Genomic DNA, 114,510 nt, shown 5'->3' with positions numbered 1-114,510 from the left:
CAACGCCACCTCGGCCGGCCGCGACCGCGCCGCGGAGTTCAAGCTGCCGTTGTCGCTGGTCAACAGCATGACCACCGCAGTAGACCTCAACTATGGCGAGGCGGCCATCGCCTTCACCGCGTGGGCGCGCTCGGCCGGCTGCCGCAACATCGTCGATGGCCTGGGCATGCTGGTCGAACAGGCCGCCGAGAGCTTCCTGCAGTGGCACGCGGTGCGCCCGCAGACCGATGCGGTCTACACCGAGCTGCGAACCCAACTGGCGCCGCTGGTCGGCGAGGACTGAGCCGGTGAACATGGACCTTCTGATCTCGATGCTGGGCATGGTCGGCGTACGCCTGCCCGTGCTGATCGCGCTGGCGATCGCCGTGGTCTGGGTGGTGGATACCCCGCGCGGGTCGATCCGCAGCGTGGCCCTGTGGGCCCTGGGCGTGATGGCCCTGACCACCCTGGCAGGCCTGGTACTGAACGTGGTGCCGATGTGGCTGGTGCAGCAGGGCAACTACGAGAACCTGCAGCTGATGTCGACGCTGCTGGGTGTCGGCCACTTCGCGCTCAACCTGTTTGAGGCGCTCGCGCTGGTCCTGCTGGTCTGGGCGATGACCCGCGCGCTGCGCGGCCGCGCCGTTCAACCGCTGCCGCCGCTGCCGCCGCGCTGAGCGGGTACAGCCGCCTGTCGTGGTCCACACCTTCCGCGTGGGCCGCGTCACGGATATGAACCGGCGCGGAAAATGGCGCCGGTCACGGCCCCCGGGTCGTGAGAAAATGGGGACCGTGATCCAGTCAGGCAGTCCCCCGGCGTGACCGAAAAAGTTGAAGCCCCCCGCGTCCTGAACGACGAGCTCAAGGCCGGCATCCGCGACGCCTACGCCAAGCTGCAGGCCAATACGCCCGGCTTCAGCACCCGGCGCTCGCAGAGCCAGATGATCGGCGTGGTGTCGCGTGCGCTCTCGCACAGTGGCGGCGTCGGCGTGGTCGAAGCGCCGACCGGCGTCGGCAAGTCGCTGGGCTACCTGACCGCCGGCGTGCCGATCGCGCTGGCGACCAAGAAGAAGCTGGTGATCAGCACCGGCACCGTGGCACTGCAGTCGCAGCTGGTCGAGCGCGACATCCCCAATTTCCTCAAGGCCACCGGCATCGAAGCGACCGTGGCGCTGGCCAAGGGGCGCACCCGTTACCTGTGCACCCGCAATGCCGCCGAAGCGCATGGCGACGGCGCGCAGGAAGGCATGTTCGAGGATGAGCAGCCGCTGTTCGATCGCCCGCTGGCACCGATTGAAATGGACCTGGCGCAGTCGCTGAGCAAGGCGTTCCTCGAAGGCCGGTGGAACGGTGACCTGGACAACGCCCCGGAAACGATCAGCAACACCCTGCGCTCGCGCATCACCACGCCGGCCTCGGGCTGCGCCGGGCGCAAGTGCGCCTACTCCGCGCAGTGTGCGGTGCTGCGCTCGCGCAACACGGTGCGCGAGGCGCAGATCGTGGTGACCAATCACGCGCTGCTGTTGTCGGCGCTGTCGATCGGGGAGAGCGACAACGGTCAGCCGCTGATCGCGCCGCCGTCGGAAATGCTGCTGGTCCTCGACGAAGGCCATCACATCGGCAACGTCGCTATCGACCAGGGCGCGGCCAGCCTCGCGCTGGACGAGATGGCCAAGCGTACCGGCCGCCTGCAGGTGCTGATCGCCGCGTCCTACCGCGCGGTGGACAAGGACAAGCTGGGCAACCTGCTGCCCAACGAGGCGATCGAGGCCGCCGCCAAGGTCAGCAAGCAGCTCAAGGCCTTCCGCGATGTGATCGACCGCAGCTGGCGGCCGGACCCGTCCGCGCAGGAGCCGATGTGGCGCGCCCCGAACGGTCGCCTGCCGGAAATCTGGATGCCGGATATCGAGGCCATCGCTGACGATACCCGCGCGCTGTTCAACTGGGCGCACGCCGCGCTGACCCAGGTGGCCAAGGGCAAGCCCGAGGATGCCGCGCGCGAGCGCCTGCAGCGCAACCTCGGCATGGCGCTGGAGATGATCGAGCAGCAGCACAACCTGTGGACCGGCTGGCGCCGCGAAGACAAGGACGGCCAGCCCCCGACCGCGCGCTGGATCACCCTCTCGCGCGATGGCGACCTGGTCCTGCATGGCTCGCCGGTTTCGGCCGCGAACGTGCTGCGCAAGCTGCTCTGGGATGAAGTGGATTCGGTGGTGATGACCTCGGCCACGCTCACCGGCGGCGGGGACTTCCAGGCGCTGGCGATCGACAACGGCATTCCGGCCGAGGCCGAGATGGTCTCGCTGGCGTCGCCGTTCGATCTGCCCAACCAAGCGCAGCTGATCGTGCCGGCGTTCCCGGTCACCCCGGATGACAAGGAAGGTCACCCCAAGGAAATCGCCAAGTACCTGGTCAAGGAACTGGACTGGGACAAGGGCAGCATCGTGCTGTTCACTTCGCGCTGGAAGATGGAAAAGGTGGCCGAGCTGATGCCGGCCGCGCAGCGCAAGCAGGTGCTGGTGCAGGGCGAAACCGCCAAGCAGAAGATGATCGACGAGCACCTGCGGCGTACCTCGGCCGGCGAGGGCTCGGTGCTGTTCGGGCTCAATTCGTTCGGCGAAGGCCTCGATCTGCCGGGCGAAGCCTGCACCACGGTGGTGATCACCCAGGTGCCGTTCGCGGTCCCGACCGACCCGCAGACCTCCACCCTGAGCGAGTGGTTCGAAAGCCGCGGCCTGAACGCCTTCAACCTGATCGCGATCCCGCACGCCCTGCGTACGCTGACCCAGTTCTCCGGCCGGTTGATCCGCACCTCCACCGATACCGGCCGCGTGATCATCCTCGACTCGCGGCTGCTGACCCGCCGCTACGGCAAGCGGATCATCGATTCACTGCCGCCGTTCAAGCGGGTGATCGGGTAGGGGTGCATCAGACAGCCACGTGGTCGTGGCGTTCACAACGGTAGCGCCACGCCATGCGTGGCTGCGCTCCGATGTGCCTGAAACTGCACGCATCCACGCATGGCGTGGACCTACTCTTCCAGCTTCGCCAGGTCCCGCACCGCACCCTTGTCGGCACTGGTGGCCAGCAACGCGTAGGCCTTCAGCGCGCCGGTGACCTTGCGCGGGCGGGCCTCGCGCGGCTTCCAGCCCAGTGCATCCTGCTCGGCGCGGCGTGCGGCCAGCGTGGCGTCATCCAGCAGCAGATCGATGCGCCGTGCGGGAATGTCGATACGGATGCAGTCGCCGTCGCGGACCAGGCCGATGGTGCCGCCCGAGGCCGCTTCCGGCGAGGCATGCCCGATCGACAGGCCCGAAGTGCCGCCGGAGAAACGACCGTCGGTGAGCAGTGCGCATTGCTTGCCCAGGCCCTTGGATTTCAGATAGCTGGTCGGGTACAGCATTTCCTGCATGCCCGGGCCGCCCTTCGGGCCTTCATAGCGGATCACCACCACGTCGCCGGCCACCACCGTGTCGGCGAGGATGCCGGCCACGGCGGCGTCCTGGCTCTCGAACACACGCGCGTTGCCTTCGAACACATGGATCGATTCATCGACGCCGGCGGTCTTCACCACGCAGCCATCGACGGCCAGATTGCCGCGCAGCACCGCCAACCCGCCCTCGGCCGAATAGGCATGCGCCACGGCGCGGATGCAGCCTTCGGCACGGTCCACGTCCAGCGTCGGCCAGCGCGTGGCCTGGCTGAAGGCGACCTGGGACGGGATGCCGGCGGGCCCGGCACGGAAGAAGTCGTGCACCGTTTCATCGGTGCTCACCGCGACATCCCAGCGCGCGATCGCCTCGGCCAGGGTGCGGCTGTGCACGGTCGGCACGTCGGTATGCAGCAGCCCGCCGCGCGCGAGTTCGCCGAGGATGCCGAACACACCGCCAGCTCGATGCACATCCTCCATGTGGTACTTCGGGGTATTCGGGGCGACCTTGCACAGCTGCGGCACACGGCGCGACAGCGCATCGATGGCATGCAGGTCGAAGTCCACTTCCGCCTCCTGCGCCGCCGCCAGCAGGTGCAGGATGGTGTTGGTGGAACCGCCCATGGCGATGTCCAGCGTCATCGCGTTCTCGAACGCTTCGCGGGTCGCGATGCCACGCGGCAGGGCGCCGATCTCCTCACCGCCGTACCAGCGGTGGCACAGCTCCACGATCAGTCGCCCGGCGCGGCGGAACAGCTGCTCGCGGTCGGCATGCGTGGCCAGGGTCGAGCCGTTTCCGGGCAGCGACAGGCCGAGGGCTTCGGTCAGGCAGTTCATCGAGTTGGCGGTGAACATGCCCGAGCACGAGCCACAGGTGGGGCAGGCGCTGCGCTCGTACTCGGCGACCTTCTCATCGCTGGCGCTTTCATCCGCGGCGATCACCATCGCATCGACCAGGTCCAGCTTGTGCTCGGACAGGCGCGTCTTGCCGGCTTCCATCGGTCCACCGGAGACGAATACCACCGGGATGTTCAGGCGCAGCGCGGCCATCAGCATGCCGGGCGTGATCTTGTCGCAGTTGGAGATGCACACCAGCGCATCGGCGCAGTGCGCGTTGACCATGTACTCCACCGAGTCGGCGATGATCTCGCGGCTGGGCAGCGAATACAGCATGCCGTCGTGGCCCATGGCGATACCGTCATCCACCGCGATGGTGTTGAACTCCTTCGCCACGCCGCCGACCTGCTCGATCTCGCGCGCCACGAGCTGGCCCAGGTCCTTGAGGTGCACGTGGCCGGGCACGAACTGGGTGAACGAGTTGGCGACGGCGATGATCGGCTTGTGGAAGTCGCCATCGGTCATCCCGGTGGCGCGCCACAGGGCGCGGGCGCCAGCCATGTTGCGGCCGGCGGTGGAGGTGCGGGAGCGGTATTCAGGCATGGTGGCTGGCAGGATCTGGCGGGCCGTGGGGGCGCGTTTCAGCTCGATTCTGCCGAAAAATTCCGGTTGCGTTTGCAACCACCTTCGCCGCTGCCGCGCGATCGAATCCTGAAACGCTGTTCATGTTTTGGACTTTGCCGGTTTTGGTTGTTCGCCCCGATCAGGCATGATTGGGGAGATAACCGTATTAGGGGGCATGACGCCATGAAACGTTCCAGGACCACTGCGCTGCTGCTGATGAGCGCTGCGCCGCTGCTGTTCACCGCCTGCCAGAAGAACGAGGCCGTGCAGGTGCAGGAAGGGCTCTACACCTCGGTGCAGGCCTGTACCGAAGCCACCGGCGATCCGTCCAGCTGTCGCACGGCCTTTGCCGACGCGCAGAAGCAGTCCGCCGATGCCGCCCCCAAGTACGCCTCGCGTGAAGCCTGTGAAGCCGAGTACAACGCCGAGCAGTGCGTGGAACAGAAGACCTCCACCGGCCATTCGTTCATCGGCCCGATGATGATGGGCTTCTTCATGTCGCAGATGCTCAGCAACCGTGGCGGCGCAGGCCTGGCCCAGCAGCCGGCCGCGAGCCCGGCCTATCAGGACAAGGCCAAGGGCTGGGCACGCCCGGGTCCGTCGACCGGTGGCATGAACACCGCCAGCGGCATCGGCGCCGGCAAGGCCGGCCTGGCCCCGGTCAATGCCACCCCGAACCGGGCGGTCACCGCCAGCCGCGGTGGCTTCGGCAACACCAGCAGCAACCGCAGCAGCGTCGGCGGCTGATCGATGCAGCGCGTGCGTATCGCCGAGCGCAGCCAATGGCGCGCCCGGGCCGAAGAGTCGGGGTTCCGTTTCCACACCATCGATGGCCTGCCGTACTGGGATGAAACCGCGTACTACGCCTTCACCCTGCGTCAGATCGAACAGGACATCGAAGATCCCAGCGCCGAGCTGCATGCGATGGCGATGGATCTGGTGGACGAGGTGGTGGGCAGCCAGCAGTTGATGGACCAGCTGGCGATCCCGCCGCAGTTCCGCGACTGGATCGCCGACAGCTGGCGCCGCCGCGAGCCGCATCTGTACGGCCGGCTGGATTTCGCCTACGACGGCAGCGGCCCGGCCAAGCTGTACGAGCTGAATTACGACACGCCCACCTCGCTGTTCGAGGCCTCGTTCTTCCAGTGGCAGTGGCTGGAGGACCAGCGCAACCAGAACCGGTTGCCGCCGCATGCCGACCAGTTCAACGCGATCCATGAGGCGCTGGTCGAACGCTTCGGCGAACTGGCCGCGCAGTTGCCGCCGCCGCTGTATTTCAGCGCGGTCGGTGCCTCGGAAGAAGACCAGGGCACGGTCGCCTACCTGCGCGACTGTGCGGCCCAGGCCGGCCTGCGTGGCGAAGCGATCGCGATCGAGGATATCGGCCTGTCCGAGGACGGGCGCTTTACCGCGCTCGACGACACCGTGATCGGCAGCCTGTTCAAGCTGTACCCGCTGGAAGACCTGATGACCGAGTCGTTCGGCCAGGCGCTGCCCGCCTCGGGCGTGCAGCTGCTGGAACCGGCCTGGAAGGCGATCCTCAGCAACAAGGGCGTGCTGCCGCTGCTGTGGCAGCGTCACCGTGGCCACCCGAACCTGCTCGCCGCCGAGTTCGACGACGGCAGTGAGCTGCCGCGCGGCTGGGTGCGCAAGCCCTTGTTCTCGCGCGAGGGCGCCAACGTGGCCATGCACCTGGCCGACGGCAGCTGGCAGGAAAGCGAAGGCCCGTACACCGGCCCGGCGATCCGCCAGGCGGCGCATCCGCTCACCGCGTTCGATGGCGGTTATCCGCTGATCGGCAGTTGGATCGTGGGCAACCAGGCCTGTGGCATGGGCATCCGCGAAGACAACAGCCGGATTACCCGCGACAGCGCCCGCTTCGTTCCGCACGCGATCATCGACGAAGCGCCGACGCGTATCTATCTCTGACGGTTACAACAACCCATCCCGCTTGACCGCCAGATAGCGCTCCACCAGCGCCCCGGGCAGTGCCTCGGCGGTGACATCCAGCACCATCACCCGATGGCTGCGCAGCGCGTCATGCGCGTCGCTGCGCTGCTGCAGATAGCGGGCGATCGCACCGGCCTGGGTGGCGTCCTGCAGGGTCTCCACCGGCTGGGCCAGCGCATCGTCCAGCGCGCGCTCGCGCAGGCTGGCCACGCACACCAGGTGCTGGCGCTGCAGCAGGCGCACGGCCGCGAGGAGGTCTTCGATGTCTTCATCGCGCACGTTGGTGACCAGCATCACCAGCGAGCGCCGGCGTTGCCGCAGCGAAAGCTCGGTGGCCGCGGCGAGGTAATCAGTGGCGACCGGTTGCGCCTGCAGGTCGTAGCTGGCGCGCAGCAGGGTATCGATGGTGCCCATGCCGCGTTTCGGTGCGACCCAGCGGCTTTCGCCACCGGCGGCGAACAGGCCCACGCCGTCGCCCTGGCGCAGCGCGAGGTAGGAGACCACCAGCGCTGCATTGAGCACATGATCGAAGTGCGACAGGCCGCCTTCGCTGGCCATCATGCGCCGGCCGGTGTCGATCATCAGCACCAGCTGCTGGTTCTTCTCGTCCTGGTACTCGCGTGAGATCAGCTTGCGTGCCCGCGCGGTCGCCTTCCAGTCGATCTGGCGCAGGCTGTCGCCGATGCGGTACTCGCGCATCTGGTGGAAATCGGTGCCTTCGCCGCGACGGCGCTTGAGGTGGGCACCGACCAGGCGCGAGGCCTGTTCGGCACTGAACAACGCAAAGCGGGTCAGCGGTGCGAAGTTGGGGTACACGCGCACCGTCATCGCCGGCGGCAGCTGCCGCCGCTGATGCCACAGCCGCCAGGCGCTGTGCACGCGCAGGTGCACGCCCTCGAACACGAAGCGTCCCCGCGCGGTGGGCGTCAGCCGATACGCCACGCTGCTGCTGACCATCGGCTTGAGCGCCAGCGCACGCGGCAGGCCCTGCAGGGCCCAGCCACCCGGCACCAGATCGAACACCTCCACGCGCTGGTGCCGGCTCGATTCCAGCCGCAGCGTGGCCTCGCGTTCGACGTTCAGCGCCAGCGACTCCGGCAGCGCGCGGTGCACGCTGGGCGAGGGCTGGCGGCGCAGGCGCAGCAGGTCCACCAGTGCGATCAGGCCCACGCCGGCACCGATCGCCCACCAGACCGCGTGCGGCCAGGTACCGAGCACCACCGGCACGCCGAGCAGGCCCCAGCCGGCCAGCAGTGCCAGCAGCAGCGGTCCCGGCCTCATGCCGGTCGCCCGCGATGGACGGCGCGCGCACTCATTTGCGTGGTGCGTCCACCTTGGCCAGCAGTGCGGTCAGTGCATCGTCGGCGCTTTGTCCTTCGATCTGGAGTTCCGGTGCCAAGGCGATGCGGTGGCGCAACGCCGGCTTGGCGATGTCGCGCACGTCGTCGGGGGTGACGAAATCACGGCCGGACAGCACCGCCTGCGCACGCGCCGCCCGCACCAGCGCGATGCTGCCGCGCGGGCCGGCACCGAGCGCGATACCCGGCCACTGCCGCGTGGCGGCGACGATACGCACCGCGTAGTCGATCACTTCCGGATCGACCGTGATCGCCGCGGTCGCCTGCTGCAGCGCGACCACCTCGGCCCCGCTCAGCACGCGTGGCACCTGCGAGAGATCGAAGTCGGCCGCGCTGCGGCCGGTGGTGATCGCATCGACCATGCGCTTCTCGTCGTCCAGCGTCGGGTAATCGATCAGCACCTTGAGCAGGAAGCGGTCCAGCTGCGCTTCGGGCAGCGGGTAGGTGCCTTCCTGCTCGACCGGGTTCTGCGTGGCCAGGGTCAGGAACGGCGGGGTCAGCGCGAACGCCTTGCCCTCGATGGTGACCTGGCCTTCCTGCATCACTTCCAGCAGGGCCGACTGGGTCTTGGCCGGGGCGCGGTTGATTTCATCGGCGAGCAGCAGGTTGGTGAACACCGGGCCGCGACGGATCTTGAAGCTCTCGGTCTTCGGGTCGTACACCGCATGGCCGCTGACATCGCTGGGCATCAGGTCCGGGGTGAACTGCACGCGACCATAGTCCAGCTCCAGCGCCTGGGCGAGGGCACGCACGAGCAGGGTCTTGCCCAGCCCGGGCACGCCTTCGATCAGCACATGGCCACCGGCCAGCAGGGCGATCAGGATCTGGTCGAGCACCTCGGGCTGGCCGATGAAAGCGCGGCCGACGGCGTCGCGCACGGCATCGACGCGCTCGGACAACGGCGACGGCGACGGCGGCGCGGTCACGGCAGGAGGGGACAGCGGCGGCGGAAGCGTCGGCTCGGTCATAGCAGGTTTCTCATCTGGATCAGCAGGCGGATGCGGTCGCGCAGGCCGGCGACGTCGTGGGCAGCGGGTGGGGTCAAGGCGGTCTGCACGCGTGCGTGCGACCACTGCAGCAGGGTGGCGATGGCGTGCACCTGGGCCTCGCCGGCCAGCGCGGCGGCCGCCGGTGAGCGCCGTCGCAGGCGAGCCAGGAAGGCACGGCGGACCGCGTCGTACAACAGCGGCGCTTTGCCGAAGCGCAACAGGTGCTCGCCGCTGGCGCGGATGTGTTCCAGCAGGGAGCGGCGTTCGGCCGGCGGCGAAGGCAGTTCGCTGCCCAGCCGCTGCGCACGCTGCCACAGCCAGCCGAGCAGGGCCAGCAGCAACGGCGCCCACACCGGCCAACCGAGGTAGAACACGCGGTTCCACAGCGAGGGCGGACGGGAGGCGTAGACCAGCCACATCGTGCCCTTGCCATGGTTCGGCGCCAGCACGTAGCGGGTCAGATCGCGGTGCGCCTTGTCGTGCAGGCCATCGACGATCGCGTTGGCAGCATTCGGGGGGACCGTCGGGTTGGGCCGGCCCTTGCCGTGCATGAAGGCCATGTCGGCCAGCACATCGATGCGGCCATGGCCGTGGCGCAGGCGGGCGAAGACCCGGCTTTCCTCATCTCCCCAGCCCCGCTCGAGCGTGATGCCAGTGGGCGGCGTGACCGCGAAGCGGCGTCCATCGCAGAACTCGACATGCTGCGGGTCATCGCGCACGTGGAACGGCTGGCAGTCGCTTTCATGGCCTTCGCTGTCCACGCCGAGCGCGTCCAGCAGCGGCCCGTTGCGCGCGTCGTCCTTGCCGATCGGTGGCGTGCGCACGATCAGATGCCCGCCGCGTGCCACCCAGGCCATCAGGGCGGCCACCGCGGGCGCGGGGACCTCCGCACTGTCCTGCAGCAGCACGACGGTATCGCCCGGCGCCAACGGCATCCGGGTCAGGTCCAGGCGCGGCCGCGACTGCACCGTGAGGCCGTCCGCACGCAGCGCCTGGCCGAGCACATACAGCGGGTTGTAGCTCGCTTCGCCCTGCGGGGGCAGGCGTTCCACCTCGGTCACCCGCTCGTGCGTGCGCAGGAACAGGATCGCCAGCGGCACCGCGATCACCAGCAGCACGAGGCCAACCAGCAGCCAGCGCAGGCGGGCGCTCATGCGCGCCACCCGAACTGGGCCTGCAGCGTGGAGGCCAGCGAGTCGAAGTCGTCATCGGTCGGCAACTGGCCCGCATAGGCGGCGTACTGCCAGACCCGCACGATGCGTGCGAACAGACTGCGGTCGGCCTCGACCGGCATCCGTCGCGAAGCGCGCAGGCACTGCGCTTCGGTGGCCCCCGGCGGCAGGCTGACCTGCGCGCGTTCGCTCATGGTGTCCACACTGGCGCGATACAACAGCGCCAGCGCCTGGCGGGGGCGTCCCTCCTGCCACAGCGCACGCGCACGTGCGGCGGGATCGGGCGGTGCCACGTCCGGTATCCGGATCGCGTCTTCCACGACCGCCGTCGCCGTTGCGCGACGGCGCTGGCCAGAGCCGCGCAGCCACGGCAGCCAGCGCGGCGCGGTGGCCAGCAGCAGCACCACCAGCAACCCCACGACCGCCCACAGCGTCCACTCGGCGATCTGTGCCGGCAACAACGGACCCTTGGCACCGCGTTGAGAGGTGCCCTTGGTTGCGGCCTCGCGCTTGGCCTTCTCGACATCGGCTGCGTCGGTGTCCGTGCGCTTCCACTCGGTCACCTCGCGGATCGGGCTCTGCAGCGGGTCTTCGTACGCGCGCTGCACGGCCTGGCGGAAGCCGGCCGTATCCACCGCATCGCCGCCGAAGATGCCGACCGGTGTGTTGTCCGGATCGTTGTCGTAGGTCAGCGGTGGATCGTCTTCTTCGGCTACTTCTTCGCCGTCTTCGTCAGCGGCGTCGGCCGCATCGGAGGCGGGCGCCAGGCCGTCCTCTAGCGACGGCGTGTCATCGGCCGGTGCCGCCACCGCGCCTTTGGCGTTCGACGGCGGCCCCTGCTGGGCGTGCAGCGCCGCGCCCGGCCAGATCAGCACCAGGGCCAACATCAGCAACGGCGCCGCCTGCTGCAGCCGTACGCTAAGGCGCCGGAAGGCGATCTCCAGATCCCACGCCTCCATCTGCGTACGCCGGTCCAGGTACAGCCCGAAGCCCGCGCCGGCGTAGAACGGACCGATCACCGTGGCCGCGCCCCAGAACAGCAGGTTCACGCCCAGCTGCATCCACGCCGGCATGTCCTGCTTGGCCAGCTCCCACGCCGCGCGCCAGGAATCGGACAACAGGTCCACCGGAATGAACAGGAATACCGCGGCGATGCCGCCGGCCACCAGCACGATCTCGAACACCATGCACACCAGCGTGAGCAGCAGCGCATGCCCCAGTGCGCCCCCGGCGATCGCACGGCGCCGCTGGCGCCGATGCGCCGGATCAGCACCTTCCAGCAGATTGACCGGGAGCAGCACCGAGCGCAGCGGGCTCAGGCGTCGCCAGCCGAGATAACCCCAGAAGCCCTGCCAGCCCCAGGAGCGCTGCGCGCGCAGGGTCTGCCGGGTCGTCGACGCATCGCCGAACACCCCGCGCGAGATCACGTACAGCGCGATGCGCTCGAACAGCGGCTTGAGCCACCACATCGCCAGCCAGGCCCAGCCGAAGCTGTCGGTCCACCACGCCACGGCGTTGAGCAGCACGAACACCGGCAGCGACACGGCCAGCCAAGGCGCCCAGACTGCGGCCGCATGGCGGCGCACCAGGGCCATGCCCAGCTCCATGGCCTCCCAGCCCGAGCGTGCCCGCAGCACGACGTTGAGCCGATCAATCTGCATCGGCCGCCCCGCGTCCACCGCGCCACAACCAGACGAACACCGTGGTCCACAGCACCGCGGCCACGCTGTATTTCCCCCATGCCGGGATCGCCGCGATCGAGGACCAGAAGGCTTCGATGAAGGCGGCGATCAGCAGCATCGCCGCGACGCCCACGCACAGCTTGGCTCCGATCACGCCGCCCTCGACCAGCGCATCGATGCGCCGCCGCCGCCCGGGGGCAAGCAGTTTCATGCCCAGCTGCAGGCCGGCGCCGCCGGCGATCACGATCGCGGTCAGCTCGAACGCGCCATGGCCGGCCACGAAGCGCCAGAACGGATCGCCGTGGCCGATGTGCTGCAGATGGCCGGCGACCGAGCCGATGCCGACACCGTTGAACAGCATCACCAGCACCGTGCCGACGCCGGCGATCAACCCGAAGGCGAACGTGCGCAGGCCGATGCTGATGTTGTTCATGATGTAGTAGCCGAACATGGTCCAGTTGGTGCCGCTGTCGCGGCCCAGGTTCGGCGAGGCCGGATCGTACATGCGCTCGAATTCGGCGATGCGCGCGTTGTCCAGCAGCAGGTGGATCAGCTCCGGGCGCCACAGCACCAGCGCGAAACTGCCCACCAGCGGCACCACGAACAATGCTGCGGCCACCCACATGCTGCGCGCCTGGCTGCGCACCAGCTGCGGGAAATCGGCGAACAGGAAGGCGAGCGCGCGCTGCCACTGCGGTCGCGGCGTGCGGTAGAGCAGGGTGTGGCCCTGCTGCATCAACTGCTGCAACCGCGCGACCAGCTGCGGGCTGTAACCGCGTCGGCGCGCCAGCGCCAGCTGCTGGCACAGGCGGCGGTAGCGCTGCGGGAAATCACCGTCGTCCAGGCCCTCGTGGGCGGCGTGCCGACGTGCCTGCCGTGGATGCTCGCCGCGCTGGGTCAGCCACTGCTCCAGCGCCTGCCATTCGGCCTGGTAGCGGGCGACGAACTGTTCCTGTCTCATCGGCGTCCCAACAGCCAGTTGGCCATCGCATACAGGCGCAGCACCCCGACCTGGCCGCGGCTTCCGGTGAGCGGTGCGGCGATATCGGCCAGCTCCTGCTGGCGCGGGGTCGACAGCCGCGGCGCGCGCTCGGCGAAGGCGACCACGGCCGCCTGCTCGGCCGGCTGCAAAGGGTGCGGTGGCACCAGCACGCTGCCGACCGGCACGCTGCCGCCCAGCGGCGGCGCACCCTGGTGGATCACCACGGTGCCGGCGACCAGATCGCCGAGGCGGCGGCCATGCGCATCGAACAGACTCGACAGCAGGCCGAGCGCGTAGCCGAACGGCAGCATGTCCACGGTGCGCAGCAGGTTGCGGGTGATCGCGCTCATCCAGCCGATCGGTCCGCCATCGCGCGCGACCACGCGCAGGCCCATGGCGCGTTTGCCCAGGGTGCGGCCCCAGCACGCTTCCTGGACGATGGTATAGGCCCACAGCAAGAGGAACATCAGGCCCAGGTAGAGGCCTTGGCCGAAGCCCCCGAGGAAGGCCAGCGGAATGCTCAGGATCATCAGCGCGCCGATGCGGATCACGAAGTCGATCGCCCAGGCCAGCGCGCGCGGCAACGGACCGGCCACGGGCAGGTGCAGGGGCACGCCTTCGGGGGTGATGACCTCCCGGTAGGTGTCCAGCATGGGCGCGCTCATCGGCGGCACGTCACGCTGGATCGTACGGAAGGCCACAGGGGACGCCGGATTCCTCTCCGGTCTGCCAGCGGGGGCATGCGGGTCTCGACTGCTTCCTGGTCGGCTGAGGACTTTACCGCAATCAACCGCGGTACTGATCCTTCAGGCGCACATAGTGATCGGCCGAGTAGTGCAGCGACTCGATCTCCTTGTCGCTGAGCCTGCGCGCCAGCCGCGCCGGGTTGCCCAGCCACAGCTCGCCTTCGCTGACCACCTTGCCGGGGCCGAGCACCGCGCCCGCGCCGAGGAAACCGTGCGTGCCCACCTTGGCGCCATCGAGGATGCAGGCACCCATGCCGATCAGGCAGTAATCGCCGATGGTGCAGGCATGGATGATGGTGCCGTGGCCGACCGTCACGCCTTCACCGATCAGGGTCGGGTAGCCGCCCTTGTTGAACGGGCTGTGGTGGCTGACATGGATGATGGTGCCGTCCTGGATGTTGCTGCGCGCGCCGATCCGCACGTGGTTCACATCGCCGCGGATCACCGTGCCCGGCCACACCGAGACGTCATCGCCCAGCACCACGTCACCGATGATCGTGCAGGCCGGGTCGATGTAGACGCGTTCGCCGAGCACGGGCAGTTTGTCGAGGAAGGGGCGGATCGGGGACATGCGGACTCCAGGCAAGGACGCGCCCTGCTGGGCGCGGGGTCATGATACCGGGCGCTGTTGTTACGCGACTCTGCTGCGACGCGCGCGTTCCAGGTGCACCAGCAGCAGCGAGATCGCCGCCGGCGTCATGCCGGGGATGCGCTGGGCCTGGCCGATGGTCTGCGGCCGCACCCGTTCGAGTTTCTGCTGCACCTCGGCCGAGAGGCCGCGCACGCCGGCGTAATCGAACTCCGCGGCGATGGCGGTATTCTCGTGGCGCTGCTGGCGCGCGATCTCATCGCGCTGGCGGTCCAGGTAACCGGCGTACTTCACCCCGATCTCGACCTGTTCGGCGACCTTGGCATCGGCCACGGCCGGGCCCAGCGACGGCACCTGCATCAGCGTGGCGTAGTCCAGTTCGGGGCGCTTGATCAGGTCCAGCACGTTGGTTTCGCGGCTGACCGCCACGCCCAGGGTGGCCTCCACTTCGCGGCCGAGCGCATTGCCCGGCGTCGCCCACAGTGCACGCAGGCGCGCGGTTTCCCGTGCCACGGCGTCCTGCTTGGTCTGGAACGCGCTCCAGCGACGGTCATCGACCAGGCCGAGTTCGCGGCCGAGGCCGGTCAGGCGCACGTCGGCATTGTCTTCGCGCAGCTGCAGCCGGTACTCGGCGCGGCTGGTGAACATGCGGTACGGCTCATTGGTGCCGTGGGTGATCAGGTCGTCGACCAGCACGCCCAGATACGCCTCGTCGCGGCGCGGGCACCAGCCGGCGTCGTCGCGGGTGAAGCGGGCGGCGTTGAGGCCGGCCAGCAGGCCCTGCGCGGCGGCCTCTTCATAGCCGGTGGTGCCGTTGATCTGGCCGGCGAAGAACAGGCCGCTGACGGTCTTGGTCTCCAGCGTGTTCTTCAGCCCGCGCGGATCGAAGAAGTCGTACTCGATCGCGTAGCCCGGCCGGGTGATATGCGCGTTCTCGAAGCCGCGCATGCTGCGCACCAGGTCCAGCTGCACATCGAAGGGCAGCGAGGTGGAGATGCCGTTGGGGTAGATCTCGACCACGTCCAGCCCTTCGGGCTCGACGAAGATCTGGTGGCTGGCCTTCTCGGCGAAGCGCACCACCTTGTCCTCGATGGACGGGCAGTAGCGCGGGCCGATGCCTTCGATCTGCCCGCTGTACAGCGGCGAACGGTGCAGCGCGTTGCGGATGATCTCGTGGGTGCGCTCGCTGGTGTGGGTGATCCAGCAGCTGACCTGCGCCGGATGCTCGGCCACGCTGCCCAGGAAGGACATCACCGGGCGCGGGTCGTCGCCGGGTTGTTCTTCCATCAGGCTGTAGTCCAGCGAGCGGCCATCGATGCGCGGCGGCGTGCCGGTCTTGAGGCGGTCGATCACGAACGGGCGCTCGCGCAGGCGCGCGGCCAGCGTGGTCGCGGGCGGGTCGCCCATGCGGCCGGCGGCGTACTGGGTTTCACCGACGTGGATCTTGCCGGCCAGGAAGGTACCGGCGGTGAGCACCACGGCCGCCGCGCTGAAGCGCAGGCCGGTCTGGGTGATCGCACCGCGCACGGCGTCGCCTTCGATGATCAGGTCATCGACCGCCGCCTGGAACACGGTCAGGTTGGGCTGGGCCTCGACGATCTGACGGATCGCCATGCGGTAGAGATTGCGGTCGGCCTGGCAGCGCGTAGCGCGCACGGCCGGGCCCTTGGAGGCGTTGAGCGTGCGCCACTGGATGCCGGCGCGGTCGGCGGCATGGGCCATCGCGCCGCCCAGGGCATCGATCTCCTTGACCAGATGGCCCTTGCCGATCCCGCCGATGGCCGGGTTGCAGCTCATCGCGCCGATCGTTTCCACGTTGTGGGTCAGCAGCAGGGTGCGCGCACCGCTGCGCGCGGCCGCCAGCGCGGCCTCGGTGCCGGCGTGGCCGCCGCCGATGACGATCACGTCGTAGCGGTAGAAGGAGTCAGTCATGGCGGAGGAGCTCGGGACGGGGCCGGGCGGCCCGGATCAGCCCTGGCGACAGGGCGCGGGTGGCGATTTTAGCGCCATTCGTCGGGGGCCATGAAATCAACCCTCAAGTTGGCACGTTTTCTGCAGATAACCCAATAGCACCCAGGATGGCATGCGCCTTGTGCGCAACGGACCGGAATTGGAACAGGGGCCGGTCCAAGCGCATCGTGGGGAAGCAGAGGGGCCGGCAGTCGGGGGACTGCCGGCCCTGTTTTTTTTGCCGTTCCCGGCCGCGCCGGGTGGCCCAAATACAGAAGGCCCCGCCAGTAGCGGGGCCTTCTGCGTTTAAGGTGCCGACATCCGACAGGGCCGGAACAGGGGGGATCCAGATGTTCCTGGCGGATATCGACATAGAGCCGAATGTGACGCCACTTGTCGCTTTTGACACTTTGTGACCGTGGCAGTCACCGCCCGGCTAGAGTGAACCGCCGGGCGGGTGAAAATCAAGCCATCTCAGGGCTCAACTGTGCGTTGGTTCGCATTGTTGAGATTCCGCCACGGGGAGCCGTTCATCCTCGGCGCAGCCGGACGCGGGGCCTGGGCCGGGCGTGCCTGCGGCGGACGCGAGGGGCGCTGCTGCTGTTGCTGCGGTCGGCGCGGGCCACCCACCGAATCCATGTTGCGCCACGGCGAGCCACCGTTGGTCGGACGCGGACGATCCGGCGGACGGGTCGGATGACCCCCATTGCCGTTGCCGGGACGCGGCGGCGGGCGATGATTGTGCGGCGGACGGTAGTTCGGATAGGGGCGATACACCGGGTAGCCGTAACCACCGCCATAGCCGCCGCCATAACCGTAATATCCGCCACCGCCGTAGTAGCCGCTGCCGTAGCCGTAGGGATAGCCGGCCGGGTAGCGGTACTCGACCGACGGTGCGCCGTGGTAGTAGCCACTGCCGCCACCGCCACCGCCGACATAGTCGTACGTCGCGCAGCCGGACAGGGCCAACAACAGGCCACCGGCAAGAACAAGGCGCATTTTCATGATGGGTCCCCCCAAAGGGCTGTAGGGCCAGCTTCGGCCCACGGCATTGAATCGGCCCTTAACTCGGCCCGATCCGAATGAATGGTTGCCATGCTGACACGTTCATCAGGGCACATGTGGCCGTGGGGCATACGTTAATCTTGCGTCATGAGCGATTCACCCTTGCCCTGTGTTGACGACGTGCTGGCGGCGGCGGCGCGCATTGCCGCGCACGCCTGCGTGACCCCGGTGCTGCGCTCGCGCACGCTGGATGCGATGACCGGCGCCACGATCTTCTTCAAGGCCGAACACCTGCAGCGCAGCGGCGCCTTCAAGTTCCGCGGCGCGTGCAATGCCGTCTGGGCGCTGGACGATGACCAGGCCCGGCGCGGGGTGGTCACCCACTCCTCGGGCAACCATGGCGCCGCCCTGGCGCTGGCCGCGCGTACCCGCGGCATCGCCTGCCATGTGATCGTGCCGGAGGGCGCCGTGGCGGCCAAGCTGGCCAACATCGGTCGCCACGGGGCCACGCTGTGGCGCTGCGACGCCTCGATCGCCGCGCGCGAAGCGATGTGCGCGCAGGTCCAGGCCGAAACCGGGGCGACCCTGGTGCATCCCTACACCGATGCCCAGGTGATCGCCGGGCAGGGCACGGCCGCGCTGGAGCTGCTGCACGCCAGCGAGGGCCTGGACATGATGGTGGTGCCGGTGGGCGGCGGGGGCCTGGCCTCGGGCACGCGGCTGGCGCTGCAGGCGGTCGCCCCGGCGGCCGGGCTGGTTCTGGCCGAACCGCTGGGGGCGGCCGATACGGCGCGCTCGCTGGCGGCCGGCGAGCGCCGCATCGATTTCACCCCCGATACCGTCTGCGATGGCCTGCGTGGCACGCTGGGCATGCCGAACTTCGCGCTGCTGCACGGCGCGGCGCAGGTGATCACCGTTGCCGATGACGCCACCATCGCCGCGATGCGGCTGATCTGGCAGGTGCTCAAGCAGGTGGTCGAGCCGTCCTCGGCGATCGCGCTGGCGGCGATCCTCGCCGAACCGGCCCGCTTTGCCGGCAAACGTGTCGGTGTGGTGCTGTCGGGCGGCAACGTCGACCTGGACGCCCTGCCATGGAGCGCGGCATGAGCCGGCGCACCGGGGTGGGGTTCTTCGGCTGGCTGTGGCGGTTGTGCATCGTGCTGGCCGTGTGGCTGCTCGGGGTCACGGCGTGGATTGTCTGGATCGGCGAGCGCGACCAGGCACAGAAGGCCGACGCGATCATCGTGCTCGGTGCGGCGGCGTATGACGCCAAGCCCTCACCGGTGTTCGAAGAGCGCATTCGGCACGGCCTGGATCTGTACCAGCAGGGCTATGCGCCGCTGCTGATCTTCACCGGTGGCTACGGCGGCACCGGCGCGCGCTTTTCCGAATCGCAGGTGGCACGTCGCTACGCGCTCAAACAGGGCGTACCGGATGACGCGATCCTGATCGAGACGGCCTCACGCACCACCCGGCAGAACCTGATCGAGGCACGGCGCCTGATGGATCAGCGCAAGCTGCACCGCGTGATCATCGTCAGCGATCCGCTGCACATGGCGCGCGCGCTGCGGCTGTGCCGGGAACTGGGCATCGATGCGCTGGCCTCGTCCACGCCGAGCACGCGCTTCCGCAGCTTCCACACGAGCTGGCGGTTCCTGGCGCAGGAAATCTACTTCTTCCACCGCGACCTGTTTCCGGCGTCCTAGCGCAGCGCTTCGCCGCGGTGCTGCGCCGTAACGCCGGGCAGACGCCGGCGCATCACGTCGTCCGCCGACGGATCGGAATCGCCGAGATCGGCACGGTGGCGACATCGTGGCCGCGCTCGCGGATCGGCGCGCCGCCCTCCGGTGCCCAGGCATGGGCGTAGATCACTTCCCAGCTGCTGGGCAGCTTGCCATCCTCGCGGCGCAGCGGCTCGTACGCTGCCCGCGCGGCATCGAAGCGCCCGCGCCCGGTCAGGGTGTGGCGGCGGTCCTGGCGCGCGTTGGTGGCGCCGATCGCCTGCAGCTCGCGCATCAGCGCGGTCAGGTCGTCGTAGGTCAGGGTGAACAGGTCGCGGTCCAGCACCGGATCGCGGAAGCCGGACATCATCAGCGCATCGCCGAACTGCGCGATCGGGGCGAAGCGGCTGACATGCGGCACGTCGTCGGCGGCGGCAAACGCATCGCGCAGTTCGATCAGGGTTTCCGGCCCGAACGTGGAGACCAGCAGCAGGCCCCCGGGCTTGAGCGCGCGGCGGAACCCGGCGAACACCGCCGGCAGATCCTCCACCCACTGCAGGCACAGGTTGCTGAAGATCACATCCACGCTCTGGTCCAGCACCGGCAACGCCTGCGCATCGCCGCATACGCGCGAGAACGGCTTCCACCAGCCGGCCTGCTTCTTCGCCTCGCGCAGCATCGGCTGGGCCAGGTCGAGCGCGATCACCTGCGCCTTCGGCCAGCGCTTCTTCATCACGGCGCTGGCGTGGCCGGTGCCGCTGCCGACATCGAGCACCACCTGCGGCTGGCGGTTTTCCAGGTAGTCCAGCGATTCGAGGAGGCGCTTTTCCACCTCGCGCTGCAGCGCCGCGGCGGCGTCGTAACTGCTGGCGGCACGCGAGAAGGCGCGGCGGACGTGATGGGGATCGAAGCTGGACGTCATGGGGTACTCACGGCTCAAAACGATGGTGCGGGTGGAATCAGAAGGTGCCCGGGTAGGCGCCGCCATCGATCAGCAGGTTCTGCCCGGTGATGTAGCCGGCCTGCGCACTGCACAGGAACGCGCAGGCGGCGCCGAACTCATCGGCGGTGCCGAAGCGGCCGGCCGGGATGTGGGTGCGCTTGCGTTCGGCGAGCTGGCCGGCATCGATGCCCTGCTGCTGCGCCAGATAGGCGAAGTTGCCGCGCAGGCGGTCGGTATCGAACTGGCCCGGCAGCAGATTGTTGAGGGTGACGTTGTGGGCAACGGTCCTGCGTGCCAGCCCGGCCACGAAGCCGGTCAGCCCGGAGCGTGCGCCGTTGGACAGCCCGAGGATGTCGATCGGCGCCTTCACCGAGGACGAGGTGATGTTGACCACGCGGCCGAAGCCGCGCTCGATCATGCCGTCCACGGTGGCGCGGATCAGCTCGATCGGGGCCAGCATGTTGGCATCCAGTGCGGCGATCCAGTCGTCGCGGCTGAACTGGCGGAAATCGCCCGCCGGTGGTCCCCCCGCGTTGTTGACCAGGATGTCGACCTGCGGGCAGGCGGCCAGCGCCGCGGCGCGGCCCTCCGGCGTGGTGATGTCGGCGACCACGCCGATCACCCTGCGGGCGCCCGGCAGGGCCTGCAGCTCGAGCACGGCGCGATCCAGCGCCGCTTCACCGCGCGCGGCAATCACCACGTTGACGCCTTCGCGGGCCAGCGCACGCGCACAGCCCAGCCCGAGGCCTTTGCTGGCGGCGCAGACCAGGGCCCAGCGGCCGGCGATTCCAAGATCCATGGGTCAGTCCTGTGGCGAGAGGCAGGCGTACATGATCGGCGATGCGTGGCCGGGAGAGGTCAAGACTGTGCGGCAACAAAGTGTTGCAGCCGCGCGGCGACCTCGTCGGCATGGCCGAGGAACGGGGCATGCCCGCCGTGGGCGACCACATGGACCTGCGCGGCGGGGGCCAGCGCGCCGGCCGCCTGCATGGCCCGCGCCGAGACCAGCCGGTCGCGCTGGCCGGCCAGCCACAGGCTGGGTTTGCCCAGCGGGGCCAGGGCGCCGCGGAGATCGGTGTTCTCCAGCAGTCGCAGGCCTTCCTGCAGCGCACGGGGGGCCGGTTCTCCGCGCGCGACCAGCATCTCGCGCAGCGTGCGCAGTTCCTGGCGGGCGTGTTCGGACCCCATCGCGTCCAACGCGAGGAAGCGCTCCAGCGTGCCGCGATAGTCCCGCGCGAGGTCCTGGCCGAACTGGCCGAACACCGCCGGCTCGACCGCATGCGGCCAATCGTCGCCGCGCACGAATCGCGGGGTGGCGGCGATCATCGCCAGGGCGCGCACCTGCGGCAGTGTCGCGGCGGCATGCAGGGCGAACAGGCCGCCGAGCGACCAGCCGCACCAGACTGCCGGCGGCGTGGCCGCGGCGATGGCGTTGACCACATGCGGCAGGCGCAACGGGGTGGTGTCGTCGCGGCTGGCACCATGGCCGGGCAGATCGACCAGGTGCAGCTGGAGATGCGGCGACAGCCGCTCCACCAGCGGCGCGAACACGCCGCCATGCAGGGCCCAGCCATGGATCAGGACCAGCGCCGGGCCCCGGCCGATGACATCGATATGCATGCTCAACTCTGTGGCGTCACGCGGTCAGGGCATTCAACGCGTGCTGCTGGCCCACGGTATCGCGGGCGTGCGCGATCGCATCGACCAGCGCGCGCACCTGCGCCGGCGCATGCAGTGCGGACAGCGTGACGCGCAGGCGCGCCTTGCCCTCGGGCACGGTCGGCGGACGGATCGCGCTGACCAGGAAACCCGCCGCCTCCAGCGTGGCCGACATCGCCATCACCGTCGACTCGGCGCCGCACAGCAGCGGTTGGATCGGCGTATCGGACGGCATCAGTTCCAGGCCGTGCTGGCGGGCACCGGCGCGGAAGAGGCCGATCAACTCGGTGAGCTTCTCGCGGCGCCAGTCGTCGCGGCGCGCCAGCTTCACGGCGGCCAGTGCAGCGGCGGCCTGGGCCGGCGGCACGGCGGTGGTGTAGATGTAGGGCCGCGCGGTTTCGGCCAAGTGCTGGATCATCGCCTCGTCGCCGAGCACGACCGCGCCACTGCCGCCGAGTGCCTTGCCGAGCGTGGCCAGCTGCAGCGGCACATCGTCGACGCCCAAACCTGCATCGGCCACGCAGCCGCGGCCGTGTTCGCCGACCACGCCGATACCGTGCGCGTCATCGACGTACAGCAGCGCTTCCTGCATGCGCGCCACCAGCGACAGCGAGCGCAGCGGGGCGATGTCGCCATCCATGCTGAAGACACCGTCGGTGGCCAGCATCGCCGCGCCGTTGGGCGCGTGCTTGAGTTGGCGCAGCGCGCCTTCGGTATCCAGGTGCGGATAGCGCCGCAGTCGGCAACCGGCCAGGCGCGAGGCATCGAGCAGGCTGGCGTGGTTGAGCCGGTCCTGCACGCAGACATCGTCTTCTTCGCCGAGCAGCGCCTGCTGCACGGCCAGGTTGGCGGCAAAGCCGCTGCCGAACAGCAGTGCGCGCGGATAGCCGAGCCAGTCGGCCATTTCCTGTTCGAGCGCTTCATGCAGCGCATGGTGGCCGCAGATCAGGTGCGAGGCGGTCGCGCCGGCGCCTTCGCGCGCGGCGGCATCCTGCAGTGCGCTGACCACCCCGAACTGCTGCGACAGACCCAGGTAGTCATTGCTGCAGAAGTTGGTCAGCCATTGGCCGTCCACTTCCAGCTGCACGCCATCGCGCCGGCTCACCACGCGGCGGACACGCAGGCGCCCCTGCGCGTCGCGGAGCTTGCGCTGGGCCTGGATGCGGTCGTGCAGGTCAGGACGGGCCATGGTCGTCAGGGGGTCCGGGTGGGCCGCTAGCGTACCCGGTTGCCGGGCCCGCTGCTCGGGGCTCAGGCCGCCCGCCCACAGCCGCCGCCAGCGGTGATGTCGGCGTGGACCGTGGCCGGGTGATCGTGCCCCACCGCGTCCACGCTGATCGCCATCGGGCGCAGCCCCAGCCGTTCGAACAGGGCCAGGTCGCGCTCGGTGTCCGGGTTGCCGGTGGTCAGCAGCTTTTCGCCATGGAAGATGGAGTTGGCCCCGGCCAGGAAGCACAGCGCCTGAAGCTCGTCGCTCATCGCCTCGCGCCCGGCCGAAAGCCGCACCATCGAACGCGGCATCACGATGCGGGCCACCGCGATCATCCGCACGAACTCGAACGGGTCCAGCGCGGCGGTGCCGTGCAGGGGGGTGCCGGCGACCTGCACCAGGCGGTTGATCGGCACCGAGTCCGGGTGGGCGGGCAGGGTGGCCAGCGCCAGCAGCAGGCCGGCGCGGTGTTCGCGCGTCTCCCCCATGCCGACGATGCCCCCGCAGCAGGTCTTCAGCCCGGCATCGCGCACGTGCGCCAGCGTGTCCAGTCGGTCCTGGTACTGGCGCGTGTGGATGATCGAGTCGTAGTAGTCCGGTGCGGTGTCCAGGTTGTGGTTGTAGTAGTCCAGCCCGGCCTCGCGCAGGGCGGTGGCCTGCGCGCCGCTGAGCATGCCCAGCGTGGCGCAGGTTTCCAGGCCGAGCGCCTTCACCTCGCGGATCATCGCCGCCACCTTGGGGATGTCGCGGTCTTTCGGCGAGCGCCAGGCCGCGCCCATGCAGAACCGCGAGGCGCCGGCGGCCTTGGCCTGGCGCGCCCTGGCGACCACATCGTCGGTGGCCATCAGCTTCTGCGCGTCCACGCCGGTGCTGTAGCGCTGTGCCTGCGGGCAGTAGGCGCAGTCTTCCGGACAGCCGCCGGTCTTGACCGAGAGCAGGGTCGAGACCTGCACTTCCGCCGGATCAAACTGCTCGCGGTGCACGCTGGCCGCGCGGTGCAGCAGCGCCGGGAACGGCAGTGCGAACAGCGCCAGCAGCTCCTCGTGGTGCCAGTCGTGTCGGATGACAGAAGCCATGGGGATGTCCTGACAGATAGGGGAACGAAAGGGCGGCAGTCTGGTGAGGAGGTCGCCATCTGTCAACCATATGATAATTTCAAAAGTTTACGGAGCCTTCGGGTGGCTGCGCTGGCAGATCCTGCCGCTGCGCTGCCTGGTCTGCGAGTGCCCGGGCGAGGATGGAATGGACCTGTGCCGCGCCTGCCATCGAACGTTGCCCTGGAACGACCATGCCTGCCGCCGCTGCGCGCTGCCCTTGGCGGCGGCCGACCGCGCCGATGAAACAGACGACCACTGCGGGCGTTGCATCGACGAGCATCCCCGCCAGGCCGCCGCCAGCGCGGCGTTCCTGTATGCGGCGCCGATCGACCACCTGCTGATCCGCTTCAAGTTCCACCAGGACCTGGCCGCCGGCCGATTGCTGTCGCAGCTGATGCTGCAGCGCGTGCCGCCGTTCCTGGCCGGGCCGCTGCAGCCGATGCCGCTGCATCGCCGGCGGCTGCGCCAGCGCGGCTACAACCAGGCGCTGGAATTGACCCGGCCGCTGGCGCGCGGGCTGTGCTGCCCGCTCTGGCAGGGGCTGCAACGGACCCGCGAAACGGCCGCGCAGTCGAATCTGGATGCCGATGCCCGCCGCTGCAACCTGCGCGATGCGTTCGCGGTACGGGGGCATCCGCCCGCCGGGCTGACCGTGGTCGACGATGTGATGACCACCGGGGCAACCACCGATGCCGCGCTGCGTGCGTTGCAGTACGCCGGCGCCGGGCCGATGCAGGTCTGGGTCTGTGCGCGCGTGCCGTGAGCGCAGTTGTACGGCGTCTTCGCCACCCGCTGCGCCCACGCAGCAGCGATACTGCTGTCATCCCCTCATGGAGAGACACGCATGCGAAGTTCCCTGTTGATCATGACGATGTTGCTGGGGTCCGGCCTGAGCGCCTGCACGCAGACATCCCCGCCTCCGGCGGCGGCAGACGCGCCGGCGGGCGTCTCACCGCTGGCGCAGGCACGCATCCAGATGCGTGAGGTGGCCGAGGATGCCAAACGCCCCGGCGCCACGACGCTCAAGGACCGCGACGGCAACACGCTCTCGTTGATCGAGCCCGCCTTCGTCACGACGGCCGACATCGCCTCGGTTGCCGTCGGCACCGATGGACACAACGGACAGGACACCCTTGTCCTGCGCTTCACCGATGCAGCCGCACCGCGCATTCTTGCCGCGACCGAAGCACGCGTGGGCAAGCGGGTGGCGTTCACCATCGGCGACCAGGTCCTCAATGTCGCCGTCATCGCCGGTCCCTTCGCGCAGTCCATGCAGGTGACCGGACTGGATGGCAGCGACGAAGCGCACCGGCTGTTCACCGAGATCACCGGCAAGGCGCCCTGATCCCGTCGGGCAGGGCAGCTGCCGCTCAGCGGAAGTTCGCCTCGATCTGCTCCAGCGACTTGCCCTTGGTCTCCGGCAGCCAGAACGCGGCGATCAGGAAGTACAGCAGCGTGCAGCCGGCCCAGAAGAAGAACATGCTGGCGTAGCCGTAGTGACCGACCGTGGGCAGGAAGATCGCCGCGATCGCCGTGGAGACGAACTGGTTGATCAGCAGCGCGATGCTCATGCCGTTGGAGCGGATGCGGGTCGGCATCAGCTCGGACAGCGCCAGCCACACGCACACGCCGGGGCCGACCGCGAAGAACGCGACGAACAGCAGGATGCAGCCGGCGACCAGCCAGCCGTGCGTGGGCGAGGGCACCGGGCCGATCACCGCGCGTTCGATCACCAGCGGTGCGCTGGCGGCCTGCGCGGGATCCGGGAACGGGTTGAGGTGCAGGGTACGGAAGAAGCGGCCGATCACGCTGTCGGCCGAGACCGCGTCCTCGCGGCGGATCTGCAGGGTGGCATCGATCGGGTTGTCGCTGCGCAGCGAGCGCACATTGCTGAAGCCGCCGTAGGCATAGGACACGGTCAGCTGTTGCGGCGCGGTGCCGGCAGTGCCGTCCAGCCGCTGCCATTGCGCGGCATCCAGCGGCAGCGACAGGGTGGTGCCGCTCACCTGCTGCTGCAGCGTGGCCTGCACATCCAGCCGCCCGCGTTCGCTCTGCACGAACAGCAGGGCGGCCGCCAGCAGCGACAGCGTGATGCCGCCACTGCCCAGCATCAGCAGGAACTTGCGGCCCTTGCGGTCCACCAGCACCAGCGCCACCACGGTCATCACCGCGTTGAGCAGCTTGATCGCCACATCCGCACCATTGGCCACCGAGCCGGGCAGGCCGGCCTGGTTGAGGATGTTGACCGCGTAGGCCAGCACCGAGTTGATGCCGGTGGCCTGGGTGAACGCCAGCACCAGGCAGGCCAGCACGAAGGGCCACACGTAGCGGCGGCTGAGCAGTGGATCGCGTTTGCCGTTGCGGCCGATCTGGCGTTCTTCCGGCGCCTGCATGCGCTGCAGGGTCGGCTCGACGTCGGCCGCGGCGACCGTGCGCTGCAGCGCGCTGCGCGCCTTGTCGATGCGGCCACGGCGCACCAGCCAGCGCGGTGATTCACTGATCAGCAGCACGCCCCCGGTGAACACCAGGCCGGGCAGCAGGCAGCTCCAGAAGATCGTGCGCCAGGCATGGTCCTTGACGTCGAACAGCAGGCGCTGCTGTTCGGCACCGGGCAGATGGCGCACCGCGGCGGTCGCCGCATCCACCGCATGGGCGTGGTACAGCCCGATCACGGCGGCCAGTACCAGGCCGATGGTGAGCAGCAACTGGAACATCGCGGCGCCGCGACCGCGCCGTTCCGGGCTGAGGACTTCGGCGAGGTACAGCGGCACCACCACGCCGATCAGGCCGCCGCTGATGCCCTGCAGCAGCCGCCCCATCAACAGCGCGCCATAGCCATCGGACAGCGCCATCACCGGGATGCTGGCAGTGAACAGCACGCCAGCCAGCAGCATCGCGCCGCGACGCCCGATCAGGTCGGCGACCATGCCGGCGAACAGCGAGGACAACACGCTGCCGAGCAGCACGGCGGCGACCACGAAGCCCAGCTGCTGGCTGGTCAGGTGCCAGCTCGCGGTCGCGGTGGCCTCCAGGTAGGGCAGGGCACCGGCGATGATGCCGATGTCGATGCCGTAGAGCAGCCCACCCATGCCGCCGATGAACAACAGATAGCGTACCGGCCAGCGCGGCGCGGAGGCGCCGGCGTGCACGGGAAGGGCTGCGGAAACGTCGTTCATCATGCCGGTCCTGTCTGCAACTGCGTGCGCCGTGGCGGCGCGGGAGTCAACGCTCAGTCGAGCGCGATGTCGTCGCCTTCCACCACCACGCCGCGCACGCGCAGGTCGTGGTCGAGCACCACCAGGTCCGCCCAGGCACCGGTCGCGAGGCGGCCGCGGTCGTCGATCCCGAGGTAGTCGGCCGGATAGCGCGAGAGCCGGTGCGAGGCGTCGGCGATGTCCAGGCCGAGCGAGACCAGGTTGCGCAGCGCCTGGTCCATGGTCAGCGCACTGCCGGCCAGCGAGCCGCTCGACAGCCGCACGCAGCCCAGGCATTTGTGCACGCGCTGCACGCCCAGCGCGTACTCGCCATCGGGCATGCCGGTAGCGGCGGTCGCATCGGTGACGCAGTACAGGCGCGGGATCGCGCGCAGGGCGGTGCGGATCGCGCCGGGATGCACGTGCTGCAGATCGGGGATGAGCTCGGCGTACTCGGCATGCGCGAGCGCGGCGGTCGCGATGCCCGGGTGGTAGTGGTCCACGCCGGTCATGCCGTTGAACAGATGGGTGAAGCCGGCCGCGCCTGCCTTCAGTGCAGCAACGCCGTCTTCGTAGCTGCCGGCGCTGTGGCCGAGCTGCACGCGGATGCCGAGGGCGCTCAGCGCGGGAATCAGCGCCAGGTGCTGGCCGATCTCCGGGGCGAGGGTCAGCACCTTGATCGGTGCGATCGCATGCAGGCGCTGCACGTCGGCCAAGGTGGCCTCGACCACCAGCGGGGGCTGTGCGCCCAGACGCTCGGCACTGATGAAGGGGCCTTCCAGGTGTACGCCGAGCACGCGCGCCATGCCGGGTTCGCGCGTGGCGATCGCAGCGGACAGGCCTTCAAGCGCGCGGCTGATGTCGTCCTCCTGCGCGGTCATGGTGGTGCCCAGCAGCGCGGTGGTGCCGTGCCGGGCATGCGCGCGCGCCACGGTCTGCGCGGTCGTGCCGCCCTGCATGATGTCCACCCCGGCGCCGCCATGCACATGCAGGTCGATGAAGCCGGGCAGGATCAGCGGGACCTCATCGTCGCCGCGCGGATCGGCGTGTGCGGTATCGATGGCGGTGATGCGATGGTCGAAGTGGATGTCGCCGCGGACCCAACCGGTGTCGGTGAGCAGGCGGCCGTGCAGGGAGCGGGACTCGGTCAAGGCGGGGACTCGGCGATGATCACTTCGACGCCCAGCCGCTGCAGCCCTTCCAGGTACTCGGCCTCGATGCTGGCGTCGGTGATGATGGTGTGGACCTGGTCCAGCCGCGCGATGCGGTGCAGGCTGACCCGGCCGAACTTGGACGCGTCGGTGAGCACCACGATGCGGCGTGCGCGCTCGACCATGCGGTGGTTGAGGCTGGCTTCGGCCTCGTGGTGGGTAGTGAGGCCGAACTGCAGGTCCAGGCCATCGACGCCCAGGAACAGGGTGTCGAAGCTGTAGGTGTTGAGGCTTGCCTCGGCCTGGCTGCCGTGCAGCGACAGCGACTGCTTGCGCAGCAGCCCGCCGGTGAGCAGCAGTTCCACGCCGGGCGCATTGGCCAGCTCCCAGGCGATGTTCAGGCCATTGGTCATCACCGTGACGTCGCGATGCCCGCGCAGGTGCCGCGCCAGCGTCATCGTGGTCGAGCCCGAGTCGATGATGATGTTGTCGCCGGCCTTGACCAGCTTGGCCGCCTCGATACCGATCCGGTCCTTCATCGGCAGGTTCAGCGCATCCTTCTCGTGGATGTCCTGTTCCTGCGGCGGCGTGCGTACCAGCGTGGCGCCCCCGTGGGTACGGGTGGCCAGCCCCTGCGATTCAATGTGGGTGAGGTCGGCACGGATCGTGACCGCCGAGACCGAAAAACGCGTCACCAGCTCGCTGACCTGCACGTTGCCGTGCTCGACCAGGGTCTGGAGGATCTGCTGGCGACGCTGCCGGGTGTTCCGCATGGGGGCGATTCCGTTCGAAAGGGAAAGCCGAAGCTTACCGTTCCGAAAGCTCCTTGGCCTGCCGGGTTTCGTTATGCGTGCCCGAGAGGTTGCGATTGCAGGCCCGTGCGTATTCGGCCAGGCGCAACGCGACCTTGTGCTGGATCAGCGCCAGCGGTGCGGGCTGCAGTTCACCGGCTTCGATCGCCTTGAGCTGTTCGGGCATGAACTGGCTGAGCAGCATCTGCGGCGGCACCTGCGCGGTGAGGTTGGCGACCAGCGTGTCCAGCGCGGCCTGCACCGCCGGCTCGCCCCAGTAGTAGCGGCTGCGGTCACTGAGCGAATAGGCGCGCAGCAGGCGCAGCGCGTGTTCGTCGCCCTGGTAGTAGCTGCGCCAGCTGCCCGGCTTATCGACCATGCAGCGGTCCAGCACCTCGATCAGGTTCGAGCGCTGCGACGCTGCCGGCAGCAGTTCGCGCTCGATCATCGCCAATGCGAACACGGCTTCGCGGAAGGCGTAGGTGGCCGCCGGGCCCACTTTCAGGATCGCGAAGTGATCGCTGACCAGCGCGTGCAGGCCGGCCTCGGTCTGGTAGTCGGTGGAGTGTGCTTCGAACACGATGCGCGGCTGCCGTTCGACGAAGGCCGAGAGGTCCGCGGCGGCGGCAGGGTCGTAGTAGTGCACGCTGCTGTGGTCGAAATCCACGCCGGGCTGCACCACCATCGCGATCACGCGCTCCCACGCCGGCAGCAGGTCCGGGGCGGAGAACGCTTCGCGGTGGATGTCCAGCGTGGTCGCGGCCGCGGCCGGCGTGGTGACCTGCAGGCCACCGGCCAGCGAAGCCTCACCGCCGGGGATCGGCACTTCGGTGCCGATCACGTAGACCGGCGGCGGCAAGCCGTGTTCGGCGGCGGTACGTTCGGCGATCCGCGCCAGTTCGGCCGAGCGCGCGGCGACGATGGCGTCCGGCAGCGGGGTCGGGTCATCGGCGCAGGACATGCTGCAGTCCAGGTGGATCTTGTGGAAACCGGCGGCGACGTAGGCGGCGATCAGGTCGCGCGCGTTCGCCATCGCTGTTTCCGCCGGACCCTTCTGCCAGGCGTTGGGACCAAGATGGTCGCCGCCGAGCACCAGCCGCTCGGCCGGGAAGCCGGCATCGCGCGCCAGCTGCAGCACGTAGTCGCGATATTGCGGCGGGGTCATGCCGGTGTAACCGCCGAACTGATCGACCTGGTTGGAGGTCGCCTCGATCAGCAGCAGGGTGTCGTAGCGCTGCGCGACCTGCATCGCCGCCAGCAGCACCTGCGCGTTGCTGCAGCAGACGCTGTACAGCCCGACGGGTTGGCCCTGGCGATGGGCGGCGATCAACGATTGGACGGCGGACATGGCAACTCCAGTAACAACGGTGTTCAGGGGGAGGAAAAATGCTGGCGTGCGAGCAGGGCGGCGCCACGCGCACCGCCGGCATCGCCGAAGGTGGGCGGCAGGATCGGGGGGACGCGCACGCCGGTGAACAGGTAGGGCGCGATCGCGGCCGGCAGGTCGCGGTAGAGCTGCTCCAGCTTGGACAGGCCGCCGCCGAGCACGATCACGTGCGGGTCCAGCGCGAGGATCAGGCTGGCAAAGCTGTAGCCGAGCAGGTCGCGGTGGATGGCCAGGGCCTGCTGCGCGACCGCATCGCCGGCCTGCGCCCGGGCGACCACCGCGGCGGCATCCAGGGCCGCGCCACCGCGGCGTTCGTGGATCATCGCCAGCCCGCTGCCGGAGACGTAGCGCTCCAGGCAGCCCCGCAGGCCGCAGCCGCAGTCCAGCACCGGCAGATCGTGGCGCTGCTGCAGGGTGGCGGGGAGGCTCCAGTGCCCCCATTCGCCGGCGATGCCGTTGTGCCCGGCGATCAGCCGGCCGCCCACGCAGAAGCCACCGCCCGCGCCGGTGCCGAGGATCACCCCGAACATGCTCGGGTAGCCGGCGGCAGCGCCGTCATGCGCTTCGGACAAGGCGAAACACTGCAGGTCATTGCCCAGTTCCAGCGGGCGCTGCAGGCGTGCCTGCAGGTCCGCACCGACCGTCTGGCCGGTCAGGCTGGGCACGTTGGCGCTGAGCTGGCGGCCACTGGCACGATCACGCACGCCGGGCAGGCCGATGCCGACGGCCACGCCGCGCTCGCCGAGCGCGCGGTCGGCGGCATCGACCAGATCGACGATGGCCTGCAGGAACGCGGCGTAGTCGCGGGTGGGTGTCGCCACGCGCTGGCGGTGATGCACCACCAGCGCCGCGTCGCACGCGACCAGTTCGATCTTGGTGCCGCCGATGTCGATGCCGTACCAGGTCTGCATGCGTGCTCAGCCGTGCGGATGGATGGTCACGCCCTGCACCACACGGTTGACCGTGCCGTCGGGGAAGGGATTGTCCGGGGTCATGCCGAGCGCGGCCGAACGCTGCAGCGCATAGCACTGCGGCACCAGCAGCCACAGCGGGGCCAGCCACGGATCGGGCAGCGCGGGCGCATCGAGCACGAAATCGCCGTCGGCGCGGTCCGCATCGTCGGGCCCGATCGACAGCACCCGGCCGGCGATGCCGTCGCGGCGCAGTTCGTTCAACAGGTCCTGTTCGTAGCGGCGGGCCAGCGGCTGTGCGCTGCGCAGCATCACCACCAGGGTCTCGCCGTTGAGGGTGGACTTCGGCCCATGGCGGAACCCCAGCGGGGTGTTGGCCAGCGCCAGCACGCGGCCGGCGGTGAGTTCGAGCACCTTCAGCGCGGCCTCGCGCGCAACGGCTTCCAGCGGACCGCTGCCGAGATAGATGACGCGCGCGTACGGCGCCTGGGCCAGGGCAGCGACTGCGGCGTCCCAGGCGTCCAGCGCACGCGCGCCGTGGGTGCCCAGCGCATGCAGGCGTTCCAGGCGCTGCGCCCACGGGGCGCGGTCGAACGTGCTCAGCGCGGCCAGCAGCATGCAGCTCAGGCTGCTGGTCATGGCGAAGGCGCGGTCACAGCTGGCCGGCGGCATCAGCAGCGACAAGGTGTCACTGCGGCCGTGGCCACGCGTGGCCAGTTCACCCGCGGCGTTGCAGGTGATGTCCAGGAAGCGCGCCTGGTCGACCTGGTCGCGGACCAGGTCCACCGCTGCCACGCTCTCCGGGCTGGAGCCGCTGCGCCCGAACGACACCAGCAGGGTCGGTCGATCGCGGCGCAGGTACATCGCCGGATGGGTCAGCAGGCTGGTGGTATGCACGGCGCGGACCTCGGCGGGCCACTGCGCATTGATCTGGTCGGCCACCATCTCGGCGATGAAGCCCGAGCTGCCGGCGCCGGTGAAGATCACAAGCTGGCCGGGATCGCGCAGGGCGTCACCGAGGAAGGCATCGATGCGCGCCTGCGCGTCGTCCAGAAGGTCGGCCAGCGCCGTCCACAGCCGGGGCTGCTGGGCGATTTCTTCGGCGGTATAGGCGCCACCGAGGCGCTGCCACGCGGGCAAATTAGGGAGCAGAGAAGCGTCCATTCGCAATTCCTGTTGGGCGAACGCACCTTCTGCGTTTTCTTTCGAAATGTCAAATATCGAAAGATAAAGAAAAGGTAGTTCGATCACACTTTTTACCGATTGCCTGATGGACCATCCTCATCCGCGCTGTTGAATGCCGCGTCGCAGCAAGGTTTCAGGCGACATCAAAGTGCGCATTCAGGTGGCGTTTGGAAAGTGTTGCTGTGCCGCATCTTTCGTTTGTACGAAAATATCCTTCCTTTTTCTTTGCAATTTGTTGACATCTTTCGAGACCCTGCCCTAGAGTCGGCCGCACTGGTTTCAGTTTCCCGCTGACCGCGGGCTTGGGGGCAAGGTGGACTTCCGGTTACGACGCACTGGTCTGACGATCGCACTGCTCGCTGCAGTGGCCCTGGCCGGCACTGCCAGCGCCGCGCCGGTGGGCAACCTGCGTGCGATCAGCGCGACCCCGGGCAAAGACGGCACCGCCGGCTGGACGCTCAGCAGCGATACCGGCGCCACCCTGCGCGTGGAGCTGCTGCGCGAGGACGTCCTGCGCGTGCAGGCCGGCCGCAACGGCACGCTGACCGCTGCCGGCGACAAGGCCGCACCCATCGTCCTGCCGCAGCCGGCGACGAAGGTCGCCTTCCAACGGGAAGAAGACGCCAACGAGGTGCGCATCCGCACCGATGCGCTGGTCCTGCATATCCAGCGCCAGCCGCTGCGCCTGTCGCTGGATCGCCGCGAGGGCGAACGTGATGTCGCCCTGTGGCGCGAACTGCAGCCGCTGGACCTGGACAAGGACCAGAGCGTGCAGGTGCTTTCCAGCGAGGCCGGTGAACACTTCTACGGCGGTGGCCAGCAGAACGGCCGCTTCGAATTCAAGGGCCGCGAGCTGGAGGTGTCGTACTCCGGCGGCTGGGAAGAGGGCGATCGGCCCAACCCCGCGCCGATGCTGCTGAGCTCGCGCGGCTGGGGCATGCTGCGCAACACCTGGAGCGATGGCACCTACGATCTGCGCCAGGCCGACCAGGCCACGCTGCTGCATCGCGAAGACCGTTTCGATGCCTACTATTTCGTCGGGCCGAGCCTGCATACCCTGCTGGACCGCTACACCACGCTGACCGGCCGCGCCGGCCTGCTGCCGCGCTGGGCGTTCTCCTATGGCGACGCCGACTGCTACAACGATGGCGACAACATCAAGAAGCCCGGCAGCGTGCCCGACGGCTGGAGCGACGGCCCGACCGGCACCACGCCGGACGTGGTCGACAGCGTCGCCAAGCAGTACCGCTCGCATGACATGCCCGGCGGCTGGATTCTGCCCAACGACGGCTACGGTTGCGGCTACAAGAAGCTGCCCGAGACCGTGCAGGGCCTGGCGAAGTACGGCTTCAAGACCGGCCTGTGGACCGAGAACGGCGTCGACAAGATCGCCTGGGAAGTGGGCACCGCCGGCAGCCGCGTGCAGAAGCTGGACGTGGCCTGGACCGGCAAGGGCTACCAGTTCGCGATGGATGCCAACCAGTCCGCGTTCAACGGCATCCTGCACAACGCCGACTCGCGCCCGTTCCTGTGGACGGTGATGGGCTGGGGCGGCATCCAGCGCTACGCGGTGGCCTGGACCGGCGACCAGAGCAGCAGCTGGGACTACATCCGCTGGCACATCCCGACCCTGATCGGCTCCGGCCTGTCCGGCATGGCCTATGCCAGTGGTGACGTCGATGCGATCTTCGGTGGCAGCGCCGAGACGTTCACCCGCGATCTGCAGTGGAAGAGCTTCACGCCCGTGCTGATGGGCATGTCCGGCTGGTCCGGCAATGCGCGCAAGCACCCGTGGTGGTTCGATGAGCCCTACCGCAGCGTCAACCGCGACTACCTCAAGCTGAAAATGCGCATGACCCCGTACATGTACGGGCTGGCGCATGACGCGGCGACCACCGGTGCCCCGCTGCTGCGCGCGCTGATGTGGGATTACCCGCAGGATCCGCAGGCGTATACCGAAGCGTACAAGTACCAGTTCCTGCTCGGTCGCGAGCTGCTGATCGCGCCGGTGTACCGCAGCCAGGCCGCGAGCCGTGGCTGGCGCCGCGACATCCACCTGCCGCAGGGCCGCTGGATCGATTACTGGGACGGCCGCCAGCTGCAGGCCGGTGCCGAGGGCCGCGCGCTGGATCGTCCGGTCGACCTGGCCACGATCCCGGTGTTCGTGCGTGCCGGGGCGATCATCCCGATGTACCCGGCGATGCTCTATGACGGTGAAAAGCCGCTCGACGAAGTGACCTTCGATCTGTATCCGCAGGGCACCTCGCAGTACACGCTGTACGAAGACGATGGCGCCACCCGCCGCTATGAGAAGGGCGAATCGAGCACGCAGGCGATCACCGTGCAGGCACCGGCGCAGGGTACTGGCCCGGTGCAGGTGCGCATCGATCCGGTGCAGGGCCAGTACGCCGGCCAGCTGCAGCAGCGCCGCTATGCGCTGCGCGTGCTCAGCCGCCAGCGCCCGGCCACGGTGACGCTGGACGGACGCGCGCTGCCGATGCTGGCCGACCAGGCAGCGTGGCAGGGTGCGGGCGAGGGCTGGTACTTCGATGCGGCCGAGCGCCGCGGCACCCTGCACGTGCGCACCGCGCCGACCGACATCCGCCAAGCGCTCGCGCTGCAGCTGGATCTGCCGATCGCCGCCGCGCCGGCCGACGATGCCTTCCCGCCCGCCCCCGAACTGGGCCGCGCGCTGCCCTCCGACAGCCTGCTGGTGGTCAACCGCCCGGCCGAGGAGCAGGGCTACGAAATGGAGAAGGCCTTCGACGAGGATCCGGCCACGTGGTTCCGCACCGTGCGCAACCAGGCGGTCAAGACCGGCGCGCACGAGTGGGTGCTCGGCTTCGGCGAACGCAGGCTGATCGACGGCATCGAACTGGCGCCGCGCAACGACCAGCACTGGAAGAACGGCCAGATCCGCGATTACGAGATCTACATGGCCGACAGCAACGGCGAGTGGGGTGAACCGGTCAAGCGTGGCCGCCTGACCCTGCAGCAGGGCATGCAGCAGATCGACTTCCCCGCCCACGCCGGCCGCCTGCTGCGCTTCCGCGTGCTGAGCACGCAGAACCCGGAAGGCGATGGCGCCAGCGGTGCCGATCCGATGGTGACCGCGGCGCAGGGCAGCGTGGCGCGGGCGGTCGATGCGCTGCAGCCGCGAGATGTCGGTCCGATCGTGCTGTCCACGTTCCACGTGCTGGAGCACCCGCAGCCGGAGGGCCCGGCGCAGCAGCTGTACCTGTCCGCGTTGCCGCTACCGGCCCCGTTGAAGGCCAGCGTCGCTGCCGACCATGCCTTCGGTGGGCAGGCGGAGATGCGCATGAACGGCCTACATTTCCGCCGCGGCCTGGGCGTCAACGCCAGCAGCCGGATCGACCTGCAGCTGGGCGGCGGCTGGCGCCTGCTGCGCGCCGACCTGGGTATCGATGATCAGTGCCGCACCGCCGGCGGCATGCAGTTCCAGGTCTGGGGCGATGGTCGGCTGCTGTACGACAGCGGCCTGGTCAAAGCACCCGGCGTGGTCAAACCGGAGCTGGACGTGCGCGGCCTGCAGCGGCTGAGCCTGCGCACGCTCGGAGCGCAGGGTGATCACCCCGCGCAGGTCTGTGGCAACTGGGCCAACGCCGCCCTGATCGGACAGGAGGGCGATACCGCCAGCATCGTGTCGCCGTAACCGAACCGCCTTCCGGAACACCGCTCTCTCCCGTTTCCCGTCTGCGGCCCTTTGGCCGCGGCACGGGGGACGTTTGCCCGAACACACCCATCCACCGCCAGCCCCACGCTGCGGATCGAACAAGGAGCCCAAGATGTTGACCGAACGCCATCGCCATCGCCGCATCACCGCCACCCCCTTGTCCATCGCACTCGGCCTGGCCGTTGCGGTGGTCGGCAGTGCCAGCGCCCAGGACGCAGCGCCCGATACCAAAGCCACCGAGCTGTCGCGCATCGAAGTGACCGGCTCCAACATCCGCCGCAGCGATGTGGAAACCGCCTCGCCGGTGCAGGTGATCAGCAAGCAGGACATCGAGAACATGGGCGCACGCACGCTGTTGCAGGTGCTCGACAACCTGCCGGCGGCACGCCCGGGCCAGCAGGATGCGCGCTCGCTGTTCACCGGCTCGGACGGCGCCTCGCAGGCGAACCTGCGCGGCCTCGGCGCGCAGGGCACGCTGGTGCTGTTGAATGGCCGCCGCCTGTCCTACTACGGCGCGCCGGCCGGCTTCCAGACCCAGTTCGTCAACATCGATGCGATCCCCGCCGCGGCGATCGAGCGCATGGAAGTGCTGACCGACGGTGCCTCTGCGGTGTACGGCACCGACGCCGTGGCCGGCGTGATCAACGTGATCACCAAGCGCTCCTACCAGGGTGCGGAGATCAATCTCACCACGGACAAGTCCTCGCGGATCAGCTCCTACGGCGAGCACCAGGGCAGCATCACCGCCGGTTTCGGCGACCTCGATGAAGACCGCTACAACGTGTACGCCTCGGTCAATCTGTACCGGCGCGATGCGATCCCGCTGAGCGATTTCTACGACAAGCGGCCCGACCAGTACTACGTCAACAACCCCAACTACCTGCCCAACCTGCGCCTGGGTACCGGCAGCAAGCCGGGTGAGTTCAACCCGGGCAGCTACTTCGCGTTCGACCCGGTCACCGGCCGCCGCGTGCAGGAAGCCGCCCCGGGGTGCAACAACGTGCTCACCAGCGAAGCGGCCGGCCCGCGCTGCATCTGGGAGACGTGGATGAACAACGAGATCGACGCCGGCGCCAAGTCGGAGCGCAACACCGCCTACGTCAACGCGCATTTCCTGATCGGCGACAGCACCGAAGCCTTCGCCGAGGCGACCTACACCGACATCGACCTGACCGCCAACGGCGGCACGCCGCGCGCCTACGGCACCACCACCGGCAACCCGACCAGCTGGTTCTCGCGCAACACCGGCACCACGGTCAACCAGTTCCTGTATCCGTACCTGGGCCCGAACAACGAATACAACAACGCCTCGCCCGAGCTGAAGGCACTGATGGGCGGCGTGGTCGGCCTGCAGTACCTGCTGCAGGACGTGGGCGCCAACCACTTCGGCCAGCGCAACACCGACCAGAGCTACCGCGTGGTGGCGGGGCTGCGTGGTGACATCGGCGACTGGAACTGGGAAACCGCCTTCGCCACCGCCGGCAGCCACTCGGTCACCTACCAGACCACCAACGTGAACCTGGCCGGCTTCGAGAAGGCGTTCGGCCCGTACTCGGTCGATCCGGGCACCGGCCGCGTGATCATCTCCGATCACCCGGCGTACAAGTTCGGCGAGATCAGCGACGCCAACGCCGCGCTGATCCGCGAAGCGTTCCCGACCTTCGACATCCAGTCCTGGACCCGCCTGCATACCCTGGACGGCAAGATCGAAGGCCCGTTGTTCCAGATGCCGGCCGGCGAAGTGCGTGCGGCGTTCGGCTTCAACGCCAGCCGTGAGACCTTCTACACCCCGGGCAACCCGGATGCGGCCAATGGCCTGATCACCCAGCAGGGTGGCTCGTGGTTCGACGGCAAGCGCAACACCTACGCGTTGTTCGCCGAGACGGTGGCGCCGCTCACCGAGAAGCTGGAACTGGACGCCGCGTTGCGCGTGGACAAATACCCGGACTTCAGCGCCAACCTGGCGCCAAAGATCGGCCTGAAGTACCAGATGTTCGACCAGCTGATGCTGCGCGGCACGTACTCCACCGGCTTCCGTGCGCCCAGCCTGGCCGAATCCGGCAACGGCGGCGTGTTCGCCCAGCTGGGCGGCTACCGCGACGAGGTGCGCTGCAACGAGACCAACGCGATCGCGAACCTGCTGTTGCGATCGCAGCGCGGGGGAGATGTCGACCTGGGCAAGACCCTGCTCAACACCGACTGCAGCCGCACCGTGGCGCGCATGACCCAGCCCAACCCGGACCTGAAGCCGGAGAAGGCCAAGATCACCACGCTGGGCTTCGTCTACGAACCCACGCAGTGGCTGTCGGTGTCGGCCGACTACTGGTTCATCTATCGCAGCAACGAAATCGTCGCCCCGGACTTCACCCGCGACGAGGACATCATTTCCTCCACCCGTTCGCCGATCACCGAAAGCGACCGCGCCAACCTGGCTGCCCTGGCGGCGATGTGCGCCGACCCGGCCAGCGGCGTTGCCTGTCCCGGCACGCTGCCCGGCTACAGCGTGGGCAACGTGGCCAGCGTGGTGGGCCAGTACAAGAACCGCGGCAAGACCCTGATCGACGGTTTCGACATCGACGCCCGCAGCCGCTTCTCGCTGGGCGAGTGGGGCAACCTGAACATCGGCGTGGCCGCCACCATCGCCAACCGCAACCGTTCCTACCTGGACGATGAAAGCGGCTGGTACTACGGCGACCTGGTCGGCTATTACAACAACCCGCGCCTGCGCGCCACGTTGAACGCGGACTGGAGCTACAAGCAGGTCACCACCAGCGTCTTCGTCAACTACGTCGGCGGCACCAAGTGGGCGCTGCAGCAGATCGATGAAGAAGACAACAACCCGCAGACCTGCACCGCCGGCTACCTGCCGGTGGAGCAGAGCAAGTGCGACGGCGCACCGTCGTGGTGGACGGCCAACCTGAGCGTGGCCTGGCGCCCGGACGAGCACTGGAACGTCGGTTTCACCATCAAGAACCTGTTCGACCGCCTGCCGTTCTACGATCCGAACAGCTTCCTCGGCGATTCCAGCGATTACGCCACCATCTTCGGTCGCGGCTACAGTCTGACCGTCGGCTACAAGTTCTGATGCTCCCCTCGCGCCGGTTCCGGCCGGCGCGATCTTCACACGAGGTACTGTCCATGAAACGCAGAGAATTCATCGCCGCCAGCGCGGCCGTCGCCGCCACCAGCCTGCTGCCCAACACGCCCGCCTGGGCGCGCGGACGCAAGGTGCGGCTGGGGCTGATCGGCACCGGCATGCGCGGCCAGGTATTGCTGAAGGAACTGGTCCGCCGCGACGACGTGGAGGTGGTCGCACTGTGCGACATCGAGCCGATCATGCTCAAGCGCGGCATGGACATGGTCGCCAAGGCCGGCAAGCCGGCGCCCAAGGCCTACGGCCAGGACGGCGACGTCAACGCGTGGAAGCGGCTGATCGAACAGCGCGGGCTGGACGGCGTGATCATCGCCACACCCTGGGAATACCACGCGCCGATGGCGATCGCGGCCATGCAGGCCAAGGTCGCGGTCGGCTGCGAAGTCGTCGCCGGCATCACCCTGCAGGACCACTGGGATGTCCTCAAGACCCAGCTGTCCACCGGCACCCCCTACATGCTGCTGGAGAACGTCTGCTACCGCCGCGACGTGATGGCGGCGCTGCAGATGGTGCGGCAAGGCCTGTTCGGCGAGCTCGTGCATCTGCAGGGTGGCTACCAGCACGACCTGCGGGGCGTGAAGTTCAACTCCGGCGATCCCAGCCAGCCCTATGACAGTGGCGTGGAGTTCGGGGCCAAGGGCTGGTCCGAGGCGCGCTGGCGCACCGAGCACTCGGTGAAGCGCAACGGCGAGCTGTACCCCAGCCACGGCATTGGTCCGTGCGCCATGTACACCGGCATCAACCGTGGCAACCGCTTCACCCACATCAATGCGTTCGCCAGCAAGGCACGCGGCCTGCACGACTACACCGTGGCCAAGAGTGGCGGTACCACGCATCCGAGCACCAAGGTCACCTTCAAGCTCGGCGACATCGTCACCACCACGCTGGCCTGCGAGAACGGCGAGACGATCCTGCTCCAGCACGACACCTCGCTGCCGCGCCCGTACTCGATGGGCTTCCGCGTGCAGGGCACCAAGGGCCTGTGGATGGACGTGAACCAGTCCATCCACATCGAAGGCCGCAGCCCGCCGCACAAGTGGGAGCCGTTCCAGGCCTACCAGGACCAGTTCGAGCACCCGCTGTGGAAGCAGCACGCCGATACCGCCGCCAGCGCCGGCCACGGTGGCATGGACTGGTTCGTCATCCATGCCTTCGTGGAAGCCCTCAAGGCCAAGGCACCGATGCCGATCGACATCTACGATGCGATCACTTGGAGCGCGATCACGCCGCTGTCCGAGCAGTCCATCGCCAACAGCTTCCAGACGCTGGAGTTCCCGGACTTCACCGCCGGGCTGTGGAAGCAGCGCAAGCCGATCTTCGCGTTCGACGGTACTTACTGAGCCGCACCCCCCGCCATCGTTCTGTCACGGACGCATGGCACGGTAATCGCCCACCGGGCCGCCCCTGCGCGGCCCGGTTTCTTTTTCGGGGTGGGCAACATGACGGTGGTGGCAGTACACACGCATGCGTGGCGGCAGCGGCTGCAGCAGTGGTGGCGGCAGGCCCGTCGCTGGGGCGTGCTGGGTGGGCTGGTCGTGGCCAGCGGGGCCACGGCAGCCGATGCCGCACCGGCGCACTGGATGGCCTACGCCGCGCAGGCCGGTGAGGTAGTGTCGCAGCGCCTGGGCGACCCGGCGGATCCGCGCGTCGAGCGCTTGCAGGCCCGGCTGGCCGAGCGCAGCGATCCGGCTGCTGCGTTGACGGTATCGCTGTGGATCGATGCCAGCGGCACCATCACCGATAGCCGTTTCGCCTCGCTGGGTGACGCCGTGGCGGATGCCGATCTGCGTGCGCTGCTGCGCGACACGCCCTTGCCCGCGCCCCCGCCGGACATGCGGCAGCCGTTGAATCTCGGGCTGTCCCTGGCATCCCCCGCGGTGGTCGACGCGCCCCTCCCCTGAGCGTCATCGCCCCGGCCGGACCGTCGGCGGCGGGGGCGGCGGGCGCTGCGGCTGCGTCGACATCCCGAACGCAGTGCCCATGCGCTGCTGGGTAGCGGCGCGATGGGCCAACCCCAGCGCCGAGGGTGGCTGGCGGACGATCAGCAGCGAGCCGGATGCCTGTGCGGGTGCCACCGACGCCGGCGCAGGCGCGAGCAGCCGGCTGAAACACGCGTAATCGCGGATGCGCTCGCCGTTGACCTCCACCTCGATGCAGGCCGGCGCTGGGTCTGCCTGCGCGCGGGCGACCCAGGGCACGGCCAGCAGGGCGATGCACAGGCCCGCTGCGGTGGGTGATCGAAGGTCCGGCATGGCTGTCACCGCTCTGCAATGAAACCGACCTAACGTGACCGGCTTGGCGTTGTGATGCTGGCGCGTCTTGCATGCAGTTTGATGACACCGGGGCGCATGACCAACAGGGGCGGGCAGGCAAGCGCATCGTCGGCCGGCGCAGGAACTCACTGCGCCCGTGTGGCTGGCTGTTTCTCCTGCTCGCGATGACCTGGCCGCCGGCGATGGCGCTGGCCCAGGACACCGTTGATGCCGCGCACACGCAGTACACGTTCGATGTTCCGGCGCAGCCGCTGCCGGAGGCCTTGCAGTCGTATGGGGAGATCACCGGGGTGGCGGTACTGATCGATGCCCGCTTGTTGGGTGGCCTGCGTTCGACCGCGCTGTCGGGGCGGTACGCCCGGCGCGACGCGTTGCAGCGGATGCTGGGCGGTACCGGGCTGGCTCCGCATTTCGTGGAGAACGGTGCGTTCACCCTGGTGCCGGTGGGATCCGTGGACGCCGACGAGGTGCTGCCCGATGCCACACCCATGCCTGCACCGTCGCTGCCCGAGCGGACCCGCCAGCGCGGCGCCCAGGTGATCCAGCACTCGCTGGAGCAGGCGCTGTGCGCTACGGCACTGACCCGGCCGGGCAGCTATCGGGCCAGCCTGCGCTTCTGGTTGACCGAACCGGATCGACGCATCCGCGCGCCGGAACTGCTGGCGTCCACCGGCGACCCGGTGCGCGACGCGGCGATCGTCCGGCGGGTGCGCGACCTGCCGTTGCCGGGCCTGCCGGCCGACCTGCCTCAACCGATCACGCTGCTGTTGCTGCCGGAAGCGACCGGCGCGACCCCGCCGTGCCGGAGCCGGTGATGGCGGGCCTGCGCAGCCTGTTCCTGGATCACTACGAGGCCTTCCGCAAACGCCTGCGGCGCCGGCTGGGCTCGGACGATCTGGCCATGGATGCGCTGCAGGAGACCTGGTTGCGCGTGGAACGCATGGGCAGCACGCAGCCGCAGCGCAATCCGGTGGCGTATCTGTTCCGCATGGCGCTCAATGCCGCCACCGATCAGCGCATCGCCCACGGCCGGGTGCTGACCGGTGCCGAGGTGGAGGCGCTGATGGAGGAAACGCCGGATTCCCTGGACCCCTCCGACGTGGCGCATGGCCAGGCCGAGATCGCGGCGCTGGCCGACGCCCTGCGCGAGTTGCCCGAGCGCCAGCGCGCCATCCTGATCGCCGCGCGCATCGACCAGCAGCCGATCGACACCATCGCCGACCAGCACGGGGTCTCCTCGCGGATGATCGGCAAGGATCTCAAGAAGGCGCTGCAGCATTGCGCAGGTCGGCTGGACCGGCCGCTCGTGCAGCGTTTCGGTCCCGGGGCGGGAAAACCGTCATGACAGATATGAAGACCACGCCCGCCCCCCTTTCCGCTGACCTGCAGGCGCAGGCGCACGACTGGCTGCTGCGCCTGCAGACCGGCCCGGTGACGGCCGCCGACGCCGAGGCATTCCGACGTTGGCGCGCGCAGGACCCCGGCCATGCGCTGGCCTTCGCCCAGGCACGCCGGCTGTGGGCAGCGCTGGCGCCGGCGCTGCAGGCCAGTGCCGCGCCCGCGGAGGCACCGGCGGCGAACGCTGGCGTGCCGCTGAGCGCATCCGCAGCCGTCCTCCCGGTGCGGCAACGCCCCCGCCGTTTCAATCCCGGCCGCCGCGCGTTCCTGGGCGGCGCTGCCGCCGCCGCCGCGGTCGGCTGGGTGGCAGTGCAGTCGCCGCTGGGCCTGTGGCCGGCGCTGGACGCGCTGGGTGCCGACTACCGCACCGCCACCGGCGAGCGCCGCGATATCAGCATCGGCAGCGTCGCCGTGGCCATGGCCGCGCGCACCACGATGCGCCGTCCCGCCGACGGTTCGGCCGGGATCGTGGTGACCGAGGGCGAAGCCCAGTTCGCGTTGCCGGCCTCGGCGGCCACCGGCTTCGTGATCGGTGTCGACGGTGCCCGGTTGATGCCGGCGCCGGGCGCGCGGGTGAATGTGCGCTGCGTCGGCGGCGATACCCGCATCACCTGCCTGGCCGGGCGGGCCGAACTGGTGCGTGGCCCACGCACCGTGGTGCTGCAGCCCTCGTGGCAGGCACGCCTGACAGCGGACCGGATCGCCTCCGTGGCACCGGTGCCGACCGATGGCATCGACGCGTGGCGGCGCGGCTGGCTGGTCTTCGATGATCAGCCGCTGCAGGACGTGGTGGACGAAATCAACCGCTACCGCACCGGCCGGATCGTGCTGACCGGCAACGCACTGCCGGCACGGCGCGTACAAGCGCGCATTCCACTGGCGCGCATCGATACCTTCATCGATCTGGTGCGCGACGCCTATGGCGCAAAGGTGGTGAGCATGCCCGGCGGTGTCGTGCTGTTGAGCTGAGCGGCGCGTGCGCAGATGAATTTTTTGTTGCAACGGTTCAGTCGTTGTCACCGGCCCCCGTCTTATCCCTCGTAACAAGCGCATCGCATTGCACTGCCACGCTCGCTCCTGCCATGGACGGGATCGCGCTGCAGGACGGAAGCACGCGCTTGCCCTTATCAGCGAACGATATTGCGACGGGTGACAGCGATGGTGAAGCAGCAGAGCGGTTCGATCGGATGCACGACCCCGCAGGTGCCGCAGGTGCGCGCGCTGTCGCAGGCCATCGCGGTGTTGCTGATGGCCGGTGGCGTCGCGGCAGGCGTCAACGCGCAGCAGGCCTTCAGCCCGGCATGGTTCGCCAACAAGGGCGTGCAGCAGCAGACCGCCGCGCAGACCGGCCGCCTGCCGAACGGCATGCCGTCCAACCTGGTGCGTACCGACCAGCAGGCGCAGCAGGCCCGCGACACGCTGAAGACCTCGCTGGAGAACCTCAACACGGCCGCGCAGGCGATCGCCATGCAGCAGCGCATGCAGCAGACCGCGCGCGATGCCGCGCGGCTGCACGCCGGCCAGGTGCCCGATGGCCTGGGCGAGGGCGGGCTGAAGATCGATGACGACACCCTGACGCGCGGCTGGTTCAACGCCAGCGCTCCGACCCAGAGCAGCAAAGACGGCACCACCACCGTCAGCATCGCCCAGACCGGCGACAAGGCCATCCTCAACTGGGAGACCTTCAACGTCGGCCGCAACACCGTGGTCGATTTCGACCAGCAGGCGAGCTGGTCGCTGCTCAACCGGGTCAATGATCCCAACGCGCTCCCGTCGCAGATCCTCGGCCGCATCCAGGGCCAGGGCACGGTGATGCTGGTCAACCGCAATGGCGCGGTGTTCGACGGCAGCAGCCAGGTCAACGTCAAGAACCTGGCCGCCTCGGCGGTCAACATCAGCGACGCGCAGTTCCGCAGGGGTCTGTACAGCGACGCGCAGGGCAATGCCTTCATCCCGACCTTCGGCAACGAACTGACCACCACCACCAACGGCTTCGCCCATGGTGCGGCCACCGGTGACGTGGTGGTGGAGCGCGGTGCGCAGATCACCACGGCGGTGCCCACCTCGGTCACCGAAGGCGGCGGCTACGTGCTGCTGCTCGGCCGCCAGGTGCACAACCACGGCCAGATCACCACCGCCAATGGCCAGACCACGCTGGCCGCCGGCGATGCGTTCGTGATCCGCAAGGGCATGGGCACCGACCAGAACCAGACCTCCACCACCCGTGGCAACGTCGTCACCACGCTGCGCAAGCCGGTGGCAGCCGATGCCGTCGTGGCCACCGCCAGTGGCGTGGTCAGCAACAGCGGCCTGATCCAGGCCAGCACCGGTGACATCACGCTGGCCGGCCATGATGTGCGCCAGCAGGGCACGCTGGTCTCGACCACCTCGGTGAACACCCGCGGTACCGTCCACCTGCAGACCGAGCGCAAGGACGCGGAAGGCAAGGTCACGCTCGGCACGGGCAGTCTGACCGTGATCGCCCTCGACGACACGGCGACCACCGCACTGGATGTGCAGCGCGAGACGCTGATGCTGGACGCGGTCAACGCCGGCGATGGTATCCAGCATCGGCGCGACCAGTCACTGGTGCAGATCATCAGTGGCGGAGATGTCGATATCGAGGGTGGGAGCCTGACCCTGGCCACTGGCGGCCAGGTGATGGTCGATGCGGTGGGCAGCAGCGATGTGGCCGACAGCGCACGCATTGACGTATCCGGTCATGTCGGCGTCAAGATCGCGATGGAAGCCAACAACGTCCAGATCAACGTACAGGGCAACGAACAACGCGACGCATCGGTCAACCGCGACGACAAGTCCCTCAACAGCAGGAACATCTGGTTGGACCGGCGCGACCTGGTCCTCGTCCCGGCTGGTACCAACGGCTATGAAACCGACCGCTGGTACACCGCCGGTGGCCTGCTGGAAGTCGGCGGCTATCTGGGCGTTACCGGACATGGCATCGGCGAGTGGTCGGCCCAAGGCGGTACCGTGCAGTTCTCTGGCGGCAACCTGACAACGCAGCGCGGTTCCAGCATCAATCTGTCCGGCGGCACACTGGACGTCCAGACCGGCTATATCCAGCAGACCCATCTCAAGGGTGCCGACGGCAAGCTCTACAACGCGTCCACGGCGCCCGGTGACCTGCTCTATAGCGGCCTCTATCGCGGCTTTGAAGACACGCATGCGCGATGGGGCACCACCGACTACCACTACAACCCGTTGATCGGGCGCCAGCAGCGGCTGGAGAACGGCTATGTGGTCGGCCGGGATGCAGGTCGGCTGGTGATCGCCACGCAATCGGCAGCACTCGCCGGTGACGTGGAAACCACGACCTTCCAGGGCGACCGCCAGATCCGCGCGCGTGAAAAGGACCTGGATGGCTATCTGCAGGCGCAGACGGCGGTGGCGCGCAATGGCCAGCTGGTGATCGGCCAGCTCACTGCGATCAATGACAAGGGCACCCGGGGTCTGAAGTACTCGCCCTCGGCCATCACCTCGCAGGTGACCATCGGTGGTGCTGCTCCGGATGGGGACGCCAGCGAGACGACCCCTGTATCGCCAGGGGTGCACCTGGATGCGGCCTGGCTCAATGAACTTGCATTGGGCAGCCTGCAGGTACTCGCCCGCGACAGCGTCAACGTGGAGGACGCGATACAGGTCGCTGCCGGCGGCGAGATCGGGCTGCACGCCGTCGATGTGCAGGTCGATGCGGATCTGGTGGCACGGGGCGGATCGATCGCCCTGGGTGACCAGGTGTCCCAGTGGACGACCTCCAATGGTTGGTTGGACAGCCCGATCGCTGCACCGCGCAGCGGCACCCGCGCGCGCACCGTCCTTGGCGAGGACGTGCTGCTTGACGCGCGGGGTATCTGGAACAACCTGCAGGCCACCCCGGAGGGGATTGCTGGATTGCCCTTCATCGACGGCGGCACCATCACGCTGCACGGCAGCGATGATGTCGTGGTATCGCGTGGCGCGCGCCTGGATGTTTCCTCGGGCGCCACGCTCAAGGCCAACGATGCGCTGGAGGGTGGCCGGGGCGGCGACGTGTCGGTCATTGCCAACGGTCGCTTTGCCGTCGGCACGGATGCTGCGCCGGCTGGCCAGCTGACGCTGGAGGGCGAACTGCGTGGGCATGGCGTCAAGGGCGGCGGCACGCTGCGGCTGCAAACGGGCAACTCCGTCGTCATCGGCGGCCAGGTCGCGGGCAGCGATGGGGTGCTGCGCGCGGGTGAGGCGTCCCCGGTCGATCTGATCGCGGTGGAGGGCCTCCAGATCACCGCCGGCAGCGTACTGCCGGTGGACTATCACTACACCCGTGTGCAAGCCAGCGCAGGGGAATCCATCGGCGCCCAGCCGGTGGTGAATCCGGCCAATCCGGCCACCCATCTGACGCTGCAGGCACCCTGGACGCTGCCCAAGCCGCTGGGCAGCAATGACAGCTACGTGGTGCGTACCAGCACCGGCTTGGCCTACTCGGTGAGCTTCTGGTCCGCGCCGGTCGTGCTGCCCGCAGGTACGGTGATCAATCAGATCACCACCAACCTGGGGGGATTCCCGGTCAATTACGTGGTGCCCGGCGACGCATTCCCACGCGGCATCGGTGTACAGCCAAGCGCGGCCATGATCCGCGCTGGCACGATCGCGGCCACCGACCTGCTTTTGCCTGCGGGCACCCGTATCGGTGCCGGTAACGTGTTGGCGCAGGATGTCGCCGTGGCCCGTCCCTTCCAGCTGGATGTGGGGGTGTTCGACCGTGGCTTCTCGCGCTACGAGGTGACCGGCCACCAGAGTCTGGCGGTGGCCCCGGATGCCGATCTCCGCGTGACCATGCCGGTGCTGCGGGTGGATCCGCTGCTGGCCCGCAGCCTGTCCACGGGCAGTGAGCCAGAGGAGGCACTGCAGACCTGGTTGGCGCCGGAGTTCACGGCCGACGCTGCCAAGGGCACGTTGTCCCAGCGCCGTGGCGCGGACCTCCAGTTGACGGCGGGGTATGGCATCGGCTCCATCGCCTCGTTGTCGATCGGGCGTGGCGCGCATCTGCAGGTGGACAGCGGCCGCAGCATCGGCCTCACCACGGGCGGGCAGATGACGGTCGAGGGCACGCTGCAGGCCAATGCGGGTCAGATCAACCTGCTGGACCATGGATTCGGCCAGGAGGGCGCCTCGGCGAAGGGTCACGATCGCTCGTTCTGGATCGGTGAACACGCCCTGCTCGATGTGTCCGGTGCGGCCCATTCGGGAATTGATGCGGCCGGGCAGCGCTTTGGCGAGGTAACCGACGGCGGACGCATCCAGATCGGTGGCCGATACGATCCCGATGCCACGGCGGCGGATGGCGTGGACGCCTTCGTCGTGGTGCGTCCGGGGGCCCGCCTGGAAGCGTCCGGTGCTGCCACTACCGTGGACCTGCCGCAGCTGGGCGCTACCCCGTTGGCCAGCAATGGCGGCGTCGTCCATCTGGCTAGCTTCAACGGCCTGTTCCTGGATGGATCGATGCGCGCAGCGGCAGGTGACCAGGGGGCTGCGGGCGGCACGCTGTCGGTGACGCTGGAAACGCCGAACTACCTGAACACGGACGTTCCCGATGCCCGCGTGCGCTCGCTTCGCGAAATGGTCATGGCGCAGGCGCACCCCGGTTCCGGATTGGCGACCGACCTGAGGCCAGGCCAGGCGGATCCGGTCATGCAGTACGGCCAGGGCGCGCTCGGGGTCGACCAGGTGCAGGCCGGTGGTTTCGGCACCCTGGGTGTACTGGTCAGCGGCGTGCTCAGTTTCCAGGACAACGTCGACCTGACGCTGGGCCAGAGTCTGCGTCTGACCAGCAACTCGCTCAGCCTGGCCGAAGACAGTGTGTCCGGTGCACAGGTCAGGTTGGCTGCGCCCTATGTCCGGTTGGCCGGCAGCACCCGTACCGGCAAGGATCACCACACGCTGCCGCTGCCCGATATCACGCGTCTGCCGCTGGTGCTTGATGACACCCACCTGCGCGTGGACGCCAACACAATCGACATCCTGGAGAGTGTGGCCTTCGGAACCTCGGGCCAGCTGTCCCAGGTCACCGGCAAGATCGAAGTGCAGCGTAGTGGCTTCGATACGGTGGAGCTGCGCAGTGAAGGCGATCTGCGCCTGCTCAAGTCGAAAGTCCGCGATCGCACCTCGCTGGATACGGTCGGCAATCTGGTCCTGGCCGCCAGCCAGATCTACCCGGCAACCAACGCGATCACGGAGATTCGCGCGGGCAAGGTGGGCCGTGTCGACACGGACGGACAATTCAAGGTTGCATATGACCCGGACCGCCACCTGCGTATAGAGCGGATAGCGGGCGCTGAGCCGGCGATGCCACTGAGCGCCTTCGGCAGCCTGCAGTTGATGTCGGCAAACATCGAACAGGGCGGCGTGCTGCGCGCACCGCTGGGCAGCCTCATTCTCGGCCAGTCCGAGTACAGCGCCATCGCCACTGGCACCCGGGTCCACCTGCAGCCGGGCAGCATCAGCTCCACCAGCGGTGCTGGGCTGAGGCTGCCTTACGGCGGCACCAAGGACGGCCTCACCTATGTCTACGACGGCATCGACGCCGTCTACAAAGGCATTGGCGGCGACGGTGCCGAACTCGGTGGTGTCACCCTGCGCGGCGAGCAGATCGTGGTGGATGCGGGCGCGGTGATCGATCTGTCCGGCGGCGGTGAGCTGAGCGGCGCGGCGTTCTTGAGCGGTCGCGGCGGCTCTACCGACGCACGCCTGCACCCGCTGGTACAGATCGCGCCCCATGGCGAGGGCTTCGTGCTGCCCGGGCTGTCCACCAATCCGGTCTACGCGATCATGCCTGGTACTCAGCCAGGGGCGGCGCCGGTCGCCGCCGAAAAGGGGGCCGGCGATCCTGCCATCGGTCGCCAGGTCCAGATCGGCGAGGGCGTTCCCGGGTTGCCCGCCGGCACCTATACGTTGCTGCCGTCCACGTATGCCCTGATGCCGGGTGCTTTCCGTGTGGAGGTCAACGGCCTGGCCGAGAGTCAAGCACGGTTTGGCGCCAGCACGGCCATGCGCAATGGTTCCTGGACCACCTCGGCGCGCTTCAGCACAGCCAGTACGCAGATCCAGGATTCGCTAAACGCGCAGGTCATCGTGACCTCGGCGGATACACTGCGGCAGTACTCGCAGTACAACGAAACCAGCTACGCGCAGTTCGGCCTGGACTGGGCGCTGCGTGATGGCGCACCGCGGCCGCGCCTGGAACGCGACGCCGGCCGACTGACGTTGGACCTGGGCATGCGGCCGATCGACGCCCCAGGTGTGACGATCGCGCCTGGTACCGTCGTCCAGGCGGCTGCCACGGGCGGCTTCGGCAGCGAGCTGGTCGTACTGAGCAACGCGCGGGCAATCGAACTGCTGGGTCCGGGCCAATCCCCGACGATCGACTTTGATGGCCTGTCGCTGCATGCCGATTCGATCAACGCGGTCGGCGCCAACACCGTCACCATCGGCGGCACGCCGACATCGCTGTTCCAGTTCAACCGTATCACCCAGAACGCCTACAAGGTGGGCTTCGGCAATCTGTACAACGCCGCCCACAGCATCGTGATGCGCGAAGGCGCGGAACTGAGCGCCGCACAGGTATTCCTGGTGACCGGCAAGAAGGATGGCGGCATCACGCTGGAGCAGGGCGCGACCATCACCACCCTGGGTCGCGGCGACGCGGCCTGGGATTCCCGTGCCGGTTACATGTTCGACCCGGGCCAGGCCTCGGTCCTGGCCGTCTCCAATGGCTGGTTGGACCTGCTGGCGCCGACGCTCAGCAATGATCCCCGGTCGGGCCAGGGCGACATACGTATCGGCGTGTGCGTCACGGAGGCCACATGCACCGGCAGCGCCGCGCTGTACGCCGGTGGCACACTCACCGCCGCAACGACGGCTCGGTTCGAGCTGGCCGAATCCGCGCGTTATGGCGCGCGCAATCTGGTGCTGGCGGTGGGCAGCATCAACGTCGGCAGCACCGACGCGCTGGCAAGGCTGGCGACCGATGGCCTGTTGCCACCGGGACTGACCCTGAACCAACAGGTGCTGGATCGTCTGTTGCGGGGTGATACGAGCACGGGTGCACCGGCCTTGGAGCGCCTGGTGCTGACGGCGGCGGATTCGGTCAACTTCTACGAATCGGTGCAGCTCTCCACGCTCGACAGCACCGGTAAGTCCACGCTGGACGAACTGGTGCTCACGACCCCGGCGATCCATGGCTTCGGCAGCGCCGATGACGTTGCACGCATCCAGACCGACTCGCTGGTCTGGAATGGCAGCGCTGCGCCTGCAGGTGCCGTGGTGGCGGGGGGGGCCGGCACGGGCAGCGGCCAACTGCAGGTCGATGCGCGCCAGATCGTGTTCGGCTATGCCGAGCAGAGCCAGCCCAATACGGTTGCCTCGCACGACCGCCGTACCTTGGGCTTCGCCACGGTGGCGCTCAATGCCAGCGAGCGGATCACCGCCAATCACCAAGGCAGCCTGGCGGTGCACCAGGCGCAGGGTGACTGGGACGCTCAGCACCAAGCGTTCGGCTACAGCGGCGGTGATCTTCGGATCAGTACGCCGCTGCTTACCGGCAAGGCAGGTTCGGTGAACCACATCAGCGCGGGCGGCAACATTTCCGTCAGCGCACCGCAGGGCAGCACCCGCACGCCTGTCGACAATGCCGCGCTGACCGATGCGCTGGGCGCGGAACTTTCGCTTGATGCCGGTGCAGGGGTGACGCTGGACACGGCGGTGCTGCTGCCCAGCGGAAAGCTGTCGCTCACCGCGCAGCGCGACGTCATTCTCGCGGCCGGTGCGCAGCTGGATCTTGCCGGACGCAGGATCGACTTCTTCGACGTCAGCCGCTACAGCTGGGGTGGTGATGTCCATCTCGAGAGCCAAGACGGCAACATTCTCCAGGCAGCGGATTCCCGCATCGATGTCTCCGCGGTCAACAACCGCGCCGGCCGGCTCAGTGCGTTCGCCCTTCATGCCGCCGCTGGCACCGTCACGCTGGACGGCCATCTCAGCGGTGGCAGCAGCGGCCGCTACGATGCCGGTGGCACCGGGGTGCCTTATGCCAGCAGCTATCTGGACCTGCGCGCACAGCATATCGGCGACTTCGCAGGGCTCAACACGCGCCTCAACCAGGGGCAGTTCTTCGGCGGCCGCAGTATCCAGCTCAAGCAGGGTGATCTGGTCATCGGCGATGAGCTCAAGGCGCGTGAGATCAACGTCTCCGTGGATAACGGACACCTGCGCGTCAATGGGCGTATCGATGCCAGTGGCGAGCAGGTCGGCAGCATCCGCCTGGCGGCCTCGCAGGGCGTCACGCTCGCCGGCAGCGCCATGCTCGATGCGCATGCCAGCGTGTTGCGCAGGGATAGTTACGGTCAGGCCATCGATGCGCCCAACCGTGCGGTGATCGAGATCGACTCGGGCCAAGGCGTGCTGTCGATCGCTGGCGGCGCACGGCTGGACCTGGGCGTCACCGGCGCGGACCGGAACTTCGGCAGCGTCGCATTGAACGCGCCGCGTCTGGGCGGTGCACGCGGCAACGACATCGCCATCGATGCAGGCGCGCCGATCCGTGTCGATGGCGCCCGGTCGGTCACCGTCAACGCCTTCCAGCGCTATGACGATGCAGCCATCGGCACCGACACGACCAGCGACGGGCGCACCTACCAGGTGATCGACCAGGCCTACCTGGACGGAAAACATGCCGACAGCGTTGCGTTCATCGACAACGCCCTGGCCAACCCGGGCTTGATCGATGGCAAGCTGGCCGGGCTTCGCGCGTACGGGGACCAGTTCCACCTGCGCCCCGGCGTGGAGATCGCCACCAGCGGTGATCCCTCGCGCAATGCCGACGGTGATCTGCACATCGATGGCGACATCGATCTGTCCGGGCATCGCTACGCCAGCCTGAATCCGGCCACGCAGAAGAGCGCGGTGTACGGCTCCGGCGAAGCCGGCGCACTGGTGCTGCGTGCCGCGGGTGACCTGGAGGTGTTTGGCAGCATCAGCGATGGATTCGACGGCTCGCGCCTGACCCTGGGGACCACGCCGGATGATCGCGGCTGGGTCCTGCCGCAGGGGCGCCTGCCTTTCGGCGGCGAAGTGGTCATTCCGCACGGCGGCGTGGTGACGCTGGATACCGGCACCAGCTTCCAGCTTGGCCGTGTACTGAACTTTGACGTGCCCGCCGCTGCGATGACCTTGCCCGCAGGGGTGGTGCTGCCGTCGACCATGGTGCTGGACGGACCGCTGTTGCTCGCCCCGGGCGTGGTGCTCGGCGCAGCCATCCGCGACGCCGATGGCGCGGTACTGCATGCGGCCGGCAGTGTTGTAGCCGCGGCAGTGACCCTGCCGGCGGGCACCCGTCTGGAGGCCGGATTCCAGCTGCCGGCGGATGCGCGCGTCGCCGCAGGCATCTGGCCGGCGGGCGCGACGTTGCCGGTGGGCATGCAACTTGCGCAGCCGCTGCTGCTGGCCAAGGGCGCGATCCTTCCCTCCGAAACCCAGGTCAAGCTGCCCGGTGGAGCGGAGATGGTGAATCTGCGCCCGGCCGATGCGGATGGCAACCAGGGCCGCACCTGGGCATTGGCCCCGATGCTGCCCGCCGGCTCGCGCTCGTTCGACCTCCGTCTGGTGGCCGGCGCCGATCTGGACGCTGCCGACAATCGTGCCGTTGCTGCCAACGGGACCGGCACGCTGCGTCTGGGTGACAGCCATTACGGCATGGGCAGTGAGCTCAGCCCGATCCCCGGCACAGGCTCGCCGGCGATCTACCGCTGGTCAGAGAATCTGGACGTGGCGAACTGGGAACTGATGGGCATGCCATTCGCGCTGGTGCCCGGCGCGATCATCGCGCAGGAGGACCTGGATATCCTGTTCCAATGGGGGTTCATCGGCGAGACTCCGCTGGAGCTCAATGACTGGGGACTGGGCGATACCATCGCGCAGGAAAGCGAGGGTACGGCGCCGGATTACGAAAATCTTGCCCGCCCCGCACGCGAGCAGCTGTTCAGTGTATTGCGCACCGGTACCGGGGATCTTGACCTGGTGTCCGGCGGCGATCTGCAGATGCGCTCGCTTTACGGCGTCTACACCGCCGGCACCGCATCGGCGGCCACGATGACCCGCGATGGCCGTGATCCCTACAACCTGCCGCGTGGCCTGCTCACCGATGGCAGTCTTCTGTGGAAGAAGGAGGGCATGCCGTACCAGCATCTGGTCGATGGCGGCGCGCAGAGCCTCTACAGCGCCTGGTATCCGGACCAGGGTGGCAACGTGCTGCTACGCGCCGGTGGCGACATCCAGGGGGATCTGGTGGGGTCCGGCGGCGACATCCGGCCTGACCTTCCGCTGGGCATGGTGCGTTCGCAGATCGGCACGGTGTCAGTGGCCAACTGGCTGTGGCGGCAGGGCACCGGCAGCGTCACCCCCGGCGCGGACGGTACGCCTGCGGCGTGGTGGATCAACTTCGGCACCTACGTGGCCGGAAGGGTTGATGGCACCTACTACCCGTATGAGCGCGATCTGTTCGTCAACGACCCGTATCTGGTCGGCTTCACGGGTGTGGGTACGTTGGGCGGTGGCAACCTGGTGGTCGAGGCGCGTGGCAATGCCGGCATCATGGCGGCACGCGGCGATGCCACGGAAAACGCCAGCGGGGCGATCGGCCAGCCGAACTTCGCGCCCCGCAGCCAAGGCCTGAACCTGGCCGTGGCAAGCACCGGGCGCATGAACGCCGCTGGCGAACTGATGTTGACCGGTGGTGGCGATCTCGATCTGCGGCTGGGCGGCAGCCTCAACCCCAACGCCGGCCTCCGCCAGAACGATCACGATCTCAACAGCACCTTGGTCAACCTGCGCGGCGCGCTGCGGGTGGAGGCCGGCGCACTCGGCGGGCTTGAGCTGCGTTACGGCGTGGCCGACCACCTCGACTCGCGCGGCGGCGATCCGTTCAGTGCCGGCCGTGCCTATGCCGGCGGTGGGCCGGTGCTCGTCCTTGGCGACGCGGCGGCACGGCTGGATACACGCGGTGATCTGGTACTGGGCGGTGTCGCCGATCCTGGCCGTACCAAGCTGCTCAATTCCACCCCGTTCACCTACGGCGGGCAATACCACGCCGGCGAAGGCTGGAGTGCCTTCTCGCTGTGGACACCGGCCACCAGCGTCGAGCTCTTCAGTGCCGGTGGCAACCTGACGCCGACCACGGACTGGGCCGAAGGCGGGCCGAGCGAAGATGTGGCGATCGGCCGCCGTGGTGGAAACGCATCGGGCACCTATGATGGCAGCTTCTATCCGTCCATCCTGCGGGCCGCGGCCGCCAACGGCAGCATGTACTACGGCGTGGGTACCGCCACGTTGCGCAACAACTTCGGCACCACGCCACTGCGCATCCTGCGTGGCCTCACGTTGGCGCCCTCGCCGCAGGGTAGCCAGTTCACCAACGTCACCGGTACTGGTGAGCTGAGCCTCCTTGCCGCCGGGTCGATCTATGCCGGTGGCTACGCCATCACCGCGTCCACTGCGGATCCGGCGGGGTTGAGCAGTCCGTTCCGTCCGGCGTTCCTGGGCATCACCGCGCAGACCGGTGGCGGCCAGTACGGCAGCGATCCGGTGCAGGTATACAACGCGGCCCCCGTCAATGTCGGTTTCAATGACTGGATCCGCGATGGCAACGGCCGCATGAGCAACGCCTCCCTGCTGAACTTCGGCAGCCAGGCCACGTCCAGCCATGCGGGGGTCGGCCAGGAGCCCGCCCGCTACTACGCGGTGGAAGGCGATATCGTCGGCCTGCGCATGGGCCAGGTGGCCGCGCTCGGCTTCCAGGGGCGCGATGGAGATCGCTACGACGGCTCGATTCCCGTAGCCGTGCGCGCTGGCCGCGACATCACCGACAGCGGCACCCGCCTTGGCCAGAAGGACACGGTAGGCGAGGGCCATGGCAACCTGATCGTCCACGGCCATGTCGATGACATTTCGGTGGTGGAGGCCGGCCGTGATATCCGTGCCAGCAGCTTCTACGTCGCCGGCCCGGGCCTGTTGGAAGTCACCGCCGGTCGCAACGTGTATCTGGCCGACAAGGGCGAGATCAAATCCATCGGTGCAGTGGTAGACGTGAAGCCGGGCGACCGCAGCAACGGTGCCAGCATTGTGGTCGCCGCTGGCATGGGCGCCGGGGCGGACTGGAACGGATTCGCGGATCGCTATCTGGATGCCACCAATCTCGCCGACCCTGATCGTCCGCTGGCCGACCAGGCCGGCAAGGCGGTGACCCTCTACAATGGGTCGGTGTCGCTTGCCGGCTGGTTGCGCGAGGAGTTCGGCTACAGCGGCGATGAGGCGGGCGCGGTCGCTTACCTGACGACCAAGCAGCGCGAACTGGACCAGGCCAGGCAGGCCGCGCTCGCCGACGGTGGCAGCGCGACCAATCGTTCGCTTGCCCGTGAGTATCGACTGGAAAGTCAACTGCACCTGGTCAATTGGTTGAGTGATCGCTTCGGCGGCGTCAACCGGTTGGGCGTGACGTTCGATCCCGCCACGATGGATGCGCGCGCCTTCTTCGATGGGTTGCCGGCCGAGCAGCAGCGCGCCTTCCTGCGCAACGTCTACTACGCCGAACTCAAGGCAGCCGGCCGCGAGTACAACGACGCCGATGGCGGGCGCTTCGGCAGCTATATCCGTGGCCGCGAGGCGATCGCCACGCTCCTGCCGGGTTCGGAGGGGGCAGACACCGCAGGGCGCTACCAAGGTGATCTCACGCTGTTCAGCAGTGCGCAGTACATCGATGAGTACGTCAGCACGAATGGCATCGGCAAGGATCGCCCGACGCCGGGCAAGACGTATATCAGCAAGGAAGAGTGGCTGGCCATGGGCAGCCCGAGCTACGGGGTGGCGTACTACGAAGTGCTGGATGCCGGCATCCACACCCAGTTCGGCGGTGACATCCAGATCATGACGCCCGGTGGCCGCACCTTGGTGGGCATCGACGGTGGTTTCGTGCCGGGACCGGGCTCGGGTGTCATGACGCAGGGCGAGGGCGACATCGCCATCTACGCCCGCGACAGCATCCTGATGGGCCAGAGCCGCATCTTCACCACCTTCGGCGGCAACATCCTGGGGTGGTCGGCGCAGGGTGACATCAACGCCGGCCGCGGCAGCAAGACCACCGTGGTGTATACCCCGCAGCGCCGCGCCTACGACACCGTGGGCAACGTGACTCTGTCACCGAATGCACCCAGCACCGGTGCGGGCATCGCCACCCTCAACCCGATCGCGGAGATTCCGCCCGGCGACATCGACCTGATCGCGCCGCTGGGCACCATCGATGCAGGCGAGGCCGGCATCCGTGTCTCCGGCAACGTCAACCTGGCCGCGCTGCAGGTGCTCAACGCCGACAACATCCAGGTGCAGGGCAAGGCAGTGGGCATTCCGGTGGTTGCGGCGGTCAACGTCAGTGCGTTGACCTCGGCCAGCGCGGCGGCGAACACCGCAGTGCAGGCGGCGCAGGAGATGGTCAAGCGCCAGACGCAGCAGACCCGCCCCTCCACCATCAGCGTGCAGGTGCTGGGCTTCGGCAGCGAAACCAGCAGCGTGGCACCGCCGAAGCACGAGGATCGCTACGACCCGGACAGCGTGGTGCAGGTGGTCGGCATGGGCGAGCTGAGCACCGAGCAGCGCGCCCGCCTCGACGCTGCGACGACGAAGCGACAGTGATGACGACGTCTTTCCTGCCCTTGGCCAGCGCGCATGGCCAACGCCATGCGCGCGCACGCAACTGCCTTGCCGGTGCAACGGCGCTGTTACCGCCGTTGCGCACGCTCACCTCCTGCGCATCTGAATCCCTTTCCGCATTGAGAAGCCACTGATGTCTTCAATCTCCCCGGCGCTGGCACGGGCATCCCTGCCACTGGGCCTGCTCTGCGCGATCTCGCTGGCCAACGCGCAGACCGCGCCTGCCGACGCCGTCGCTGCCCCGATGGCGGCCGCGGCGGCCCCGGCTGCCCGCGTCACCATCAACGAGTACCTGGTGCGCGGCAACACCGTGCTCGGCGCGCGCGACATCGAGCAGGCGGTCTCCCCGCATCTCGGCCCGGACCGCACCCTGCAGGATGTCGAAGCGGCGCGCGTGGCGCTGCAGTCGGCCTACCAGGGCAAGGGCTACCAGTCTGTGTATGTGGATCTGCCCGAGCAGCAGGTCAGCGGTGGCGTGGTGATCCTGCAGGTCACCGAGACCCGCATCGGCCAGGTCAAGGTGGTCGGCGCCGAGCACAACGATCCCGCACGCCTGGCCCAGCGCGTGCCGGCGCTGCAGGCGGGCGCCGTGCCGGACTTCGAACGCGCGCAGGCGCAGCTGACCGAACTCAACCGTGGCGGCAAGCGCCAGGTGGTGCCGCTGGTCAAGCCCGGCGCCGCCGAGGGCACGATGGATGTGGAGCTCAAGGTCGATGACAAATCCCCCTGGCGCTACAGCGCCACGCTCAACAACGACCACAGCGTGGACACCGAGCCACTGCGCAGCATCCTCACGGTCGGCCACGACAACCTCTGGCAGCGCGAGCACACCGCCTCGCTGACGTTCTTCGCCGCGCCGCAGGACCTGGACCAGGCCAACGTGTGGTCCGGTGCCTACGGTCTGCCGCTGGGCAGTCCGGACTGGATGCTGGATTTCTCCGGCTACCGCTCCGACAGCAACGTGGTGTCCACCGGCCAGACCAATGTCACCGGCAAGGGCCACGCGGTCGGCGTCAAGCTCAGCCACACCTTCCCGATGACGGGCGCGTGGTGGCACCAGCTCTCGGCCGGTGTCGACTTCAAGGACCTGGACGAATCGGTCGCGATGGTCGGCCAGGCCTCGGATTTCGCCCCGCTCAAGTACGCGCCGGTGACCGTGGCCTACAGCGGCTTCCGCCAGGGCACCAGGCACCAGCTCAACGTCGGCGTGCAGGCGGTGTTCGGTGCGCGCAGCCTGTTCGGCTACGGCAGTACCGATGATGAGTTCGACTGGAAGCGCGCCTACGCCGATCCCAGCTTCTTCGCGCTCAAGCTGGAACTGAGCGACACCTACACGCTGGAGAGTGGTGCGCAGTGGTTCGCGCGGCTGTCGGCGCAGATGACCGACCAGCCGCTGGTCTCCGGCGAGCAGTTCGCCGCCGGCGGCATGTTCACCACCCGTGGCTATCGCTCCGCCGAAGGCATCGGCGATTACGGCGCGCTGGCCACGCTGGAATGGCGCACGCGACCGCTCGGGCTGTGGGGCCTGCAGGAGTGGCGCTTCTACGGCTTCCTCGACGGTGCGTGGCTGGGCCTGCGCCGGCCGCTGCCCGAGCAGGCCGACAGCGCCGCGATGAGCGCGGTCGGCGTGGGCAGCAGCCTGCGCATCGGCGAGCACTACAACCTCCGCTTCGACTACGGCCGGACGCTGCACGACGGCCCGACCACGACCAAAGATGCCAACCGCCTGCACCTGAGCGTCGGCGCCAGCTACTGAGCCTGACTTTCCCAAGCATTTTCCGGAGATACCGTCCATGCAACGCCTTCTTGCCCTGTTGTTGTTCTGCCTGAGCATGTCCACGCTCAGCGTCGCCCACGCCGAGACCGCGTGGTGGCAGGCCGACTGGAAGTACCGCAAGCCGATCACGCTCGATGCCAGCCCCAACGGGGCCGCGCTGGGCGGCAATCTCGGCCGTACGCCCGTGCTGATCCGCCTGCACACGGGCAACTTCGCCTTCGACGGCGTCGCCGAAGGCGGCAACGACCTGCGCTTCGTCGGGGCCGATGGCCACACCGTGCTCAACCACCAGGTCGAGCAGTACGACGCGGCGCTGGGCATGGCCCTGATCTGGGTCGACGTGCCCACGCTCAGCGGCACCACGGCGCAGACGATCTGGATGTACTACGGCAACGCCGGCGCGCCGGCGGCCGCCAACGGCCAGCGCGTGTTCGATCCGGACTACAGCGCGGTCTACCACTTCGCCGACAGCGGCACCGAGGCACGCGACACCACGGCGTATGTCAACACGCTCACCGGTGAGTTCAAGCCGGCCGACGGCGCGATCATCGGCCGCGGCGCACAGCTGGCCGGCGCGCCGCTGCACCTGCCGGGTGCGCCGTCGCTGGCGGTGGCGGCCAACGGCGCGATGACCGTCTCGGCCTGGATCAAACCGGACCAGCTCGGCCCGGACCAGGCGATCTATGCGCGCCGCGAAGGCGGCAACGTCTTCCTCGTCGGCCTCGACAACGGCGTGCCCTACGTGCGCGTCAACGACCAGCGCAGCCAGCCGATCCCGGCACTGGTGGCCGGACAGTGGGCACACGTGGCGGTGACCAGCAGCGAGAATGCGGTGATGCTGTACGTCGCCGGCCGCGAAGCGGTGCGTCTGGCCACCGGCCTGCCGGCGTTCACCGGTGAGGCCCTGCTCGGTGGCGACGCCCTCGCCACGGGTGCGGCGGGCGAGGCGGCCGCCCTTCCGGCCGCGCAACCGTTCCTGGGTGTGATCGATGAAGTGCGCGTGTCCAAGGTGGCACGCCCGGCCACCGCGCTGCTGGCGGATGCCACCGCGCAGGGGGCCGAATCGCGCCTGATCGCCTTCGGCGAAGACGAGCAGTCTGCCGGCGTGAGCCACTTCGGTTTCATCCTCAAGGCGATGCCGGTCGATGCCTGGGTGGTGGTGATCGTGCTGGGCCTGATGCTGCTGCTGTCCTGGGCGATCATGATCGCCAAGAGCCGCTACTTCGGCACCGTGGCCAAGGCCAACGAGGCCTTCACCGTCCAGTACAAGAAAGTCACCGGTGCACCGGTCGCTTCGCTGCAGGCGCTTGAACGCACCGGCAGCCTGGCCCCGCAGATCCGCGACAACTCCACGCTGTGGCGGCTGTACCGCATCGCCATGGAAGAAATGGACGGCCGCGGCTCGCACCACCATGGCCTTACCGCGGCGGCGATCACCTCGATCCGCGCCTCGATGGATGCCGAAGTCACGCGCGAGACCGAGCGCATGTCCAAGCGCATGAACTGGCTGTCCACCACGATCGAAGGCGCGCCGTACATCGGCCTGTTCGGCACCGTGATCGGCATCATGCTGGTGTTCGCGGTGGCGGCGATGGCCGGCGCGGTGGACATCAACTCGGTGGCCCCGGGCATGGCGGCGGCGCTGCTGTGTACGGCGGCCGGTCTGGGCGTCGCGATCCCGGCGCTGTTTGGCTACAACTGGCTGGCCTCGCGCGCTGAAGCAATCGCGGCGGACATGTCGGTGTTCGTCGACGAGTTCACCGCGCGCCTGGCCGAAGAGTTCGACCGCACCGCACCGGCCGCCGCAGCGCGCCCGGCGCTGGCCTGAGGAGACCACCATGGCCAGGGCAAAGCGGTTCGGCATCAAGAAACGCGAGAAAGGCATCAACGTCACCCCGTTCGTGGACGTGCTGCTGGTGGTGCTGGTGATCTTCATCCTCACCAGCAACGCCACCATTCCGGGGATCGAGGTCAACCTGCCGAAGGCCAGTTCCAGCATGGCGCTGGAGAAGCCCAAGACCAAGGCGATCACGGTCGACAACGCCGGCCAGATCTTCCTGGACGCCTACCCGGTCAGCCTGGCCGAGCTGGAGGATCGCCTGCGCACGGAGAAGGCACTGAATCCGGATATCCCGGTGATCGTGCGCGGTGATGCGCAGGTGCAGTACGCGCGCGTGGTTGAAGTGCTCGACCTGCTGCGGAAGATCGAGCTGACCCAGGTCGGCCTGGTCACCGGCAAAGTGCAGGGGTGAGGGCGTGACTTCCCTCCACTCCCGCAGCGGTGACAGCATGCCCGCGTGGCGCCGCTGGTGGCCCGTGGCGGCGTTGATCGTCGGCCTGGCGGCCGTGGCGTTGCTGCTCTGGTACCTGCTGTTCAAGGACACCGCCAGTACGCGCCGGCCCGTGGCCGAGATCCCGATGGTGATGTTGCCGCCACCGCCGCCGCCGCCCCCACCGGAGCCCGAGCCCGAGCCGGAGGTGACCCCTGAAGAGGTCATGCCCGAGCCCGAGCCGCTGGACGAGGTGCCCAAGCCCACCGAAGAAGCGCCGACGCCCGACACCGCCGACCCGGTGACGATGGATGCCGACGCGCAGGCCGGCGGCGACAGCTTCGGCATCCAGTCCGGCTCGGGGGGCGGGCGCAGCGGTACCGGTGCCGGTGGCGCCGGCAATGCGAGCTACGGCCGTTACCTGGGCTACGTGCTGCAACAGGCCGTGGCGCGCGACGCCAAGGTGCAGCGCCTGGCCTTCCAGCTGACCGTCAACGTCTGGCTGGACGAGGCCGGGCAGGTGACCCGCGTCGAGCTCGCGCGCGGCAGCGGCAACACCGAAGCCGATGAAGCGGTGCTGCAGGCGATCCGCACGATCGGCCGCATCGACGAGCGGCCACCGGCGTCGTTGAGCTTCCCCGCGCGCGTGCTGGTGCAGGGCCGTCGCCCGGCCGGATGAGCTGCGCTGTCTTTCTTCTTCCCTGATCTTTCCTTTCTGCGAGCAAGCCGATGACCCGTTCAACCCTCCACTCCGCGCTGCTGGGACTGCGCAGCACCGCCATCGCCACCGGTGTCGCCCTGGTCCTGGCCAGTGGCGGCGCCCACGCCCAGGCAGCGGGCGGCGAGAGCACCATGATCAAGCTGATCCGCGGCCTGATGGACAGCGGCGCGCTCAAGCCCGAGGCCGGCCAGGCGCTGTTGCTGGAGGCGCAGCGCGAATCGGCCGCAGCCCCCGCAGCGCCGGCGTCCACCGCGATCGCCGCGCAGCCCGGCGACGTGCGCGTGCCCTACATCCCGCAGACCGTGCGCGATGAGATCCGCGAAGAGGTCAAGGCCAGCGTCATGGCCGAGGCCAAGGCCGAGCGTTGGGCGGCGCCTGACCAGGTGCCCGAGTGGACCCAGCGCCTGCGCGTGCAGGGTGACGTGCGCGTGCGCAACGAGAGCCGTCTGTATTCCGAGCGCAACAGCGACATCGAAGTGGACTGGGCGCGGATCAACGCCGGCAACGGATACGACGTCAACGGCAACACCAACCTGGATCTGCCGCCGCTGCGCAACACCCGCCAGGACCGCAACAATTCCTGGCGGATCCGCGCACGCCTGGGCGTGATCGCCGAGCTGGGCGAGCACACCCGTGCCGGCGTGCGCCTGGCGACCGGCAACGACAACGGCCCGGTGTCCTCCACCCAGACGCTGGGCGGTGGCCTGGTCAAGAAAGACGCCTGGCTCGACCAGGCATGGCTGTCGTGGACGCCGGTGGCGGGCCTGGACATCCTCGGTGGCCGCTTCGGCAACCCGTACTGGTCCACCGACACGCTGTTCTCCAACGACCTCAACTTCGACGGCCTGGCGTTCAAGTACGCGCAGCCGATCGGCGATGACGGCCTGTCCTTGTTCGCCACGCTGGGCCTGACGCCGTTGGAGTACTCCTCCGACAGCTTCCCGAACACCCGCCAGGACAAGATGAAGAGCGAGAACAAGTGGCTCAACGGCGTGCAGGTCGGCGCCGAGTGGCAGTTCGGCGATGCGCAGAAACTGCGCGCGGCGGTCGGCTACTACGATTTCCGCAACACCGCCGGCGAGTACTCGCAGCCGTGCGCGCTGTATGCCGGCGCGGACTTCTGCAGCAGCGACTGGTCGCGCCCTGCGTTCATGCAGAAGGGCAACACGCTGATGCTGCTGCGGAACATCGCGCTCAATCCGCTCGACCCGGCCAACACCCCGATGCCGCAGTACGTCGGCCTGGCCTCGGAGTTCGAACTGCTCGACCTCAACCTGGCCTGGGAAACGCCGCTGTTCGCGGGCAATGCCCTGCGCCTGGAAGGGCACGCGATCAAGAACCTGGCCTACGATCCCAACCGGATGTGGGAACGCGCGCAGGGCGGCATCGTCACCAACCTGGGCACTGCCGCCAACGGCGTGGCCGGGCCGCAGGACATCCAGAGCGGTGACATGGCATACATGGCGCAGGCGACCTTCGGGCAGCTGGCGATGAAGCAGACCGGCGACTGGAACCTGGCGCTCGGCTACAAGCGCCTGGAAGGCGACGCGCTGCCCGATGCCTACAACGATTCCAACTTCCACCTCGGTGGCACCAATGCCAAGGGCTACTACCTGAGTGGCTCCTACATGTTCGACCGGAACGTGTGGCTGACCGGGCGCTGGATGGCCGCCAAGGAGGTCACTGGCGCCCCGTTGTCGATCGACGTCTTCCAGCTGGAAGTCAACGCAGGCTTCTGACCGACGCAACGCCTGTCTCCGGGAGGCGGCGTGCCGCCTCCCTTGCTGCCCCACATTGGATTTTCACCATGAACACCGACACTTCCCTCGCGCCGGATGCCGGCGACGACGTCGATGCCGTCTCGGCAGCGGCCGACAGCATCACGCCGCCGGCCAGCTGGCCCATGCTCTACCGCCGTCCGGTCGTGCTGTCGTCGCAGCTTCATGCCCATTGGCGCGTGCGCCAGACCGGCGCCGCGTTCGCCGCCGGCAGTCACTCGATTCCAGTGATGATCGGGGAATTCGCCGCGGCCTCGCGCGCGTATCCGCTCGTCTTCGCCGGTCCCGAGCATCTGCCGATCGCCGTGCTCGGCCTGGAGGCGGAGCAGAACCGGTTCGTCAACGCCGACCAGTGGCAGGCCGGCGCCTACATTCCCGCCTACGTGCGGCGCTACCCGTTCGTGTTCGCGCGCACCACCGATCCGGACGGCTACGTGCTGGCCATCGATGCCGATGCGGACATGATCGTGCAGGAGGGCGAGGAAGGGCAGCCGCTGTTCGAGGGCGACCAGCCTTCGGCGATGACGCGTCATGCCCTGCAGTTCTGCGAAGCCTTCACCCGCGAAGACATCGCCACCCGCGCCTTCAGTGCCGCCCTGGCCGAGGCCGGCGTGCTGATCGAGCGCCAGGCTGACGTGGTCCTCGCCGATGGCCGCCGCCACAGCCTGCAGGGCTTCCATGTCGTCGATCCCGCGCGACTGGACGCGCTGCCGGATGCCACCCTCGTGCACTGGCATCGCCAGGGCTGGCTGGCGCCGGTGTATTTCCACCTGGCTTCGCTGGGTCGCTTCGCCGACCTCGCCACAGGCTGACCTGTTCTACCGGGGCGCCGTGCAGGTGCCGTCACTCCAGGCCGGTGGGAAGACCAGCCCTTCGAGTGGCGTCACCTGTTCGGCACCCGATCCGGTGCGTTCGCGCGCGGCAGCCGGCACGGCACGCCGTCCGAGCGCACAAAGGCGCGCCGCAGCGGAAATACCTGCAAGGAAAGATGGCGAGGATGGTGCGCCCGGAGGGATTCGAACCCCCGACCAATGGCTTCGGAAGCCACTACTCTATCCGGCTGAGCTACGAGCGCGTTGTGTCCTGCGTCCCGCCGAGCCGCCTGATGGGGCCACGGACCGCCAAAGCGGCGCGGGAGGAGCATTCTATCCGTAAACGCCGCGCAGGTCTGCCCCCCGCACCGATGCGCCGGGCGACGGCGCGCCCGGCCAGCCCAGGCGGTATCCTTTACCGATGGCTTACGAACGTTTTGAGGCGCCCGAGGCGGCGCCCCCGTCGCGCTGGCGGCACTACTGGAAGTTGATGCGCGCCGACCGTCCGATCGGCACCCTGCTGCTGCTCTGGCCCACCTGGTGGGCGCTGTGGCTGGCCTCCGGCGGGCTGCCGCCGCTGTGGACGCTGTTCGTGTTCACCGCGGGCGTGTGGCTGACCCGCTCGGCCGGCTGCGTGATCAACGATTACGCCGACCGCTGGCTGGACCCGCACGTCAAGCGCACCAAGGACCGCCCGCTGGCCAGTGGCGCCGTCTCCGGCCGCGAGGCGCTGGCCCTGTTCGCCGGGCTGATGATCGTCGCCTTTGGCCTGGTGTTGACCCTGAACTGGCTCACCATCGGCATGAGCTTCATCGGCGTGTTCCTGGCCGCCAGCTACCCCTACCTCAAGCGCTACACCCACCTGCCGCAGGTCTACCTGGGCATGGCCTTCGGCTGGGGCATCCCGATGGCGTTCGCCGCGGTGCAGGGCGAGGTGCCGGTGATCGGCTGGCTGCTGTACGGCGCCAACATCCTGTGGTCGACCGCGTATGACACCTGGTACGCCATGGTCGACCGCGATGACGACCTGAAGATGGGCTCGCATTCCACCGCGATCCTGTTCGGGGATCTGGACCTGGTGATCCAGGGCATTCTCTATGCGCTGTTCCTGGGCACGATGGCGCTGGTCGGCCTGCGCGCCGGGCTGGGGTTCTACTACGGCATCGGCGTCGGCGTTGCCGCAGGGTTGATCGCCTACGAGTTCTGGATCGCCCGCAAGCGCGAGCGCGACCCGTGCTTCAAGGCCTTCCTGCACAACAACTGGGTCGGTGCGGCGCTGTTCGCCGGCATCGCGGTGGCGTTGGCGCTGCGCTGAGGGGGCCACCCGACCAACGGTCGGGTGCTACCGGTAACGCGCACTACGACCATTAGGCGACTGACAGCGCCGGTCCCAACGCCCAGAATCCCTCCCATTGAATGATCGGGGAGGGCGGGACGATGAACACGTCGACGGTGGTGCGGGACGGCTGGATGGCGCGCGCGGCACTGCGCTCGGCGGCCTGGGCGGAGAAGTGGTTCCCCGACGCCTACGTGTTCGCGGTGCTGGGCGTGGTCATCGTCGCCGCCGCCGCGATGGGCTTCGGCGCGACCCCGCAGGCCACCGCCACCGCCTTCGGCGAGGGCTTCTGGAGCCTGATCCCCTTCACCATGCAGATGGCCTTCGTGGTCATCGGTGGCTATGCGGTCGCCACCGCGCCGATCGTCGCGCGCTTCATCAATCTGCTGGCCCGCGTCCCCAAGACCGGCCGTGGCGCGGTGGTCTATGTCGGCCTGATCAGCATGCTCGCGTCGCTGCTCAGCTGGGGCTTCTCGCTGGTGTTCGGTGGGCTGCTGGTGCGCGCGCTGGCCCGCCGTGAATCACTCAACATGGACTACCGCGCCGCCGGCGCCTCGGCGTATCTCGGCCTTGGCGCGGTCTGGGCGATGGGCCTGAGCTCCTCGGCCGCCCAGCTGCAGGCCAACCCGGCGAGCATGCCGCCCGGCCTGATCGAAATCACCGGCGTGCTGCCCTTCACCGAAACCATCTTCCTGTGGCAGTCGATCGCGCTGACGTCCGCGCTGATCCTGGTCTCGCTGCTGATCGCCTGGCTGACCGCGCCCGGTGCCGCCACCGCGCGCACCGCCAAGGACTTCGAAGGCGCCGCCCGCGCCGAGGCCGAGCCGCTGCAGCCGCGCACCCGCCCTGGCGAGTGGCTGGAGTACAGCCCGCTGCTGACCGTGCTGCTCTCGCTGCTCGCGTTCGGCTGGCTGTTCGGCGAGTTCGCGAGCAAGCCGGTGGTCACCGCCATCGCCAACCTCAACACCTACAACTTCCTGTTCATCTCGCTCGGCCTGCTGCTGCACTGGCGCCCGCGCAGCTTCCTCAACGCCGTGGCCAAGGCGGTACCGAGCACCACCGGCGTGCTGATCCAGTTCCCGCTGTATGGCGGCATCGCGATGATCCTCACCCACGCCACCGGCAGTGGCGATGAGACCCTCGCCCATCGCCTTTCCACGCTGTTCGTGCATATCGCTACCACCGACACCTTCGCGCTGGTGATGGGCGTCTACTCGGCCGTCCTCGGTTTCTTCGTGCCCTCCGGCGGCGGCAAGTGGATCATCGAAGCGCCGTACGTGATGCAGGCGGCCAACGAACTGCAGGCCCACCTGGGCTGGGCGGTGCAGGTCTACAACGCCGCCGAGGCGCTGCCGAACCTGATCAACCCGTTCTGGATGCTGCCGTTGCTGGGCGTGCTCGGGCTGAAGGCGCGCGACATCGTCGGCTTCACCTTCATCCAGTTGCTGGTGCACATCCCGCTTGTGCTCGGCCTGCTGTGGCTGCTCGGCATGACGCTGACCTACGTGCCGCCGGTGATGCCGTGATCGTCATCTGCGCGTCATCCGCACCGGGCGGTGCCGGGATGGCCTGTTCAGTCGCACGCCAAGCCTGTTTGCGCGTAGCGGCATAAGGGAATTAGAACCGTTCATATGCAGGCCAACGCCTACTGCGACATGGGCTCCCGCACGGCAGGAAATGTCGGAACGGACGCGTTGACGTTTCCGTATGCAAACCCGCACACGTCGTTAACCTGCCGCTGCAGAGGATGGCCCCGACCGCGACATTCCGTTTGCGGCAACCGGAGAATCGAGATGGCTCAGCAGAACCAGCAGAACCCGAATCAGCGCGGTGAGCAGCAGGAACGCGGTCGCGACCAGCAGCAGCAACAGCAGCAGGAACAGCAGCAGCGCAACCAGAACCAGCAGCAGGGCGGCCAGCAGGACGAGGAAGAGTGAGTCCAGCCGGCTGTTGTGTGAACTGAAGCCCCGCTCCGGCGGGGCTTCGTTCGTCCGGGCCTGCTCAAGCCGAGCGCAGGTGCCAGCCCAGTGCTGCGTCTTCGACAACCGCGCCCGGCACCACGTCACGCAGCACGACGCGGATGCCGCGCGCATTCGGCAGCACTTTCTGCTCGGGGAACCAGCGGCGCGTGGCATGGACCACGATCAACAGGCCTTCATCATCGCCGAGCGGTGCGAAGTGCGGCGTCGGCTGTGACAACGGCGCCAGCCCGAAGGCATTTTGTGCGTTTGCCTGCACCTCGCCCACGTCTTCAGCGGGCAGGCCAACCTCGCTGATGCAGGTCATCTCGCTGCCATGGAATTCGCCCTGGCGCTCGCCGGCAGACAAGCGCCGGCGTGCGATCAACTCCAGGATCAGGCCGTCCGGCCCGGTGAAATAGATCGACTCCGAATCCCAGCGGCCATCGAAGGTGAAGTGGTCATGGCCCTTCAGATCGCGCTGCAGGGTGGCGCGTGCTTTCAGCCAGTCGGTGGCCGCTTCGAATCGATTGGCCGGGACGTTGAACGCCAGGTGCACACCGCCGACCGGATTCGATCCTGCGGGGTGCAGCTGCAGGGTGCTCCAGCCGATACGCACGGCCGAGCCGTCGACCGGCAGCTGAAGTTCATCGCGGAAGTAAGCCACGGTAGCGGCGACATCGGAGACGGGAAGATCGATCTGATGGATACGCATGATGGTGGATGTCTCACGTAGATACATCGACATTCTGCCGCAGATGCGTGTGCTTCAGCGATGAACGCCATGAAACATGCACCGGCTGCGAAGACCCATCACCGGGCATTGCCGATGCGTTTGCTACAACACGCTGTAGAAGCCGGGACGCACCACCGGCGCATCACACACCACTATCAGAGGAGTACTCCCGCGATGGGCATGCTGGTCGATGGAACATGGCAGGAAGGCACCGCGGGTGCCGCCGATGAGGACGGCCATTTCAAGCGCGAGGAATCCACCTTCCGCGATTGGTTGAGCGCCGACGGCAGGGCTGGCCCGAATGGCGAGCATGGTGTCACAGCGGCGCCTGGGCGGTTCCGCCTGTATGTGAGTCTCGCCTGTCCGTGGGCCCATCGCACCCTGATCGTGCGCGCGCTGAAAGGCCTGGAAGATATGATGCCCGTGTCGGTGGTCAACTGGCACATGGGTGATCAGGGCTGGACGTTTGAGCCCGGCCCGCAGGTGACGCCGGAGCCCGAACGCGGTGCGCGCTATCTACATGAACTGTACGCGGCCGCCAAGCCGGGAATGACCGGCAAGGTGACCGTGCCAGTGCTGTGGGATCGCGAGCGCGGCAGGATCGTCAGCAATGAATCGGCGGACATCATTCGCATGTTCAACACCGCGTATGACGGGCTGGGTGCCAAAGCCGGTGATTTCTATCCGGTGGCGCTGCGTGCCGGGATCGATGCGATCAACGAACGGGTTTATGCGACCGTTAACAACGGTGTGTACCAGGCGGGCTTTGCGTCAACGCAGAAGGCCTATGAAGAGGCTGTTGGTCCGTTGTTCGATTCACTCACGTGGTTGGATCAGCGGCTCCAGCAACGCGAGTGGCTGGTGGGCGATGCCATGACCGAAGCTGATATCCGTCTGTTCACGACATTGATCCGCTTCGATTCGGTGTACTACGTGCACTTCAAGTGCAACGTGCGGCGCATTGCGGACTTCGCTGGCCTGCATGCGTTCGTGGCGCGGATGATGGCGATTCCCGAGGTGGCGGATACGGTGAACTTCGAGCACATCAAGCACCACTATTACGGGAGTCACCGGCATCTCAATCCGTCGGGGATCGTGCCGGTGGGGCCGGAGTGCGCATACTGAGCCAGCATTCCGGGCATCACGGCGTCTGGCCTCACCCGCTACCTCCCCGATCCAGCTGCCGATACCCGATCGCCTCCGCCACATGCGCGGTCGCAATGTCCTGCGCATGCCCCAGATCCGCCACCGTCCGTGCCACCCGCAGAATGCGATGCATCGAGCGCGCTGACAGCTGCAACTGCTCCACGGCATCCTCCAGGAGCTGCTGATCCTCCCGCGACAACCGGCAATGCTCGCTCAGCTCGAACGGCAGCAGCTGTGCATTGGCTTTCCCACTGCGCACCAGCTGCACCTCCCGCGCGGCCACCACACGGGCACGAACACTCGCACTGTCCTCGCCCAGCGGCGCGTCATCGCGCAGCTCGCGCGGGTCCAGCCGCGGCACTTCGACATGCAGGTCGATGCGGTCCATCAGCGGCCCGGAAACGCGCCCCCGGTAACGACGGATCACCTCCTCGGCGCAGAGACAGCGTCCACTGCGATCTCCCGCCCAGCCACACGGGCACGGATTCATGGCCGCAACGAGCTGGAACCGGGCGGGAAAGCGCTCGGTGCGGGCCGCGCGGCTGACCACCGCAACCCCGGATTCGATCGGCTCGCGCATGACTTCCAGTGCATGCCGACTCCACTCGGGCAGCTCATCCAGAAACAGCACCCCGTTGTGCGCCAGCGAAATCTCCCCAGGCCGGGGATGCGAGCCGCCGCCGATCAGCGCCACCGCGCTGGCGGTGTGGTGCGGCGCTCTATACGGCCGTTGCCGCCATCGCCCGGCATCAATGCCCTGGCCACTGCACGAGGCAATCGTCGCCGCTTCCAGGGCCTCCAGCTCGCTGGCGGCGGGCAGGATGCCGGGCAGGCGTGAGGCCAGCAGCGTCTTGCCGCAGCCGGGGGTGCCGAGCAGTAACAGGTGATGCCCGCCGGCGGCCGCGACCTCCAGCGCCCGGCGCGCCTGCAGCTGGCCGCGCACGTCGCGCAGGTCGGGAATGCTGACCGGCAGTGGGTCAGCCGCCACGGCAGGCGGCAGCGTACCGCTCTCAAGGGCGCTGCAGACTTCCAGCAGGGTGCGGGCCACGCGTACGTCGGCGTGCTGGGCCAGCGCGGCTTCCTCGCTGTTGGCGGCGGCCACGATCAGGCTGCGGCCGTCCCGGGCGGCGGCGATCGCAGCAGGCAGGACGCCGTCGACCCCGCGCAGTTCACCGGTGAGGGCCAGCTCGCCCAGGAACTCGAACCTGTCCAGCGACTGCGCATCGATCTGGCCGCTGGCGGCGAGGATGCCGAGCGCGATGGCCAGATCGAAGCGGCCGCCTTCCTTGGGCAGATCAGCCGGCGCCAGGTTGATGGTGATCCGCCGCTGCGGAAACTCGAAGCGTGCGCAGATCAGCGCGGCACGCACACGGTCGCGGGACTCCCGCACGGCCGCGGCCGGCAGCCCGACGATCTGGGTATGTGGCAACCCGCCCGACAGGAATACTTCGATCCGTACAGCGGGGGCTTTCACGCCGGCACGGGCACGGCTGTGCACCAGCGCGAGGCTCATGCGGTTGTTTCCGGAGTCTGCGGCATGCCAGGAACAATGGCAGGGCACGGAGACCGCAATCCATCAGCGCTTGCCGCGCCGTGGGGTAGGCAAACGGTGCCGCAGTGTCCAGGCACTCCCGCTAGACTGGATGCCCCCACGCACCACGCCGTCGAACACCATGGATATGCACCACCGCTCCGGCCCGATCGAACTGGTCGCCATCGACATGGACGGGACCCTGCTCGATCCCGCACACACGCTCACGCCCCGGGTCATGCAGGCCATCGCCCGCGCCCGCGCGCAGGGCGTCCAGGTGGTGCTGGCCAGTGGCCGCCCGGTGTCGGGGATGGCGCCGTTCCTGCAGCAGTTGGGTATCGAGGGTGAGCAGGACTACTGCATCGCCTGCAATGGCGCGGTGGTGCAGAACATCGGCAGCGGCCAGCGCGTCATCGAGTTTCCGCTGAGTTTCGAGGACTTCGTGTTCTGCGAGCGGATTTCGCGCGAGCTGGGCATCCATTTCCAGGCGCTCGATGGCCGCCGCATGTACACGCCCAACCAGGACATCAGTATCTACACGGTGGCCGATTCGCACCTGTCGAACGTGCCGCTGTCGTATCGTCGGGTCGAAGACATGGACCCGGCCATGCAGTTCATCAAACTGATGATGATCGACGAGCCGGAGGTGCTGGATGCCGCCATCCAGCGCCTGCCCTCGGAACTGACCGACCGCTTCGCGGTGCTCAAGAGCGCGCCGTTCTTCCTGGAGGTCTTCGATCACCGCGCGGGGAAGGGGCCGAGCCTGGAGAAGCTGGCCGCGCACCTCGGCGTGGACCGTGCCAACGTGATGGCGGTGGGCGATCAGGAGAACGACCTGACCATGCTGCAGTTCGCCGGCACCAGCGTCGCCATGGGCAACGCGATTGCGGCGGTGAAGCAGACCGCGCGCTTCGAGACCGCGACCAACGCCGAGGACGGCGTGGCGTTGGCGATCGAGCGGTTCGTGCTGCAGGACGCGTAAGAAAAGCGCAGTCCGAGCCCGACTTACTCCCGAGGCGCAGCCGACCCGTCACGCGCTTCCAGCGCGGCCACCGTCTTCTCCAGCGCCTCCAGCTTCTCGCGGGTGCGCAGCAGCACCGCACGCTGCACGTCGAATTCCTCGCGGGTCACCAGGTCCAGCTTGCCCAGCCCGGCCTGCAGCGCGGTCTTGAAGGTGGCCTGCAGTTCTTCGCGCGACTGGCGCAGGCCCGGGGGGACCATGTCGCTCAGGCGGCGGGCGAGGTCATCCAGGTGGTTGAGGTCGATCATGCTGCGGCTCCGCGGGGTATGCGCCAAGGATAAGCCGCCACGCTGCCGGCGGCACGGACCGCGCGCATCGCGTTCACCGGCGGACAGGCGTTATCCTCGCAGCCTGAGAGACAGGAGTGCAGACGGATGAAGATGGTCATGGCGGTGGTCAAGCCGTTCAAGCTCGACGACGTGCGCGAAGCGCTGGCCGAGCGCGGCGTCACCGGGATCACGGTCACCGAGGTCAAGGGCTTCGGGCGGCAGAAGGGCCATACCGAGCTCTACCGCGGGGCGGAGTACGTGGTCGACTTCCTGCCCAAGGTGAAGATCGAGGTGGCGGTCGTCGACAACCAGGTCGAGGAGGTGGTGGAAGCCATCGTCAAAGCCGCCGGCACCGGCAAGATCGGCGACGGCAAGGTCTTCGTGTACGACCTGGGCACCGTGGTGCGCATCCGTACCGGTGAGCTGGACGCCGACGCGCTGTAACGCGCGCCGGCTTTCCGGAGGGCACCCGCGATCAGGCGTGGCCCTTGAACCAGCGGTAGAAACGCTTCCAGGCCACGCGCACGCCGGCCACCCAGCGCGGATCGGCCACCTGGGCCGCCTCGGCGGGACTGGGCCGCTCGCCGGTCAGGCGCTGGCGCATCTTCAGCAGGTTCTTCATGTCGCTGCGGCGCAGCTGGCGCGAGACCGGGTGCACCGGCAGCCAGCGCGGGCTGCGCCAGGCCGAAGTGAAATCGACCAGCACTGGCACGCCCCCGCTGACCATCACGTTGGTGCCGTGCAGATCGTTGTGGGTGATGCCGGCGGCATGCAGGCGCGTCAGGGCGTACTGCAGCTGCTCGAAGACCTCGATGCCGACCGACTGGGCCGCGCTCAGGGTCTGGCCGGGAATGAACTCCATGCCCAGCGCGAGCCCACCGATGGTGCCGAGCAGGGCAGGGGCGTGCTTCCAGCCGCTCAGACGCTGCAGGATGCGCGCCTCGCGGCGGACCAGCAGGCGCGCGATCGGCGACAGCGGGGTGCCGCGGTAACGGGTGTAATCCTTGACCACGGCCGGCTGGCCATTGAGGCAGGTCCGGTAGACGTCGGGTTCCAGGAGGCGTTCGCCGCGCTTGAGCAGCTCGGCGGGGGCGGTGTCATCGACACACGGGGCAACGATTGTATTCATAGGGGTCTGTGCGACCCGGCGGTCGGCGCAATGCGTCAGGCGTACCGGTGCTGCTTAACGTGGGGAACTAAAGATTTCGTTAATTTTAGTACTCGGCAGTACACGAATCCAGATGATGTCGGAGAAATGTCGTAGCCCGGCGTGGAACAGTTCGTCACGCTGAAGCGGACAATCTTGTATCGTTTGGAAAGTTGCTTGACCGCGACGCAGGCGCTGCCGACCATATGCTGTTGCTCGCGACATCGGCGGCCGCCCCTCCCCGGCACGTCCCCGCCTCCTGCCGCCCTATCGATGCCGGTCACTGCCGTGCATCGCCCCCACCATTTCGGGTCCGGCCATGCCGGAGGAAGACTGATGATCAAGATCGTGCTGGCAGGGCTGTTCATCGCCTGCGTGCTGTACATCCATTACCGCGGCAAGGTGCGCGCGCGCTGGTCGCGCCAGCTGCTGGACCACTCCAGCTTCATGGCCCCGATCAACGTGATCATGTACGCGTTCTCGAAGGTACCGACCACGCCCTTCCTGGATCCGGGCAAGGAATTCCCGCAGCTGGAGCCGCTGCGCCAGAACTGGCAGATGATCCGCGACGAAGCGCTGGCCCTGCGCGATGCCGACAAGATCGCCGCCTCCAGCACCTTCAACGATGCCGGCTTCAACTCGTTCTTCCGCCGCGGCTGGAAGCGCTTCTACCTGAAGTGGTATGGCCCGTCACACCCGTCGGCCAAGGCGCTGTGCCCGAAGACCACCGCGCTGCTGGAATCGCTGCCGGACGTGCGCGCGGCGATGTTCGCCCAGCTGCCCTCGGGCAGCGAACTGCGCCCGCACCGCGATCCCTTCGCCGGCTCGCTGCGCCTGCACCTGGGCCTGGCCACCCCGAACGATGACGCCTGCTACATCGAAGTGGACGGCATCCGGAAGAGCTGGCGCGACGGCGAGTGGATGATGTTCGACGAGACCTACATCCACCACGCGCACAACGAGACGCCGGATGACCGCGTGATCCTGTTCTGCGATATCGCCCGCCCGCTGCGCTTCGGCCTGCCGGGCCTGTTCAACCGCGCCGTGGCCTCCACGCTGCTGGCCGGTGGTGCTTCGCCGAACCTGCCGGGCGACCCGACCGGTGGCGTCAACAAGGCCTTCGGCAGCGTCTACAAGGTGCGCCTGAAGGCCAAGGCGCTGCGCGAGCGCAGCGTGGTGGCCTACCAGGTGATCAAGTGGGGCCTGGTGGTGGCGGTGATCGCCGGCATCTGGGCGATCTGAGCCGGGGTGCGTGAGGTTGCCGGCCAGCGGCCGGCACTACCGGGCATGAAAAACCCGCGCTGTTGCCAGCGCGGGTTTTTTGTTGCCTGCATCGATGTGGTCCGCACCGACCAACGGTCGGTGCCTACCGCCATGGCCGGGTTTTCCGGTCAACGCCGAAGCCGACGTCGACCGGCAGGTGCCGACCGTTGATTGGCAGCCGCACGCACCGGCAGGTGCCGACCGTCAATTGGCAGCCGCACGCACCGGTAGGTGCCGACCGTTGGTCGGCACGCCTTCGATCAGCCCTTCAGGGCTGAAGCCACGAACGGCGGCGTCACCAGCACGCCGGTGTGCAGCGCGGCGGTGTAGTACAGCGTCTCGAACGACTTGGCGGCCGAATCGGCCTGGCGGAAATCGAAGCTGCTCTCGCCCTTGCGGGCCAGGGTCACGCTCCACCAGCCGGTCGGGTAGCACGGCTGCGGGAACGGCAGGGTCTTGAACGAACCGAAACCGGCCTTGCCCATCTCGGCGCGCATTTCGTTGATCAGGTCCAGCTGCATCAGCGGCGACTCGGACTGCTGCACCAGGATGCCGTCGTCCTTCAGGGCCTTGAAGCAGCTCTCATAGAACGCCTTGTTGAACAGGCCTTCGCCCGGGCCGACCGGATCGGTCGAGTCCACGATCACCACGTCCACGCTGCCGGCCGGGCAGTTGGCCATGTAGGCCACGCCGTCGTCGAACATCAGCTCGGCGCGCGGGTCGTCGTTGGAATCGCACAGTTCCGGGAAATGCTTGCGGGCCATCACGGTGACCTGCTCGTCGATGTCGCACTGGGTCACGCTCTCCACGCCTTGGTGCTTGAGCACTTCGCGCAGGGTGCCGCAGTCGCCACCGCCGATGATCACCACGCGCTTGGGCGCGGCGTGGGTGAACAGCACCGGGTGGCTGATCATCTCGTGGTAGAAGAAGTTGTCCTTGCTGGTCAACATGATGGCGCCATCGATGGTCATCAGGTTGCCCCAATCGGTGGTCGCGAAGATCTCGATCTTCTGGAACGGCGACTGCACTTCATCCAGCTTGCCGGTCAGGCGGTAGCCGATGGCCGAGCCGGTGCGCTCGAAGTGTTCGATGTACCAGTTGTTGTTGTCAGTCATGGAATAGCAGTCCTGTTCGGAAGGGTGTTGGAGCCGGGCTGGCGGCGGTGCCGCGTGGCGCAAGCCACGTCCGGACGGGTTGGCCCGTTCAGGTTTCAAGCCTGAGCACGGGCGCGGGCGCGCATGATAACGGAGCTGTCGCCACATAGGCGTTATCATGCACCCCCTTTTTTACCAACCAGGCCCACTGAAATGACCGATTGGTCCCTCGACCAAGCCCGCAAGACCTACTCGATTCCGCATTGGGCGGATGGTTACTTCGACGTGGATCAGGCAGGACACATGGTGGTGAGACCGACTGGCCAGGACGGCCCGGTGGTATCGCTGCCGAAGATCGTGGACGCCGCCCGCGAGGCCGGCGCCAAGCTGCCGCTGCTGGTGCGCTTCCCGGACATCCTGGGCCAGCGCCTGGGCAAGCTGCAGGCCGCCTTCGCGCAGGCGCAGGCCGACTGGGACTACCCGGGCGGCTACACCGCCGTGTACCCGATCAAGGTCAACCAGCACCGCGGCGTGGCCGGCACGCTCGCCAGTCACCACGGCGAGGGCTTCGGCCTGGAAGCGGGCAGCAAGCCCGAGCTGATGGCCGTGCTGGCGCTGTCGCGCCCGGGCGGGCTGATCGTCTGCAACGGCTACAAGGACCGCGAGTACATCCGCCTGGCCCTGATCGGCCGCAAGCTGGGCCTGCAGACCTTCATCGTGATCGAGAAGCCGTCCGAGCTGAAGCTGGTGCTGGAGGAATCCAAGGCGCTGGACGTCAAGCCGGGCCTGGGCGTGCGCATGCGCTTGGCCTCGCTGGGCGCGGGTAAGTGGCAGAACAGCGGTGGCGACAAGGCCAAGTTCGGTCTCTCGCCGCGCCAGCTGCTGGACCTGTGGAAGTCGCTGCGCGATACCGAGTACGCGGACTGCCTGAGCCTGCTGCATTTCCACATGGGCTCGCAGATTTCCAACGTGCGCGACATCGCCAACGGCATGCGCGAAGCCACCCGCTACTTCGTGGAGCTCTCGCGCCTGGGCGCGAAGATCACCCACGTGGACGTCGGCGGTGGCCTGGGCGTGGATTACGAAGGCACCCGCTCGCGCAGCTTCTGCTCGATCAACTACGGCCTGAACTCTTACGCCAGCAACATCGTGCAGCCGCTGGCCAATGCCTGCGAAGAGCATGGCCTGACCCCGCCGCGGATCGTCACCGAGTGCGGCCGCGCGATGACCGCGCACCACGCGGTGCTGATCGCCAACGTCTCCGAAGTGGAAGAGGCGCAGGAAGGCCGCGTGCCGGACCAGCACGACGACGAGCCGGCGGCGATCCGCCACCTGCGCGAGATCCACGCCGAGCTCGATGAGCGCCCGGCGGTGGAGCTGTTCCAGGAAGCGCAGCACTTCCATGCCGAAGGCCTGTCCAGCTATGCGCTGGGCCAGATCGACCTGCCGCAGCGCGCCCGCATCGACGACCTGTTCTACGCCATCGCCCATGCCGTGCGTGCTCGCCTGAGCTATGACGAGAAGAGCCATCGCCCGGCGCTGGACGAGTTGAACGAGCGCCTGGTCGACAAGTACTTCGTCAACTTCAGCGTGTTCGAATCGATCCCGGATGCCTGGGCGATCGACCAGGTGTTCCCGATCGTGCCGATCGAGCGCTTGAACGAGCAGCCGCAGCGCCGCGGCATCATCGCCGACATGACCTGCGATTCGGACGGCATGGTGAAAACCTACGTCGAGAACGAGAGCCTGGACACGTCGCTGCCGCTGCATGCGCTGAAGTCCGGCGAGAGCTACCGCATCGCGTTCTTCATGGTCGGTGCGTACCAGGAAATCCTGGGCGACATCCACAACCTGTTCGGCGATACCGACGCAGTGGAAGTGCTGGCCGACGCCGATGGCTACGCGATCACCCAGCAGCGCCGCGGTGACACCACCGATGTGATGCTGGACTACGTGGGCTACAGCCTGGCCGACCTGCGCGCGAGCTACGCCGCGCGCGTGGCGGCGGCGGACCTCTCGCCGGCGCGGGCGCAGGAACTGTCCGAGGCCCTGGAAGCCGGCCTGACCGGCTACACCTACCTGTCCGACGAGCCGCTGGCCTGAGCCGGTGGCGACGGGTGATGGCCTTCGGGCCTCACCCGGCCGTCCGTAGCGCCGGGCACTGCCCGGCGGTTCCTCCAAGGCACCCGGAACCCGCATGAGCGCGCGCGCGATCTTTCATCTGTTCCTGCATGCGGCCGTGCCGGCGTTGCTGGCGTGGATGTTCTGGCGCAAGCGTTTCATGTCCGCCTGGGTGCTGATGCTGCTGGGCTGGATCATCGATCTGGACCACCTGCTGGCCGACCCGATCTACGCCCCGAACCGCTGCAGCATCGGTTTCCATCCATTGCACACGGCGCCGGCGATCGCGGTGTATGCGGGGTTGTGCCTCCCGAAGAAGACGCGATTGTTCGGCATCGGCCTGATCATCCACATCGTGCTGGATGCGATCGACTGCTGGTGGATGCACGCCGGCAGGTAAATGCACGCCATGCGTGGATGACGCACCGCATCAGATCCGCTGCACCTGACCGGTAGTGCCGGCAGCTGGCCGGCTCCACGCAGCGTCGGGAGCCGGCCAGCGGCCGGCACTACCGACGGCGAAGGCGATGGCGCGTTTACCCCGCCGGCAACGTCAACGTCGCGCTCAATCCCGGCGTGGCATTGGCCAGCACCAGCGTGCCGCCGTAACTCTCGGCGATGTCCGCCACGATCGACAATCCCAGCCCGCTGCCTGCCGCACGCTCATCCAGCCGCACGCCGCGTTCCAGCACGCGCTCCAGCTGCTCTGGCGGGAGTCCTGGACCATCATCGGCCACGGTGATGCGCAGCTGCGTACCCTCCCGTGCCACGTCCACGCGCACCGCCTGCGCGGCCCACTTGCCCGCATTGTCGAGCAGGTTGCCCAGCATCTCTTCCAGATCCTCGCGCGCGCCTGCGAAAACACCCGCCGCGTCGCCGTCGCATTCGAAACGCAGCCCACGCGCCGCATGTACGCGCTGCATCAGTCCGCACAGCGCGCTCGTCACCGGTGCGACCGGCGTGCGCTGCTGGCTGTCCGCGCCCAGGCCTGCGGCCAGATAGCGATCAATGCTCGCCTGCATGCGCGCGGTCTCGCTGCGCAGGGTCTGCCGCCAGTCGCTGCCGTCGCCCTCGGCTTCAGTGGTGAGCACGGTCAGCGGGGTTTTCAGCGCGTGCGCGAGGTCTTCGGCGCTGCGGCGGGCGCGCACCATCATGCGCTGGTGATGATCGAGCAGCGCGTTGAGCTGGCCGGCCAGTGGCGCGACTTCCTTCACCAGGCCCTGCTGCGGGAAGCGCACGTTCTCGCCATTGCGCACCTGCGCGGCGATGCGACCCAGTTCGGCCAGCGGCCGCAGGCCGTAATGCACCTGGGTGACCAGCACGCCGAACCACAGCGCGATCAGCACGGCCAGGGCAAGCGCGGTGCGCTGCCGGAAGCTGGCGACCTGGGCGTCCAGCTGGCTGCGGTCGGTGGCGACCATCACGATCACCGGCGCGGCGGCGCGGGGCAGGGTGACCTGCTGGGCCAACGCCCGCAGCGGTTGCTGCAGCGGCCCGGTGAGATCGAGCGGCTGCGCCGGGCCGGGCTGCAGCCCCACCGGGGCGGCGAGCGATTCGTCCCACAGCGAGCGCGACTGCCCGAGCGGCTGGCCCTGCGGGTCCAGCACCTGCCAGTAGTCGCCGGAGAACACACGCCGGTAGCGCTCGTCGGCCAGGGTCTGGCGCCACTGCAGCCGGCCGTCGGCATCGCTCTCGGCCAGTGCCAGGACCGCGATCAGATCGTTGCCCAGGCGCTCGTCCATCGCGGTACGTGCGGAGCGCTCGAACATCGCGCCCAGCCACCAGGTCGCCAGGGCCGAGACCAGCACCAGGCCCAGGCCACCGGCGACCAGCAGGCGCGTGCGCAGCGAGCCGGTGGTCATGGCGTCGCCGACAGGCGGAAGCCCTGGCCGCGGTGGGTATGGATCAGCTCGCTGCCGAGCTTGCGGCGGATGCGCCCGATCAGCACGTCGAGCGTGTTGGAATCCGGATCGAAGCCATCTTCATAGACGTTCTCGCCCAGCCGCGCGCGGCTCAGCACGGTATCGGGGTGGTGCATGAAGTAGCTGAGGATGCGGTGCTCCTGCGCGCTGAGCGCCAGCGGCGCGCCGTCCAGCTCGAAGCGGCCGGCGTTGACGTCCAGCACCAGTGGACCGCACTGCAGCCGCGGATGCGCGTGGCCGGCACTGCGGCGGATCAGGGCGCGCAGGCGCAGCAGCAGTTCTTCGGGCTGGAACGGCTTGGTCAGGTAGTCATCGGCACCGGCATCGAAGCCGGCCAGCTTGTCGTGCCAGCGGGCGCGGGCGGTCAGCACCAGCACCGGGAAGTCGCGCCCGGCCTGGCGCCAGCGCTCGATCACGCTCAGTCCGTCCAGGCCCGGCAGGCCGAGGTCGACCACCGCCGCGGCGATGTCCTCGATCTGGCCCTGGTACTCGGCATCCCGGCCCTCGGCGCTATGGATGACCACGTATCCGGCTTCCTCCAGCAGCGTCTGCAGGCGGCTGGCGAGCAGGGTGTCATCTTCGGCGAGCAGCACGCGCATCAGTCTTTTTCCATTTTCAGCAGGCGGCCGGTGGCGGCATCGTAATCCAGCTCCATCACCACGCCATCGGGGCCGAGGATCTCGATTTCATACTTGGCGTCATCCAGCTCCACTTCGATCAGCTTGCCGGGGTAGCGCCGCAGCGCATCGGCGACCACCTGTTCCAGCGGCACGAACCGGCCCTGACGCACCGCCTGGCGCACGCTGTCCTGCTGGCGGCTGCCACCGTCGAGCACCCGCATCGGGTCCTGCGGGGCGAGGGTCAACAGCAGGGGCAGCATCAGGGACAGGGCGGACATGCGGGCACGCAGGGCAGGGGCAGGCCACCGGTATACCGGGGATGTCTAAACAGTATCTAACAGCCGCCCTCATGGTCCGGTTAGGTGCGGTGGCCAGACTGGCGGTGCCGGAATGGACCGGCGCCCCCTCAAGGATTCCCATGAAGACGATGATTGCCGCAACCGCCCTGGCCGCCGCCCTGTTCGCCACCCCGGCCTTCGCGGCCAACCTCTCGGCCGCCCAGGTCCAGGCCAAGCTCAGCGCCGCCGGCTATGCCCAGGTGCACGAGCTGGAGCACGACGATGGCGTGTGGGAAGCGGATGTGACCCGCAAGGACGGCAGCGTCGATGAAGTGCTCATCGATGACACCAAGGGCGAGATCTTCGACCCGCGCGACGGCCGCGCGCTGCTGGATGCCGGGCAGATCCTGGCGCTGGCCGGCAAGGCCGGGTTGAAGCAGATCGACTCGCTCGAGCGCGATGGCGCCACCTGGACCCTGGATGCGCGCAATGCCCGCAACCAGCGCGTGGAAGTGCGCATGAGCGGTCACGACGGCCGCGTGCTGGCCAGCAAGCGCGATGGCTGGTGGGACTGATCCGGCCGCGCCACCGCGCGCTGGATGTACGAACGGCCGGGTTTCCCCGGCCGTCCGCGCAGGTGCCTGAGGGCGGCAGCGCTTACCAGCGCGCCGGGTAATCCCAGTAGCCCGGGCCGCGGCCGTAGCCGCCGTAGCCATCGAACCCGTCGTAGCCGTAAGGGCCGAAGAAGCCGGGGCCCTTGCCCTCGCTCACCCGGATGTTGACGTTGACGTTGCGGGTGTTGCCCTCGTCCGTGGTGTAGTTCTTGCTCAGATTGAGCTCGGCCGCGTTGTAATGGCTGTTGCCGTAATTCTCGGAATAGCCGATGCCGGTGGTGAAGCTGCCGTTGACCCGCAGCTTGTCATCGGTCACGTGGGCGATCCCGTTGGCCGCCCGGTCGGTGGAACGCCGGCCGGTCCGGTCGCCGTAGAAGGTGCCCGGCGGATCGCCACGCAGGGACTGATCGCTCAGGTACTGCAGCGGCGCATCGGGAATGCTCAGGTCCAGCCCGGTCGAGGACTGCGGGCCGGTGGCGCCTGCGGCTGACTGGGCCAGCGCCACGCCGGGCAGGGACAGGCACAGCAGCAGGGGAAGCAGGCGGATCATGGGAGGCTCCGGAGCAGACAGGCGGGACGGCCGACAGCGCTGACGCTAGCAGCCGTAGTTTGAATGATGCCTGTCATGGCGTGGGTTGCAAGGGGAACTCAGCGCAACCGGTCGAATCCGAACAGCTCGGCGAGCGGATGCCGGCGCCGTTCGATGCGCGCGCGGAGCAGCCCGGCGCCGATCATCGAATAGGTGATGCCGTTGCCGCCATAGGCCATCGCGAACAGCACCCGCGGGCCCCACTGCGGGTGCGGACCGAAGAACGGCAGACCATCCTGGGTCTCGGCGAAGGTGCCGCCCCAGGAGAAGGCCGGCTGCAGCGGCAGGTGCGGGAACAGCTTCGCGGTCTTCCTGAGCAGCTTGCCGGTCTTGCTCTCGACCCGCCGGTCGCGCCGGGCCGGGAGATCGATGGCGTCGTCTTCACCACCGATCAGCAGCCGGTGGTCGCCGGTGCTGCGCAGGTACAGATACGGCCGCGCCGACTCCCAGGCCATGGTCTCGCGCAGCGGGCCGAGCAGGTCCGGGTGGATCGGATCGGTGATGAAGGCGTAGCTGCTGCGGTTGCGGGCCACCGAGGGCTTCAACCAGCGCTGCCCGGCATAGCCGGTGGCCAGCACCACGTGGCGGGCACGGATGCGCGCGCCGCCCAGGGTGGTCGCGGTGACGCCGCGCGGGGTCGGGGTGAGCGTATCCAGCACGGTGCGGTCGTAGACGCCGCAGCCGCGCTTGTGCAGCCGCATCAGCAGCCGATAGGTAAGTCGATAGGGGTCGATGCGTGCAGCGAGTGCGCTGAGGATCGCGCCCGGTGCGCGGATGCCGTACGCGTCCGCGACCGCCTCGCTGTCCAGCCAACGCACATCGAAGCCATGCCTGGCCCGCAGCGCGCATTCCTCGGCCAGCACCGCCTGGTGCCCGCGCTTGCTGGCGTAGTACAGGCTGGCCATGCGGTGGCAATCCACGTCGCGGAACGGTGCGGCGACCTCGCAGATGGCCGGGATCGCCTCGGCACAGGCCTGGTAGGCCTGCACGGCGGCGTCCTCGCCATAGCGCTGGGCGAGATCGATGAGATGGGTGTCGATCTCGTACTGCAGCAGTGCGGTGCTGGCCGCGGTGCTGCCCCAGCCGATATCGCGCTGTTCGATCAGGGCGACATCGTGGCCGTGCGCGCACAGCTCGTCGGCGATCAGTGCACCGCTGATGCCGCCGCCCACCACCAGCACCTCGCAGTTCAGATCGTTTTCCAGCGGTGGAAACGCATGCATCAGGCCGTTGCGCACGGCCCAGAACGGGTACCCGCTCTTCAGGTCCATTGAAGCCTCAGGCGGTGGGGTGGCCGGTATGCGGGGTCTGGATCAGGGCGCTCAGGTCGAAGCCCTGCAGGCGCGCCTGGGCCAGATAGTGTTCCTGCGTGGTGCGGTCGAGCGTGGGGGTGCGCGAAAGCAGCCAGAGGAACTTGCGGTCCGGGCTACCGACCAGCGAGACGCTGTAATCCGGTGCGATCTGGATCACCCAGTAGTCGCCCTTGGTGAAGGGCAGCCAGCGCAGCCCCTTGGGCAGGAAGCTGACCTCCAGCCGGGCCGGGTCGTTGTCGACCGGGCAGGCCTCGCCGTCGGCTTCTTCGATCTCGTTGCCCATGCGGCAGCGGTTGAGCACGGCCACATGGCCGTTGTCCTTCAGGCTGTAATGCGCGGAGACATCCGTACAGCCTTCCGGCTCGTGCTTCATCGGCAGGCGGGCGATCTCGTACCAGGTGCCCAGGTAGCGCGGCAGCTTGAGGTCGGGAACGGTTTTCAGGTCGGGAGGTGTGGTCATGGGGGACGGCTGGTGGGAGTGCGATCCCACGATGCCGGGGCCGCTGCCACGGCCGGGTGAAGCCGGGGCGAGTGCGGCGTCGAGACAGTCCGTTGTGGTCGCGTCATGTTCCGCTTCCGATGGCGGCGCTATGCTGGGCCGGAGCGCCGTGGGCGCTACTTTCAACAGCGATGGAGATGCGGATGTACCAGGTGATTCTGCTCAAGAGCGAAACCGGCGTTGCCCGCCAGCAGCGGGAAACGGCCGACGATGTGATCGACCATGAAGGCGTGAGCTATACGCTGCGGGCCGGCCCGCGGCAGCCGCTGCCGACCGATCACGCCTGGGACGAGATCGCGGTGTACGCGCCCGAGGAGATCACCGAGGAGGAGTTCCAGGACTGGTATGCCCGCCTGCAGCCGCAGGTCGAAGAGCTCCGCCTGAAGTACTGAGGGCCACATACCTGTTCTGAACGGGGCCCGGTTTATAGTCGCGGGCAGGCGCGGTGGTCCGCGCGAACCGTTGGTGCTGGCGTGTCGCTTCGTCATTCTTCGTTTGTGGTGCGGTCGTTGTCGTGGCTGCTGTTGTTCGCCTGGCTGGGGGCCGCGCCGATCGCGCTGGCCCAGGCCGGTGATGCGGATCCGGACCCGGCCAAGCAGCTGGCCGAGGCCGAGAAGACCTTCCGGTCCATCAATGATGATCTGGAGGATGCGGCCACCACCGAGACGCTCAAGACCCTGTCCGACCGCGCCCTGTCCGTCCAGCGCGATGCGGATGGCCTGCAGACGGCGCTGGACCCGCAGCTGAAGCAGGTTGATGCGCGCCTGTCCCAGCTCGGCGAGGTGGCCGAAGGCACCGTCGAGCCGCCGGAAGTCAGCCGTCAGCGCAAGGCGCTGAACCAGCAGAAGGCCGACATCAACGCGCAGATCGCCCGCGCCAAGCTGCTCTCGGTGGATGCCAAGCAGCTCGGCGAGCGCATCGAGAAAATGCGGGTCACCCAGTTCAGCGAACAGCTCACGCGCAAAGTCGCCTCGCCGTTGTCGCCGTCGCTGTGGCGCAGCTTCGCCAAGGACGTGCCGGACGACGTGCAGCGCCTGGCCATCCTGTATCGCATGGGTGAAGACGCCGCGCGCAAAGCCATCGCCAAGCATGGCTGGACCGCGCCGCTGATCGGGCTGGCGGTGGCGCTGGTGATGTTCTTCCCGCTGCGGCTGTGGCTGCGCGCGCTGGGGCGGCGCTTCGCCGCCTCCGAGCGGGCGCCCGATGGACGTCTGCGCCGTTCCGGCCTGGCGGTGTGGCTGCTGCTGGTCGGCACGCTGCTGCCCGGCCTCGCCGCGGTAGCCCTGGTCGAGTCGCTGGATGCGATCGGGGCGATCCCGCCGCGCCTGCAGTCGGTGGCCGAAACGTTCGAAGTCGCTACCTTCGTGGCCGCCTTCATCGCCGCGCTCAGCGCCTGCCTGCTGGTGCCCAAGCGGCCCTCGTGGCGGCTGCTGTCGCTCGACGACAGCGCGGCCTGGCGCCTGCGCAAATACGCCTGGGGCGCGGCCGGCCTGACCTGGCTGAGCATCATGCTGGTCGCCCTCGACCGTGCGGCGCGCACCAGCGCGGTGACCACGGTGGCCGCGGACGGGTTGATGGCGGTGACCTATATGGCGCTGATCATCGCGATCCTCGTATCGCTGGCGCGCATGCACAACCGCCAGGCCGCCGAAGCCGCCGAAGCCGAAGCGCGGGCCGATCCCCGGGCCGGCGGCGATGGCAAGGTGCGGGGCGCGCCGCGCCGCAGCGGCTGGATCGTGCTGGCGCGCCTGGCCGGCCATATCGCCGTGGCAGCGGCGGTGATCGCCACGCTGCTGGGCTACCTCAACTTCGCCCTGTTCGTCGCCCAGCAGCTGATCTGGGGCGCGGTGGTGCTGATGGCCGTCTCGCTGCTGCTCAAGTTCGCCGACGACCTGGCCACCTGGGTGCTCGCGCCCAGCAGCCGTGCCGGGCAGACCATCGTGTTGACCACCGGGCTCAGCGAGTCGCGGGTGGAGCAGGCCGGCGTACTGCTCTCGGCGGTGCTGCGCGTGGGCGTGATCGTGCTCGGCCTGCTGGCGCTGGCCGCACCGTTCGGCAACCTCAACGCGTTCCTCGGCGGGCTGGATTCGCTCACCGGTGGATTCAAGGTCGGCGAAGCGACGGTCACACCGAGCACCGTGATGTACGCCGTGCTGGTGTTCCTGGTGGTGTGGGCGGTGACGCAGGCGTTCCAGCGCTGGCTCAGCGATACCTACCTGCCCAAGACCGAACTGGACGCCGGCGCGCGCAACTCGATCAGCACGGTGACCCGCTACCTCGGCATCATCGCCGCGGTGCTGTGGGGCCTGACCGCGCTGGGGATCGGCTTCGAGAAGCTGGCGCTGGTGGTCAGCGCGCTGTCGGTGGGTATCGGTTTCGGCCTGCAGGCGATCACCCAGAACTTCGTGTCCGGCCTGATCCTGCTGGCCGAGCGGCCGGTCAAGATCGGCGACTGGGTCAAGCTGGGCGATCAGGAAGGCGACATCAAGCGGATCAGCGTGCGCTCGACCGAGATCCAGGTCGGCGACAAATCCACGTTGATCGTGCCGAACTCCGAGCTGATCACCAAGACCATCCGCAACATGACGATGGGCAACGCGCAGGGCCGGATCCAGATCCAGTTCTCGGTGCCGCTGAACACCGACGTGGCCGCGTTGCGCCAGATCCTGCTGGATGCGTACACCGAGCACCCGGGCGTGCTCAGCGATCCGGCGCCGTCGGTGTTCATCGACTCGATCGCCAACGGGCAGATCGCGATCAACAGCTTCGCCTACGTCTCCGGCCCGCGGGCGGTATACGGAGCGCGCAGCGAGCTGTACTTCACGATGCTGCAGACGTTCGCCGCTGCCGGGATCGCGCTGTCCTCGCCGACGGACATCCATCTGGTGCGTGACCCGGCAGCGAAGCCGGATCCCGACGCGTAAGCAGGCCGGTAGGTACCGACCGTTGGTCGGTATCGTCGCGATCCTGGTGTCGGTCGTTATCGTCGCGATGGAGGTAGTGCCGGCCGCTGGCCGGCAGCACCTTGATACATGTAGTGCCGGCCGCTGGCCGGCAGCTGCACGATGCAGAGAGAATCGGGAGCCGGCCAGCGGCCGGCACTACCGATATCGACCGCCGACAGCCCCCCGATGTTGGCCGGGGAGGTGCCGGATCAGCCGCGGTTGCCGCGGCGCGACGGCACCAGCGCGAAGGTATCCACGGCGAGCTTCTCGGCATGGTTCAACCACGCCCGCACTTCCAGATCGTCGACCTCGTGGTCCAGGCCGAAGCTCAGGTTGATGCGGCCTTCGGCGTCCGGCTGCACCCACTGCTGGGCGACCACCACCTTGCGCTGCGACGACACCGCCTCGATCCAGAAGCCACGGTCCGGCGACTGCTTGGTCACCAGCTGCACCATGTACTGGCCGGCGCGGGTGCGGCGGCCCTTCTGCGTGATCATGTGGGCCTGGCGGATGCTCGGGCGCGGGCCGTTGAACGGGTCCAGCGGGCCATCCACGGCCACGCCACCGCGCAGCTGGTCATCGCGGAACAGCTTGATGCCCTTGTCCTGGTTGACCAGCATCGCGCACCAGTCGCCATCGGCCGAGCCATCCTCGAAGGCGGTGCAGCGATCGACGTAGGCCAGCGTATTGGACGGATCGGCGAGATCGAACTGTTTGGAGGTGTTCTCCAGGTAGACCGACTTCAGGTCCCAATGCTTGTCGTACTCCAGCAGCACCGGCGGCTGTACATGCTGCAGGCCGATCACCACCTGGTTGTCGTCATCGATGCGCAGCTGGCGGGTCTTGTCGCCCAGCCACAGCGAGCGCGAGAACGCCAGGTAACGCGGGTAGTCCTTGCCGTTGTCGCGGAACACCGCGGCACTGGCACTGTCCGAACGTTCCGGGTGCAGCAGCGAGCGGCCGAAGCCGATCGAATCGATGGCCGGGTCGATCAGGCTCAGCAGGGTGGCGCCCGAGTCCAGCGTCGAGCCGGCCGGCGCGGCCAGCTGGCGCGGTGCGATGTCCTTGCCCAGGAACAGCAGCAGGTTCTCGCGGTCCTGCTTGGCCAGAATGTGGCTGAGATCGTTCGGCATGGCCAGGTGATCGGAGGCGATCACGATCAGCGTGTCCTCGCCATACGGGCTGGCCTGGATGCGGTCGACCAGCTTGGCGATCAGCCCGTCGGTGCACTTCAGCGCATTGAGCATGCCGATGTTGCCGTGCTCGCTCTGGTAGCGGGTGCCCTTGCAGGCCACCGGCAGGTGGCCGGCGGGGTGATGCGTGTCCATCGTCAGCGTGGTCAGCATGAACGGCTCGCCCTTGCGCGAGAGCTGCACGAAGCGGTCGTAGGCCTTGTCCAGCAGCACATCGTCATGCACGCCCCACGGCGAGAAATGCGCGCGCGTGACCTTCTGCTTCTTGAACCAGGCCAGGTCATCGACGGTATCGAAGCCGTGCGTGGCCAGGAACTGGCCCTTGCCGGCGAACTGGCCGTTGGCGCCGCCCAGGTAATGATTGGTGTAGCCCTGCTGCTTGAGGTAATCGCCCAGGCAGACCGCTTCGGGCAGGAAGCTGCCCATGCGGCCCATGCTGTTCTCATCTTCCTTGGCGGTGGTCAGCGGCACGCCGCACATCGAGGAGACCAGGCCGGCGATGGTCCAGCCACCGCCTTCGGCCGAGACCAGCCCGCGCACGTCCAGCGACTGCGCGGCCAGCCGGTTGATGTTGGGCATCAGGTCGGGGAAAGTTTCTTCATTGAGATAGGTGCGCTCCAGGCTTTCGCCGTAGATCCACACGATGTTGCGCGGCTTGGTCAGCGGCTGCGTCGGTACGCGGTACTCGGCCTTGACCATGCTGTAGTCGACCGGGCGCATCTGCTGGTACAGGCGCTGGCCATCGCTGTAGAGCGGGCTCACCACGATGGCGACGAACCACATGGCCATGAAGCCGGCAAACACCGTGTTGCCATGCGCGGGGCGGTGCCGACGACGCAGGCGCGTCAGCAGCAAAGGGGTGAGCGAGACCAGAGCCAGTGCGATGAAGCCGGCGATGTAGTGCTTGAAGTCTGCGACGCCGGCGCCTTCCATGTCCGCGCCGAGGTGATACAGCGTGGCCGCGTTGAGACCGTCACCGGACAACTTGTTGATCAACCACCATGCACTGAGTGTCAGCAGCAGCAATGACATCAGGCTTGCCTTCCACCACACCCATTTGTCAGATGCGAGGAACAGCCAGGTGAGCAGCAACAGCGACAGCAACAGGATCCAGAGCATAAGCACTTTTGGCAGTGGAGACAGGTGGTGATGGACGCCATGACGACGCAGTTCCCATCCGACCGGCTGTCCCAACCACACATGCATGACAAGCCGATGACTCGATCATGCCTGCACGAACCTGACTGAAATGTTTGTTGAAAACGACATTTATCCTCACGCATCGCACTGCGATATGCGACGTAAAACACGCGTGAAGAAGTGCGCGCGATGCTGCACTGCATCGCGCGTTTCCCTGTGCGTTTATATGCTCTGTCTGAATGCGCGGCGCACGTGGCAAGCGCGTCAACGGTGCCCGCGTTCTTCCTTCGAGCGCGCACGACGATCGAAGATCAACGCACTGAGGATGATGCCCAGCCCAAGGAAGACGCCGATCAGCATCAGAGTGAATGCGATGGCGGGATAGCCGAACAGATGCCACCCGGTATCGACCTTCATCATCATCGCGGCGGCAAGAATCAGCGCCGCGGTGACGATGCCGGCAGAGACGCGGTTGGCGATCTTCTGCAGGTTCTCCATCAGGCGTGATTCTTCCAGCCCGGTCACTTTCATCTGCAGGCGGTTCTCGGCAAGCAGCGCGAGGATGTCGGTCATCTTGCGCGGTCCATCGCGCAGCAGCTGCTGCATCTCCATGGCCTCGCTGGCGAGATTGGCAGCGGACAGGGATTTCTTCAGTCGCGCCCGCATCACGTGCTGCAGCTGTTTTTCCACGATGCGTCGGGTGTCCAGGTCCGGCGACAGCAGGCGGCACACGGTCTCCAGATTCAGCAGCGCCTTGCCGAGCAGGCTCAGCTCCGGCGGCGTCCGCAGGCCGCTGGCGGTGGCGATGCGCACCAGGTCCAGCACCACGCGGCCTTCGGAGAAGCTGCTGTTGGCGGCATAGCGCGCGATGATCTGCCCGGTCTCGCGCAGGTAACGTTCTTCATCGAAGAATTCGAGTCGCGTGCTGATGCCGATGATCTCATCGGCCACTTCCTCGCCGCGTCCATCCACCGCAGCGAACAACAGTTTCAGCAGGCGTTCGCGCAGTCGCGGCGGCATGTGCGCGACCATGCCCAGGTCGAAGATCGCCAGGCGACCCGCCGGTGTGACACGCAGGTTGCCCGGATGCGGATCGGCGTGGATCTCGCCATGCACGAAGATCTGGTCGACATACCCGCGGATCAGCGCGGCGGCGAGCGGCGCCATCGGCTGCTCGGTGCGGCGCACGTCGGGGATCATGTCCACGCGCACGCCCTGGGCCAGTTCCATGGTCAGCACGCGATGGCTGCAGTAATCCCAGATCGGCTGCGGTACCCACAGCGGCTTGAACGGCTTGAGGTGCTGGCCGAAGCGCTGCAGGTTCTCGGCTTCAGCCTGATAGTCCAACTCCTGCATCAGGGTCTTGGCGAATTCATTGAGCCAGTCGCGCAGGCGTACGCGACGGCCGACCTGGGTGAGGTGGTCGGCGGCCAGCGCGAAGCTGCGCAGCACCTCCAGGTCCGAGCGCAGCTGCGCGGCGACCTCCGGCTTCTGCACTTTGACGGCCACCTGGCGTCCATCATGCAGCTCGGCGCGGTGCACCTGGGCGATCGAGGCGCAGCCCAGCGGCACCGGATCGAAACTGGCGAACAGCTTGGATACCGAGGCCCCCAGCTCCTGTTCGATGATGGCCGCGACCCGCTCGACCGGGATCGGCGCGACGTTCTCCTGCATCCGCTCCAGCGCCGTGGCGAACTCCACCGGCACCATGTCGGGGCGGGTGGAGAGCATCTGGCCCAGTTTGACGAAGGTCGGCCCCAGCGATTCCAGATCGGTGACGAACTGCTCCGGGTTGCCCTCCGGCGGCACGTCGTGGACCGCGCGCGAGTCCAGGTTCATGCCGGAAAACACCCCGGAATTACGGTGGCGCAACAGCAGGCGCAGGATCTGGCTGCGGCGGTTCATGCCCTTGACCAGCGACGGCGAACCGGGGACGACGGGCGTGGTATTCAAACGGGACTCCGGGGCGACGATCACCGGCAGTGTGGCGGGGCGGCAGTGGTGGGCCGGTGAATCCGTGCCTGCTACCGCGACAGGGGGCGGATCGGTCAGAATCGGCGCTCCTGCTTCCTCTTTGGATCCACCATGGCCGGTGCCAGTCTGTTCGCGTTGCTCGATGATATTGCGTCCCTGCTGGACGACGTGGCGGTGCTGACCAAGGTCGCGGCCAAGAAAACCGCCGGCGTGCTCGGCGACGATCTGGCGCTGAACGCACAGCAGGTGACCGGGGTCAGCGCCAACCGGGAGCTGCCGGTGGTGTGGGCGGTGGCGAAGGGCTCGCTGGTCAACAAGGCGATCCTGGTGCCGGCCGCGCTGGCGATCAGCGCGTGGCTGCCGTGGGCGATCACCCCGCTGATGATGATCGGTGGCGCGTTCCTCTGCTACGAGGGCGTGGAGAAGCTGGCGCACCGCTTCCTGCACTCGCGCGATGAGGATGAGCAGCGCAGGGCCGAGCGGGTCAAGGCGCTGGCCGATGAGAAGGTGGACATGGTCGCGTGGGAGAAGGACAAGGTGAAGGGCGCGATCCGCACCGACTTCATCCTCTCGGCCGAGATCATCGTGCTGTCGCTGGGCGTGGTCTCGAGCGCACCGTTCCTCAACCAGGTCACCGCCTTGGTGGTGATCGCACTGGCGATGACGGTGTTCGTCTACGGCCTGGTCGCCGGCATCGTCAAACTCGACGATCTGGGCCTGTACCTGTCGAACAAGGGCGCGGCGCTGGCCGCGATCGGCCGGGGCCTGCTGGTGGCCGCACCGTGGCTGATGAAGTTCCTCTCGGTGGCTGGTACCGCGGCGATGTTCCTGGTCGGCGGCGGCATCCTGGTGCACAGCATCGCGCCGCTGCACCACGCGATCCTGGCGATGGGCGGCGACGGCAGCTGGGGCTGGCTGATCAACGCGCTGGGCAACGTGATCGTCGGCGTGGTGATCGGTGCGGTGGTGCTGGGGGCAGTCACCGCGTTCCAGAAGCTGCGCGGGGCCAAGCCCGCGCACTGAGGCGCGGCCGGGTCAGGCCGTTTCCCACCCGCGCAGGGCGTCCAGCTCGGCGCGGGCACGGGCCAGCCGGCGGCCGGACAGCGCGTCGATCGCGCGTTGCAGCCACGGCGACCCCGGCGCGCGCTGGACCCAACGCCGGGCCAGGACCAGCGCGGCCAGCATGGCCAGCGTCCCGGCACCCAGCGAGACCAGCAGCCACGGGGCGGCGAAGGCGCCCAGGTCCACCCCCCACGCCTGCCAGGCCACCAGCACCGGCGCCGCCAGCCACAGCCAGCACCACGGCAGGCCGAGCAGCAGTTCGGTCACCGCCGTGTGCCGGCGCAGCGCGGCCAGCTGGTGCGATTGCTCCAGCACTGTCTGCGTCGGCTGCAGCTGCCGGCGGCGCTGCAGGCGGGTGATGCTGGCGATGATCACCGCGATGCAATAGGCATGCAGCGCCAGCGCGCTGAGCATCACTGCCAGCGGCGGTTGCTGCCACCACTGGCTGCCGCAGTACACCGCCAACCCCAGCCAGAACACCAGCTGCAGTCCCTGCCACAGGCTGAAGAGGCCGAGCTGGCGCTGGACGCTGCGTTGCCGATGGCTGCGCCACGCCGCCAGCGCGAAGGCCTCCTGCGCGTCAGTGGGGTTCCCGACGCTGTTCCACAGCTGCTTGAGTTCATCCGGTTGCATGGCGGGCTCCTCGGTCCGTGGGATTCAGGCGCGTGCGCAGTTGCTGGCGCAGGCGGTGCAGGCGGGTGGAGACGTTGGCGACGCTGATGCCCAGCACCTCGGCGATCTGGCGGTGGTCGTGGTCGTCCAGGTGCAGCAGCATCAGCGCACGGTCCAGCGGCGGCAGCGCATGGATGGCGACCTCCAGCTGACGCAGGGCGTGGCGCTGTTCGGGCGGAAGCGCTTCGTCGGCCGCGGGCAGATCGTCATCCAGGGGCGCGTGGCGCTGCTGCCTGTGCTGCTGCCGCCGCCATTGCGAGATCGCCACGTTGAGTGCCACCCGGTACAGCCAGGTCGAAAAGCGCGCGCGCGCCGGGTCGAACCCTTCGAACGCCGCCCACCCCTGCATGCTGATCTCCTGGACCAGATCGAGCCGATCCTCGGGATGATGGCAGTAGCCGCGTGCCACGTTCAGCACGATGCCGCGGTGCTGCTCCAGCAGCGCGGCAAAGCGCGGGCGCAGGTCGGTGTCGCGTGCGGGCAGTGTCATGTCCATACCCGGGTGATTCGCGCCGGTGCGCGGAATATCACAGCCACGGGATCAGCCTGCCGGGGGTTCGGCCGCCTGCACGCGGTTCTTGCCGACCCGCTTGGCCGCATACAGCGCCGCATCGGCGCGCCGCAGCAGCGCGTCCGCCGCTTCGCCCGGCAGCCATTGCGCCAGCCCGGCGCTGAAATGCACCGGCACCCGCTGTCCGTCCAGCGGCAGCGGCCGCTGCGCCAGCGAGCGCTGCAGGCGCAGCAGGGTGGACATGCTGTCCGCTGCCGGCGTTTCCGGCAGCAGCAGGACGAACTCATCTCCGCCCAGGCGCGCGATCGCATCGCTGCTGCGCAGGTGCAACTGGCAGACTTCGACCAGGTGGCGCAGCACCGCATCGCCGCCGGCATGGCCGTGCAGCGTGTTGGTCTGGTGGAAATCGTCCAGGTCGAGCAGGGCCAGCGCCAGCGGATGGCCGTGGCGGGCGGCGCGCGCCCGTTCGCGCTCGAGCAGTTCGTCGAGCCCGCGCCGGTTGAGCGCACCGGTCAGCGGGTCACTGCGGATCAACCCGGACACCTCGCGCAGCTCGTGCTCCAGCTCGGCGATGCGCTGTTCGGCCTGCTCCACTTCGCGGCGCGCGTTGCCGAGGTGGTCGCGCGCCTGCAGGGCCTGGTCCTGGACCCGGCCGGTATCCTGCAGGACGTCCTGCAGCAGCTGGTTGAGATCGGCGATGCTGCGCGCCTCCTTCAGGGCCAGTGCGTAACTGCTGATCCGGTCGTGGTACTCGCCGGTGCTGACCGCCATGCCGTCCAGGCGCTCGATGAAGCCGCCCATGACGTTCTTCATCGCCGCCTTGGATTCGACAATGCCCTGCTTGAGCAGGCCCTGCTTGTAGATCACTTCGCGCAGGTTGGCGCGTGCCTGTTCCACCGAGTCGCGATCGAGCGGGCCACCGATCAGCGAGCGCACCGCGTGCACCTGGCCGTGCAGCCAGCTGCTGTCATCGAGCAGCTCGCTGATGTTGTCCAGCAGCAGATCGAACAGGCTCAGCAGCAGCTCCTGCTGTTCCTGCCAGCCATCGCTGCGCACGCCGATCTGGTGCGACAGCTCGCGCAGCCGCAGTTCGATCGGCTGCAGCGGCTGGCCCGGATGCCAGTGGCGCAGTTCACCGGCCAGCTGCACCGGCTCCTCGCGCAGCTCGGGCATGTTCTGCAGCAGGCTGGCCACGGTCACCCCGACGGTGTGCCGCAGCAGCTCGCGCAGGCGCAGGCTGTCCGGCTGGCCGTCCGGCGTTTCCTGTTCGATGGTGCGGATGTACTTGTCGATCAGCTGGCGCATCGCGCGGCCGTAGCTGACCCAGTCGGCGCTGCGCTGCGCCGACTGCAGGCGCAGGCCCATGTCGCCCAGCTCGCCGGGGAGGGTGGACATGCCGTTGGCAAAGGCGGCCAGCAGCGGCTCGGGCGCATCGATGCCGGCGAACAGGCGCTGCAGCATCGCGCTGCTGCCGCCCTTGGGCCCGGGCGCCGGCTCGCTGGCGGTGTCCAGCACCGTGCCCGGGCTCTGCCGCCGCGACAGCAGCCGCCCGACGGCGGTACCGGGGCTGGGGGGAGCATCGTGCGGGTCCGTCATGCGGCAGATCCTTGCAGGGCACGGCCAAGGGCCGGAGCGGTGGAGAGGTGGGAACAGTATCGGCGCAGTCGGGTCGGGCTTGAACCGGCCCTGCATGGCAGGATGGTAAGCACGGCAATGGCAGGAGCGTGCGATGAAGGTGATGCTGGTGGGAGCGACCGGACTGGTCGGCGGTCATGTGCTGCGGCAACTGCTGGACGACCCCCGCTGCGATGCGGTGGTGGCCCCGACCCGGCGGCCGGTGGGCGTCACCGACGCGGCGCTGCTCAATCCCGTGGTGGACTTCGCGCAGCTGCCGGCCGAGGCCGACTGGTGGGCGGTGGATGCCGTGATCTGCGCGCTCGGTACCACGATCAAGCAGGCCGGCAGCAAGGAAGCGTTCGCCCGGGTCGACCATGATTTCCCGCTGGCCGTGGCGCGGCGGGCGCGTGCCCACGGCGCGCATGCCTTTGCGTTGAACTCGGCGATGGGCGCCGACCCGGGCTCGCGGATCTTCTACAACCAGGTCAAGGGCCGGCTGGAACAGGACCTGCGGGACCTGGGCTATCCGTCGCTGACCCTGGTCCGCCCCGGGCTGATCGGAGGCGAGCGTGCCGAGCGGCGTACCGGCGAGCATCTGGCCAGTGTGGTGCTGGGCGTGCTGGGTCCGGTGCTGCCGCGCGCGTGGCGGATCAACCCGGCCGAGACCATTGCCGCCGCGCTGGTCGAGGCGGTGCTGGTGCCGACGCCCGGCGTCAGGATCGTGGGCTCGGCCGATCTGGCGGAGCGCTGAGCCGCTGAGCCGCTGAGCCGCTGACGGGCGGATGCGCGGCCACCCGGCCACCCGGCCACTGCGCTACCCTTTCTGCCCCTCAAGCGGTCCCTGCCATGTCCGTCGACAAGAACCAACGCGATCTCGAAGCTGGTATCCATACCGATCTGGAGGGGCGGCTGACCTACGGCGGTTACCTGCGTCTGGACCAGCTGCTGTCGGCCCAGCAGCCGCTGTCCAACCCGGCGCACCACGACGAGATGCTGTTCATCATCCAGCACCAGACCTCGGAGCTGTGGCTGAAGCTGCTGGCGCACGAACTGCGCGCGGCGATCGGGTTCCTGCAGCGCGACGAGGTGTGGCAGTGCCGCAAGGTGCTGGCGCGCAGCAAGCAGGTGCTGCGCCAGCTGACCGAACAGTGGTCGGTACTGGAGACGTTGACGCCCTCCGAGTACATGGGCTTCCGCGACGTGCTGGGTCCGTCCTCGGGCTTCCAGTCGCTGCAGTACCGCTACATCGAATTCCTGCTGGGCAACAAGAACGCGCAGATGCTGCAGGTGTTCTCGCATGACCCGGCCGGCCAGGCCCAGCTGCAGGAGGTGCTCGATGCCCCCAGCCTGTACGAGGAGTTCCTGCGCTACCTGGCCCGCTTCGGCCATCCGGTCCCGGCCGGCTACCAGGGCCGCGACTGGCAGCAGCCGCACGTGGCCGACGAAGCGCTGCACCCGGTGTTCGAGCGGATCTACCAGAACACCGACCGTTTCTGGCGCGAGTATTCGCTGTGCGAGGACCTAGTCGATCTGGAGACCGCCTTCCAGCTCTGGCGCTTCCGCCACATGCGCACGGTGATGCGGATCATCGGCTTCAAGCGCGGTACCGGCGGCTCCAGCGGGGTCGGCTTCCTGCGCCAGGCGCTGGAGCTGACCTTCTTCCCGGAGCTGTTCCAGGTGCGCACCACGATCCGCAACGACGATCCGATGCCGCCGGACGCCTGATCCGGCATCGACCGCAATAAGCCTATTCATATTTAGCGGCCCCATCCGCCGTACGGTGCGGCAGGCCCCGTCGTTGCTGCGCTGCCGGTCCCAGGCCGGCAGTTGCAGATGCAAGTTCAGCGACCGTGCCGCCAGCGGTACACATCAGCGTGTATTTGACGTGAACGTGGTTGGTCTGGGATTCTCCCGCGCTGCTTTCGCACATCGGACGTGCATGTCTTCCACCGAACCCAGGAATCCCGCATGAGCGTAGACGCCGCCGCGAAATCCGTTCCCGATCCGGCGCTGCCGGAGTTCAAGACCACGCTGGGCCATCCGCGCCCGTTGTGGATGCTGTTCATGACCGAATTCTGGGAACGCTTTGCGTTCTACGGCATCCGTTGGGCCCTGGTGCTGTACATCGTCGCGCAGTTCTTCGACGGTGATTCGGCCGGCCAGGCCGCGGCCAGCCGGACCTACGGTGCCTATCTGGCGCTGGTCTACGCCGCCGCCATCTTCGGTGGCTACGTGGCCGATCGGGTACTGGGCTACCAACGCTCGATCCTGACCGGCGCGGTGATCATGGCCGCCGGCCTGTTCATGGTAGCCATGCCCAACAAGGAAATCTTCGAGCTGGGCCTGGCCACGATCATCATCGGCAACGGCCTGTTCAAGCCGAACATCTCGACCATGGTCGGCAAGCTGTACGGCCTGAAGGATGAGCGCCGCGACTCGGGCTTCACCATCTTCTACATGGGCATCAACATCGGCGCGATGATCGCCCCGGTGCTGACCCAGTACCTGGCCGAGCGCGTGTTCGGCACCCAGGCGATGCCGTCCTACAAGATGGTCTTCATCGCCTCGGGCATCGGCATGCTGATCAGCCTGGCCTGGTTCTACGTCGGCCGCGCCGGCCTGAAGGGCATCGGCGCCCCGCCGGCCGGTGCCGAGGGCTATGGCCGCATCGTGATGGTGTTCATCGGTGCGATCGTGGCGATCCCGATCGCGTTCTTCCTGCTCTCCACCGGCGCCACCGCGCTGGCCTGGATCCTGGGCGCGATGTTCATCGCGCTGGCGATCCTGCTGCTGGTCGAAGGCATCCGCGAAGGCAAGGTCCAGCGCGACCGCGTGATCGCGATGCTGATCATCTTCACCTTCAACGTGATGTTCTGGATGTTCTTCGAACAGGCCGGCAGCTCGTTCACCTTCCTGGCCGACAACATCGTCAACCGCAACCTGGGCGGCTGGGAATTCCCGACCGCCTGGTTCCAGTCGGTCAACTCGGTCGCGATCATCACCCTGGCGCCGATCATTGCCTGGATCTGGATCAAGCTGGGCCGCGCCAACCCGTCGATCCCGCGCAAGTTCGGCCTGGGCCTGCTGTTCAACGGTGCGGCGTTCGCGCTGCTGATGGTGGCGCTGTCGAGCATGGTCGTGGACGGCAAGATTCCGTTCTGGACGCTGTTCATGGTCTACGTCATCCAGTCCGTCGGTGAGCTGTGCCTGTCGCCGATCGGCCTGTCGATGGTGACCAAGCTGGCCCCGGTGCGCCTGGTCGGCTTCGGCATGGGCGGCTGGTTCCTGTCCACCGGCATCGGCAACAACATGTCCGGCATCTTTGCCGGCGTGGTCAGCGGCGAAGGCGGCATGACCGTGGAATCGGCGCTGAAGGGCTACACCTTCGGCTTCTGGGCGTTGATCATCTCCGGCGTGGTGCTGTTCCTGGTCGCGCCGTTGATCAACAAGCTGATGCACGGCGTCAAGTGAGGACTGCGATGCGCATGAAAGCCGTGGGGATGTCGATGATCGCGGCCGGCCTGCTGGCCGCCTGTTCGCCGTCGTCGGCGCCCACCGCTGCACCTGCGCAGCCGCTGGATACCTCCGAGCAGAAACCCCCGGTCGCCGATCCCGGCGAACCGGTGGCCTCGGGCAACACCCCGGCCGCGGCGGACATCGCCGCGATCGCGGCGCTCAACGCCCAGTTCGATCCGGCGCGCGACCCGGTCGCCGACCTGGCCACGGCCAAGGTCGAGGCCCAGCGCGGCGGCAAGCGCATCATCGTGGACGTGGGCGGTGAGTGGTGCCCGTGGTGCCATCTGATGGACGGTTTCATCGAAGGGGATGCGGAGATCCGCAGCTTCCGCGATGCGAACTACGTCTGGATGAAGGTCAACTACAGCGAAGAGAACGAGAACGCGGCCTTCCTGTCGCAGTTCCCGGCCGTGAAGGGCTACCCGCACCTGTTCGTACTCGATGCTGACGGCAGGCTGCTGCACTCGCAGTTCACCGGCGAGCTGGAGGCCGACAAGGGGCAGAAGAAGGGCTACGACCGTGGCCGCTTCTTCGCCTTCATGAAGCAATGGGCGCCCCCGAAGGCGTCGTGATCGAAGAGGCCGCGGATTCCGCGGCCTTTTTTTTGCCCTCAATTTCCGCGCCCTGCTGCCGCTACCCCCAAGGACCTCATGCCGCGCTGTTCGTGGCGGGCAACCGACGGAATTCGACGCATGCAGCCGGGCACCAGCGACAGCACCACCGATGTTTCCCTTGATGCGCCGGCCGGCGTGAGCCTGCCGCCGGTCGATGTCCTGTTGGACGATCAGACCGCGCCGGATGCGCTCGATGGCGAAGCCGAGACGCCGGCCCCGGGCGCGATCCGCTACCGCCTGCCGATGGTCTCCGTGCCCGACAACGTGCTGCTCAAGGCCGCGGTGCAGAAGCTGGTGGAGCAGAAGGCGCAGCTGGATGCGCTGGCACGCCAGGGCAACCTGCCCGGCCTGATCCCGGCCGAGTGGCAGGGCAGCGGCATCCGCGGCGTGGACCTGCAGGGCTTCGTGCTGAGCGTGGTGCCGTTCCTGCAGAACGCAAGCAAGGACGAAACCGCCCCGGCACGCCTGCCGCTCAAGCACGTCCTCGGCGATGCCGGGCGCTGGGACCAGCACGACGTGGAGGAGCCCAGATCGCTGGCGTTCTTCCTGGCCAGCGATGATCGCGCCAGCGCCGGCACGAAGGATCCTGCCGAGGTGTACCTGGTCGGCGCGCTCGGCCTGGCCTGGGCGCACGAAGGGCGCACCCGCCCGGGCTTCCTGCGCGCGATGGGGTACGACAGCATGGCCGCGCGCGTGCACCTGCTGCCGTATCCGGCGGCAGCGCAGCTGGCGCTGTACAGCGTCACCGCGCACGGGGTAACCCAGATCTGGTGCGTGCTGGACCGGCGCAAGGTGCGCCCGCTGCTGGCACCGTGGATCAGCGTGCCGCTGCTGACCGCCTACGGGGTCAATGCCCCGCAGACCTGGCCGACCAGCTTCCCGGCGGTGGAGGAGGTGGCCGCGATGCTGGCCGCCGCACGGGGCGGCAAGGGGCCGGTCGAAGCGGACCTCGGCAAGGTGGCGGCCAAGGTCGCCCAGGACGCGTCGGGCGAAGCCTGGATGCCGGTCAGCCTCCTCCAGGTCGGCACCTGGGCACCGCGCTGGCGCTACTTCATGGCCACCTTCATCGGCCTGCCGTCGCTGTTGCTGGTGGTCGCCGCGCTGGCCCTGCCGGGCGCGATCGAAGCAGCCGCCGTGGCCGCCTCGCTGGGCTTTGCCGGCGGCGCGATCGGCGCCCTGGCGGCGCCGTGGGTGCATGCACGGCGCAAGCACCTGAGCTGAGGCGCAACGGAGGCGCAACGGAGGCGCAACGGAGGCGCAACGACCAACGGTCGTTGCCTAGCGCCATCGCGCAGGTCCCACCGGCATCTCGCAGGCGTTACCGGCATCGCGCAGGTACCCACCGTGGGTGGGTACGCCTTGCGATCAGCTCTCGTCCATCCGCTGCAGGCCTTCGCCGGCCAGGCGCAGGATCAGCGTTTCCAGCATCTGCTCTTCCTCTTCGCTGAGCACGGACATCAGCTTGCGGGTGATGTCGATCACCAGCGGGGCGATGGTCTCGTACACCTCGAATCCGGCGGCCGACAGCGCCAGCACCGAACGGCGGCGGTCGTCGCCATGGGTTTCACGCTTGATGAAGCCCCGTTCGAGCAGTCTGGCCACGGCGCGGCTGACCGCGACCTTGTCCATCGCGGTGCGATCGGACACCTCGCTGGCCGACGAGCCCGGATACAGCGCCAGGACCGTGATCACCCGCCACTCGGGGATCGCCAGGCCATAGCGGTCCCCATACAGCTTGGCGATATTGCCGCTGACCCGGTTGGACAGAACGCTCAGCCGGTATGGCAGGAACTGCTCCAGATCGAGCAGGGCGTGCGAGGCGCGGATGCTGTGACTGCTGGGATCGGGCGGGCTCATGCTGCGGTGCACCTTGATGGTGGTTTCATGTGAAACTATAACCTACGTTCCGGACACCGCATTCTCGCGGGTCTGCCTTCCTACCGCACCTGGTTTTTTCCGATGCGGACTGCTTTGGAGCCACAGCATGACCAGCCAAACGAGCACCGCGTCCTACGCACCCGATCCGGGCATGCAGGTCACCACCTTCGAAAACCCGATGGGCATCGATGGTTTCGAGTTCGTCGAGTTCGCCGCCCCGGCCGGCCGTGGCGCGGAACTGCACGCGTATTTCCGCAAGATGGGCTTCACCGCGGTGCTGCGCCACAAGCAGCGCGCGATCACGGTCTACCGCCAGGGCGACGTGAATTTCCTGGTCAATGAAGAGCCGGATTCGTTCGCCTCGGACTTCGCCGAGAAGCACGGCCCCTGCGCCTGCGGTTTCGCGATCCGCTTCAAGAAGCCGGGCGACGAGGTCTACCAGATGGCGCTGGGCAACGGTGCCGAAGCGATCGACTTCAAGCCGGAGACCCGCGCCGTCGCCGCCCCGATCATCAAGGGCATCGGCGACTGCATGCTGTACCTGGTCGACCGCTACGGCGCCAACGGCAGCATGTTCGATACCGACTACGCGCCGATCGAGGGCGTCGACCCGCGGCCGAAGGGCTTCGGGCTGACCTTCATCGACCACCTGACCCACAACCTGTACTTCGGCAACATGCAGCAGTGGTCGGATTACTACGAGCGCCTGTTCAACTTCCGCGAGATCCGCTACTTCGACATCAAGGGCCTCAAGACCGGCCTGGTGTCCAAGGCGATGACCGCCCCGGACGGCATCGTGCGCATCCCGCTCAACGAATCCTCCGATCCGAAGAGCCAGATCAACGAATACCTCGACGCCTACAAGGGCGAGGGCATCCAGCACATCGCCTGCTTCACCGAGAACATCTACGAGACCGTGGAAGCGATGCGCGCCCAAGGCGTGGAGTTCCTCGACACCCCGGACACGTATTTCGATGTGATCGACATGCGCGTGCCCAACCACGGTGAAGACGTGGCCCGACTGGCGAAGAACAAGATCCTGATCGACGCCGACCCGGAGACCCACCAGCGCAAGCTGCTGCAGATCTTCACCACCAACTGCATCGGGCCGATCTTCTTCGAGATCATCCAGCGCAAGGGCAACGAAGGCTTCGGCGAAGGCAACTTCACCGCGCTGTTCGAGAGCATCGAGCGCGACCAGATGAAGCGCGGCGTGCTGTAAGGCACTCGGCCGCCACCCGCGTTACGCTCCAACGGTGGCATCCGCGCCCGCGCGGGTGCCACCGGCTGTATTCCCTTGCCATCCACGCCTCCGGCGGAGCAGGACCATGAACAACCCGATGTCATCGCGCGGTTACCAGACCGGTTTCGGCAACGAGTTCGCCACCGAGGCGGTGCCCGGCGCACTGCCGGTGGGACGGAACTCTCCGCAGCGTGTCGCCCATGGCCTGTATGCCGAACAGCTGTCCGGTACGGCGTTCACCGCGCCGCGCGGCAGCAATCGCCGCAGCTGGGTGTACCGCATCCGCCCGGCGGTGACCCACGGTGAATTCACCCCCTTCATCCAGCCGCATCTGCACGGCGACTTCGCGCAGGGCGCGGTCTCGCCCAACCAGCTGCGCTGGGATCCGTTGCCGCTGCCCAGCACGCCCACCGATTTCATCGAAGGGCTGTACACCATGGGGGGCAACGGCTCGCCGGACGCCCACGGCGGCGTCGGCATCCACCTGTATGCCGCCAACCGCGACATGCAGGGCCGCTATTTTTACAACGCCGATGGCGAGCTGCTGATCGTGCCGCAGCTCGGCCGCCTGCGCCTGCTCACCGAGCTGGGCGTGATCGAGATCGAACCGCAGCAGATCGCGGTGATCCCGCGTGGCGTGCGCTTCCGTGTCGAACTGCCCGATGGCGACGCGCGCGGTTACGTCTGCGAGAACTTCGGCGCGCTGCTGAAGCTGCCGGACCTGGGCCCGATCGGCTCCAACGGCCTGGCCAATCCGCGCGATTTCGAGACCCCGCATGCGGCGTTCGAGAACCTCGACGGCGCGTTCGAACTGGTCGCCAAGTTCGACGGCCAGCTGTGGCGCGCGGACATCGATCATTCGCCGCTGGACGTGGTCGCCTGGCACGGCAACTACGCGCCGTATCGCTACGATCTGCGCCGCTTCAACACGATCGGCTCGATCAGCCACGACCATCCCGATCCCTCGATCTTCCTCGTGCTGCATTCGCCCAGCGACACGCCGGGCACCAGCAACATGGACTTCGCGATCTTCCCGCCGCGCTGGCTGGTCGCGCAGGACACGTTCCGCCCGCCGTGGTTCCACCGCAACATCGCCAGCGAGTTCATGGGCCTGATCCATGGCGCCTACGATGCGAAGGCGGAAGGCTTCGTGCCCGGTGGTGCCTCGCTGCACAACTGCATGAGCGGCCACGGCCCGGACGCGGCGACCTTCGGGAAGGCCTCCGCGGCCGACCTGAGCCGGCCGGACGTGATCAAGGACACGATGGCCTTCATGTTCGAAACCCGCGGCGTGATCCGTCCGACCGCCCAGGCGATGGAGGCGGCGCACCGCCAGCGCGGGTATCAGCAGTGCTGGCAGGGGTTGAAGGCGAATTTCTCGGGGTAAGCGGGCGCTTAGATGCCGTCCGACCCACGGCGGGTCGGCAACACGCGGTCAATGTGAACGTCGTTGCCCGTGCGTTGGTAGGCGATCAGATAGCGTCCATCGCGCGTTGCATACAGAAACGTGCCTTTGATGGCATCGAGGCGATACAAGGCCGCGCCATCCAAGGCATCACCTTCGCTCTCAATCGCATTGTCGCGCGCGAGGGCTGCGGCAAACAGGTGCGGATCCGGCAGCGTCACGGCGCGCTCGAAAGCCGAAACGAGTTGTCTCGCTCGATCCTCGATGGCCTGCCGGCCCCACGCCACTGTCATTCTTTGGACGAGTGGCGCTTCAATGCCGTTTGCAACTGGTCACCGAGCCGCGTTTTCAGCGCCTCCATGTGCAGGTGTGCTTCTGTGCTGGACAGTGGCGGCCGTGGATCCGCGCGCGCTTCGGCCACCGCTTCACGGATGCGCTCCAGATAGGCCGAGTCTTCATGCAGCTGTTTCAGTGCGCGTGCCCGATCCGGTCGTGAGCGGCGCAGGGGCTCGGCCCCCGCCGTCGCCGTGGCGTCCACGCGATAGCGTGTGATCCCCAGCTGGGCCAGCACACGTGCGGCCGCGTGGACGCCGGAGAACATGCGGGGCGTCCCATCTTTGGTGGCCAATGCGCGTTCGCTGTTCTCCAAGGCGAAGGTGACGACATAGCCACCCGGCTCCGCAGTCACCGTCGTTTCGCGCAGACTGCCGGATTCAGCGAGTTCGCGGGCAGTCGCCAGTCTGATCGTATCGACCACGCTCGACTCCCAATTAACTGTTATTTGGGAATCATACATGGGTTAAACCTCGCCAGCGGATGGAGCTTCATCGTTGCGCGGCGCCCTTCGCTACGTCCAATTCAACCTCTTCATCGAAACCGGATTCCCGCAATACCGTCTCAAACCACGTCGATCTGGAACCGGTCGGCATGCTCCTTCGGCAGCACCTCCAGCAACCGCTGCCGCACCCGTTCGGCATAGCCGGTGGAGGTCAGCCCGGGCAGCGCCCCGAGGGCGGCGTGCAGCGCGGCCATGACCGCGTCATCGCTGCGCGACTGCTGCAGGGTATGGAAAAGGGCCGCCGCCTGCGGATGGCGCTGCAGTTCCAGGATGTCCAGCAGGTAGATGCGGGCGGCGACCAGCGAGCGGCGGCGTTCGGTCACCGGCACCGGTAGCACGGTCGGCATCACGCCGGGCGCGGGCGCGGCGGGCGCGACAACGGCGACCTCCGCGACCGCACGCGATACCAGGTACCCGCTCTGGATCAGCTGGATCACCATCGCCGGGGTTTCCGGTCCGACCAGCTGGCCGAGCTGGACCAAGTCACGCTGGCCGTCGCACAGGATCAACAGCCGGCGCTGGCGCATGTCCAGGGGCGCACGGTGGGCCTGCAGGGCAGTGCGGGCGAGATCGGTCTTCTGCGGTTGCATGGGGGCGGGGTCGATGCGGTGCAGGCCGAGCCTGAACGCGGCAGGTGAAACGCGGATGACAGCGATGCCCGTGCATGTCGCCCACACGGCCCTCGCGCTAGGCTGCGCCGAATCAACGGGAGGATGCAGGCATGAAACAGCTGGGAAGCGTGATGGCACTGGGGATGGTGCTGGCCTTGGCCGCGTGCGGGCGCGCGCCGGAAACTCCGTCCAGCGATGCCGAGGCGGCCGTGCCTGCACCCGCGGCGGACACTGCGCCCGCAGCGCCCGCCACGGCGGCACCGGGCACGGCAACGCAGGGACCGGCGCGCCTGGATGGCTACGGTCCCGTGGCGCTGGGCAGCACGCTGGACGAGGTACGCGCGGCTTGGAAGGAACCGCTGCAGGGCGAGGTCGCCGACGACTACTGCCATGCGCTGCGGCCCGAAGGCGCGCAGGCCGGGGACGTGATCTTCATGATCGAAGGCAGGCGCCTGGTGCGTTATGACGTGCGCAACGATCGCATCGTCGCCCCGGGCGGCGGCAAGGTCGGCATGTCGCTCGGCCAGCTGCAGACGCTGTACCCGGACCGCGGCGACCTGACCCCGCACAAGTACGACGAGAAAGGCCACAACCTGCGCGTGCGCCCGGCGACCGAGGGCGGTGCACTGGTCAACTTCGAGATCAATGGCGATGGCAACGTCACCGCCTGGCGGGTCGGCAAGACCCCGCAGGTGGACTACGTGGAAGGCTGCTCCTGAGCCACCCGCACCGCCCCGGCCGCGGCGCCGGGGCGGGCCTTCACCGTTCGGCGTGGGCTGGCCCTAGAATCGGCTCACATCTGTCACCGGGGAGCACCAGATGATCGCTGCCACTGTTTGGTTCGTGCTGGGCCTGGTGCTGTTGGCACTGGGGGGCGATTCCATCGTCAAGGCTGCCTCCGGGCTGGCCCAGCGCTTCGGCGCCTCGCCCTTCGTGGCGGGGTTGCTGCTCGTCGCCTTCGGCACCTCGCTGCCCGAGCTGGTGGTCAACGCCCGGGCCTTCGTGGTGGGGGCGGAAGAACTCGCGCTCGGCAACGCGGTGGGCAGCAACATCGTCAATGTCGGGCTGACCCTCGGCCTGGCGGCCCTGGCCGCGCCGCTGCTGGTCCGCGCGCGCCTGCTCTCGCCGCTGCTGCTGTGCCTTGCGGCGGCCAGCCTGCTGCTGATCCTGTTCGGCCTGGACGGCGTTATCGCGCGCTGGGAAGGGGCCGTGCTGCTGCTCGCCTTCGTCGCCCTGCTGGTGTTCCTGCTGCGCCGCGCGCGCGCGGAATCCGAGCCGGTGCGCGAGGCCATCGCCGGCTATGCGATGACCCGCACCGGGCTGTTCCTCAATATCCTGCGGCTGCTGTTCGCGGCGGTCTGCCTGTACCTCGGCGCGCGCTGGATCGTACAGGCCGCACCGGTGTTCGGCGCCGGGCTGGGCTGGTCGCCGCTGCTGGTCGGCCTGCTGCCGGTGGCGATCGGCACTGCGCTGCCCGAGGTCGCCGCGGCGGTCGCTGCGGCACGCCGTGGCCAGGGCGACATGGTGCTGGGCCACGTGATCGGCTCGAGCCTGTTCAATCTGCTGGTGGTGGTCGGCGGCATGGCCGCGCTGCGCCCGCTGGCGCTGCCTGCGTCGTTCGTGAAGCTGGAACTGCCGGCGGCAATCGCCTTCGTGCTGGTGCTGTACCCGATGCTGCGCGGTGACCTGACGATCAGCCGGCGCGAAGGCGCGGTGCTGGTCGTGGCGTTCCTGGGTTGGATCGCGCTGGAGCTGGCGCTGATCGGCAGCGTGTGAGGTTGACGGCCAGCTGGTGAAGCAGCCGGCCAGCGGCCGGCACTACTGGCTGTCCCGGGAAATGGGCGCCTTCGCATCATCGGCGTCGTCGTCGCGGCGCGGTTCCGGCGGCGGCAGCTGTTCTTCCTTGGCGGTCTTGTGGCCCGGCAGCTCCGGCCGGGTTTCCATCAGCAGCGACAGCGCGGCCTTGGCCATCATGTGCGCGCTGATCGGCGCGGTGATGAACAGGAACACGGTGATCAGCAGCTCGCGCGGCTGCGGGTCTTCGCCGAGGAAGATGTGATAGCAGACCGAACCCACCAGCACGCAGCCCACGCCCAGCGTGCTGGCCTTGGTCGGTGCATGCAGGCGCTTGAAGAACGTGGACAGCTTCACCAGGCCGAGCGCGCCGACCAGGATGAAGAAGCAGCCGAACAGCAGCAGGATCGACAGCACGATCTGGATGAAGGTGATCATTCGACGATGTCCCGGCGCAGCACGAACTTGCTGAGCACCACCGTACTGCCGAAGCCGAGCATGGCGATGATCAGCGCGGCTTCGAAGTACACCGCCGAGTTGAGGTACATGCCGAACAGCATCAGCTCGGCGATGGCCGTTACCGACAAGGTGTCCAGGGCAAGGATGCGGTCGGGCACGGTCGGGCCGCGCAGCAGGCGCCAGGTGGCCAGCAGCATCGCCAGGCCGACCACGTGCATGCACACCACCATCGTGGTCTGGATGAACATATGTCCGGTCATGGGAAAATCTCCATCAGCGGGGCTTCGTAGCGGGATTTGATCTGCCGGATCAGCTCGTCCGGATCATCCAGGTGCAGCACGTGCACCAGCAGGTACCGTCGGTCATCCGACAGCGCGGCCGAGACCGTGCCCGGGGTCAGCGTGATCATGCTGGTCAGCGCGGCGATGCCGTGGATGTTGGCGATATCCAGCGGCAGCCAGATGAAGCCGGGGTGGATGCGGCGCTCCGGGCCCAGCACCTGGATCGCGACCCGGATGTTGGAGACCAGGATGTCCCACAGGGTCACGAACACCAGTTTGGGCAACGGCCTGAGCGAGCCGATCCGCGCGAACTCGCGGTCCAGCCGCGCCGCGAACAACGGCACCACCACGCCCAGGATCATGCCGAGCACGATCTGGCCGACGGTGAAGCTGTCGGACATCAACAGCCAGAACGCCACCACCATCACGCTCAGCGAGGGCGAGGGCAGGATGCGCTTGTACAGGGAAGGCTTGCGCGTCATGGCTGGCGGATCTCCGGCGTGGTGGCGCGCAGTTCACCGACGTAGTCCTGCGGCTGCAGCAGCTGGGTGGCCATCGCATCGGTGTGCTGCATCAGCGGGCCGGCGAACACGCTCATCGCGATGCCATAACTGAGCAGCAGCGCGGCGGCGAACAGTTCCACGGTGCGTGTGGGGGCCTTGCGCGGTTTGGGCGCGCCTTCTTCGACGACCGGTACGCGCCAGAACAGGCGGATGCCGCCCCGGGTCAGGCCGACGATCACCATCAGGCTGCTGCCCAGCACCGCGGCCCACACCGCCCAGGTGTACTGCGCCGGCATGCCGGCCAGCAGCGCGGCCTTGGCCAGGAAGCCGGACAGCGGCGGCAGGCCGGCCACCGAGACGGCGCCGATCAGGAACAGCACGGCAGGCGTTTCCTTGCCCGGCATCGGCGCGATGACTTCCTTGCGGTCGCTGGCGCCGCCACGACGGCGGCGGATCAGATCGGCGATGAGGAACAGCGCGGCGGCCACGAAAGTGCTGTGCGGCAGGTAATACAGGCCGGCCGAAAGTACTTCCGGCGTGCGCACCGAGAAGGCGATGAACAGCGTCGCCGCCGAGACCACCACCAGGTAGGAGATCAGCACGCGCAGGCGCGCGGCGGCGAGCACGCCCAGACCGCCCAGCACCAGCGTCGCCACGCCGGCCCAGAGCAGCCACTGGCTGCCGTAGCCGGCCATCGGGCCCGCGCCTTCGCCGAACCACAGCGTGCTGACCCGCAGCACTGCATAAAGGCCGACCTTGGTCATGATCGCGAACAGTGCGGCCACCGCGGCCGGTGCACGTGCATAGGCTTCCGGCAGCCACAGGTACAGCGGCATCAGCGCGGCCTTGCTGCAGAACACCAGCAGCAGCAGGCCCATGGTCGCCTTGACCAGGGTCAGGTGGGAGGCCGGCACTTCGGCGATGCGCTGGGACAGCTCGGCCATGTTGAGCGAGCCCAGCGAGGCGTACAGCAGGCCGAGCGCGATCAGGAACAGGGTCGAGGCGGTGACGTTGAACACCACGTAGTGCAGGCCGATGCGCATGCGCAGGCCGCGCCCGCCGCTGAGCAGCAGGCCATAGGAGGCGATCAGCATCACCTCGAAGAACACGAACAGGTTGAAGATGTCGCCGGTCAGGAACGCGCCGTTGAGGCCGACCAGCTGGAACTGGAACAACGCGTGGAAGTGCGGCGCGCGCCGGTCCCAGCCCGAGCAGGCATGCAGCAGGCAGGGGATGGCCAGCAGCAGCGTGGTCACCAGCATCCAGGCCGAGAGACGGTCGGCCACCAGCGCGATGCCCAGGCGCGAGGGCCAGTCGCCCAGCAGGTACACCGCGATGCTGCCGTCGGCGGTCTGCGCGAACAGCAGCGCGACGGCGGCGGCGAGTGCGGTCAGCGTGGTCCACGCCACCGTGCGCTGCACCTTCGGCCCATAGCGGCGGTGCTCGACGAACAGCGAGCAGGCCGCGCCGAACAGCGGAATCAGGATGGGCAGGATCACCGCATGGTTCATGCGCCGCCCTCCCGGCCCGGCGCGGTATCGGCGGGGAGTTCTTCTTCTTCGTGTGCGTCCACATGGTCGCTGTGGTTGTCGCTGCGGCTGCGCATCGCCAGCACGATGCTGACCGCGGTCATCGCGAACGCGATCACGATGGCGGTCAACACCAGCGCCTGCGGCAGCGGATCGGTGTAGTTGCCCAGATCGCTGTCGATGCCCTCACGCAGCACCGGCGCCTTGCCCTGGACCAGGCGGCCGCCGGCAAAGATCAGCAGGTTGGTCGCATACGAGAGGAAGGTCATGCCGAGGATCACATCGAAGCTGCGCGCGCGCAGCAGCAGGTAGATGCCGATCGCGCTCAGTACGCCGATGGCGCTTGCCAGGGCCAGTTCCATCAGTGCATCTCCCCGGTTTTTGCCGAACGGCGGGTGGGATCGATCTCGCCTTTGCGGGCGTTGCGGGTACGCGAGGGCTTGATCGTGCCCATCATCGAGAGCATCAGCATCACGCCGCCGAACACCACCAGGTACACGCCGGTATCGAAGCCGATCGCACTGGCCAGCGGTACCTCGCCGATCAGCGGCAGGTGCAGGTCCAGATGACCGCTGGTCAGGAACGGCACGCCGAACAGCATCGAGGCGCAGCCACTGAGGATGGCGATCAGCAGGCCGGCACCGATGCAGCGGATGTAATCGAAGCCGAAGCGCGATTCCACCGAGGTGGTGCCCTGGATGACGTACTGGATCAGCAGCGGCACCGCCAGCACCAGGCCGGCGATGAAGCCGCCGCCGGGCGCGTTGTGGCCGCGCAGGAACAGGAAGATGGACACGGTCAGGGTGAGCGGGAACATGACCTGGGCCAGATCGGCCGGCACCGGCAGCTTGATCGGCGGGCCCGGCATGATCTGTTCCGGCGCCATCCGCGAGCGGCGCAGCATGGCGTGCACCACCAGCGCGGCGATGCCGAACACGGTGATCTCACCGAAGGTATCAAAGCCACGGAAGTCGACCAGGATCACGTTGACCACGTTCTGCCCATACGCCTCCGGCAGCGCACGTGCGAGCAGCTCGCCGGCCATGGTATTCGGCGGCAACGTCATGGCGGTGTAGGCCATCGCGGCCAGGCCGCCACCGGCGACGACCGCGATCACCGCATCGCGCCGCTTGCGCCAGACCGACTTCTCCGGTGGCGACTGGATCGGCAGATAGTTCATGCCCAGCAGCATCAGCACCAGGGTGACCATCTCCACCAGCAGCTGGGTCAGCGCCAGGTCGGGTGCGGACAGGAACACGAAGGTCAGCGAAACCATCAGGCCGACGCCGCCGACCACCAGCACCGCCAGCAGGCGCTGCCGGTAGACGAACAGCGCGCCCAGCGCGCAGGCCATCATCACCAGCCACAGCGCCCAGCCCAGCAGCGGGATCGGCTGCGGCGAGGGCCAGTTGGGCGAGGCCGGGTTGGCCACGAACGGCGCGGCGGCGACGATGATCGCCACCACCACCAGCGCCATCAGCATGCGTTGCAGGCTGCCGTTGGCCAGGCCCTGGGTGAGCCGGTGGGCGAAGCCGAACACCAGGTCCAGCTGCTTGTGGAAAATGTTGCGGCCGATGCTGCGGCTGACCACCGCATGCAGGTTGATCAGGCGGCGCAGGCCGAAGTAGAGCGCGATACCGCCGATCACGCCGGCGATGCTCATCATCAACGGGGTATTGAAGCCGTGCCAGACCGAGAGGCTGTACGCCGGCATCGCCGGGCCCAGGATCGACGACGCGGCGGCATGCAGCACCGGCGCGATGGTGATCGCCGGCGCGACGCCGACGGCCACGCAGACCACCACCAGGATCTCGACGGGCACCTTCATGAAGCGCGGCGGTTCGTGCGGCACCCGGTCCAGGTCGTGCGGGCCCTTGCCGAAGAAGGTGTCGTGCACGAAGCGCAGGCTGTAGGCCACGCCGAACACGCCGGCCAGCAGCGCGGCGATCGACATCACCACGCGCATGGTTTCCGGGCCGCCCGCGGTCAGCGCCTCGGCAAACAGCATTTCCTTGGAGAGGAAGCCGTTGAGCAGCGGAATGCCGGCCATCGCCAGCGAGGCGATGATCGCCAGCGCGCTGGTGATCGGCATCAACCGCCGCAGGCCGCCCAGCTTGCGCATGTCACGGGTGCCGGTCTCGTGGTCGATGATGCCGGCGGCCATGAACAGCGACGCCTTGAAGGTGGCGTGGTTGAGGATGTGGAACACGCCAGCCACCACCGCCATCGGCGTGGACAGGCCGAACAGCATGGTGATCAGGCCGAGATGGGAGATCGTCGAATAGGCCAGCAGGCCTTTGAGGTCATGCTGGAAGATCGCGTTCCAGGCGCCGATCAGCAGGGTGATCGCCCCGATGCCGCTGACCGTATAGAAGAACAGATCGGTGCCGGCCAGCGCCGGATGCAACCGGGCCAGCAGGAACACGCCGGCTTTGACCATCGTCGCCGAGTGCAGGTAGGCCGAGACGGGCGTCGGCGCGGCCATCGCGTGCGGCAGCCAGAAGTGGAACGGGAACTGGGCGCTCTTGGTGAAGATGCCGGCCAGGACCAGGAACAGCGCATACGGGTACAGGGCACTGGCGCGGATCAGATCGCCGGCGGCGAGCACCGCGTCCAGCTCGAAGCTGCCGACGATGCGGCCGATCAGCAGCACGCCGCCGAGCAGGGCCAGACCGCCGCCGCCGGTGACCACCAGGGCCATCCGGGCACCCTCGCGGGCGTCCTGGCGGTGCGACCAGAAGCCGATCAGCAGGAACGAGCTGATGCTGGTCATTTCCCAGAACACCATCAGCAGCAGCAGGTTGCCCGAGAGCACCATGCCGAGCATGGCGCCCATGAACAGCAGCAGGTAACAGTAGAAGCGGTGGGCGCTGTCGCGGGCGCTGAGGTAGTAGTGGGCGTACATCACCACCAGCGCGCCGATCGCCAGCACCATCCCGGCGAACATCCAGGCCAGGCCGTCCAGGCGCAGCGAGAAGGCCAGGCCGATCTGCGGAATCCACTCCCCGTAGCTGCGGACGATCCCGCCGTCCATGATCGCCGGGGTCATCGTCGCCAACAGCGCCAGTCCTCCCAGCGGAGCGGCCGCGGCTACCCAGGCGGCCGTGGAGCGGGAGGTGCGGCGGAATGAAGCGACGGCCACTGCCATCAGGAAGGGCAGGGCGAGCAGCAGGAGCAGACTAGGATTCATGCAGGGAATGCGGGATTCACGAGCAGGTCGTTCAGTCTAACAGGCAGGCAATTGCTGCCGATACACCCGAATACGCCCTCAATTGCATCTAACGTGCACTGATTCATTTTTTCGGGGCGGCGCATGGCCCCATTCGGGTCCGTCGAAGGCCGTATGGAGGCGCGCCCTCGACTTTGCCGACTGTGGCCGCCCGGAGGCCATCGAAACGGGTCCGGAACCAGTCGTCGCAGGGGCTGCGGGACGGTCGGGATGTGCACGAAGATGAACGGTGACCGACGCTCGAAGGGCCACTGCGGACGATGCTGGACGGTCCGGCGTGGAGTGCCGGTGAGCGCGCCCGCTCGTTCAGGAAAAACAGGTCAGTAGCGCCAACCCATCCGGCGGTAGACCTTGGCCAGGACCCACAGCGGGCCGATCAGCAGATAGACCAGATCGGTCAGGAAGCTCGGCTTGCGGCCTTCGTGCTTGTGCCCGATGAACTGCGCGACCCAGGCGACGGCAAAAACCCCCAGGGCCAGCCAGAACAGGTTCACCAGCCCGATCTCGGCTTCCAGCAGGCGGCACACGCAGCCGCTGACGAAGAAGATCGCCAGCATGCCGTAGCCCAGCGTGCGCGAGAGGCGGTTGTAGAAACACCAGGCGGCGAACATCGCCAGACCGGCCCAGATTCCGTTCTGGAACCAGGTAATCAGCGGCGGGAGACACCACAGCAGGCCGATCACCGACCACAGGATCGCCGGGACGGCCACGACGTGGATGCGCTGGTTCAGCACATTGCGGTGATCGTCGGAATAGCTGGCGAAGTAGCGGTCGATCGGGCGTGCAAGCTGGGTGGCGGTCTGCATACTGCGTCGCTTCCTCGGACAACGGTAGTGCCGGCCGCTGGCCGGCAACTCAGCATAGCCGAG

At 68.1% G+C, this 114,510-nt stretch carries 93 protein-coding genes, 1 tRNA gene and 1 pseudogene (1 of these 95 only partly in view); 45 read left to right on the top strand and 50 right to left on the bottom strand.

All coding sequences use genetic code 11. The features are described from left to right. The 3 genes from aroE to dinG all read left to right on the top strand — a co-directional run. Positions 1-283, top strand: the final stretch of a protein-coding gene (gene aroE, locus ABE424_RS16065; RefSeq protein WP_346490564.1) for a shikimate dehydrogenase. The gene continues 563 nt to the left of window position 1, outside the view; the window shows 283 of its 846 coding nt (coding positions 564-846); its start codon lies beyond the left edge, outside the window; the stop codon is at positions 281-283. A gap of 10 nt (positions 284-293) precedes the next feature. Beyond that, positions 294-656, top strand: coding sequence for a hypothetical protein (locus ABE424_RS16060; RefSeq protein WP_346490565.1), 363 nt, complete (start codon positions 294-296; stop codon positions 654-656). A 141-nt stretch (positions 657-797) separates the two neighbouring features. Beyond that, positions 798-2,900 (top strand): ATP-dependent DNA helicase DinG, encoded by a 2,103-nt coding sequence (gene dinG, locus ABE424_RS16055; RefSeq protein WP_346490566.1) that lies wholly within the window; start codon positions 798-800, stop codon positions 2,898-2,900. Between the two features lie 110 nt (positions 2,901-3,010). Here the strand turns inward: dinG and ilvD are convergent, their stop codons facing one another. Then, positions 3,011-4,849: a dihydroxy-acid dehydratase gene (gene ilvD / locus ABE424_RS16050; RefSeq protein ID WP_346490567.1), complete on the bottom strand. Its 1,839-nt coding sequence runs from the start codon at positions 4,847-4,849 to the stop codon at positions 3,011-3,013. 204 nt (positions 4,850-5,053) lie between these two features. Between ilvD and ABE424_RS16045 the strand changes: the two genes are divergently transcribed. Continuing rightward, a complete protein-coding gene (locus ABE424_RS16045) occupies positions 5,054-5,617 on the top strand; it encodes a DUF1190 domain-containing protein (RefSeq protein ID WP_346490568.1) in 564 nt (187 codons plus the stop codon). Between the two features lie 3 nt (positions 5,618-5,620). Further along, on the top strand, positions 5,621-6,799 hold the full coding sequence (locus ABE424_RS16040) for a glutathionylspermidine synthase family protein (protein WP_346490569.1): 1,179 nt from the start codon (positions 5,621-5,623) through the stop codon (positions 6,797-6,799). Positions 6,800-6,802: 3 nt separating this feature from the next. Here the strand turns inward: ABE424_RS16040 and ABE424_RS16035 are convergent, their stop codons facing one another. From ABE424_RS16035 to ABE424_RS15995, 9 genes are all read right to left on the bottom strand, one after another. Next, positions 6,803-8,101 (bottom strand): DUF58 domain-containing protein, encoded by a 1,299-nt coding sequence (locus ABE424_RS16035; RefSeq protein ID WP_346490570.1) that lies wholly within the window; start codon positions 8,099-8,101, stop codon positions 6,803-6,805. A gap of 31 nt (positions 8,102-8,132) precedes the next feature. Further along, the gene (locus tag ABE424_RS16030) at positions 8,133-9,146 is read right to left on the bottom strand and encodes a MoxR family ATPase (protein ID WP_257018680.1); all 1,014 of its coding nucleotides are present in this window, start codon (positions 9,144-9,146) and stop codon (positions 8,133-8,135) included. Continuing rightward, positions 9,143-10,321 carry a DUF4350 domain-containing protein gene (locus ABE424_RS16025; RefSeq protein WP_346490571.1) on the bottom strand — a complete coding sequence of 393 codons (1,179 nt, stop codon included), beginning with the start codon at positions 10,319-10,321 and terminating at the stop codon, positions 9,143-9,145. The genes ABE424_RS16030 and ABE424_RS16025 overlap by 4 nt, the downstream gene beginning before the upstream one ends. Further along, the gene (locus ABE424_RS16020; protein ID WP_346490572.1) at positions 10,318-12,000 is read right to left on the bottom strand and encodes a DUF4129 domain-containing protein; all 1,683 of its coding nucleotides are present in this window, start codon (positions 11,998-12,000) and stop codon (positions 10,318-10,320) included. The genes ABE424_RS16025 and ABE424_RS16020 overlap by 4 nt, the downstream gene beginning before the upstream one ends. Next, the gene (locus tag ABE424_RS16015; protein WP_346490573.1) at positions 11,990-12,982 is read right to left on the bottom strand and encodes a stage II sporulation protein M; all 993 of its coding nucleotides are present in this window, start codon (positions 12,980-12,982) and stop codon (positions 11,990-11,992) included. Before ABE424_RS16015 ends, ABE424_RS16020 begins: the two co-directional genes overlap by 11 nt. After that, positions 12,979-13,668, bottom strand: a complete 690-nt coding sequence (locus tag ABE424_RS16010; protein ID WP_176987885.1) for an RDD family protein — start codon at positions 13,666-13,668, stop codon at positions 12,979-12,981. Before ABE424_RS16010 ends, ABE424_RS16015 begins: the two co-directional genes overlap by 4 nt. A 121-nt stretch (positions 13,669-13,789) precedes the next feature. Then, the gene (locus tag ABE424_RS16005) at positions 13,790-14,320 is read right to left on the bottom strand and encodes a gamma carbonic anhydrase family protein (protein WP_346490574.1); all 531 of its coding nucleotides are present in this window, start codon (positions 14,318-14,320) and stop codon (positions 13,790-13,792) included. 60 nt (positions 14,321-14,380) lie between these two features. Then, positions 14,381-16,270: a tRNA uridine-5-carboxymethylaminomethyl(34) synthesis enzyme MnmG gene (gene mnmG / locus ABE424_RS16000; RefSeq protein WP_346490575.1), complete on the bottom strand. Its 1,890-nt coding sequence runs from the start codon at positions 16,268-16,270 to the stop codon at positions 14,381-14,383. 492 nt (positions 16,271-16,762) lie between these two features. After that, positions 16,763-17,293, bottom strand: coding sequence for a hypothetical protein (locus ABE424_RS15995; RefSeq protein ID WP_346479047.1), 531 nt, complete (start codon positions 17,291-17,293; stop codon positions 16,763-16,765). A gap of 147 nt (positions 17,294-17,440) precedes the next feature. Here ABE424_RS15995 and ABE424_RS15990 point away from each other — a divergent pair, with 147 nt between their 5' ends. Then, complete coding sequence (locus tag ABE424_RS15990; RefSeq protein WP_346490576.1) at positions 17,441-18,400, top strand: pyridoxal-phosphate dependent enzyme; 960 nt, start codon at positions 17,441-17,443, stop codon at positions 18,398-18,400. Then, the gene (locus tag ABE424_RS15985) at positions 18,385-18,999 is read left to right on the top strand and encodes an ElyC/SanA/YdcF family protein (protein ID WP_176987890.1); all 615 of its coding nucleotides are present in this window, start codon (positions 18,385-18,387) and stop codon (positions 18,997-18,999) included. Before ABE424_RS15990 ends, ABE424_RS15985 begins: the two co-directional genes overlap by 16 nt. 52 nt (positions 19,000-19,051) lie before the next feature. Here the strand turns inward: ABE424_RS15985 and bioC are convergent, their stop codons facing one another. From bioC to bioB, 5 genes are all read right to left on the bottom strand, one after another. Beyond that, positions 19,052-19,936 carry a malonyl-ACP O-methyltransferase BioC gene (gene bioC, locus ABE424_RS15980; protein ID WP_179459781.1) on the bottom strand — a complete coding sequence of 295 codons (885 nt, stop codon included), beginning with the start codon at positions 19,934-19,936 and terminating at the stop codon, positions 19,052-19,054. Positions 19,937-19,973: 37 nt separating this feature from the next. After that, the gene (locus tag ABE424_RS15975) at positions 19,974-20,756 is read right to left on the bottom strand and encodes an SDR family oxidoreductase (protein WP_346490577.1); all 783 of its coding nucleotides are present in this window, start codon (positions 20,754-20,756) and stop codon (positions 19,974-19,976) included. A 59-nt stretch (positions 20,757-20,815) separates the two neighbouring features. Beyond that, complete coding sequence (bioH, locus tag ABE424_RS15970) at positions 20,816-21,577, bottom strand: pimeloyl-ACP methyl ester esterase BioH (protein ID WP_346490578.1); 762 nt, start codon at positions 21,575-21,577, stop codon at positions 20,816-20,818. A 16-nt stretch (positions 21,578-21,593) separates the two neighbouring features. Next, entirely contained in the window at positions 21,594-22,805 is a 1,212-nt protein-coding gene (gene bioF / locus ABE424_RS15965) for an 8-amino-7-oxononanoate synthase (RefSeq protein ID WP_176987894.1), read from the bottom strand. A 62-nt stretch (positions 22,806-22,867) separates the two neighbouring features. Then, positions 22,868-23,902: a biotin synthase BioB gene (bioB, locus tag ABE424_RS15960; protein ID WP_346490579.1), complete on the bottom strand. Its 1,035-nt coding sequence runs from the start codon at positions 23,900-23,902 to the stop codon at positions 22,868-22,870. 70 nt (positions 23,903-23,972) lie between these two features. Here bioB and ABE424_RS15955 point away from each other — a divergent pair, with 70 nt between their 5' ends. Further along, the gene (locus ABE424_RS15955; protein WP_346490580.1) at positions 23,973-24,686 is read left to right on the top strand and encodes a ComF family protein; all 714 of its coding nucleotides are present in this window, start codon (positions 23,973-23,975) and stop codon (positions 24,684-24,686) included. Positions 24,687-24,767: 81 nt separating this feature from the next. Next, positions 24,768-25,268, top strand: a complete 501-nt coding sequence (locus ABE424_RS15950) for a hypothetical protein (protein WP_346490581.1) — start codon at positions 24,768-24,770, stop codon at positions 25,266-25,268. A gap of 25 nt (positions 25,269-25,293) precedes the next feature. On the opposite strand, the gene ABE424_RS15945 is transcribed toward ABE424_RS15950, so the two are convergent. Genes ABE424_RS15945 through ABE424_RS15920 form a run of 6 tightly spaced genes read right to left on the bottom strand, consistent with a single transcriptional unit; the run spans position 25,294 to position 32,521 of the window. After that, entirely contained in the window at positions 25,294-27,099 is a 1,806-nt protein-coding gene (locus ABE424_RS15945) for an MFS transporter (RefSeq protein ID WP_346490582.1), read from the bottom strand. A gap of 53 nt (positions 27,100-27,152) precedes the next feature. Beyond that, the gene (gene nagA / locus ABE424_RS15940; RefSeq protein ID WP_346490583.1) at positions 27,153-28,268 is read right to left on the bottom strand and encodes an N-acetylglucosamine-6-phosphate deacetylase; all 1,116 of its coding nucleotides are present in this window, start codon (positions 28,266-28,268) and stop codon (positions 27,153-27,155) included. After that, the gene (locus ABE424_RS15935) at positions 28,265-29,041 is read right to left on the bottom strand and encodes a DeoR family transcriptional regulator (protein WP_176987900.1); all 777 of its coding nucleotides are present in this window, start codon (positions 29,039-29,041) and stop codon (positions 28,265-28,267) included. Before ABE424_RS15935 ends, nagA begins: the two co-directional genes overlap by 4 nt. Before the next feature lie 34 nt (positions 29,042-29,075). After that, entirely contained in the window at positions 29,076-30,407 is a 1,332-nt protein-coding gene (locus tag ABE424_RS15930; protein ID WP_346490584.1) for a D-tagatose-bisphosphate aldolase, class II, non-catalytic subunit, read from the bottom strand. 23 nt (positions 30,408-30,430) lie between these two features. Beyond that, positions 30,431-31,357 carry an ROK family protein gene (locus tag ABE424_RS15925; protein ID WP_346490585.1) on the bottom strand — a complete coding sequence of 309 codons (927 nt, stop codon included), beginning with the start codon at positions 31,355-31,357 and terminating at the stop codon, positions 30,431-30,433. 6 nt (positions 31,358-31,363) lie between these two features. After that, positions 31,364-32,521, bottom strand: coding sequence for an SIS domain-containing protein (locus tag ABE424_RS15920; protein ID WP_346490586.1), 1,158 nt, complete (start codon positions 32,519-32,521; stop codon positions 31,364-31,366). Between the two features lie 334 nt (positions 32,522-32,855). Between ABE424_RS15920 and ABE424_RS15915 the strand changes: the two genes are divergently transcribed. The 4 genes from ABE424_RS15915 (at position 32,856) to ABE424_RS15900 (ending at position 41,291) form a co-directional block, all read left to right on the top strand. Beyond that, entirely contained in the window at positions 32,856-36,215 is a 3,360-nt protein-coding gene (locus ABE424_RS15915) for a TIM-barrel domain-containing protein (RefSeq protein WP_346490587.1), read from the top strand. A 133-nt stretch (positions 36,216-36,348) separates the two neighbouring features. Further along, positions 36,349-39,321, top strand: coding sequence for a TonB-dependent receptor (locus ABE424_RS15910; RefSeq protein ID WP_346490588.1), 2,973 nt, complete (start codon positions 36,349-36,351; stop codon positions 39,319-39,321). 53 nt (positions 39,322-39,374) lie between these two features. Next, positions 39,375-40,730, top strand: coding sequence for a Gfo/Idh/MocA family oxidoreductase (locus ABE424_RS15905; RefSeq protein ID WP_346490589.1), 1,356 nt, complete (start codon positions 39,375-39,377; stop codon positions 40,728-40,730). A 99-nt stretch (positions 40,731-40,829) separates the two neighbouring features. Next, positions 40,830-41,291 (top strand): hypothetical protein, encoded by a 462-nt coding sequence (locus ABE424_RS15900; protein WP_346490590.1) that lies wholly within the window; start codon positions 40,830-40,832, stop codon positions 41,289-41,291. Between the two features lie 3 nt (positions 41,292-41,294). Here ABE424_RS15900 and ABE424_RS15895 read toward each other — a convergent pair whose 3' ends face one another. Continuing rightward, the gene (locus ABE424_RS15895; protein ID WP_346490591.1) at positions 41,295-41,642 is read right to left on the bottom strand and encodes a hypothetical protein; all 348 of its coding nucleotides are present in this window, start codon (positions 41,640-41,642) and stop codon (positions 41,295-41,297) included. Between the two features lie 71 nt (positions 41,643-41,713). On the opposite strand from ABE424_RS15895, the gene ABE424_RS15890 reads away from it, so the two are divergent. The 10 genes from ABE424_RS15890 (at position 41,714) to ABE424_RS15845 (ending at position 65,170) form a co-directional block, all read left to right on the top strand. Then, positions 41,714-42,478 carry an STN domain-containing protein gene (locus ABE424_RS15890; RefSeq protein WP_346490592.1) on the top strand — a complete coding sequence of 255 codons (765 nt, stop codon included), beginning with the start codon at positions 41,714-41,716 and terminating at the stop codon, positions 42,476-42,478. Next, positions 42,478-43,008 carry a sigma-70 family RNA polymerase sigma factor gene (locus ABE424_RS15885; protein WP_346490593.1) on the top strand — a complete coding sequence of 177 codons (531 nt, stop codon included), beginning with the start codon at positions 42,478-42,480 and terminating at the stop codon, positions 43,006-43,008. The genes ABE424_RS15890 and ABE424_RS15885 overlap by 1 nt, the downstream gene beginning before the upstream one ends. Beyond that, complete coding sequence (locus tag ABE424_RS15880; protein WP_346490594.1) at positions 43,005-44,030, top strand: DUF4880 domain-containing protein; 1,026 nt, start codon at positions 43,005-43,007, stop codon at positions 44,028-44,030. Before ABE424_RS15885 ends, ABE424_RS15880 begins: the two co-directional genes overlap by 4 nt. Before the next feature lie 189 nt (positions 44,031-44,219). After that, a complete protein-coding gene (locus tag ABE424_RS15875) occupies positions 44,220-57,794 on the top strand; it encodes a filamentous haemagglutinin family protein (protein ID WP_346490754.1) in 13,575 nt (4,524 codons plus the stop codon). Positions 57,795-57,945: 151 nt separating this feature from the next. Beyond that, positions 57,946-59,568 carry a ShlB/FhaC/HecB family hemolysin secretion/activation protein gene (locus tag ABE424_RS15870; RefSeq protein ID WP_346490595.1) on the top strand — a complete coding sequence of 541 codons (1,623 nt, stop codon included), beginning with the start codon at positions 57,946-57,948 and terminating at the stop codon, positions 59,566-59,568. A 37-nt stretch (positions 59,569-59,605) separates the two neighbouring features. Further along, entirely contained in the window at positions 59,606-61,417 is a 1,812-nt protein-coding gene (locus ABE424_RS15865) for a DUF2341 domain-containing protein (RefSeq protein ID WP_346490596.1), read from the top strand. Positions 61,418-61,427: 10 nt separating this feature from the next. Then, positions 61,428-61,841, top strand: a complete 414-nt coding sequence (locus tag ABE424_RS15860; protein ID WP_088433529.1) for a biopolymer transporter ExbD — start codon at positions 61,428-61,430, stop codon at positions 61,839-61,841. Positions 61,842-61,845: 4 nt separating this feature from the next. Next, complete coding sequence (locus ABE424_RS15855; protein WP_346490597.1) at positions 61,846-62,538, top strand: energy transducer TonB; 693 nt, start codon at positions 61,846-61,848, stop codon at positions 62,536-62,538. 50 nt (positions 62,539-62,588) lie between these two features. Further along, positions 62,589-64,319: a putative porin gene (locus tag ABE424_RS15850; RefSeq protein ID WP_346490598.1), complete on the top strand. Its 1,731-nt coding sequence runs from the start codon at positions 62,589-62,591 to the stop codon at positions 64,317-64,319. A 68-nt stretch (positions 64,320-64,387) separates the two neighbouring features. Beyond that, the gene (locus ABE424_RS15845) at positions 64,388-65,170 is read left to right on the top strand and encodes a SapC family protein (RefSeq protein ID WP_346490599.1); all 783 of its coding nucleotides are present in this window, start codon (positions 64,388-64,390) and stop codon (positions 65,168-65,170) included. Between the two features lie 186 nt (positions 65,171-65,356). Here the strand turns inward: ABE424_RS15845 and ABE424_RS15840 are convergent. Beyond that, positions 65,357-65,433, bottom strand: a tRNA-Arg gene (locus tag ABE424_RS15840). A gap of 158 nt (positions 65,434-65,591) precedes the next feature. Between ABE424_RS15840 and ubiA the strand changes: the two genes are divergently transcribed. From ubiA to ABE424_RS15825, 3 genes are all read left to right on the top strand, one after another. Further along, the gene (ubiA, locus tag ABE424_RS15835) at positions 65,592-66,485 is read left to right on the top strand and encodes a 4-hydroxybenzoate octaprenyltransferase (RefSeq protein WP_346490600.1); all 894 of its coding nucleotides are present in this window, start codon (positions 65,592-65,594) and stop codon (positions 66,483-66,485) included. A gap of 122 nt (positions 66,486-66,607) precedes the next feature. Next, complete coding sequence (locus ABE424_RS15830; protein WP_346490601.1) at positions 66,608-68,032, top strand: TIGR00366 family protein; 1,425 nt, start codon at positions 66,608-66,610, stop codon at positions 68,030-68,032. Between the two features lie 267 nt (positions 68,033-68,299). Then, entirely contained in the window at positions 68,300-68,443 is a 144-nt protein-coding gene (locus ABE424_RS15825; protein ID WP_179459806.1) for a hypothetical protein, read from the top strand. 64 nt (positions 68,444-68,507) lie between these two features. Here ABE424_RS15825 and ABE424_RS15820 read toward each other — a convergent pair whose 3' ends face one another. Next, positions 68,508-69,179, bottom strand: a complete 672-nt coding sequence (locus ABE424_RS15820) for a VOC family protein (protein ID WP_346490602.1) — start codon at positions 69,177-69,179, stop codon at positions 68,508-68,510. 195 nt (positions 69,180-69,374) lie between these two features. Between ABE424_RS15820 and ABE424_RS15815 the strand changes: the two genes are divergently transcribed. Then, positions 69,375-70,325 (top strand): glutathione S-transferase family protein, encoded by a 951-nt coding sequence (locus ABE424_RS15815; protein ID WP_346490603.1) that lies wholly within the window; start codon positions 69,375-69,377, stop codon positions 70,323-70,325. 31 nt (positions 70,326-70,356) lie between these two features. Here the strand turns inward: ABE424_RS15815 and ABE424_RS15810 are convergent, their stop codons facing one another. After that, a complete protein-coding gene (locus tag ABE424_RS15810) occupies positions 70,357-71,859 on the bottom strand; it encodes a YifB family Mg chelatase-like AAA ATPase (RefSeq protein ID WP_346490604.1) in 1,503 nt (500 codons plus the stop codon). Between the two features lie 160 nt (positions 71,860-72,019). On the opposite strand from ABE424_RS15810, the gene yidA reads away from it, so the two are divergent. Then, positions 72,020-72,859: a sugar-phosphatase gene (gene yidA, locus ABE424_RS15805; RefSeq protein WP_346488651.1), complete on the top strand. Its 840-nt coding sequence runs from the start codon at positions 72,020-72,022 to the stop codon at positions 72,857-72,859. A 23-nt stretch (positions 72,860-72,882) separates the two neighbouring features. Here yidA and ABE424_RS15800 read toward each other — a convergent pair whose 3' ends face one another. Continuing rightward, positions 72,883-73,146, bottom strand: a complete 264-nt coding sequence (locus ABE424_RS15800; protein WP_176987923.1) for an accessory factor UbiK family protein — start codon at positions 73,144-73,146, stop codon at positions 72,883-72,885. A gap of 126 nt (positions 73,147-73,272) precedes the next feature. Between ABE424_RS15800 and ABE424_RS15795 the strand changes: the two genes are divergently transcribed. Beyond that, positions 73,273-73,611, top strand: coding sequence for a P-II family nitrogen regulator (locus ABE424_RS15795; RefSeq protein WP_123729924.1), 339 nt, complete (start codon positions 73,273-73,275; stop codon positions 73,609-73,611). Positions 73,612-73,642: 31 nt separating this feature from the next. Here the strand turns inward: ABE424_RS15795 and ABE424_RS15790 are convergent, their stop codons facing one another. Continuing rightward, positions 73,643-74,296 carry an RIO1 family regulatory kinase/ATPase gene (locus ABE424_RS15790; protein ID WP_319207275.1) on the bottom strand — a complete coding sequence of 218 codons (654 nt, stop codon included), beginning with the start codon at positions 74,294-74,296 and terminating at the stop codon, positions 73,643-73,645. Between the two features lie 354 nt (positions 74,297-74,650). Between ABE424_RS15790 and ABE424_RS15785 the strand changes: the two genes are divergently transcribed. After that, on the top strand, positions 74,651-75,556 hold the full coding sequence (locus ABE424_RS15785; RefSeq protein ID WP_176987925.1) for an aspartyl/asparaginyl beta-hydroxylase domain-containing protein: 906 nt from the start codon (positions 74,651-74,653) through the stop codon (positions 75,554-75,556). A gap of 281 nt (positions 75,557-75,837) precedes the next feature. Here the strand turns inward: ABE424_RS15785 and speE are convergent, their stop codons facing one another. Next, positions 75,838-76,692 carry a polyamine aminopropyltransferase gene (speE, locus tag ABE424_RS15780; protein ID WP_346490605.1) on the bottom strand — a complete coding sequence of 285 codons (855 nt, stop codon included), beginning with the start codon at positions 76,690-76,692 and terminating at the stop codon, positions 75,838-75,840. Between the two features lie 192 nt (positions 76,693-76,884). Here speE and speA point away from each other — a divergent pair, with 192 nt between their 5' ends. Beyond that, complete coding sequence (speA, locus tag ABE424_RS15775; protein WP_176987927.1) at positions 76,885-78,774, top strand: arginine decarboxylase; 1,890 nt, start codon at positions 76,885-76,887, stop codon at positions 78,772-78,774. A gap of 94 nt (positions 78,775-78,868) precedes the next feature. Beyond that, a complete protein-coding gene (locus ABE424_RS15770) occupies positions 78,869-79,192 on the top strand; it encodes a DUF6122 family protein (protein WP_346490606.1) in 324 nt (107 codons plus the stop codon). 136 nt (positions 79,193-79,328) lie between these two features. Here the strand turns inward: ABE424_RS15770 and ABE424_RS15765 are convergent, their stop codons facing one another. Genes ABE424_RS15765 through ABE424_RS15755 form a run of 3 tightly spaced genes read right to left on the bottom strand, consistent with a single transcriptional unit; the run spans position 79,329 to position 81,555 of the window. Beyond that, positions 79,329-80,654 carry a sensor histidine kinase gene (locus tag ABE424_RS15765; RefSeq protein WP_346490607.1) on the bottom strand — a complete coding sequence of 442 codons (1,326 nt, stop codon included), beginning with the start codon at positions 80,652-80,654 and terminating at the stop codon, positions 79,329-79,331. Beyond that, positions 80,651-81,313, bottom strand: a complete 663-nt coding sequence (locus ABE424_RS15760; RefSeq protein ID WP_176987930.1) for a response regulator transcription factor — start codon at positions 81,311-81,313, stop codon at positions 80,651-80,653. Before ABE424_RS15760 ends, ABE424_RS15765 begins: the two co-directional genes overlap by 4 nt. Continuing rightward, positions 81,313-81,555, bottom strand: a complete 243-nt coding sequence (locus ABE424_RS15755) for a PepSY domain-containing protein (protein ID WP_342589208.1) — start codon at positions 81,553-81,555, stop codon at positions 81,313-81,315. The genes ABE424_RS15760 and ABE424_RS15755 overlap by 1 nt, the downstream gene beginning before the upstream one ends. 197 nt (positions 81,556-81,752) lie before the next feature. Between ABE424_RS15755 and ABE424_RS15750 the strand changes: the two genes are divergently transcribed. After that, positions 81,753-82,187, top strand: a complete 435-nt coding sequence (locus ABE424_RS15750) for a PepSY domain-containing protein (RefSeq protein WP_346490608.1) — start codon at positions 81,753-81,755, stop codon at positions 82,185-82,187. 82 nt (positions 82,188-82,269) lie between these two features. Here ABE424_RS15750 and ABE424_RS15745 read toward each other — a convergent pair whose 3' ends face one another. The 3 genes from ABE424_RS15745 to ABE424_RS15735 form a co-directional block, all read right to left on the bottom strand. Then, complete coding sequence (locus tag ABE424_RS15745) at positions 82,270-82,776, bottom strand: hypothetical protein (protein ID WP_176987933.1); 507 nt, start codon at positions 82,774-82,776, stop codon at positions 82,270-82,272. Between the two features lie 98 nt (positions 82,777-82,874). After that, positions 82,875-84,086, bottom strand: coding sequence for an FAD-dependent oxidoreductase (locus tag ABE424_RS15740; RefSeq protein ID WP_346490609.1), 1,212 nt, complete (start codon positions 84,084-84,086; stop codon positions 82,875-82,877). 7 nt (positions 84,087-84,093) lie between these two features. After that, on the bottom strand, positions 84,094-84,588 hold the full coding sequence (locus ABE424_RS15735) for a lipocalin family protein (protein ID WP_346490610.1): 495 nt from the start codon (positions 84,586-84,588) through the stop codon (positions 84,094-84,096). 182 nt (positions 84,589-84,770) lie between these two features. Here ABE424_RS15735 and ABE424_RS15730 point away from each other — a divergent pair, with 182 nt between their 5' ends. Next, a complete protein-coding gene (locus ABE424_RS15730) occupies positions 84,771-85,019 on the top strand; it encodes a hypothetical protein (RefSeq protein ID WP_176987936.1) in 249 nt (82 codons plus the stop codon). A 117-nt stretch (positions 85,020-85,136) separates the two neighbouring features. Then, positions 85,137-87,551 (top strand): DUF3772 domain-containing protein, encoded by a 2,415-nt coding sequence (locus tag ABE424_RS15725; protein ID WP_346488655.1) that lies wholly within the window; start codon positions 85,137-85,139, stop codon positions 87,549-87,551. A 230-nt stretch (positions 87,552-87,781) separates the two neighbouring features. Here ABE424_RS15725 and ABE424_RS15720 read toward each other — a convergent pair whose 3' ends face one another. After that, positions 87,782-89,884, bottom strand: coding sequence for a phosphoglycerol transferase I (locus ABE424_RS15720; protein WP_346490611.1), 2,103 nt, complete (start codon positions 89,882-89,884; stop codon positions 87,782-87,784). A gap of 285 nt (positions 89,885-90,169) precedes the next feature. Further along, positions 90,170-91,825, bottom strand: a pseudogene (locus tag ABE424_RS15715) (AarF/UbiB family protein); the annotation flags it as partial. 165 nt (positions 91,826-91,990) lie between these two features. Here ABE424_RS15715 and ABE424_RS15710 point away from each other — a divergent pair. Further along, positions 91,991-92,902: a DUF808 domain-containing protein gene (locus ABE424_RS15710; RefSeq protein WP_176987939.1), complete on the top strand. Its 912-nt coding sequence runs from the start codon at positions 91,991-91,993 to the stop codon at positions 92,900-92,902. A 12-nt stretch (positions 92,903-92,914) separates the two neighbouring features. On the opposite strand, the gene ABE424_RS15705 is transcribed toward ABE424_RS15710, so the two are convergent. The 3 genes from ABE424_RS15705 to ABE424_RS15695 are packed head-to-tail and all read right to left on the bottom strand — an operon-like array spanning position 92,915 to position 95,720. After that, entirely contained in the window at positions 92,915-93,574 is a 660-nt protein-coding gene (locus tag ABE424_RS15705) for a hypothetical protein (RefSeq protein WP_346490612.1), read from the bottom strand. Further along, the gene (locus ABE424_RS15700) at positions 93,561-94,097 is read right to left on the bottom strand and encodes a sigma-70 family RNA polymerase sigma factor (RefSeq protein ID WP_346490755.1); all 537 of its coding nucleotides are present in this window, start codon (positions 94,095-94,097) and stop codon (positions 93,561-93,563) included. The genes ABE424_RS15705 and ABE424_RS15700 overlap by 14 nt, the downstream gene beginning before the upstream one ends. 57 nt (positions 94,098-94,154) lie before the next feature. Next, a complete protein-coding gene (locus ABE424_RS15695) occupies positions 94,155-95,720 on the bottom strand; it encodes a GGDEF domain-containing protein (protein WP_346490613.1) in 1,566 nt (521 codons plus the stop codon). Between the two features lie 133 nt (positions 95,721-95,853). Here ABE424_RS15695 and ABE424_RS15690 point away from each other — a divergent pair, with 133 nt between their 5' ends. The 5 genes from ABE424_RS15690 (at position 95,854) to ABE424_RS15670 (ending at position 101,092) form a co-directional block, all read left to right on the top strand. Beyond that, a complete protein-coding gene (locus tag ABE424_RS15690) occupies positions 95,854-96,492 on the top strand; it encodes an NAD-dependent dehydratase (protein WP_346490614.1) in 639 nt (212 codons plus the stop codon). 95 nt (positions 96,493-96,587) lie between these two features. Then, positions 96,588-97,466 (top strand): tryptophan 2,3-dioxygenase family protein, encoded by an 879-nt coding sequence (locus tag ABE424_RS15685; protein ID WP_346490615.1) that lies wholly within the window; start codon positions 96,588-96,590, stop codon positions 97,464-97,466. A 243-nt stretch (positions 97,467-97,709) separates the two neighbouring features. Further along, on the top strand, positions 97,710-99,212 hold the full coding sequence (locus tag ABE424_RS15680; RefSeq protein WP_121040656.1) for a peptide MFS transporter: 1,503 nt from the start codon (positions 97,710-97,712) through the stop codon (positions 99,210-99,212). Positions 99,213-99,220: 8 nt separating this feature from the next. Continuing rightward, positions 99,221-99,829, top strand: a complete 609-nt coding sequence (locus ABE424_RS15675) for a thioredoxin family protein (RefSeq protein ID WP_346490616.1) — start codon at positions 99,221-99,223, stop codon at positions 99,827-99,829. 120 nt (positions 99,830-99,949) lie between these two features. Further along, positions 99,950-101,092, top strand: a complete 1,143-nt coding sequence (locus ABE424_RS15670; RefSeq protein ID WP_346490617.1) for a hypothetical protein — start codon at positions 99,950-99,952, stop codon at positions 101,090-101,092. A gap of 144 nt (positions 101,093-101,236) precedes the next feature. Here ABE424_RS15670 and ABE424_RS15665 read toward each other — a convergent pair whose 3' ends face one another. Further along, positions 101,237-101,728 carry a MarR family winged helix-turn-helix transcriptional regulator gene (locus tag ABE424_RS15665; protein ID WP_179459832.1) on the bottom strand — a complete coding sequence of 164 codons (492 nt, stop codon included), beginning with the start codon at positions 101,726-101,728 and terminating at the stop codon, positions 101,237-101,239. A gap of 127 nt (positions 101,729-101,855) precedes the next feature. Between ABE424_RS15665 and hppD the strand changes: the two genes are divergently transcribed. Continuing rightward, the gene (gene hppD, locus ABE424_RS15660; protein WP_176987948.1) at positions 101,856-102,971 is read left to right on the top strand and encodes a 4-hydroxyphenylpyruvate dioxygenase; all 1,116 of its coding nucleotides are present in this window, start codon (positions 101,856-101,858) and stop codon (positions 102,969-102,971) included. Between the two features lie 106 nt (positions 102,972-103,077). Beyond that, on the top strand, positions 103,078-104,379 hold the full coding sequence (gene hmgA, locus ABE424_RS15655; RefSeq protein WP_346490618.1) for a homogentisate 1,2-dioxygenase: 1,302 nt from the start codon (positions 103,078-103,080) through the stop codon (positions 104,377-104,379). Between the two features lie 8 nt (positions 104,380-104,387). On the opposite strand, the gene ABE424_RS15650 is transcribed toward hmgA, so the two are convergent. From ABE424_RS15650 to ABE424_RS15640, 3 genes are all read right to left on the bottom strand, one after another. Next, a complete protein-coding gene (locus ABE424_RS15650) occupies positions 104,388-104,618 on the bottom strand; it encodes a hypothetical protein (protein ID WP_346490619.1) in 231 nt (76 codons plus the stop codon). Positions 104,619-104,686: 68 nt separating this feature from the next. Further along, positions 104,687-105,154: a hypothetical protein gene (locus ABE424_RS15645; protein ID WP_346490620.1), complete on the bottom strand. Its 468-nt coding sequence runs from the start codon at positions 105,152-105,154 to the stop codon at positions 104,687-104,689. 140 nt (positions 105,155-105,294) lie between these two features. Further along, the gene (locus ABE424_RS15640) at positions 105,295-105,825 is read right to left on the bottom strand and encodes a hypothetical protein (RefSeq protein ID WP_346490621.1); all 531 of its coding nucleotides are present in this window, start codon (positions 105,823-105,825) and stop codon (positions 105,295-105,297) included. 158 nt (positions 105,826-105,983) lie between these two features. Between ABE424_RS15640 and ABE424_RS15635 the strand changes: the two genes are divergently transcribed. Together ABE424_RS15635 and ABE424_RS15630 are read left to right on the top strand one after the other, a co-directional pair. Continuing rightward, positions 105,984-106,565: a hypothetical protein gene (locus ABE424_RS15635; protein WP_346490756.1), complete on the top strand. Its 582-nt coding sequence runs from the start codon at positions 105,984-105,986 to the stop codon at positions 106,563-106,565. A gap of 100 nt (positions 106,566-106,665) precedes the next feature. After that, the gene (locus tag ABE424_RS15630) at positions 106,666-107,622 is read left to right on the top strand and encodes a calcium/sodium antiporter (RefSeq protein WP_346490622.1); all 957 of its coding nucleotides are present in this window, start codon (positions 106,666-106,668) and stop codon (positions 107,620-107,622) included. 42 nt (positions 107,623-107,664) lie between these two features. On the opposite strand, the gene ABE424_RS15625 is transcribed toward ABE424_RS15630, so the two are convergent. From ABE424_RS15625 to ABE424_RS15595, 7 genes are all read right to left on the bottom strand, one after another. Beyond that, on the bottom strand, positions 107,665-108,078 hold the full coding sequence (locus ABE424_RS15625; protein WP_346477880.1) for a Na+/H+ antiporter subunit G: 414 nt from the start codon (positions 108,076-108,078) through the stop codon (positions 107,665-107,667). Beyond that, complete coding sequence (locus ABE424_RS15620; protein ID WP_019185292.1) at positions 108,075-108,359, bottom strand: K+/H+ antiporter subunit F; 285 nt, start codon at positions 108,357-108,359, stop codon at positions 108,075-108,077. The genes ABE424_RS15625 and ABE424_RS15620 overlap by 4 nt, the downstream gene beginning before the upstream one ends. Further along, entirely contained in the window at positions 108,356-108,862 is a 507-nt protein-coding gene (locus ABE424_RS15615) for a Na+/H+ antiporter subunit E (RefSeq protein WP_346490623.1), read from the bottom strand. Before ABE424_RS15615 ends, ABE424_RS15620 begins: the two co-directional genes overlap by 4 nt. Beyond that, positions 108,859-110,394: a monovalent cation/H+ antiporter subunit D gene (locus ABE424_RS15610; protein WP_123729955.1), complete on the bottom strand. Its 1,536-nt coding sequence runs from the start codon at positions 110,392-110,394 to the stop codon at positions 108,859-108,861. Before ABE424_RS15610 ends, ABE424_RS15615 begins: the two co-directional genes overlap by 4 nt. Next, positions 110,391-110,774, bottom strand: a complete 384-nt coding sequence (locus ABE424_RS15605; RefSeq protein WP_019185295.1) for a Na+/H+ antiporter subunit C — start codon at positions 110,772-110,774, stop codon at positions 110,391-110,393. Before ABE424_RS15605 ends, ABE424_RS15610 begins: the two co-directional genes overlap by 4 nt. After that, the gene (locus tag ABE424_RS15600; RefSeq protein ID WP_346490624.1) at positions 110,774-113,602 is read right to left on the bottom strand and encodes a monovalent cation/H+ antiporter subunit A; all 2,829 of its coding nucleotides are present in this window, start codon (positions 113,600-113,602) and stop codon (positions 110,774-110,776) included. Before ABE424_RS15600 ends, ABE424_RS15605 begins: the two co-directional genes overlap by 1 nt. 359 nt (positions 113,603-113,961) lie before the next feature. Continuing rightward, a complete protein-coding gene (locus ABE424_RS15595; protein ID WP_176987957.1) occupies positions 113,962-114,447 on the bottom strand; it encodes an Mpo1-like protein in 486 nt (161 codons plus the stop codon). Positions 114,448-114,510: the final 63 nt, after the last annotated feature.

Origin of the sequence: Stenotrophomonas sp. TWI1149 (genome assembly GCF_039673155.1) — a bacterium.
In the GTDB taxonomy this organism is placed as follows: Bacteria; Pseudomonadota; Gammaproteobacteria; order Xanthomonadales; family Xanthomonadaceae; genus Stenotrophomonas; species Stenotrophomonas maltophilia_AA.
The sequence above is the reverse complement of the archived record's forward strand: the minus strand, read 5'-3'. Positions and strand labels throughout refer to the sequence as shown.

What these genes read in the sequence shown, in the direction of transcription:
- ABE424_RS16060 (WP_346490565.1), top strand. Translation starts at nt 294, where the DNA reads ATGGACCTTCTGATCTCGATGCTGGGCATGGTCGGCGTACGCCTGCCC.
- ilvD (WP_346490567.1), bottom strand. Translation starts at nt 4,849, where the DNA reads ATGCCTGAATACCGCTCCCGCACCTCCACCGCCGGCCGCAACATGGCT.
- ABE424_RS16045 (WP_346490568.1), top strand. Translation starts at nt 5,054, where the DNA reads ATGAAACGTTCCAGGACCACTGCGCTGCTGCTGATGAGCGCTGCGCCG.
- ABE424_RS16040 (WP_346490569.1), top strand. Translation starts at nt 5,621, where the DNA reads ATGCAGCGCGTGCGTATCGCCGAGCGCAGCCAATGGCGCGCCCGGGCC.
- ABE424_RS16035 (WP_346490570.1), bottom strand. Translation starts at nt 8,101, where the DNA reads ATGAGGCCGGGACCGCTGCTGCTGGCACTGCTGGCCGGCTGGGGCCTG.
- ABE424_RS16030 (WP_257018680.1), bottom strand. Translation starts at nt 9,146, where the DNA reads ATGACCGAGCCGACGCTTCCGCCGCCGCTGTCCCCTCCTGCCGTGACC.
- ABE424_RS16025 (WP_346490571.1), bottom strand. Translation starts at nt 10,321, where the DNA reads ATGAGCGCCCGCCTGCGCTGGCTGCTGGTTGGCCTCGTGCTGCTGGTG.
- ABE424_RS16020 (WP_346490572.1), bottom strand. Translation starts at nt 12,000, where the DNA reads ATGCAGATTGATCGGCTCAACGTCGTGCTGCGGGCACGCTCGGGCTGG.
- ABE424_RS16015 (WP_346490573.1), bottom strand. Translation starts at nt 12,982, where the DNA reads ATGAGACAGGAACAGTTCGTCGCCCGCTACCAGGCCGAATGGCAGGCG.
- ABE424_RS16010 (WP_176987885.1), bottom strand. Translation starts at nt 13,668, where the DNA reads ATGAGCGCGCCCATGCTGGACACCTACCGGGAGGTCATCACCCCCGAA.
- ABE424_RS16005 (WP_346490574.1), bottom strand. Translation starts at nt 14,320, where the DNA reads ATGTCCCCGATCCGCCCCTTCCTCGACAAACTGCCCGTGCTCGGCGAA.
- mnmG (WP_346490575.1), bottom strand. Translation starts at nt 16,270, where the DNA reads ATGACTGACTCCTTCTACCGCTACGACGTGATCGTCATCGGCGGCGGC.
- ABE424_RS15995 (WP_346479047.1), bottom strand. Translation starts at nt 17,293, where the DNA reads ATGAAAATGCGCCTTGTTCTTGCCGGTGGCCTGTTGTTGGCCCTGTCC.
- ABE424_RS15990 (WP_346490576.1), top strand. Translation starts at nt 17,441, where the DNA reads ATGAGCGATTCACCCTTGCCCTGTGTTGACGACGTGCTGGCGGCGGCG.
- ABE424_RS15985 (WP_176987890.1), top strand. Translation starts at nt 18,385, where the DNA reads ATGGAGCGCGGCATGAGCCGGCGCACCGGGGTGGGGTTCTTCGGCTGG.
- bioC (WP_179459781.1), bottom strand. Translation starts at nt 19,936, where the DNA reads ATGACGTCCAGCTTCGATCCCCATCACGTCCGCCGCGCCTTCTCGCGT.
- ABE424_RS15975 (WP_346490577.1), bottom strand. Translation starts at nt 20,756, where the DNA reads ATGGATCTTGGAATCGCCGGCCGCTGGGCCCTGGTCTGCGCCGCCAGC.
- bioH (WP_346490578.1), bottom strand. Translation starts at nt 21,577, where the DNA reads ATGCATATCGATGTCATCGGCCGGGGCCCGGCGCTGGTCCTGATCCAT.
- bioF (WP_176987894.1), bottom strand. Translation starts at nt 22,805, where the DNA reads ATGGCCCGTCCTGACCTGCACGACCGCATCCAGGCCCAGCGCAAGCTC.
- bioB (WP_346490579.1), bottom strand. Translation starts at nt 23,902, where the DNA reads ATGGCTTCTGTCATCCGACACGACTGGCACCACGAGGAGCTGCTGGCG.
- ABE424_RS15955 (WP_346490580.1), top strand. Translation starts at nt 23,973, where the DNA reads ATGATAATTTCAAAAGTTTACGGAGCCTTCGGGTGGCTGCGCTGGCAG.
- ABE424_RS15950 (WP_346490581.1), top strand. Translation starts at nt 24,768, where the DNA reads ATGCGAAGTTCCCTGTTGATCATGACGATGTTGCTGGGGTCCGGCCTG.
- ABE424_RS15945 (WP_346490582.1), bottom strand. Translation starts at nt 27,099, where the DNA reads ATGAACGACGTTTCCGCAGCCCTTCCCGTGCACGCCGGCGCCTCCGCG.
- ABE424_RS15935 (WP_176987900.1), bottom strand. Translation starts at nt 29,041, where the DNA reads ATGCGGAACACCCGGCAGCGTCGCCAGCAGATCCTCCAGACCCTGGTC.
- ABE424_RS15930 (WP_346490584.1), bottom strand. Translation starts at nt 30,407, where the DNA reads ATGTCCGCCGTCCAATCGTTGATCGCCGCCCATCGCCAGGGCCAACCC.
- ABE424_RS15925 (WP_346490585.1), bottom strand. Translation starts at nt 31,357, where the DNA reads ATGCAGACCTGGTACGGCATCGACATCGGCGGCACCAAGATCGAACTG.
- ABE424_RS15920 (WP_346490586.1), bottom strand. Translation starts at nt 32,521, where the DNA reads ATGGACGCTTCTCTGCTCCCTAATTTGCCCGCGTGGCAGCGCCTCGGT.
- ABE424_RS15910 (WP_346490588.1), top strand. Translation starts at nt 36,349, where the DNA reads ATGTTGACCGAACGCCATCGCCATCGCCGCATCACCGCCACCCCCTTG.
- ABE424_RS15905 (WP_346490589.1), top strand. Translation starts at nt 39,375, where the DNA reads ATGAAACGCAGAGAATTCATCGCCGCCAGCGCGGCCGTCGCCGCCACC.
- ABE424_RS15900 (WP_346490590.1), top strand. Translation starts at nt 40,830, where the DNA reads ATGACGGTGGTGGCAGTACACACGCATGCGTGGCGGCAGCGGCTGCAG.
- ABE424_RS15895 (WP_346490591.1), bottom strand. Translation starts at nt 41,642, where the DNA reads ATGCCGGACCTTCGATCACCCACCGCAGCGGGCCTGTGCATCGCCCTG.
- ABE424_RS15890 (WP_346490592.1), top strand. Translation starts at nt 41,714, where the DNA reads ATGCAGTTTGATGACACCGGGGCGCATGACCAACAGGGGCGGGCAGGC.
- ABE424_RS15885 (WP_346490593.1), top strand. Translation starts at nt 42,478, where the DNA reads ATGGCGGGCCTGCGCAGCCTGTTCCTGGATCACTACGAGGCCTTCCGC.
- ABE424_RS15880 (WP_346490594.1), top strand. Translation starts at nt 43,005, where the DNA reads ATGACAGATATGAAGACCACGCCCGCCCCCCTTTCCGCTGACCTGCAG.
- ABE424_RS15875 (WP_346490754.1), top strand. Translation starts at nt 44,220, where the DNA reads ATGGTGAAGCAGCAGAGCGGTTCGATCGGATGCACGACCCCGCAGGTG.
- ABE424_RS15870 (WP_346490595.1), top strand. Translation starts at nt 57,946, where the DNA reads ATGTCTTCAATCTCCCCGGCGCTGGCACGGGCATCCCTGCCACTGGGC.
- ABE424_RS15865 (WP_346490596.1), top strand. Translation starts at nt 59,606, where the DNA reads ATGCAACGCCTTCTTGCCCTGTTGTTGTTCTGCCTGAGCATGTCCACG.
- ABE424_RS15860 (WP_088433529.1), top strand. Translation starts at nt 61,428, where the DNA reads ATGGCCAGGGCAAAGCGGTTCGGCATCAAGAAACGCGAGAAAGGCATC.
- ABE424_RS15850 (WP_346490598.1), top strand. Translation starts at nt 62,589, where the DNA reads ATGACCCGTTCAACCCTCCACTCCGCGCTGCTGGGACTGCGCAGCACC.
- ABE424_RS15845 (WP_346490599.1), top strand. Translation starts at nt 64,388, where the DNA reads ATGAACACCGACACTTCCCTCGCGCCGGATGCCGGCGACGACGTCGAT.
- ubiA (WP_346490600.1), top strand. Translation starts at nt 65,592, where the DNA reads ATGGCTTACGAACGTTTTGAGGCGCCCGAGGCGGCGCCCCCGTCGCGC.
- ABE424_RS15830 (WP_346490601.1), top strand. Translation starts at nt 66,608, where the DNA reads ATGAACACGTCGACGGTGGTGCGGGACGGCTGGATGGCGCGCGCGGCA.
- ABE424_RS15825 (WP_179459806.1), top strand. Translation starts at nt 68,300, where the DNA reads ATGGCTCAGCAGAACCAGCAGAACCCGAATCAGCGCGGTGAGCAGCAG.
- ABE424_RS15820 (WP_346490602.1), bottom strand. Translation starts at nt 69,179, where the DNA reads ATGCGTATCCATCAGATCGATCTTCCCGTCTCCGATGTCGCCGCTACC.
- ABE424_RS15815 (WP_346490603.1), top strand. Translation starts at nt 69,375, where the DNA reads ATGGGCATGCTGGTCGATGGAACATGGCAGGAAGGCACCGCGGGTGCC.
- ABE424_RS15810 (WP_346490604.1), bottom strand. Translation starts at nt 71,859, where the DNA reads ATGAGCCTCGCGCTGGTGCACAGCCGTGCCCGTGCCGGCGTGAAAGCC.
- yidA (WP_346488651.1), top strand. Translation starts at nt 72,020, where the DNA reads ATGGATATGCACCACCGCTCCGGCCCGATCGAACTGGTCGCCATCGAC.
- ABE424_RS15800 (WP_176987923.1), bottom strand. Translation starts at nt 73,146, where the DNA reads ATGATCGACCTCAACCACCTGGATGACCTCGCCCGCCGCCTGAGCGAC.
- ABE424_RS15795 (WP_123729924.1), top strand. Translation starts at nt 73,273, where the DNA reads ATGAAGATGGTCATGGCGGTGGTCAAGCCGTTCAAGCTCGACGACGTG.
- ABE424_RS15790 (WP_319207275.1), bottom strand. Translation starts at nt 74,296, where the DNA reads ATGAATACAATCGTTGCCCCGTGTGTCGATGACACCGCCCCCGCCGAG.
- ABE424_RS15785 (WP_176987925.1), top strand. Translation starts at nt 74,651, where the DNA reads ATGATCAAGATCGTGCTGGCAGGGCTGTTCATCGCCTGCGTGCTGTAC.
- speE (WP_346490605.1), bottom strand. Translation starts at nt 76,692, where the DNA reads ATGACTGACAACAACAACTGGTACATCGAACACTTCGAGCGCACCGGC.
- speA (WP_176987927.1), top strand. Translation starts at nt 76,885, where the DNA reads ATGACCGATTGGTCCCTCGACCAAGCCCGCAAGACCTACTCGATTCCG.
- ABE424_RS15770 (WP_346490606.1), top strand. Translation starts at nt 78,869, where the DNA reads ATGAGCGCGCGCGCGATCTTTCATCTGTTCCTGCATGCGGCCGTGCCG.
- ABE424_RS15765 (WP_346490607.1), bottom strand. Translation starts at nt 80,654, where the DNA reads ATGACCACCGGCTCGCTGCGCACGCGCCTGCTGGTCGCCGGTGGCCTG.
- ABE424_RS15760 (WP_176987930.1), bottom strand. Translation starts at nt 81,313, where the DNA reads ATGCGCGTGCTGCTCGCCGAAGATGACACCCTGCTCGCCAGCCGCCTG.
- ABE424_RS15755 (WP_342589208.1), bottom strand. Translation starts at nt 81,555, where the DNA reads ATGCGGGTGCTCGACGGTGGCAGCCGCCAGCAGGACAGCGTGCGCCAG.
- ABE424_RS15750 (WP_346490608.1), top strand. Translation starts at nt 81,753, where the DNA reads ATGAAGACGATGATTGCCGCAACCGCCCTGGCCGCCGCCCTGTTCGCC.
- ABE424_RS15745 (WP_176987933.1), bottom strand. Translation starts at nt 82,776, where the DNA reads ATGATCCGCCTGCTTCCCCTGCTGCTGTGCCTGTCCCTGCCCGGCGTG.
- ABE424_RS15740 (WP_346490609.1), bottom strand. Translation starts at nt 84,086, where the DNA reads ATGGACCTGAAGAGCGGGTACCCGTTCTGGGCCGTGCGCAACGGCCTG.
- ABE424_RS15735 (WP_346490610.1), bottom strand. Translation starts at nt 84,588, where the DNA reads ATGACCACACCTCCCGACCTGAAAACCGTTCCCGACCTCAAGCTGCCG.
- ABE424_RS15730 (WP_176987936.1), top strand. Translation starts at nt 84,771, where the DNA reads ATGTACCAGGTGATTCTGCTCAAGAGCGAAACCGGCGTTGCCCGCCAG.
- ABE424_RS15720 (WP_346490611.1), bottom strand. Translation starts at nt 89,884, where the DNA reads ATGCTCTGGATCCTGTTGCTGTCGCTGTTGCTGCTCACCTGGCTGTTC.
- ABE424_RS15710 (WP_176987939.1), top strand. Translation starts at nt 91,991, where the DNA reads ATGGCCGGTGCCAGTCTGTTCGCGTTGCTCGATGATATTGCGTCCCTG.
- ABE424_RS15705 (WP_346490612.1), bottom strand. Translation starts at nt 93,574, where the DNA reads ATGCAACCGGATGAACTCAAGCAGCTGTGGAACAGCGTCGGGAACCCC.
- ABE424_RS15695 (WP_346490613.1), bottom strand. Translation starts at nt 95,720, where the DNA reads ATGACGGACCCGCACGATGCTCCCCCCAGCCCCGGTACCGCCGTCGGG.
- ABE424_RS15690 (WP_346490614.1), top strand. Translation starts at nt 95,854, where the DNA reads ATGAAGGTGATGCTGGTGGGAGCGACCGGACTGGTCGGCGGTCATGTG.
- ABE424_RS15685 (WP_346490615.1), top strand. Translation starts at nt 96,588, where the DNA reads ATGTCCGTCGACAAGAACCAACGCGATCTCGAAGCTGGTATCCATACC.
- ABE424_RS15680 (WP_121040656.1), top strand. Translation starts at nt 97,710, where the DNA reads ATGAGCGTAGACGCCGCCGCGAAATCCGTTCCCGATCCGGCGCTGCCG.
- ABE424_RS15675 (WP_346490616.1), top strand. Translation starts at nt 99,221, where the DNA reads ATGCGCATGAAAGCCGTGGGGATGTCGATGATCGCGGCCGGCCTGCTG.
- ABE424_RS15670 (WP_346490617.1), top strand. Translation starts at nt 99,950, where the DNA reads ATGCAGCCGGGCACCAGCGACAGCACCACCGATGTTTCCCTTGATGCG.
- ABE424_RS15665 (WP_179459832.1), bottom strand. Translation starts at nt 101,728, where the DNA reads ATGAGCCCGCCCGATCCCAGCAGTCACAGCATCCGCGCCTCGCACGCC.
- hppD (WP_176987948.1), top strand. Translation starts at nt 101,856, where the DNA reads ATGACCAGCCAAACGAGCACCGCGTCCTACGCACCCGATCCGGGCATG.
- hmgA (WP_346490618.1), top strand. Translation starts at nt 103,078, where the DNA reads ATGAACAACCCGATGTCATCGCGCGGTTACCAGACCGGTTTCGGCAAC.
- ABE424_RS15640 (WP_346490621.1), bottom strand. Translation starts at nt 105,825, where the DNA reads ATGCAACCGCAGAAGACCGATCTCGCCCGCACTGCCCTGCAGGCCCAC.
- ABE424_RS15630 (WP_346490622.1), top strand. Translation starts at nt 106,666, where the DNA reads ATGATCGCTGCCACTGTTTGGTTCGTGCTGGGCCTGGTGCTGTTGGCA.
- ABE424_RS15625 (WP_346477880.1), bottom strand. Translation starts at nt 108,078, where the DNA reads ATGATCACCTTCATCCAGATCGTGCTGTCGATCCTGCTGCTGTTCGGC.
- ABE424_RS15620 (WP_019185292.1), bottom strand. Translation starts at nt 108,359, where the DNA reads ATGACCGGACATATGTTCATCCAGACCACGATGGTGGTGTGCATGCAC.
- ABE424_RS15615 (WP_346490623.1), bottom strand. Translation starts at nt 108,862, where the DNA reads ATGACGCGCAAGCCTTCCCTGTACAAGCGCATCCTGCCCTCGCCCTCG.
- ABE424_RS15610 (WP_123729955.1), bottom strand. Translation starts at nt 110,394, where the DNA reads ATGAACCATGCGGTGATCCTGCCCATCCTGATTCCGCTGTTCGGCGCG.
- ABE424_RS15605 (WP_019185295.1), bottom strand. Translation starts at nt 110,774, where the DNA reads ATGGAACTGGCCCTGGCAAGCGCCATCGGCGTACTGAGCGCGATCGGC.
- ABE424_RS15600 (WP_346490624.1), bottom strand. Translation starts at nt 113,602, where the DNA reads ATGAATCCTAGTCTGCTCCTGCTGCTCGCCCTGCCCTTCCTGATGGCA.
- ABE424_RS15595 (WP_176987957.1), bottom strand. Translation starts at nt 114,447, where the DNA reads ATGCAGACCGCCACCCAGCTTGCACGCCCGATCGACCGCTACTTCGCC.